This window comes from Pseudomonas sp. ATCC 43928, from assembly GCF_005938665.2.
Taxonomy (GTDB): domain Bacteria; phylum Pseudomonadota; class Gammaproteobacteria; order Pseudomonadales; family Pseudomonadaceae; genus Aquipseudomonas.
Genome location: NZ_CP041753.1, coordinates 5,798,165 through 5,910,713, shown reverse-complemented (window position 1 = coordinate 5,910,713; position 112,549 = coordinate 5,798,165). Strand labels below are relative to the sequence as shown.

Annotated in this window: 108 protein-coding genes and 1 pseudogene (1 of these 109 only partly in view); 56 read left to right on the top strand and 53 right to left on the bottom strand. The window is 60.4% G+C overall.

The features are described 5' to 3' along the window. A protein-coding gene (locus FFH90_RS27225) for a DUF2300 domain-containing protein (protein WP_138866361.1) crosses the window boundary here: on the top strand, window positions 1-1,114 show its 3' portion. It extends 506 nt beyond the left edge of the window; only the last 1,114 of its 1,620 coding nucleotides appear in the window; its start codon lies off the left edge, out of view; it ends in the stop codon at window positions 1,112-1,114. A gap of 3 nt (window positions 1,115-1,117) precedes the next feature. Further along, window positions 1,118-1,924, top strand: coding sequence for a YfaP family protein (locus FFH90_RS27220; protein WP_138866360.1), 807 nt, complete (start codon window positions 1,118-1,120; stop codon window positions 1,922-1,924). 543 nt (window positions 1,925-2,467) lie between these two features. Here the strand turns inward: FFH90_RS27220 and FFH90_RS27215 are convergent. From FFH90_RS27215 to FFH90_RS27175, 9 genes are all read right to left on the bottom strand, one after another. Beyond that, complete coding sequence (locus FFH90_RS27215) at window positions 2,468-3,214, bottom strand: S24 family peptidase (RefSeq protein ID WP_086945945.1); 747 nt, start codon at window positions 3,212-3,214, stop codon at window positions 2,468-2,470. 228 nt (window positions 3,215-3,442) lie between these two features. After that, on the bottom strand, window positions 3,443-3,970 hold the full coding sequence (ppa, locus tag FFH90_RS27210; RefSeq protein ID WP_007933577.1) for an inorganic diphosphatase: 528 nt from the start codon (window positions 3,968-3,970) through the stop codon (window positions 3,443-3,445). A 114-nt stretch (window positions 3,971-4,084) separates the two neighbouring features. Continuing rightward, window positions 4,085-4,897, bottom strand: a complete 813-nt coding sequence (locus tag FFH90_RS27205) for a zinc-dependent peptidase (protein ID WP_086945944.1) — start codon at window positions 4,895-4,897, stop codon at window positions 4,085-4,087. 6 nt (window positions 4,898-4,903) lie between these two features. Beyond that, entirely contained in the window at window positions 4,904-5,560 is a 657-nt protein-coding gene (locus FFH90_RS27200; RefSeq protein WP_138866359.1) for a DedA family protein, read from the bottom strand. 268 nt (window positions 5,561-5,828) lie between these two features. Further along, complete coding sequence (locus FFH90_RS27195) at window positions 5,829-6,290, bottom strand: N-acetyltransferase (RefSeq protein ID WP_018925733.1); 462 nt, start codon at window positions 6,288-6,290, stop codon at window positions 5,829-5,831. 113 nt (window positions 6,291-6,403) lie between these two features. Next, complete coding sequence (eutC, locus tag FFH90_RS27190) at window positions 6,404-7,228, bottom strand: ethanolamine ammonia-lyase subunit EutC (RefSeq protein ID WP_168206187.1); 825 nt, start codon at window positions 7,226-7,228, stop codon at window positions 6,404-6,406. A gap of 8 nt (window positions 7,229-7,236) precedes the next feature. Next, entirely contained in the window at window positions 7,237-8,631 is a 1,395-nt protein-coding gene (locus tag FFH90_RS27185; protein WP_018925735.1) for an ethanolamine ammonia-lyase subunit EutB, read from the bottom strand. A 119-nt stretch (window positions 8,632-8,750) separates the two neighbouring features. Further along, window positions 8,751-10,121: an ethanolamine permease gene (eat, locus tag FFH90_RS27180; RefSeq protein ID WP_019581359.1), complete on the bottom strand. Its 1,371-nt coding sequence runs from the start codon at window positions 10,119-10,121 to the stop codon at window positions 8,751-8,753. A gap of 220 nt (window positions 10,122-10,341) precedes the next feature. Further along, window positions 10,342-11,862: an aldehyde dehydrogenase family protein gene (locus FFH90_RS27175; RefSeq protein ID WP_018925737.1), complete on the bottom strand. Its 1,521-nt coding sequence runs from the start codon at window positions 11,860-11,862 to the stop codon at window positions 10,342-10,344. 452 nt (window positions 11,863-12,314) lie between these two features. Between FFH90_RS27175 and FFH90_RS27170 the strand changes: the two genes are divergently transcribed. The 4 genes from FFH90_RS27170 (at window position 12,315) to FFH90_RS27155 (ending at window position 16,624) form a co-directional block, all read left to right on the top strand. After that, on the top strand, window positions 12,315-14,228 hold the full coding sequence (locus FFH90_RS27170) for a sigma-54-dependent Fis family transcriptional regulator (RefSeq protein WP_018925738.1): 1,914 nt from the start codon (window positions 12,315-12,317) through the stop codon (window positions 14,226-14,228). Between the two features lie 140 nt (window positions 14,229-14,368). Then, a complete protein-coding gene (mpl, locus tag FFH90_RS27165) occupies window positions 14,369-15,718 on the top strand; it encodes a UDP-N-acetylmuramate:L-alanyl-gamma-D-glutamyl-meso-diaminopimelate ligase (protein WP_086945943.1) in 1,350 nt (449 codons plus the stop codon). Beyond that, on the top strand, window positions 15,715-16,347 hold the full coding sequence (ubiX, locus tag FFH90_RS27160; RefSeq protein ID WP_030129554.1) for a flavin prenyltransferase UbiX: 633 nt from the start codon (window positions 15,715-15,717) through the stop codon (window positions 16,345-16,347). Before mpl ends, ubiX begins: the two co-directional genes overlap by 4 nt. Then, entirely contained in the window at window positions 16,340-16,624 is a 285-nt protein-coding gene (locus FFH90_RS27155) for a YceK/YidQ family lipoprotein (protein ID WP_018925741.1), read from the top strand. The genes ubiX and FFH90_RS27155 overlap by 8 nt, the downstream gene beginning before the upstream one ends. A 37-nt stretch (window positions 16,625-16,661) precedes the next feature. Here the strand turns inward: FFH90_RS27155 and FFH90_RS27150 are convergent, their stop codons facing one another. The 3 genes from FFH90_RS27150 to FFH90_RS27140 all read right to left on the bottom strand — a co-directional run bounded on the left by FFH90_RS27150 (window position 16,662) and on the right by FFH90_RS27140 (window position 19,617). Continuing rightward, window positions 16,662-17,303 (bottom strand): oxidoreductase, encoded by a 642-nt coding sequence (locus FFH90_RS27150; protein WP_018925742.1) that lies wholly within the window; start codon window positions 17,301-17,303, stop codon window positions 16,662-16,664. A 27-nt stretch (window positions 17,304-17,330) separates the two neighbouring features. Further along, window positions 17,331-19,046, bottom strand: a complete 1,716-nt coding sequence (locus FFH90_RS27145) for a C13 family peptidase (RefSeq protein WP_018925743.1) — start codon at window positions 19,044-19,046, stop codon at window positions 17,331-17,333. Window positions 19,047-19,161: 115 nt separating this feature from the next. Then, window positions 19,162-19,617, bottom strand: coding sequence for a MaoC family dehydratase (locus tag FFH90_RS27140; RefSeq protein WP_007937463.1), 456 nt, complete (start codon window positions 19,615-19,617; stop codon window positions 19,162-19,164). 188 nt (window positions 19,618-19,805) lie between these two features. Between FFH90_RS27140 and FFH90_RS27135 the strand changes: the two genes are divergently transcribed. From FFH90_RS27135 to FFH90_RS27125, 3 genes are read left to right on the top strand one after another with little or no spacing between them, the layout of a single operon-like run. After that, window positions 19,806-20,168, top strand: coding sequence for a CidA/LrgA family protein (locus FFH90_RS27135; protein WP_064620620.1), 363 nt, complete (start codon window positions 19,806-19,808; stop codon window positions 20,166-20,168). Further along, the gene (locus FFH90_RS27130; RefSeq protein WP_018925746.1) at window positions 20,165-20,881 is read left to right on the top strand and encodes an LrgB family protein; all 717 of its coding nucleotides are present in this window, start codon (window positions 20,165-20,167) and stop codon (window positions 20,879-20,881) included. The genes FFH90_RS27135 and FFH90_RS27130 overlap by 4 nt, the downstream gene beginning before the upstream one ends. Before the next feature lie 10 nt (window positions 20,882-20,891). Beyond that, the gene (locus tag FFH90_RS27125) at window positions 20,892-21,482 is read left to right on the top strand and encodes an LON peptidase substrate-binding domain-containing protein (protein WP_018925747.1); all 591 of its coding nucleotides are present in this window, start codon (window positions 20,892-20,894) and stop codon (window positions 21,480-21,482) included. A gap of 46 nt (window positions 21,483-21,528) precedes the next feature. Here FFH90_RS27125 and FFH90_RS27120 read toward each other — a convergent pair whose 3' ends face one another. Further along, window positions 21,529-22,845 carry a bifunctional DedA family/phosphatase PAP2 family protein gene (locus tag FFH90_RS27120; protein ID WP_064620617.1) on the bottom strand — a complete coding sequence of 439 codons (1,317 nt, stop codon included), beginning with the start codon at window positions 22,843-22,845 and terminating at the stop codon, window positions 21,529-21,531. 100 nt (window positions 22,846-22,945) lie between these two features. After that, the gene (locus FFH90_RS27115) at window positions 22,946-23,644 is read right to left on the bottom strand and encodes a DNA-3-methyladenine glycosylase (protein WP_064620614.1); all 699 of its coding nucleotides are present in this window, start codon (window positions 23,642-23,644) and stop codon (window positions 22,946-22,948) included. Window positions 23,645-23,821: 177 nt separating this feature from the next. Between FFH90_RS27115 and FFH90_RS27110 the strand changes: the two genes are divergently transcribed. The 13 genes from FFH90_RS27110 to FFH90_RS27050 all read left to right on the top strand — a co-directional run bounded on the left by FFH90_RS27110 (window position 23,822) and on the right by FFH90_RS27050 (window position 36,400). Next, window positions 23,822-25,093, top strand: coding sequence for a glutamate-5-semialdehyde dehydrogenase (locus FFH90_RS27110; RefSeq protein ID WP_138866357.1), 1,272 nt, complete (start codon window positions 23,822-23,824; stop codon window positions 25,091-25,093). 1 nt (window position 25,094) lies between these two features. Then, complete coding sequence (nadD, locus tag FFH90_RS27105) at window positions 25,095-25,784, top strand: nicotinate-nucleotide adenylyltransferase (protein ID WP_018925751.1); 690 nt, start codon at window positions 25,095-25,097, stop codon at window positions 25,782-25,784. 72 nt (window positions 25,785-25,856) lie between these two features. Beyond that, window positions 25,857-26,351, top strand: coding sequence for a ribosome silencing factor (gene rsfS / locus FFH90_RS27100; protein WP_019581345.1), 495 nt, complete (start codon window positions 25,857-25,859; stop codon window positions 26,349-26,351). 9 nt (window positions 26,352-26,360) lie between these two features. After that, a complete protein-coding gene (gene rlmH, locus FFH90_RS27095) occupies window positions 26,361-26,828 on the top strand; it encodes a 23S rRNA (pseudouridine(1915)-N(3))-methyltransferase RlmH (protein ID WP_007937439.1) in 468 nt (155 codons plus the stop codon). A gap of 10 nt (window positions 26,829-26,838) precedes the next feature. Continuing rightward, window positions 26,839-28,734, top strand: coding sequence for a penicillin-binding protein 2 (gene mrdA / locus FFH90_RS27090; protein ID WP_111454207.1), 1,896 nt, complete (start codon window positions 26,839-26,841; stop codon window positions 28,732-28,734). A gap of 31 nt (window positions 28,735-28,765) precedes the next feature. Beyond that, window positions 28,766-29,869 carry a rod shape-determining protein RodA gene (gene rodA, locus FFH90_RS27085; RefSeq protein WP_019650887.1) on the top strand — a complete coding sequence of 368 codons (1,104 nt, stop codon included), beginning with the start codon at window positions 28,766-28,768 and terminating at the stop codon, window positions 29,867-29,869. Window positions 29,870-29,886: 17 nt separating this feature from the next. After that, window positions 29,887-30,897, top strand: a complete 1,011-nt coding sequence (mltB, locus tag FFH90_RS27080) for a lytic murein transglycosylase B (RefSeq protein ID WP_086945938.1) — start codon at window positions 29,887-29,889, stop codon at window positions 30,895-30,897. Next, window positions 30,897-31,907, top strand: coding sequence for a septal ring lytic transglycosylase RlpA family protein (locus FFH90_RS27075; RefSeq protein ID WP_064620605.1), 1,011 nt, complete (start codon window positions 30,897-30,899; stop codon window positions 31,905-31,907). The genes mltB and FFH90_RS27075 overlap by 1 nt, the downstream gene beginning before the upstream one ends. A 183-nt stretch (window positions 31,908-32,090) precedes the next feature. Beyond that, window positions 32,091-33,248 carry a D-alanyl-D-alanine carboxypeptidase family protein gene (locus tag FFH90_RS27070; RefSeq protein ID WP_018925757.1) on the top strand — a complete coding sequence of 386 codons (1,158 nt, stop codon included), beginning with the start codon at window positions 32,091-32,093 and terminating at the stop codon, window positions 33,246-33,248. An 83-nt stretch (window positions 33,249-33,331) separates the two neighbouring features. After that, window positions 33,332-33,607: a DUF493 domain-containing protein gene (locus FFH90_RS27065; RefSeq protein WP_003215438.1), complete on the top strand. Its 276-nt coding sequence runs from the start codon at window positions 33,332-33,334 to the stop codon at window positions 33,605-33,607. After that, window positions 33,607-34,254, top strand: a complete 648-nt coding sequence (gene lipB, locus FFH90_RS27060; protein ID WP_007937425.1) for a lipoyl(octanoyl) transferase LipB — start codon at window positions 33,607-33,609, stop codon at window positions 34,252-34,254. The genes FFH90_RS27065 and lipB overlap by 1 nt, the downstream gene beginning before the upstream one ends. Window position 34,255: 1 nt before the next feature. Beyond that, complete coding sequence (gene lipA, locus FFH90_RS27055; RefSeq protein ID WP_007946663.1) at window positions 34,256-35,278, top strand: lipoyl synthase; 1,023 nt, start codon at window positions 34,256-34,258, stop codon at window positions 35,276-35,278. A 174-nt stretch (window positions 35,279-35,452) separates the two neighbouring features. Continuing rightward, a complete protein-coding gene (locus FFH90_RS27050) occupies window positions 35,453-36,400 on the top strand; it encodes an LD-carboxypeptidase (protein ID WP_064620602.1) in 948 nt (315 codons plus the stop codon). Window positions 36,401-36,494: 94 nt separating this feature from the next. Here FFH90_RS27050 and FFH90_RS27045 read toward each other — a convergent pair whose 3' ends face one another. The 5 genes from FFH90_RS27045 to leuS all read right to left on the bottom strand — a co-directional run bounded on the left by FFH90_RS27045 (window position 36,495) and on the right by leuS (window position 42,642). Further along, window positions 36,495-37,817 (bottom strand): lytic murein transglycosylase, encoded by a 1,323-nt coding sequence (locus tag FFH90_RS27045; protein ID WP_019650890.1) that lies wholly within the window; start codon window positions 37,815-37,817, stop codon window positions 36,495-36,497. Between the two features lie 62 nt (window positions 37,818-37,879). Then, the gene (gene arfA, locus FFH90_RS27040; RefSeq protein WP_003176285.1) at window positions 37,880-38,044 is read right to left on the bottom strand and encodes an alternative ribosome rescue factor ArfA; all 165 of its coding nucleotides are present in this window, start codon (window positions 38,042-38,044) and stop codon (window positions 37,880-37,882) included. Window positions 38,045-38,262: 218 nt separating this feature from the next. Continuing rightward, window positions 38,263-39,300, bottom strand: a complete 1,038-nt coding sequence (gene holA, locus FFH90_RS27035; protein WP_007937416.1) for a DNA polymerase III subunit delta — start codon at window positions 39,298-39,300, stop codon at window positions 38,263-38,265. Between the two features lie 39 nt (window positions 39,301-39,339). Next, window positions 39,340-39,945, bottom strand: coding sequence for an LPS assembly lipoprotein LptE (lptE, locus tag FFH90_RS27030; protein ID WP_064620598.1), 606 nt, complete (start codon window positions 39,943-39,945; stop codon window positions 39,340-39,342). 90 nt (window positions 39,946-40,035) lie between these two features. Continuing rightward, window positions 40,036-42,642 (bottom strand): leucine--tRNA ligase, encoded by a 2,607-nt coding sequence (leuS, locus tag FFH90_RS27025; protein WP_019581340.1) that lies wholly within the window; start codon window positions 42,640-42,642, stop codon window positions 40,036-40,038. Window positions 42,643-42,922: 280 nt separating this feature from the next. Between leuS and FFH90_RS27020 the strand changes: the two genes are divergently transcribed. Both FFH90_RS27020 and FFH90_RS27015 read left to right on the top strand, forming a co-directional pair. Next, complete coding sequence (locus tag FFH90_RS27020) at window positions 42,923-43,243, top strand: hypothetical protein (protein WP_019650894.1); 321 nt, start codon at window positions 42,923-42,925, stop codon at window positions 43,241-43,243. Window positions 43,244-43,349: 106 nt separating this feature from the next. Continuing rightward, window positions 43,350-44,129 (top strand): YdcF family protein, encoded by a 780-nt coding sequence (locus FFH90_RS27015; protein WP_026286383.1) that lies wholly within the window; start codon window positions 43,350-43,352, stop codon window positions 44,127-44,129. A gap of 38 nt (window positions 44,130-44,167) precedes the next feature. On the opposite strand, the gene lnt is transcribed toward FFH90_RS27015, so the two are convergent. From lnt to miaB, 5 genes are all read right to left on the bottom strand, one after another. Beyond that, entirely contained in the window at window positions 44,168-45,691 is a 1,524-nt protein-coding gene (lnt, locus tag FFH90_RS27010; RefSeq protein WP_138866356.1) for an apolipoprotein N-acyltransferase, read from the bottom strand. Window positions 45,692-45,705: 14 nt separating this feature from the next. Continuing rightward, entirely contained in the window at window positions 45,706-46,545 is an 840-nt protein-coding gene (locus FFH90_RS27005) for an HlyC/CorC family transporter (RefSeq protein ID WP_007909641.1), read from the bottom strand. A 5-nt stretch (window positions 46,546-46,550) separates the two neighbouring features. Further along, window positions 46,551-47,045, bottom strand: coding sequence for an rRNA maturation RNase YbeY (ybeY, locus tag FFH90_RS27000; protein WP_018925765.1), 495 nt, complete (start codon window positions 47,043-47,045; stop codon window positions 46,551-46,553). Next, a complete protein-coding gene (locus FFH90_RS26995; protein ID WP_019020889.1) occupies window positions 47,038-48,042 on the bottom strand; it encodes a PhoH family protein in 1,005 nt (334 codons plus the stop codon). The genes ybeY and FFH90_RS26995 overlap by 8 nt, the downstream gene beginning before the upstream one ends. Window positions 48,043-48,289: 247 nt before the next feature. Then, a complete protein-coding gene (miaB, locus tag FFH90_RS26990; RefSeq protein ID WP_018925767.1) occupies window positions 48,290-49,618 on the bottom strand; it encodes a tRNA (N6-isopentenyl adenosine(37)-C2)-methylthiotransferase MiaB in 1,329 nt (442 codons plus the stop codon). 134 nt (window positions 49,619-49,752) lie between these two features. Here miaB and FFH90_RS26985 point away from each other — a divergent pair, with 134 nt between their 5' ends. Next, on the top strand, window positions 49,753-50,082 hold the full coding sequence (locus FFH90_RS26985) for a DUF1820 family protein (protein ID WP_003185742.1): 330 nt from the start codon (window positions 49,753-49,755) through the stop codon (window positions 50,080-50,082). A gap of 183 nt (window positions 50,083-50,265) precedes the next feature. Here FFH90_RS26985 and FFH90_RS26980 read toward each other — a convergent pair whose 3' ends face one another. The 4 genes from FFH90_RS26980 to FFH90_RS26965 form a co-directional block, all read right to left on the bottom strand. Continuing rightward, window positions 50,266-50,820, bottom strand: a complete 555-nt coding sequence (locus FFH90_RS26980; protein ID WP_018925768.1) for a tetratricopeptide repeat protein — start codon at window positions 50,818-50,820, stop codon at window positions 50,266-50,268. Window positions 50,821-51,044: 224 nt separating this feature from the next. Continuing rightward, window positions 51,045-52,328 carry a glutamate-1-semialdehyde 2,1-aminomutase gene (gene hemL / locus FFH90_RS26975; protein ID WP_018925769.1) on the bottom strand — a complete coding sequence of 428 codons (1,284 nt, stop codon included), beginning with the start codon at window positions 52,326-52,328 and terminating at the stop codon, window positions 51,045-51,047. Between the two features lie 16 nt (window positions 52,329-52,344). Further along, window positions 52,345-52,968 (bottom strand): thiamine phosphate synthase, encoded by a 624-nt coding sequence (gene thiE, locus FFH90_RS26970; RefSeq protein WP_138866355.1) that lies wholly within the window; start codon window positions 52,966-52,968, stop codon window positions 52,345-52,347. A 32-nt stretch (window positions 52,969-53,000) separates the two neighbouring features. After that, window positions 53,001-53,798 carry a hydroxymethylpyrimidine/phosphomethylpyrimidine kinase gene (locus FFH90_RS26965; protein ID WP_138866354.1) on the bottom strand — a complete coding sequence of 266 codons (798 nt, stop codon included), beginning with the start codon at window positions 53,796-53,798 and terminating at the stop codon, window positions 53,001-53,003. A gap of 428 nt (window positions 53,799-54,226) precedes the next feature. Here FFH90_RS26965 and FFH90_RS26960 point away from each other — a divergent pair, with 428 nt between their 5' ends. The 4 genes from FFH90_RS26960 to FFH90_RS26945 all read left to right on the top strand — a co-directional run bounded on the left by FFH90_RS26960 (window position 54,227) and on the right by FFH90_RS26945 (window position 60,651). Next, window positions 54,227-56,608, top strand: a complete 2,382-nt coding sequence (locus FFH90_RS26960; protein ID WP_111454208.1) for a hybrid sensor histidine kinase/response regulator — start codon at window positions 54,227-54,229, stop codon at window positions 56,606-56,608. 73 nt (window positions 56,609-56,681) lie between these two features. Next, window positions 56,682-58,331, top strand: coding sequence for an acyl-CoA dehydrogenase family protein (locus FFH90_RS26955; protein WP_138866353.1), 1,650 nt, complete (start codon window positions 56,682-56,684; stop codon window positions 58,329-58,331). 107 nt (window positions 58,332-58,438) lie between these two features. Continuing rightward, a complete protein-coding gene (amn, locus tag FFH90_RS26950; RefSeq protein WP_168206186.1) occupies window positions 58,439-59,938 on the top strand; it encodes an AMP nucleosidase in 1,500 nt (499 codons plus the stop codon). A 146-nt stretch (window positions 59,939-60,084) separates the two neighbouring features. Beyond that, a complete protein-coding gene (locus tag FFH90_RS26945) occupies window positions 60,085-60,651 on the top strand; it encodes a pseudouridine synthase (protein WP_167331180.1) in 567 nt (188 codons plus the stop codon). Here the strand turns inward: FFH90_RS26945 and FFH90_RS26940 are convergent. Together FFH90_RS26940 and FFH90_RS26935 are read right to left on the bottom strand one after the other, a co-directional pair. Further along, complete coding sequence (locus tag FFH90_RS26940; protein WP_007937369.1) at window positions 60,646-60,855, bottom strand: DUF2788 domain-containing protein; 210 nt, start codon at window positions 60,853-60,855, stop codon at window positions 60,646-60,648. The two genes, FFH90_RS26945 and FFH90_RS26940, sit on opposite strands and share 6 nt — an antisense overlap. Before the next feature lie 226 nt (window positions 60,856-61,081). Continuing rightward, window positions 61,082-61,561, bottom strand: coding sequence for an Lrp/AsnC family transcriptional regulator (locus FFH90_RS26935; protein WP_007937367.1), 480 nt, complete (start codon window positions 61,559-61,561; stop codon window positions 61,082-61,084). 448 nt (window positions 61,562-62,009) lie between these two features. On the opposite strand from FFH90_RS26935, the gene FFH90_RS26930 reads away from it, so the two are divergent. Next, on the top strand, window positions 62,010-63,107 hold the full coding sequence (locus FFH90_RS26930) for a DUF6515 family protein (RefSeq protein ID WP_138866352.1): 1,098 nt from the start codon (window positions 62,010-62,012) through the stop codon (window positions 63,105-63,107). On the opposite strand, the gene FFH90_RS26925 is transcribed toward FFH90_RS26930, so the two are convergent. Further along, complete coding sequence (locus tag FFH90_RS26925; RefSeq protein ID WP_111454211.1) at window positions 63,101-63,997, bottom strand: cation diffusion facilitator family transporter; 897 nt, start codon at window positions 63,995-63,997, stop codon at window positions 63,101-63,103. The two genes, FFH90_RS26930 and FFH90_RS26925, sit on opposite strands and share 7 nt — an antisense overlap. A 29-nt stretch (window positions 63,998-64,026) precedes the next feature. Further along, window positions 64,027-64,446: a hypothetical protein gene (locus tag FFH90_RS26920; protein ID WP_018925778.1), complete on the bottom strand. Its 420-nt coding sequence runs from the start codon at window positions 64,444-64,446 to the stop codon at window positions 64,027-64,029. A 97-nt stretch (window positions 64,447-64,543) separates the two neighbouring features. On the opposite strand from FFH90_RS26920, the gene hrpB reads away from it, so the two are divergent. Next, complete coding sequence (hrpB, locus tag FFH90_RS26915) at window positions 64,544-67,060, top strand: ATP-dependent helicase HrpB (RefSeq protein WP_138866351.1); 2,517 nt, start codon at window positions 64,544-64,546, stop codon at window positions 67,058-67,060. A gap of 149 nt (window positions 67,061-67,209) precedes the next feature. Here hrpB and FFH90_RS26910 read toward each other — a convergent pair whose 3' ends face one another. After that, on the bottom strand, window positions 67,210-68,289 hold the full coding sequence (locus tag FFH90_RS26910) for an endonuclease/exonuclease/phosphatase family protein (RefSeq protein WP_138866350.1): 1,080 nt from the start codon (window positions 68,287-68,289) through the stop codon (window positions 67,210-67,212). A 74-nt stretch (window positions 68,290-68,363) separates the two neighbouring features. After that, a complete protein-coding gene (locus FFH90_RS26905; RefSeq protein WP_138866349.1) occupies window positions 68,364-69,038 on the bottom strand; it encodes a YciC family protein in 675 nt (224 codons plus the stop codon). Window positions 69,039-69,215: 177 nt separating this feature from the next. On the opposite strand from FFH90_RS26905, the gene FFH90_RS26900 reads away from it, so the two are divergent. The 3 genes from FFH90_RS26900 to FFH90_RS26890 all read left to right on the top strand — a co-directional run bounded on the left by FFH90_RS26900 (window position 69,216) and on the right by FFH90_RS26890 (window position 71,265). After that, on the top strand, window positions 69,216-69,992 hold the full coding sequence (locus FFH90_RS26900) for a DUF2076 domain-containing protein (protein WP_138866348.1): 777 nt from the start codon (window positions 69,216-69,218) through the stop codon (window positions 69,990-69,992). 159 nt (window positions 69,993-70,151) lie between these two features. After that, the gene (locus tag FFH90_RS26895; RefSeq protein ID WP_018925783.1) at window positions 70,152-70,631 is read left to right on the top strand and encodes an NYN domain-containing protein; all 480 of its coding nucleotides are present in this window, start codon (window positions 70,152-70,154) and stop codon (window positions 70,629-70,631) included. A gap of 22 nt (window positions 70,632-70,653) precedes the next feature. Next, window positions 70,654-71,265: a PolC-type DNA polymerase III gene (locus FFH90_RS26890; RefSeq protein WP_018925784.1), complete on the top strand. Its 612-nt coding sequence runs from the start codon at window positions 70,654-70,656 to the stop codon at window positions 71,263-71,265. An 18-nt stretch (window positions 71,266-71,283) separates the two neighbouring features. Here the strand turns inward: FFH90_RS26890 and FFH90_RS26885 are convergent, their stop codons facing one another. Beyond that, entirely contained in the window at window positions 71,284-71,736 is a 453-nt protein-coding gene (locus tag FFH90_RS26885; RefSeq protein WP_138866347.1) for an Lrp/AsnC family transcriptional regulator, read from the bottom strand. A gap of 164 nt (window positions 71,737-71,900) precedes the next feature. Between FFH90_RS26885 and yedA the strand changes: the two genes are divergently transcribed. Then, a complete protein-coding gene (gene yedA, locus FFH90_RS26880; protein ID WP_018925786.1) occupies window positions 71,901-72,833 on the top strand; it encodes a drug/metabolite exporter YedA in 933 nt (310 codons plus the stop codon). 65 nt (window positions 72,834-72,898) lie between these two features. After that, window positions 72,899-74,233: a DEAD/DEAH box helicase gene (locus FFH90_RS26875; RefSeq protein ID WP_086945927.1), complete on the top strand. Its 1,335-nt coding sequence runs from the start codon at window positions 72,899-72,901 to the stop codon at window positions 74,231-74,233. Between the two features lie 36 nt (window positions 74,234-74,269). Here FFH90_RS26875 and FFH90_RS26870 read toward each other — a convergent pair whose 3' ends face one another. Continuing rightward, window positions 74,270-75,511, bottom strand: coding sequence for a TIGR03862 family flavoprotein (locus FFH90_RS26870; RefSeq protein ID WP_178114266.1), 1,242 nt, complete (start codon window positions 75,509-75,511; stop codon window positions 74,270-74,272). Window positions 75,512-75,696: 185 nt separating this feature from the next. Beyond that, window positions 75,697-76,617 (bottom strand): histone deacetylase, encoded by a 921-nt coding sequence (locus FFH90_RS26865; RefSeq protein ID WP_018925789.1) that lies wholly within the window; start codon window positions 76,615-76,617, stop codon window positions 75,697-75,699. Window positions 76,618-76,707: 90 nt separating this feature from the next. Between FFH90_RS26865 and FFH90_RS26860 the strand changes: the two genes are divergently transcribed. The 3 genes from FFH90_RS26860 (at window position 76,708) to FFH90_RS26850 (ending at window position 78,846) form a co-directional block, all read left to right on the top strand. Next, complete coding sequence (locus FFH90_RS26860) at window positions 76,708-77,277, top strand: GNAT family N-acetyltransferase (RefSeq protein ID WP_019581317.1); 570 nt, start codon at window positions 76,708-76,710, stop codon at window positions 77,275-77,277. Window positions 77,278-77,386: 109 nt separating this feature from the next. Next, complete coding sequence (tesB, locus tag FFH90_RS26855) at window positions 77,387-78,256, top strand: acyl-CoA thioesterase II (protein ID WP_086945925.1); 870 nt, start codon at window positions 77,387-77,389, stop codon at window positions 78,254-78,256. After that, window positions 78,253-78,846: an HAD family hydrolase gene (locus FFH90_RS26850; protein ID WP_138866345.1), complete on the top strand. Its 594-nt coding sequence runs from the start codon at window positions 78,253-78,255 to the stop codon at window positions 78,844-78,846. Before tesB ends, FFH90_RS26850 begins: the two co-directional genes overlap by 4 nt. A 32-nt stretch (window positions 78,847-78,878) precedes the next feature. Here the strand turns inward: FFH90_RS26850 and FFH90_RS26845 are convergent, their stop codons facing one another. From FFH90_RS26845 to FFH90_RS26835, 3 genes are all read right to left on the bottom strand, one after another. Then, window positions 78,879-79,841, bottom strand: a complete 963-nt coding sequence (locus FFH90_RS26845) for an alpha/beta fold hydrolase (protein WP_018925793.1) — start codon at window positions 79,839-79,841, stop codon at window positions 78,879-78,881. Beyond that, window positions 79,841-80,734: a neutral zinc metallopeptidase gene (locus tag FFH90_RS26840; protein WP_018925794.1), complete on the bottom strand. Its 894-nt coding sequence runs from the start codon at window positions 80,732-80,734 to the stop codon at window positions 79,841-79,843. The genes FFH90_RS26845 and FFH90_RS26840 overlap by 1 nt, the downstream gene beginning before the upstream one ends. A gap of 195 nt (window positions 80,735-80,929) precedes the next feature. After that, on the bottom strand, window positions 80,930-82,642 hold the full coding sequence (locus FFH90_RS26835) for an FAD-dependent oxidoreductase (RefSeq protein ID WP_138866344.1): 1,713 nt from the start codon (window positions 82,640-82,642) through the stop codon (window positions 80,930-80,932). 172 nt (window positions 82,643-82,814) lie between these two features. Here FFH90_RS26835 and FFH90_RS26830 point away from each other — a divergent pair, with 172 nt between their 5' ends. From FFH90_RS26830 to FFH90_RS26815, 4 genes are all read left to right on the top strand, one after another. Continuing rightward, a complete protein-coding gene (locus FFH90_RS26830) occupies window positions 82,815-83,591 on the top strand; it encodes an IclR family transcriptional regulator (RefSeq protein WP_111454219.1) in 777 nt (258 codons plus the stop codon). Between the two features lie 145 nt (window positions 83,592-83,736). Further along, a complete protein-coding gene (locus tag FFH90_RS26825) occupies window positions 83,737-84,792 on the top strand; it encodes a Gfo/Idh/MocA family protein (RefSeq protein WP_138866343.1) in 1,056 nt (351 codons plus the stop codon). 2 nt (window positions 84,793-84,794) lie between these two features. Next, window positions 84,795-85,610: a sugar phosphate isomerase/epimerase gene (locus FFH90_RS26820; protein ID WP_138866342.1), complete on the top strand. Its 816-nt coding sequence runs from the start codon at window positions 84,795-84,797 to the stop codon at window positions 85,608-85,610. 175 nt (window positions 85,611-85,785) lie between these two features. Beyond that, the gene (locus FFH90_RS26815; RefSeq protein ID WP_018925799.1) at window positions 85,786-86,664 is read left to right on the top strand and encodes a DMT family transporter; all 879 of its coding nucleotides are present in this window, start codon (window positions 85,786-85,788) and stop codon (window positions 86,662-86,664) included. Window positions 86,665-86,670: 6 nt separating this feature from the next. Here FFH90_RS26815 and FFH90_RS30805 read toward each other — a convergent pair whose 3' ends face one another. From FFH90_RS30805 to FFH90_RS26805, 3 genes and pseudogenes are all read right to left on the bottom strand, one after another. After that, window positions 86,671-87,459 (bottom strand): methyl-accepting chemotaxis protein, encoded by a 789-nt coding sequence (locus FFH90_RS30805; RefSeq protein ID WP_372240867.1) that lies wholly within the window; start codon window positions 87,457-87,459, stop codon window positions 86,671-86,673. Between the two features lie 66 nt (window positions 87,460-87,525). Further along, window positions 87,526-88,293, bottom strand: a pseudogene (locus tag FFH90_RS30800) (MCP four helix bundle domain-containing protein); the annotation flags it as partial. 97 nt (window positions 88,294-88,390) lie between these two features. After that, complete coding sequence (locus FFH90_RS26805; RefSeq protein WP_018925801.1) at window positions 88,391-89,728, bottom strand: MFS transporter; 1,338 nt, start codon at window positions 89,726-89,728, stop codon at window positions 88,391-88,393. Between the two features lie 490 nt (window positions 89,729-90,218). On the opposite strand from FFH90_RS26805, the gene quiC reads away from it, so the two are divergent. Both quiC and FFH90_RS26795 read left to right on the top strand, forming a co-directional pair. Beyond that, complete coding sequence (gene quiC / locus FFH90_RS26800; RefSeq protein ID WP_111454223.1) at window positions 90,219-92,120, top strand: 3-dehydroshikimate dehydratase QuiC; 1,902 nt, start codon at window positions 90,219-90,221, stop codon at window positions 92,118-92,120. 103 nt (window positions 92,121-92,223) lie between these two features. Beyond that, window positions 92,224-92,901, top strand: coding sequence for a TetR/AcrR family transcriptional regulator (locus tag FFH90_RS26795; RefSeq protein ID WP_018925803.1), 678 nt, complete (start codon window positions 92,224-92,226; stop codon window positions 92,899-92,901). A 53-nt stretch (window positions 92,902-92,954) separates the two neighbouring features. On the opposite strand, the gene FFH90_RS26790 is transcribed toward FFH90_RS26795, so the two are convergent. The 3 genes from FFH90_RS26790 to FFH90_RS26780 all read right to left on the bottom strand — a co-directional run bounded on the left by FFH90_RS26790 (window position 92,955) and on the right by FFH90_RS26780 (window position 95,297). Further along, window positions 92,955-93,809 (bottom strand): shikimate dehydrogenase, encoded by an 855-nt coding sequence (locus FFH90_RS26790; RefSeq protein WP_018925804.1) that lies wholly within the window; start codon window positions 93,807-93,809, stop codon window positions 92,955-92,957. Window positions 93,810-93,814: 5 nt separating this feature from the next. Then, window positions 93,815-94,255: a type II 3-dehydroquinate dehydratase gene (gene aroQ / locus FFH90_RS26785; protein WP_007937291.1), complete on the bottom strand. Its 441-nt coding sequence runs from the start codon at window positions 94,253-94,255 to the stop codon at window positions 93,815-93,817. A 130-nt stretch (window positions 94,256-94,385) separates the two neighbouring features. Further along, entirely contained in the window at window positions 94,386-95,297 is a 912-nt protein-coding gene (locus FFH90_RS26780; RefSeq protein ID WP_018925805.1) for a LysR family transcriptional regulator, read from the bottom strand. A gap of 285 nt (window positions 95,298-95,582) precedes the next feature. Between FFH90_RS26780 and FFH90_RS26775 the strand changes: the two genes are divergently transcribed. Together FFH90_RS26775 and FFH90_RS26770 are read left to right on the top strand one after the other, a co-directional pair. Then, complete coding sequence (locus FFH90_RS26775) at window positions 95,583-96,011, top strand: hypothetical protein (RefSeq protein WP_026346000.1); 429 nt, start codon at window positions 95,583-95,585, stop codon at window positions 96,009-96,011. After that, complete coding sequence (locus FFH90_RS26770) at window positions 96,008-96,454, top strand: DUF2442 domain-containing protein (RefSeq protein WP_018925807.1); 447 nt, start codon at window positions 96,008-96,010, stop codon at window positions 96,452-96,454. The genes FFH90_RS26775 and FFH90_RS26770 overlap by 4 nt, the downstream gene beginning before the upstream one ends. Before the next feature lie 52 nt (window positions 96,455-96,506). Here the strand turns inward: FFH90_RS26770 and trmA are convergent, their stop codons facing one another. Next, window positions 96,507-97,586 carry a tRNA (uridine(54)-C5)-methyltransferase TrmA gene (gene trmA / locus FFH90_RS26765; protein ID WP_138866340.1) on the bottom strand — a complete coding sequence of 360 codons (1,080 nt, stop codon included), beginning with the start codon at window positions 97,584-97,586 and terminating at the stop codon, window positions 96,507-96,509. Then, window positions 97,583-98,878 carry an NCS2 family permease gene (locus tag FFH90_RS26760; RefSeq protein WP_018925809.1) on the bottom strand — a complete coding sequence of 432 codons (1,296 nt, stop codon included), beginning with the start codon at window positions 98,876-98,878 and terminating at the stop codon, window positions 97,583-97,585. The genes trmA and FFH90_RS26760 overlap by 4 nt, the downstream gene beginning before the upstream one ends. Before the next feature lie 226 nt (window positions 98,879-99,104). Here FFH90_RS26760 and FFH90_RS26755 point away from each other — a divergent pair, with 226 nt between their 5' ends. Continuing rightward, window positions 99,105-99,560: a DUF4879 domain-containing protein gene (locus tag FFH90_RS26755; RefSeq protein ID WP_138866339.1), complete on the top strand. Its 456-nt coding sequence runs from the start codon at window positions 99,105-99,107 to the stop codon at window positions 99,558-99,560. Between the two features lie 67 nt (window positions 99,561-99,627). Further along, a complete protein-coding gene (locus FFH90_RS26750; RefSeq protein ID WP_138866338.1) occupies window positions 99,628-100,179 on the top strand; it encodes a DJ-1 family glyoxalase III in 552 nt (183 codons plus the stop codon). Window positions 100,180-100,188: 9 nt separating this feature from the next. Here FFH90_RS26750 and FFH90_RS26745 read toward each other — a convergent pair whose 3' ends face one another. Then, a complete protein-coding gene (locus FFH90_RS26745) occupies window positions 100,189-101,427 on the bottom strand; it encodes an MFS transporter (RefSeq protein WP_019650936.1) in 1,239 nt (412 codons plus the stop codon). A gap of 526 nt (window positions 101,428-101,953) precedes the next feature. Between FFH90_RS26745 and FFH90_RS26735 the strand changes: the two genes are divergently transcribed. From FFH90_RS26735 to FFH90_RS26725, 3 genes are read left to right on the top strand one after another with little or no spacing between them, the layout of a single operon-like run. After that, entirely contained in the window at window positions 101,954-103,393 is a 1,440-nt protein-coding gene (locus FFH90_RS26735; protein ID WP_018925813.1) for a cytochrome ubiquinol oxidase subunit I, read from the top strand. Between the two features lie 3 nt (window positions 103,394-103,396). Next, window positions 103,397-104,404, top strand: a complete 1,008-nt coding sequence (cydB, locus tag FFH90_RS26730) for a cytochrome d ubiquinol oxidase subunit II (protein ID WP_018925814.1) — start codon at window positions 103,397-103,399, stop codon at window positions 104,402-104,404. A gap of 57 nt (window positions 104,405-104,461) precedes the next feature. Then, window positions 104,462-104,629 (top strand): DUF2474 domain-containing protein, encoded by a 168-nt coding sequence (locus FFH90_RS26725; protein ID WP_081625770.1) that lies wholly within the window; start codon window positions 104,462-104,464, stop codon window positions 104,627-104,629. Window positions 104,630-104,700: 71 nt separating this feature from the next. On the opposite strand, the gene FFH90_RS26720 is transcribed toward FFH90_RS26725, so the two are convergent. Next, on the bottom strand, window positions 104,701-105,825 hold the full coding sequence (locus tag FFH90_RS26720; protein WP_111454229.1) for a class I SAM-dependent methyltransferase: 1,125 nt from the start codon (window positions 105,823-105,825) through the stop codon (window positions 104,701-104,703). 184 nt (window positions 105,826-106,009) lie between these two features. Then, window positions 106,010-106,720: an autoinducer binding domain-containing protein gene (locus FFH90_RS26715; RefSeq protein ID WP_138866336.1), complete on the bottom strand. Its 711-nt coding sequence runs from the start codon at window positions 106,718-106,720 to the stop codon at window positions 106,010-106,012. A gap of 292 nt (window positions 106,721-107,012) precedes the next feature. On the opposite strand from FFH90_RS26715, the gene FFH90_RS26710 reads away from it, so the two are divergent. Continuing rightward, the gene (locus FFH90_RS26710) at window positions 107,013-107,789 is read left to right on the top strand and encodes a ferredoxin--NADP reductase (RefSeq protein WP_111454231.1); all 777 of its coding nucleotides are present in this window, start codon (window positions 107,013-107,015) and stop codon (window positions 107,787-107,789) included. A 44-nt stretch (window positions 107,790-107,833) separates the two neighbouring features. On the opposite strand, the gene mscL is transcribed toward FFH90_RS26710, so the two are convergent. Continuing rightward, window positions 107,834-108,247, bottom strand: a complete 414-nt coding sequence (mscL, locus tag FFH90_RS26705; RefSeq protein WP_111454232.1) for a large-conductance mechanosensitive channel protein MscL — start codon at window positions 108,245-108,247, stop codon at window positions 107,834-107,836. Between the two features lie 285 nt (window positions 108,248-108,532). On the opposite strand from mscL, the gene katB reads away from it, so the two are divergent. The 3 genes from katB to radA are packed head-to-tail and all read left to right on the top strand — an operon-like array spanning window position 108,533 to window position 112,099. Further along, the gene (gene katB, locus FFH90_RS26700; protein ID WP_018925820.1) at window positions 108,533-110,074 is read left to right on the top strand and encodes a catalase KatB; all 1,542 of its coding nucleotides are present in this window, start codon (window positions 108,533-108,535) and stop codon (window positions 110,072-110,074) included. Between the two features lie 57 nt (window positions 110,075-110,131). Continuing rightward, a complete protein-coding gene (locus FFH90_RS26695) occupies window positions 110,132-110,686 on the top strand; it encodes an ankyrin repeat domain-containing protein (protein ID WP_111454233.1) in 555 nt (184 codons plus the stop codon). Between the two features lie 45 nt (window positions 110,687-110,731). Further along, window positions 110,732-112,099 carry a DNA repair protein RadA gene (gene radA, locus FFH90_RS26690; RefSeq protein ID WP_064620495.1) on the top strand — a complete coding sequence of 456 codons (1,368 nt, stop codon included), beginning with the start codon at window positions 110,732-110,734 and terminating at the stop codon, window positions 112,097-112,099. A 63-nt stretch (window positions 112,100-112,162) separates the two neighbouring features. Here the strand turns inward: radA and FFH90_RS26685 are convergent, their stop codons facing one another. Beyond that, window positions 112,163-112,531 (bottom strand): PilZ domain-containing protein, encoded by a 369-nt coding sequence (locus FFH90_RS26685; protein ID WP_018925823.1) that lies wholly within the window; start codon window positions 112,529-112,531, stop codon window positions 112,163-112,165. Window positions 112,532-112,549 lie beyond the last annotated feature (18 nt).

Below are 112,549 nucleotides of genomic sequence, written 5' to 3'. Positions count from 1 at the left end.
CGATGTGGTGCTTAATGCCGCGGACGGCAATGTCGTGGGTGAGCTCGGTGGTCGGTTGCGGGTGAAAACCTGGAGTTGGCTGGGGGATCAGGATCCTTCGTCACGCCAGGGCGGATTCGCAGGCTGGACGGTAGACGGCACGCCGATCTGGGCCGGTGGGCGTGGCACCAGCCAAATGGTGTTGCGCCATTATGGTCAGTCGCTGGCGACGGTGCTGCCCTCGTCGTGGCCAGCCGAGGCAGGGAAGTGCGTTGAGGTCGGTCTGTTCGCGCGTTATCCACTGAAACGCGTGCTGTCGGGGGATCGCGTTGTAGCGCCCGGCCCTTTGCAAGGCGACTACCGCGTCGAGTTCGCCAACGGCAATCAACTCGATATCCACAGCGACGGCGAGTTGTTCTTGCTCAAAGACAAACTCATCGCCCGCCTCGATCGTGAAGAATACGTCGCCCGGGTCCTGCAGCGTGAAGCCAGGCCTGAACCCGTCGAAGCGGCCAAAGCCCTGGCCGTCGCAATCCGCACCTACCTGCTGCAAAACGCCACTCGCAACGGCGACTGCCTGAGCATCGATGACAGCAGCAGTCGACAGCGCGTCGCGCCACGTCCGGCCGCCACTGAGTCGCGCAATATCGCCTCGTGGACCAGCGATCTGGTTCTCGCAGGCAGCAACGTCACCTATCACTCCGACCAACCGGGGCCGGACAAACTCTCCTGGCAGCAAGCCGTCGAACAAGCCAATGCCGGCCAACGCTACGACGCCATCCTGCTGCATGCCTACCCGCGCGCCAGTCTCAGTCGTTGGGACAACCCGGTCGCCTCCTGCGAAGCGCTGCCCGCCGCGCAAGACTGGCTGCAAAACCAGCGCCGCGGCTGGCGCCAACGACTCGAAAGCGAAGTCGGCTACAACGAAGTCAGCACCTTTGCGGTCTGCCGCCTGGCCTTTGGTCGTCCGTTTGTCGACCGCGAACGCCAGCGCATCTACGTACGCGGCGTGCTGTCGTTGCAAGACCGCCTCGACCTGACCCACGAATACCTGCACCTGGCCTTCGAAGCACACCCTAACGGCCAGGATGAAACCTACATCGAAGGGCTCGCCCGTCACCTCTTGCTGGAATAGGCCATGAAACTCCGTTATCCACAGGTCTTGCTGTTGTTTTGCGCTTTTTGCGTACTGCCAGCGACATTTGCCGCCGTCAAACTTGATACGCCCATTGGCGGCTGGCGTACCGGCGCCCCTGAAGGCGAAGGTGAAAGCTTTCGTCAGACGGTCAATTACCCGGCGTCGTCGGTCAACACCCCGGTGGGCCAGGCCAACACCGCGCGCATTACCGGCCAGATCCAATCCACCCCCAAGAGCAATGAACCCGGCAAGCTGATCGTCAACGGCGTCAGCATGCCACTGAAGATCGACCCCGCCGGTCACTTCGACCGCCCGTTCTCATTCCCCAAAGGCAGCAACAGCGTTGAAGTCCGCAGCCCCGATGGCCAACAACGCCACCGCACGCAGTTCCTCAACGCCAACGGCGGCGCTACCCCGGCCAAGTTGCGGGTGCTGCTGGCCTGGGACAGCGACGGCACGGACCTGGACTTGCACCTCATCACCCCCGATGGCGCACACATCTGGTACGGCGACCGTGTCGCGCCCAATGGTGCGGCGCTGGATGTGGACGTGACCACCGGCTACGGCCCGGAAATCTTCGCCATGCCCGCGCCGATCAAGGGGCAATACCTGGTGTACGTGAACTACTACGGCGGCGGGTATCGCAGTGATGACGAAGGGCAGGAGGATGCGGTCCAGCCGCTGACCACCGCGCAAGTGACGGTGATTACGGAGGAGGGGACGCCAGATGAAAAAATGGAAACGTTCCTGGTTCCGATGCGGGCGGTGGGGGAGTTGACGTTGGTTAAGGGGTTTAGTTATCCGTGAGGGGGGATCGTCTCGGCACTGCTGAGACCTTTATCCCATCCGTATCAGCTGCCGAGCCTGCGAGGCTGCGTTCGAGCCGGGGTCGCGCTCGACCGAAGTCCTCGCATATCCGCTGTACACGGTCTTCCTGAAAGAACCGGTTGCCTGATTTTACGACTGCTTCGTGGCCGGACGCAGGCTTCGCCGGCTGCTACAAGGAGTGCGGTGCTTGATGAGGGGGCTGAGGTTGGTTTGGGGGAGGGCGCAGGATTATTCCGGGCATTAAAAAGCCGGCTTGTGGCCGGCTTCTCGGGGACTGGCTTGGTTTATTTTTGGTAAACCGCGCCAGCCTTCAAAACGTACACCCGGATCTTGCGTCCGGCTGTGGGACTTGGCGAGAAAGTGATCTGCCTTGTCGGTGCGATCTGAGCCTTGGAAAGGGTCGATGCGCAAATGTGGGGCGCAGCATACTGATTTTTTTGAGGAATTCCCAGCTTGGTGTGCGGGATAGAGCGATTGCGCTGAGGCGTAGCAGCTGCCGAAGGCTGCTACAGGGCTTCGTATTTACAGGAACGGTACGGACGGTCTGCGTTTGTTGAGCGTCGACCACCAGAACACCCATCCCAATACCCTGATGTTCTGCTTGTCGATCTGCTCGGCATTGAAGATCTCATCCGGATACTCAGCCCTGTTGTGGCTGCGCAACCGCAGCGCATTTCCCGGCATCCGGTGCAGGTATTTGATTCGCAACATCCCGTCATGCTCGATCGCATAGATCTCGCCATCGATAATCTGCGTAAGCCCGCGATCAATGGCGAGGGTAGAACCGTCTTCAATCTTTTCGGCCATGCTGTTGCCGATCATGTGGGTGCAGATGGCATTGGCATGTTTGATTTCCAGGGAGTCGAGGTGGCTGTGGGGCAGGCGGATGGATTGGCCGGGGTCCTCGACGACGTGGGTTTTGTTGGAGCCTGGGGCGGTGGCGGTCTCTTTGAAGAAGGGCAGTTCGACGTCGATGGGTTCGATCACCGTGTAGATGCCCCGGATGGCTTGGGCGTCGAAGGTGTTGCCGGACTCGTCGAGCACACGCAGGCGTGAGGACTCTTTAGGGCCTTCGCCGGTTTTCAGCCAGTCACTGTTGACAGACAGAAGTCGGGAGACTTCTTCCATGCGATAAGCGGGCACACCACGGGTGTACCAGTTATGGATGTTTTGCGCTTCCGTGTCGAAGAAAGCGGCAAATCCTGTCGTTGTGATGTTGGCTGCTTCGAGGAGCGCTCTGAACCGTGGGCCGCTAGTGTTCTTTTTCATAAACACGAGTCTACGGGCGCAGGCTGGGGGTTTGAATAAACGACCCGTTCAAATTTCGAGGGAAATTTAAGACCGGATGTAAGACGCTTTTCGTAAAAAATAAACAGGCAAACACCCAGGCCGAAATGCTCAAAACTCATTGTTAAAAGCGTTCCAGGCAGGCACAAAAAACCCCGGATCAACCGGGGTTTTTCTTGAAGCGTGAGGCTAGAAACTAACCGTTGCTTCTCAGCCTTTGTAGGCAGCGACCGACTTGGTGATCGCGGCGCGGGCGGCGTCTGCGCCGTCCCAGCCTTCGATTTTCACCCATTTGCCTTTTTCGAGGTCTTTGTAGTTCGCGAAGAAGTGCTCGATCTGCTGGATCAGCAGGGCTGGCAGGTCGGTGTATTCCTTCACGTCCACGTACAACTGGGACAGCTTGTCGTGTGGGACTGCGATGACTTTGGCATCGCCGCCGCCGTCGTCGGTCATGTTCAGGATGCCGACTGGACGCGCGCGGATCACCGAACCTGGAGCAACCGGGTAAGGAGTCACGACGAGCACGTCGAGGGGATCACCGTCGTCAGCCAGGGTGTTCGGGATGTAACCGTAGTTGGCCGGGTAGAACATTGGGGTGGCCATGAAACGGTCAACGAACAGGCAATCGCTGTCTTTGTCGATTTCGTATTTGATCGGCGCGTGGTTGGCCGGGATCTCGATCGCGACGTAGATGTCGTTCGGCAGGTCTTTGCCAGCCGGAATCTTGCTGTAGCTCATTGGGCGGTGCCCCCGTTAGTTGACCAAAAACACTTGGCCGGATTGACCAAAAAGTGGCGGCGATTATAGGCATATTCCGCCGTTGATGCCATGCACCTAAGGGTCGTAGAGACCTTAGTCGCGTGCCTGATAGACCGGGTCTTCGGCCAGAAGTTGCCGTAGACGGGCCAGCGGATCCTGACGGTAAAACAACTTCAACTGTTCGTAGACCTGTGGATAAGCCTCGTAAAGCAGATCCGGGGCGCTGAAGAAGTATTCGCTGGTGACCGCGAAGAACTCGGCGGGGTTTTCCGCGGCGTACGGGTCGATGGCGGTTTCAGCGTCCGGGTTGCGCTCCAGTTGCCGGTCGAGGTCGTCATAGGCTTCCTGCATGACCTTGGCCCAGTCGCTGACGCGCATGTCGGCGTGCAGCGGTGGCAGGCCATTGGCGTTGCCGTTGAGCATGTCGAGCTTGTGTGCGAGTTCGTGGATCACCAGGTTGTAGCCTTCCCAGCCACCGCTGGCCATCACGCCGGGCCAGGCGAGGATGATCGGGCCTTGCTGCCAGGCTTCGCCGCTGTGTTCACCATCCCATTCGTGTTCGACGCCGCTGGCATCGCGATGGCGCTGGGGGCTGAGGAAATCGTCGGGGTAGAGGATGACTTCGTGAAAGCCCTGATACCAGTTCAGATCACCCAAATGCATGAGCGGTAATTGGGCCTGGGCGGCGAGCAGCAGGCGCTGCTCCTGGTGGAGTTCGACGCCGGGCAGGGCGGTCAGGTGTTTGTCTTGCAGGAACAGCACGCTGGCTTCGCGCAGCCACTGGTCTTCGGCCGCGCTGATGCCATCGAGGAAGCTCAGGTGATGGCGCACCCGTTGCCACATGTCGTCGGCAATCGGATGCCTGGCCAGGGTGCGCCGGCGTCGCCAGGCGCTAAGGGACCACATCGTCAGTCAGCGGGGTTCGGCTTTGGATGCAGCATTAGCGAGACGGCTGCGGATCACGCCAATGATCATCGGTAGCAGCGACACCAGGATGATACCCACCACCAGCAGCGACAGGTTTTTCTTGATGAACGGTACGTTGCCGAAGAAGTAACCGAGGGTTACCAGGCCACCCACCCAGAGGATGGTGCCTAAAATGCTGAAGGCAAAGAAACGCGGGTAAGGCATTTTGCCAACGCCGGCGACGAACGGAGCAAAGGTACGGATGATTGGCATGAAGCGCGCCAGGGTCACGGTTTTGCCGCCATGTTTGTCGTAGAAATCGTGGGTTTGTTGCAGGTAATCGCGGCGGAAGATTTTCGAGTTCGGGTTACTGAACAGCCGTTCGCCGACGGTGCGGCCGATTACGTAGTTGGTGCTGTCGCCGAGGATCGCCGCCAGCATCAGCAGGCCGCCCAGCAGTACCGGATCCATGCCGCCACCGGCCGCCACGGCGCCTGCGATGAACAACAGGGAATCGCCCGGCAGGAACGGCATCACCACCAGTCCGGTTTCGCAGAAGATCACCATGAACAGGATGGCGTAGATCCATGCTCCGTAGTTGTTCACCAGCATCTCGAGGTAAACATCGAGATGCAGAATAACGTCGATCGGGTTGAAATCCATGGAAAGCACCTGTGGTGATGGCCCGACTCAGCAGGCCTGTGCGGATAGCTTCGCGTAAGACTACAGCGGGGTGTGATTTTTCTTACGAGCCGTGAGGTGTGGGCATTATACGGGGTGAAAAGTGAAAAACGCGTCGAGTTTGTAGCGAGGAATGTCGATGTGTTTCAGGGTTTGTCGGAAAAGGTCGCAGCCTTCGGTAGCACCTACAGCTTCGAGGTTGCCTCGGTCGATGCAGGCGCTGCCGAAGGCTGCGATCTTCTTGGTGAGCTTAAAGTTCGTCACTGATCGGCAATACGTAATTCTTGAACTCGGTGTCTTCCCTGAACCCGATGGATTCGTAGGTTTTCTGCGCGACTTCGTTGTTGCTGCTGGTGGAAACGCGCATGCGCACGGCATTGGTTTCCTTGGCCATTTTCTTCGCGGTGCGGATCAGGTTGTCTGCCACTAACTGGCGGCGGGCGTCTTCGGCGACGTAGATGTCGTTGAGGATCCACACGCGTTTGAGCGAAAGAGACGAGAAGCTCGGGTACAACTGACAGAAACCCAGCAGTTTGTTGTTGTCGTCATCGGCCAGGGCCAGGTAGATCACCGACTCTTTGCGCCGCAGGCGCTTTTCGAGGAACGCTCGGGACGAGTCCGGATACGGCAGGGAACCGTAAAACTCGCGATATTTGACGAACAACGGGGTCAGCAGGTCCAGGTGTTCGAGGGTCGCTTGAATAATCCGCATGGTAGGTCTCGTCTTCAAGTGGCTGTCTTACGTGGTGACGGCGACAGGAAACCCTTGGCGGCCGTGCATCGATCCTGCCTTAAACCAGAATAGAAACGCAATGCGGAAACGGTTCAGGCATCCGACGGACTGAGTAGGAAATTACCTTTCAAACCTGCTCCTGTGTCCGACTCCAGCGTCTGAATCTGGGCTTCGTCCTTCAGATTGACCCCCGATAACTGCCGCCGACAGGCTTCGCGCATCAAATACAGCAAACGGTGTGCCGCCATGCCGTAACTCAAGCCTTCGAGCCGGACATTCGAGATGCAGTTGCGGTAGGCATCCGTCAGTCCGACCTTGGGATTATAGGTGAAATACAGCCCCAGGCTGTCTGGAGAGCTTAATCCAGGGCGTTCGCCGATCAGAATGACCACCATTTTTGCACCCAGCAGCTCGCCAATCTCGTCAGCCACCGCAACCCGGCCTTGTTCCACCAGAATCACCGGCGACAGGGACCAGCCTTCGATAGCTGTCTGTTCTTCCATGCGTGCCAGAAACGGCAAGGTGTGGCGATGAACGGCCAGTGCCGAGAGACCATCGGCCACCACAACAGCCAGATCCACCCCGCCTGGATGGGCTCGCGAGTAATCACGCAGAGTCTGCGCTGACTCATCACTCAACTTGCGCCCCAAATCGGGGCGCTGCAAATAGCTGTTCCGATCCGTGGCGGCACTGTGCAGCAGCAAACTCTCACGCCCACGCTCGGTCAGTTGCGAACTGAGCGCCGAGTGATCGAATGGCAGGTGCACCGCATCCCGGGCTTGGGCATGGGCGTACTGGAAATCCAGCTGCGCGCGGGTCGGCATGCTGGTGCCGGTACGGCCGAGGGCAATGCGTGCCGGGGTCAGGCGGCGCAGTTCCAGCAGTGGGTTCTGCGGATCGACAGGTGGTTCATACATATAAACACTCATCCCAGTTGCGCCAATGCCTGGCGGAACGCCGGTGGCAGGCTGTTGCCGAAGTGAATTTTGCCGTCCGCCTGGGTGAAGATGCCCATGTTCGCCAGCCACTGTTCAAACTCCGGCGCCGGTTTCAGGCCCAGGGTTTGCCGGGCGTAGAGGGCGTCGTGGAACGAGGTGGTCTGGTAATTGAGCATGATGTCGTCGGAGCCGGGGATGCCCATGATGAAGTTAATCCCGGCTACGCCCAGTAAGGTCAGCAGAGTGTCCATGTCGTCCTGGTCGGCTTCGGCATGGTTGGTGTAACAGATATCGCAGCCCATGGGGACGCCCAGCAGCTTGCCGCAGAAGTGGTCTTCGAGGCCGGCGCGGATGATCTGTTTACCGTTATAGAGGTATTCCGGGCCGATGAAGCCTACGACGGTGTTCACCAGAAACGGTTTGAAATGCCGTGCCACGGCGTACGCGCGGGTTTCACAGGTCTGTTGATCGATGCCGTGGTGGGCGTTGGCCGACAAGGCACTGCCTTGGCCGGTCTCGAAATACATCAGGTTTTGGCCCAATGTGCCGCGATTCAGGCTCAAGCCCGCGTCGTAGCCTTCCTGTAAAACGTTGAGGTTGATGCCGAAACTGGCGTTGGCCGCTTCGGTGCCGGCAATCGACTGGAACACCAGGTCCAGCGGAACCCCGCGATTGACCGCCTCGATGGAGGTGGTGACGTGGGTCAGCACGCAGGCCTGTGTCGGAATGTCGTAGCGCTGGATGATCGCGTCGAGCATTTCCAGAATGGCGCAGATCGAAGCGATGCTGTCGGTGGCCGGGTTGATGCCGATCATCGCGTCGCCGTTGCCGTACAGCAGGCCGTCGAGAATGCTGGCGGCGATGCCGGCCGGTTCGTCGGTGGGGTGATTGGGTTGCAGGCGCGTCGAGAGCCGGCCGCGCAGGCCCAGGGTGCCGCGGAACTTGGTGACCACGCGGATTTTCTGCGCCACCAGCACCAGATCCTGCACGCGCATGATCTTCGACACGGCGGCGACCATTTCCGGGGTCAGGCCGGGGGCGAGGGCGCGCAGGCTTTGTTCATCGGCGGCTTCGCTGAGCAGCCAGTCGCGGAAACCGCCGACGGTGAGGTGGCTGACCGCTTTAAAAGCCTGTTTGTCGTGAGTGTCGATGATCAGTCGGGTGACCTCATCGGCCTCGTAAGGAATCAGCACTTCCTCCAGGAAGTGGGCCAGCGGGGTGTCGGCCAGGGCCATCTGCGCGGCCACCCGCTCGCCATCGTTGAGGGCGGCAACGCCGGCCAGAAAGTCCCCGGAGCGCGCCGGGCTGGCTTTGGCCATGACCTCCTTGAGGCTGTCGAAGCGGTAGGTTTGGGCGCCGACGGTATGGGCAAATACGGCCATGGGACGGTGTCCTCCTGATTCAATAAATATCTCAAATGCACCACTAAACCCCTGTGGGAGCGGGTTCTGGTGCACTTCAATAGGGCTGGCGCCGGGAATCAGCCCGGCGCCGGTGCATTTCAGACGCCTTCGAGCATCGCATCTGCCGGCGCATCGGCGCGTTGCTTGGCGGTCAGTTGGAAATACAGGTAACCGGCCACCATGAAACCGAGGAACACACAGCCGATCAGCGCGTTGAACCAGGCCATCGCCACCAGGCACACCACCGCCAGAAACAGCGCGATCCCCGGTACGATCGGGTAGCCCGGCGCGCGGAAGGTGCGCTCCAGGTTGGGTTCGGTTTTACGCAGTTTGAACAGGCTCAGCATACTGATGATGTACATCACGATGGCGCCGAATACCGACATGGTGATCATTGCAGCCGTCAGCGTCATGCCTTGCAGGTTGACCAGGCCATCGCTGTAGATCGCCGCGATACCGATCACGCCGCCCGCCAGGATCGCCCGGTGCGGGGTCTGGAAGCGCGACAGTTTGGCCAGGGAGGCCGGCAGGTAACCGGCGCGAGCCAGGGCGAAGAACTGCCGCGAATAACCCAGAATGATCCCGTGGAAGCTCGCCACCAGGCCAAACAGACCGATCCACACCAACATGTGCATCCAGCTCGAGTTGTTGCCGACCACGGCTTTCATCGCCTGAGGCAGTGGGTCGTTGATGTTCGACAGTTGGCGCCAGTCGCCGACACCGCCGGCCATGACCATCACGCCGATGGCGAGGAACACCAGGGTCAGAATGCCGCTGACGTAAGCCTTGGGAATCGTGCGTTTCGGGTCCTTGGCCTCTTCGGCGGCCATGGCTGCGCCTTCAATGGCGAGGAAAAACCAGATCGCGAACGGGATGGCCGCAAAGATGCCGGGAATCGAGGCCATGCTGAATTCGTTGGCGCCCGACCAGCCGTTGAGCACGAAGTTACTGAAGCTGAAGCCCGGTGCGACCACACCCATGAACACCAGCAATTCGGCGACGGCAAGCACAGTGACCACCAGTTCGAAGGTGGCCGCGATGCTCACGCCGAGGATATTCAGGGTCATGAACACGAAATAGGCGCCAACAGCGGCGATCTTCGGGTCCAGTTCCGGGTATTGCACATTGAGGTAGGCGCCGATGGCCATGGCAATTGCCGGTGGCGCAAAGACGAATTCGATCAGGGTGGCGATGCCGGCGATCAGTCCGCCTCGCTCGCCGAAGGCTCGGCGGCTGTAGGCAAACGGCCCGCCAGCGTGGGGAATGGCGGTGGTCAATTCGGTGAAACTGAAAATGAAGCAGGTGTACATCGTCGCCACCATCAATGCGGTGACGAGAAAACCCAGGGTACCTGCGGTGCCCCAGCCATAACTCCAGCCGAAATACTCGCCGGAAATCACCAGGCCGACGGCAATGCCCCATAGATGCAGGGTGCCGAGTGTGGGTTTGAGCTGTGTAGTAGAAGTCATAGGTCCTCTCTGCGTAGTAGAAGTCATAAGTCCTCTCTGTCTTTTTTATTGTTTGATTTGTTGGACTTTCGGGTATGGCATTCAGTGTGTAGAGCGGGCATGCAAAGCCAATGCCAGACCGGCAGAGCGATGAAAGAGGCGTTTAAGGGCACCATCGCGGGCTTGCCCGCGATGGCCTTCTGAAGGGCGATACAGAAATACCTGTATCGCCCCCCGGTTTTTAGAAGAAGCCCAACGGGTTGATGTCGTAGCTCACCAGCAGGTTTTTGGTCTGCTGATAGTGATCGAGCATCATTTTGTGGGTTTCACGGCCGACGCCGGACTTCTTGTAACCACCGAACGCGGCGTGTGCCGGGTACAGGTGGTAGCAGTTGGTCCACACGCGACCGGCCTTGATGGCGCGGCCCACGCGGTAGGCGCGGTTGATGTCGCGGGTCCAGAGGCCGGCACCCAGGCCGAACTCGGTGTCGTTGGCGATGGCCAGGGCCTCGGCTTCGTCCTTGAAGGTGGTGATGCTCACCACCGGGCCGAAGATTTCTTCCTGGAACACGCGCATTTTGTTGGTGCCCTTGAGCAGGGTCGGCTGGATGTAATACCCGGTCGCCAGGCTGCCCTCGAGTTTTTCCACCTTGCCACCGGTCAGCAGCTCGGCGCCTTCGCCCTTGGCGATGTCCAGGTACGAAAGGATTTTGTCGAATTGCTGCTCGGACGCCTGGGCGCCGACCATGGTGTCGGTGTCCAGCGGGTCGCCACGCTTGATCTGCAGGACTTTTTTCATGACAACTTCCATGAACTCGTCGTAGATCGACTCCTGTACCAGGGCGCGGGACGGGCAGGTGCAAACTTCGCCCTGGTTGAAGAATGCCAGCACCAGACCTTCAGCGGCTTTCTCGATGAAGGACGGTTCGGCCTGCATGACGTCTTCGAAGAAGATATTCGGCGACTTGCCTCCCAACTCCACGGTGGACGGAATGATGTTTTCGGCGGCGCATTTCATGATGTGCGAGCCGACTGGAGTCGAACCGGTGAAGGCGATTTTGGCGATGCGTTTGCTGGTGGCCAGGGCTTCACCGGCTTCTTTGCCGAAGCCTTGCACCACGTTGAGCACGCCAGGTGGCAGCAGGTCGCCGATCAGCTCCATCAGCACAGTAATGCCCAGCGGGGTTTGCTCGGCAGGTTTGAGGACAATGCAGTTACCGGCGGCCAGGGCCGGAGCGAGTTTCCAGGCGGCCATCAGAATCGGGAAGTTCCACGGGATGATCTGCCCGACCACGCCCAGCGGTTCATGGATGTGATAGGCCACGGTATTGCCGTCGATCTCGGCGGCGCTGCCTTCCTGGGCGCGGATGCAACCGGCGAAATAGCGGAAATGGTCGGCGGCCAGCGGGATGTCGGCGTTGAGGGTTTCACGCACGGCCTTGCCGTTGTCCCAGGATTCGGTGATCGCCAGCAGTTCCAGGTTCTGTTCGATGCGATCGGCGATTTTCAGCAGCACCAGCGAGCGTGCCTGGGCGGACGTGGCGCCCCAGGCATCGGCGGCGGCATGGGCGGCGTCCAGGGCTTTTTCGATGTCTTCGGCAGTGGAGCGCGGGAATTCGGCAATCGGTTGGCCGTTGACCGGCGAAGTATTGGTGAAGTACTGACCTTTGACAGGCGCGACGAACTCGCCGCCGATGTAGTTACCGTATTTGCTCTTGAACGAAACGATAGCGCCTTCAGTACCGGGGTGAGCGTAACGCATGATGGGTTTCTCCTTGGCTTTTGTGCTTATAAGGGAGGACGCGCCAGAGCGCGGTAACAAGCGTAGAGCAAAGGTTGGGCCACCGCCTCGCAAGTCAGTTAAATCAAGGGCTTGTGTATTTTTTGTCGGACGGCTGGGCGGTGCTTGTGACGCTTGCGGTACAACCCGTGTGACACTTTGTACCGCTTGTGGCACAGCCTGTGACCGATGGGTCTTGTCAGCATTGCAATGCGTCGATGGCTGGAGGATGCTGGGCCTCAAATGGCCCACAGGTAATCCTCTGTGGCGAGGGAGCTTGCTCCCGCTTGGCTGCGAAGCAGTCAAGAAATGTCTGCCGGTCATGATTTTTGGCGAGCGCTTCGCACTCGAGCGGGAGCAAGCTCCCTCGCCACAAGGTATGTGCCAGCCCCTTAAAGAGGGTTCAGCACAGCCCTCTGGGAGAATAATAAGAAATGCACGACAACCATTTGAGTCGCCATGCCCAGCAAGTGTTGACCGTGACCCAGGGTAAGTCCCACCTGCACGGTCCCGGCAGCGATCCGTCTATTGCCCGCTCCTGGCTGCGTTGCCTTGAGGACTATCACCTCGACCCGGCCCTGACCATGGCGCCGACGGTGCTGGAGCATGGCCGTCTCCTGGAAAGCCGCGAACGTTTGCAGCAAGTGCTGCAGATCGCCGGCAACGAAATGACCAGCCTCCACCAGCAACTCTCCGGCGCCGGCCACGCAGTGTTGCTGACCGACGCTCGCGGGGTGATCCTCAACTGCGTCACCGCGCCCGCCGAACGGAAGATTTTCGAACGCGCAGGCCTTTGGCTTGGCGCCGACTGGAGCGAAGCCTGCGAAGGTACCAACGGCATCGGCACCTGCCTGGTGGAGCGCCAGTCCCTGACCATTCACCAGGACGAACACTTTCGTGGCCGCCACACCGGCCTGACCTGCTCGGCAAGCCCGGTGTTCGACCCTCATGGTGAACTGTTGGCGGTGCTTGACGTGTCTTCGGCGCGTCATGAGGTTTCGCGGCAGAGCCAGTTTCACACCATGGCCCTGGTCAATCTGTCGGCGAAGATGATCGAGAGCTGTTATTTCCTGCGTTACTTCGACAATCAATGGCTGCTGCGTTTTCACTTGCAGGCCGAATCCGTCGGACTGTTCAGCGAAGGGCTGCTGGCGTTCGACGGGGAAGGGCGGATCTGTGCGGTCAACCAGAGCGCGCTGAATTTGCTGGGGCATATTCGTGGCGGCCTGTTGGGCCAGCCGGTGGAGGCGTTTTTCGACTGCTCGCTGAATGAGTTGCTCGGCCGCGCGAGCGCCAATGCCAGCGCCAGTTGGCCGTTGCGCACCCGCGACGGGCGGCGGCTGTTTGCTGTATTGCGTGGGCAGCCGCGCAGCATTCCTGCACCGGTGGTGCAAAGCCCGGCAGTGGCCGAGCGTCCACGGCTGTCGGGTATTTGCCTGGGCGATGCCGCGTTGCAGGAAGACTTCCGCAAGGCCTTGCGGGTGTTCGAACGGGACGTGCCGTTGCTGATCAACGGCGAAACCGGCTCAGGCAAGGAGGCTTTCGCCAAGGCCGTGCATCAGGCCAGTCAACGGGCGGAAAAATCGTTCGTCGCCCTCAATTGCGCGGCGATCCCCGAAAGCCTGATCGAAAGCGAGTTGTTCGGCTATCGCGGCGGCAGCTTCACCGGTGCCCGCAAGGAGGGCATGCGTGGCAAGTTGCAGCAGGCCGATGGCGGAACTTTATTCCTGGATGAAATCGGTGACATGCCGCTGAGCATGCAGACCCGGCTATTAAGGGTGCTGGAAGACCGTCAGGTGGTGCCGATTGGCGGCGAGCCGGAATCGGTCAATGTGCGGATCATCAGCGCCACTCACCGTAACCTGCTCGAAAGGGTGCAGGACGGCAGTTTCCGCGAGGATTTGTATTACCGGCTCAATGGGCTGGAAGTCGCATTGCCAGCGTTGCGCGAGCGCACGGATAAATCACAGTTGCTCGACTTTCTGTTGGCCGAAGAGGCGGGCGGGGAGACGGTATTGATTGATGCAGCGGCGCGGCAGGCCTTGCTGGATTTTGCCTGGCCGGGGAACGTGCGGCAGTTGCGCAATGTGCTGCGGACCCTGGCGGCGTTGTGTGACGGCGGTCGGATCGGGCTGGAAGATTTGCCGGCGATGATTCGTCAGGTCCGGCCGGTGACGGTGGCGACGATTGAAGCGCCGTCCGAGTATCCGTTGGACGATGCCGAGCGGTTGGCGTTGCTCAACGCACTGGAACAGCAGCGCTGGCACATGACCCACACCGCCGAACAGTTGGGTGTGAGCCGCAATACCCTCTACCGGAAGCTGCGCAAACACGGCATCGCACGATAGCCGTTTTTGTGGCGAGGGGGCTTGCTCCCTCGCCACAAAAAAATGCGCTCGATCAGCCAAGCGGTTGTGTCACGTTCAGCTAAAGAGTGCGATTTTCCCCTCCCTACGCTAACCTGCGGCCATGTTTTACGAGGTCGACTATGCACATTCATATTCTTGGTATTTGCGGCACTTTCATGGGTTCGATGGCGGTTCTGGCCAAAGAGCTAGGCCATCATGTGACCGGCTCCGATGCCAACGTCTATCCGCCGATGAGCACTCAGCTGCAAGCCCAGGGCATTGAGTTGACGCAAGGTTACGACCCGGCGCAGCTCGATCCGGCCCCGGACCTGGTGGTGATCGGCAATGCCATGTCCCGCGGCAACCCGGCGGTCGAGTACGTGTTGAACAAAGGCCTGCCGTACGTCTCCGGCCCGCAATGGCTGGCCGATCACGTGCTGCAAGGCCGCTGGGTGCTGGCGGTTGCCGGCACGCATGGCAAAACCACTACCAGCAGCATGCTCGCCTGGGTCCTGGAACACGCCGGCATGAGCCCGGGTTTCCTGATCGGCGGAGTGCCGCAGAATTTCTCGGTGTCGGCGCGTCTGGGCGATACGCCGTTCTTCGTGATTGAAGCCGACGAATACGACAGCGCATTCTTCGACAAGCGCTCCAAGTTCGTTCACTACCGCCCGCGCACGGCGATCCTGAACAATCTGGAGTTCGATCACGCGGACATCTTCCCTGATCTGGCGGCCATCGAGCGACAGTTCCACCATTTGGTGCGGACCATTCCGAGCGAAGGCCTGGTGATCCATCCGACCACCGAGCCGGCCTTGCAGCGCGTGATCGAGATGGGCTGCTGGACTCCGGTGCAAACCACCGGCGCCGGCGGTCAATGGCAGGTCAAACTGCTCAGTGAAGATGGCTCGAAGTTCGAAGTGATGTTCGAAGGCGTCGCTCAAGGCGTGGTCGAGTGGGACATGACCGGTCAGCACAACGTCGCCAACGCCTTGGCCACCCTGGCCGCCGCGCGTCACGTCGGCGTCGTGCCGTCGATGGGCATCGCGGCACTGAGCGCGTTCAAAAGCGTGAAGCGCCGGATGGAAAAAGTCGCGGAAGTCCGTGGCATCACCATTTACGACGACTTCGCCCACCACCCGACCGCCATCGCCACCACCCTCGACGGTTTGCGCAAGCGCATCGGCGATGCGCCGCTGATCGCGATCATCGAGCCGCGCTCCAACTCCATGAAGCTCGGTGCTCACCGTGATGGTTTGCCGGAAAGCGTAGTCGATGCCGATCAGGTGATCTGGTATTCGCCGGCCAACCTCGGTTGGGATCTGGGTGCCACGGCGGCGTTGTGCACCGTGCCGTCGATTGTCAGCGATTCGCTGGAAGGCATCATCGAGCGCGTGAAGAGCCAGGCCCAGCCCGGCACTCACGTGGTAATCATGAGCAACGGCGGCTTCGGCGGCCTGCACGGCAAACTGGCCGAGGCGCTGCAATGAACAACGGTCCGGAACGCATCACGCTGGCGATGACCGGCGCTTCGGGTGCCCAGTACGGCTTGCGCCTACTTGATTGCCTGGTGCGTGAAGACCGCGAGGTGCACTTCCTGATTTCCAAGGCCGCGCAACTGGTGATGGCCACCGAGACCGATGTCTCGCTGCCCTCCAAGCCGCAGATGATGCAAGCCTTCCTCACTGAATACACCGGTGCCGCCGCCGGGCAGATTCGGGTGTACGGCAAGGAAGACTGGATGTCGCCGGTGGCTTCGGGCTCCGGCTCGCCAGCGGCGATGGTGGTAGTGCCGTGTTCCACCGGGACCTTGTCGGCGATCGCGACCGGGGCCTGCAACAACTTGATCGAGCGGGCGGCCGACGTGACGTTGAAGGAGCGCCGCCAGCTGATTCTGGTACCGCGCGAGGCGCCGTATTCGAGCATTCATCTGGAAAATATGCTCAAGCTGTCGAACATGGGTGTGACGATTCTGCCGGCATCGCCAGGCTTCTATCATCAGCCGCAAACCATTGATGACTTGATCGACTTCGTCGTGGCGCGAATTCTCAATCTGCTGAACATTCCGCAAGACATGCTACCGCGTTGGGGCGAGCACCATTTGAGCAGTGATGAATAGGCTGCTGATCATTCTGCTGGCGGTGCAACTGGCGGGCTGCGCCACGGCGCGCACCCTCGATGCCGCCAAACCCGGGGCACCGGTGGTGTATTCGGGGACGCGTCTGGATTTGTATGCAATGAACGGCGGGTGCTGCGCCATGGATAGATTTGGCGCAGAAGCGCCGAGTTATCCCGGTGTTGATCTGCCGGCCAGTGCTTTGCTCGACACACTGCTGTTGCCGTTGTCGTTGTTGACGGTTTTAGGTGTTGGGTTTCAGGCGACCGGCGGATTATAGAAGAGCGCTTCGCGCTCTATTCGCGGGCGCTGCTGGATTACTTGCCTAACTTGCGCAATTCATCCGACTCGACAATCCGTACGCCATCCTGTTCTTCCAGCGCCAGGCGCCACATGGCGCGGGCCAGTTGGCAGGCTTCGATGCCGTGGTATTTGCCCGGAATCAATTTCGACAACGGACCGGCAACCCGTTCGGCCAGTCGCGGCTCGGCGCGATCGCCGAGCAACAGCGAAGGCCGGCAGATGGTCAGCTGCGGCCAATTCTGCGCGCGCAATGCGTGTTCCATCTCACCTTTAACCCGGTTATAGAAAATCGGCGATCTGCGGTCGGCCCCCAAGGCACTGATCACGATCAGGTGCCGTGCGCCCATTTCCCGGGCACGTTTGGCGAAGGCCACGACCATGTCCAGGTCCACCGCGCGAAACGCTTCCTCGGAGCCGGCTTGCTTGATCGTGGTGCCGAGGCAGCAGTAGGCGACGTCGACGCGACCGTTCAATTGCGGCAGAAACTCCGTCGGGTCGCCGACCGGGTTTTCCAAGTGAGGGTGTTCGGCCAGTGGCCGGCGTGAGGGGGCTAATACGCGTGCAATCGTTGGCTCGTTGAGCAGACGGTCAAGCAAATGTTCACCGGTTAACCCGGTAGCTCCGGCAAGCAATACATGCTGAGGCGTCAAGTACATAGTTATTCCCCCTTGATACTGTTCAGCTTAGTTGCTCTTTTCATCCTTGCTGATAGAGACACTTTGCAATGCCTTTCGTGCCTGCTGCTTGCGTAACAATTGCCAGTGGGCGAGCACGGCTTTCGGTGCCCAGATCTGTGGTTCGGAGGCTTCGAAGCTGTCGGCCAGCTCACGCTCGGCCACGGTGGCGCTGGCCCGTTTGAAGGCTTGCTCCAGATCGTCGGTCTGGTTCAGCGCCTGGGCGAACAGTGCGTCGCCGAAATAGGTGAAGTTGGCTTCTTCCGAACACCCGAAGGACACTCGGTCGGCGCGCGAGGCGGTCATGATCAGGGTGTGTTCATCCTTGAGGGCAGGGATGAAGCCGCCGGAATAACAGGACGAAATCACGATAATCTTGTCGCGCTTCTTCAGGGGCGCGAGGACGGCGGCGAGTTCGTCGGCCGGCAGGTCGGCCAGCTCCATGCGTGGCTGGTCGAGTACCAGCTCGTGTTCACTGGAGCCATGGCTGGTCAGGTAAATGAACAGCAAGTCCTCCGGACCACTGCGCTCGGCCAGGGTCTGGGCGGCGCGGCGCAGGTTTTCCCGGGTGGCCATCGGCCGGTCGCCGAGGTGGTCGCGATGGTTGACCAGGCGAATCTGGCCGAAAGCGCCGAAACGGCTGGCGAGCATGTTGGCGACGTAGTCGGATTCGCGCAGGAACACGCTCTGCTTGCCGTCACCGCCCAGGGTCAAGGTGTACAGTTCGACCGCCGGAGTCGAGGCCGGCACGTTGGCCAGTGCTTCGTCGAGCAAGCGGCCCTGGGCCAGCAAGCCGAGTTCCAGGGTGTCGGGCAGCAGCTTGCCGTCGGCGTCGCGCACGCGCTGGCTGTTGATCCAGGTGCCGCTCAGCACTGTGCCATCGGTCAGCACCAACGTGCCTTTGCCCTGATAGTTGTCGCCGTCGAACTGACCGATATAGAAACTGCCATCGGCCAGGTTCAAGCGGCCCTGACCGGTAAAACGCCAGTCGCTGAACTGACCGATGTAATGACTGCCATCGGCGCCGATCAACTCGCCCTTGCCGTTCAGCACGCCTTCCTTGAACTGACCGATCCAGACATCGCCATCGGCGTTTTCGTAGCGGCCCTTGCCATGCAATTGATTGTTCTTGAACCCACCGACGTAGATATCGCCATCGGCGCTGTTGAAAGTACCGTTGCCTTCCAGTTGGCCATCGACGAAGTGCCCGGTGAACTGATTGCCGCTGGCATCGCTGCGCTGGCCTTCGCCGTTGGGTTTGCCGTGGGCGAACTGACCCTGGTACTGGCTGCCGTCTTCGAGTTCCAGACGACCGAGCCCTGAATATTGGTCGGCCTTGAATTCGCCGCGATAGGTCATGGCGTTTTCTTTGAGGGTGCCTTCACCGTCCCGTCGACCGGCCTTGAAACCGCCGGTGTAGCTGCTGCCGGTGGTGGTCAGCGTGCCCTGGCCGTCGAACAGCCCCTGCTGGAACTGCCCGCGATAGACCTCGCCGTTGCTGCCGTGCCATTCGCCCTGGCCATGCCATTGGCCTTTGTCGAAGTGACCGGCATACCAGCTGCCGTTCGGGTAATCGATGCGACCCTCGCCTTGCAGCAGGCCGTTGACCAGATCACCACGATAGCGTCCGCCATCCGGCAGGCGGGCGTCGGGGGGCAACAGCGATTCGCCATCGCCGCAAGCGGTGAGCATCAGGGTCAGGGCAAGGAGTGCAAGTGAGCGCATAGCGGGATCCGGGCAATTAGGCGACGGAGTATGCCGCAGCTATGTGTCGCATTTATAGAGACACGGCACAGACACAGCGCGAAACAGCATGAGCTGCTTCGCAATCAGGCATGTGTCAGACGAAGCAGAGGGACAATGGCTCGGCGATATAGGCCGGTTTGTCCGATCCTTCGATTTCAAGCGTAGCGGTGGCCTTGAGCAGCCATTGGCCGGGTTTCTTCTCGGTGACGTCGTTCATGTCGACCTTGAGTCGAACCCTGGAATTAACCTTCACAGGCTGGATGAAACGCACGCTGTCCAGGCCATAGTTGACCACCATCTTCGCGCCTTCGGGCAGGATGAGGATGTCTTCCATCAGTTTGGGGATCAGCGACAACGACAGGAAACCATGGGCGATGGTGCTGCCAAAAGGCGTTTGCGCGGCTTTGACCGGGTCGACATGGATGAACTGATAATCGCCTGTGGCTTCTGCGAACAGGTTGATGCGTTCCTGGTCGATGGTGAGCCATTGGGAACGTCCGAGTTCCTTGCCGACATAATCTTTGAGCTCTGCAACTGGAACATAGGGCATTGAGACTCTCCTTGGGTTCATCGGATTTATAGTTTTTCGAGTGGGGGACTTGACCTCCCTGCGAACCACTTTAGATCAACATGACAAATTGCTCCGGTCAACTGACCATGCTTTTGGCGAATGCCGACTCATAGCGTGCTTATAATGTCGGGCCCCTTCTTGGTGGGGGAGAGCGCGGGAGAGGATGGATGTTGTTACGTGGCCTGACCTGGCTGGTGCTGTTTCAATTGCTCGGCACAGCCCTCAATCATCTGTTTTTGCCGGTGCTGCCGGGGCCGATCATTGGCCTGCTGTTGCTGCTGGGGTATCTGATCAGCCGCGGTCAAGTCGGCGAACCGCTGAACCTTGCGGCCAGCAGCCTGTTGCGTTATTTGCCGTTGCTGCTGGTGCCGCCGGCCGTGGGCGTGATGGTCTACGCCACTGACATTGCCGCGGATTTCTGGGCGATCACCGGTGCGCTGGTGTTGTCGTTGGTGCTGTCGATGGCCTTCGCCGGGGTGCTGATGCAGCGCCTGGTCAAGCGTCACGCCCATTCCGAGGACAGCCAATGATGTTCGATTGGCACGGCGCCTGGGCGTCGGTGATTCATCATCCGCTGTTCGGCATCGGCATTACGCTGGGCGCGTATCAATTGGTGCTGGCGGCGTTCGAGAAAACCCGCTGGATTTTTCTGCAACCGGTGCTGGTCTCCATGCTGCTGGTCATCGGCGTGCTGGTCAGTTGCGGCCTGAGTTACGTTGAGTACCGCAAGAGCACCGAGATCCTCAGTATCTTGCTCGGGCCGGCCACCGTTGCGCTGGCGGTACCCCTGTACCTCAACCTGCGGCGGATTCGACAGTTGTTCTGGCCGATATTTACTACGCTGGTGATAGGTGGCGTGGTCGCCACGGGCATGGGGGTGCTGCTGGGTTGGTGGTTCGGCGCCGAACACATGATCCTGATGACCATGGCCCCCAAGTCGGTTACCTCGCCGATTGCCATGCTGGTGGCGGAGCAGATTGGTGGCGTCGCGGCGCTGGCGGCGGTGTTCGTGTTGATTACCGGGGTGATCGGAGCGATCTTCGGGCCGAGTCTTTTGACTCGTCTCGGTGTCCACAGCCCGGAGGCCCGCGGTATGGCTCTGGGCATGACCGCCCATGCGGTCGGCACGGCGGTGGCCATGCAGGAAAGTGAGGAGTGCGGCGCCTTCGCGGCGCTGGCGATGAGTCTGATGGGCGTGGCCACGGCGGTGTTCCTGCCGTTGGCGGTGTCGATGGTGGTGTAAGGAAATGTCTATGAGTCTGCCGCTTTTTCCGCTGAACACGGTGCTGTTTCCGGACTGCATCCTCGACTTGCAGATTTTCGAAGCACGCTACCTGGACATGATCGGCCGTTGCATGAAACAGGGCAGCGGCTTCGGCGTGGTGTGCATTCTCGAGGGCGAAGAAGTCGGCATCGCTCCTGAAGGCTACGCGCGGGTGGGGTGCGAGGCGCTGATCACCGATTTCCATCAGCAGGACAACGGCCTGCTGGGCATTCGGGTAAAGGGCGGGCGGCGTTTTCACGTGGTGCGCACCGAGGTGCAGCGCGACCAGTTGATCGTCGCCGAAGTCGAGTGGCTCAAAGATGAGCCTGAACAACCGCTACAGGATGAAGACGCCGACCTGGTCGCGCTGCTCAAGGCCTTGGCGGAACACCCGATGGTCGAAGCACTGAGCATGGGCACCGAAGCGACGGGGCAACAGTCGCTGGCCAATCAGTTGGCGTATCTGTTGCCGTTTTCCGAGGTGGACAAGATCGACTTGCTGCAACTCGATGATCCGCAGCAACGGCTGGATGCGATTCAGGCGTTGCTGGATGAACTGCAAGGTGAGTTGTTTGCCTGATGTCCACTGAAAGATCGCAGCCGCTACAGGTGCGATCTTTCAATCCTCAATATGCATACCGCAACAAAGCTTGCGGCAAATGCCGCAACACAAAGAAGCCGAACAACGCCAGCAACGACGGCAACACCAGCCACCAGACCTTGGGTGGCATGGCGTTGAGCGGCACCTGGCGTTGCGTCAGCCACAGGCTCGCCGCACACACGCATGCCGCCAGCATCGCGCCGGCCAGTACATCGGTAGGCCAGTGCGCCCCCAGGTAAACCCGCGACAGGGCAATCGCCAGCGCCGGCAAACAACCCAGCAACAACCAGGTCAGGCGCATTCGCGGCGGTTGTCCGCGGCCAGCCAGCACCGCGAGCGTCAGAAACAGCGCGAACGAGCCCGAGGCGTGGCCGCTGGGCATGCTGTAGCTGGTCAGTGGATCGCTCAGCACTTCCGGGCGAATGCGGGCGAAAAAGTGCTTGGTTGCCGTGTTGCCCAGCGCGGTGAAAAGCAACGTGCTGCCGGCGAAGATCGCGTGCCGCCATTGTCGCGTCAGCAACAGCAGGGCCGTCAACAGGGCGCTGATCATAAACATGTTGCGGAACTCGCCAATCAGCGTGAACACCACGGCTACTTCATCGAGCATCGGGCTGCGGTGTTCCTGCACCAGGGTCATCAACCCTTGGTCGAGGGCGGTCAGGTGCGGATAGCCGATGAACAGTCCCGCCAGAATTAGAAAACTCATGCCGGTGATCAGCATCGTTGCCTTGCGATGGCGGCGCATGCTGCTGGTAATGCTCAAACCCGCCATGACGGCGATGCTGCCGGCAACGATCCCGGCCTCGGGCCAGAACCCTTCGGGCAATGGCAAGCGAATCGCCGCGCCGGTGGCCCAGCCGGGCAGCAGATAGGCAACGCTCCAGCCCGCGGCGGCCAACAGGCTGACGGCGGCGAAGCGGGGGAAGGGCATATCGAACATACCTGCGACCATCGGCAGCATTGGTCGCAACGGGCCGATAAAGCGTCCGACTAACAGGCTGGCGATGCCATAACGCTGAAAATACGCTTCGGCCCCGGCGATCCATTCCGGATGATGGCGCAACCCCGGCAGGCGCCGGATGTTCTGGTGGAAATGTCGTCCCAGGAAATACGAAACGATGTCGCCCAGCACGCCGCCGAGGAAACCCAGCAGCAATGTTTCACCCAGCGACAGTGCGCCACTGCCGGCCAGTACTGCCGCGGCAAACAACAACACCGTACCGGGTACGATCAGCCCGGCAATCGCCAGGCACTCCACACACGCCACTACGAACACTGCCATGGCCAGCCACTGCGGATTGACCGTCAGCCAACCGATCACGCTATCGAGCCATGGGCCCATAAAAACAACTCCATCGAATGTTCACTTGGCCCCAAAGGGATGAATCTCCCAAATGCTGAACGACCGCTCCCACTGGGATTCCCGTTTGCCCGGGCACGTTTCAAGTCAGCAAAAAATAATCACGCCCTTCGACCTGACCCCGACGCATCGGATTGCGAGTGCAGTACGGCGCGTAAGCCGCATCGACGAAACGGTACATTAAATGTTCGTCGCGCCCCTGGGGGATGCCCAGGCGTGTGGTCTGGATGATATGGCCGGGCGCAGGCCCGATGTCTTCCACCAGCAGCACTTCATGGTCAAAACGCTTGGCGTCCCAGACCGGCACCTTCAGCCCCAGCGCCTTGCACAGCAACGTCTGCCCGGCGCACAGCTTTTGTGAGGGGCGAGGGCGGCCCTGGGCGTCGGGATTGTTCAGCAGCATCTGCGCCAGGCTGGCTGGCCCGCTCAGTTCATCGACCCATGGATAGGCGGATTTGATCAGCACCGCATTGCCCGGACCTTGGGCACTGAAGTTCAGGGAATCGCCGCCGCGGGCGTAATACATATAGATGTGGCCGCCATCCAGAAACAAAGCTTTACGCTTTTCTGTGTAGCCCAGGGAAGCGTGGCTACCCTTTTCTTCGCAGTAATAGGCTTCGGTCTCGATAATCCGGGCGCTGAGCCACAGGTCGTCGACCCGGTGGCGGATGATTTTGCCCAGCAGATCCCGGGCCAGCGTTTGGGCGTCGCGGTCGAAAAATGCATCCGGCAGAGCCTTGGGCGGGCGCGTTTCGGACGCACGAACAGTCAGGTTAGTCATGATGAACAGCGTTTATCAGGGCTGATTGAGTCGTGATGATAACAATATGCAACTTAATCACGGCTGAACGTCGGCAAATTGCCTTCCATTTCGACCATCCGCCCGTCACCGCTGTTAGTCCCGAGACGTGACAGCTATAATCTGCCGCTTTCCTCTTTACCAAGACCACAGCAGACCATGACTGAGTCCGTTCTTGACTACATGACCCGTTTGGGTCGCGCCGCCCGCGAAGCTTCCCGCGTGATCGGCCGTGCCAGCACCGCGCAGAAAAACCGCGCCTTGCAGGCGGCCGCCAATGCGCTGGATGCTGCGCGTGCCGAGCTGACCGCAGCCAATGAACTGGATTTGGCCGCTGGCCGTGCCAATGGTCTTGAGCCGGCCCTGCTGGAACGTCTGGCGCTGACCCCGGCGCGCATCGACGGCATGATCGTCGGTTTGCGTCAGGTCGCGGCCTTGCCGGACCCGGTCGGCGCGATCCGCGACATGAGTTACCGGCCGTCGGGCATTCAGGTCGGCAAGATGCGCGTGCCGTTGGGCGTGATCGGGATCATCTACGAATCCCGGCCTAACGTGACCATCGATGCTGCCAGCCTGTGCCTGAAGTCCGGCAACGCGACCATCCTGCGTGGCGGCTCCGAAGCGATTCACTCCAACCGCGCCATTGCCGCCTGCATCCAGCGCGGCCTGGCCGAGGCCGATCTGCCGGCCGCGGTGGTGCAAGTGGTCGAAACCACCGACCGTGCCGCCGTCGGCGCGCTGATCACCATGCCCGAATACGTCGACGTCATCGTGCCCCGTGGCGGCCGTGGCCTGATCGAACGGGTCAGCCGCGATGCCCGCGTGCCCGTCATCAAGCACCTGGACGGCATCTGTCACGTCTACGTCAGTGCCCACGCCGATCTGCCGAAAGCCCAGCGCATCGCATTCAACGCCAAGACTTACCGTTACGGCATCTGCGGCGCGATGGAAACCCTGTTGGTCGATCAAGCCGTCGCCAAAGAGTTTCTGCCAGCGATGGCTGCCCAGTTCCGCGAAAAAGGCGTCGAGCTGCGCGGTTGTGAGCGCACCCGGGCGATCATCGAGGCCGTCGCGGCCACTGAAGAAGACTGGACTACCGAATACCTGGCGCCGATCCTCTCGATCCGCGTGGTCGACGGGCTGGACCAGGCCATCGAGCACATCAACCAGTACGGCTCCCATCACACCGACTCGATCGTCAGCGAAAACCTGGCTGACACCCGGCGTTTCGTGGCTGAAGTCGATTCGTCCTCGGTGATGATCAACACCCCGACCTGCTTCGCCGATGGCTTCGAATACGGATTGGGTGCCGAGATTGGCATTTCTACTGATAAGCTGCACGCCCGCGGCCCGGTGGGCCTCGAAGGTCTGACCTGCGAGAAGTACATCGTGGTCGGTGACGGTCAGCTGCGCGGCCAGGAGTCGCTCTGACTTGGGCGACCTCGACCCGTCAGCCCCAGTGACCGCCAGCGAGCCCCGGCCTCGACGCATTGGCGTACTGGGCGGGACCTTCGACCCGGTGCACATCGGCCATTTGCGCGGTGCGCTGGAAGTCGCCGAATCGCTGGCCCTCGATGAGTTGCGTCTGACGCCCAGTGCCAGGCCGCCTCATCGGGACAAGCCGCAGGTATCGGCGAAGGACCGTCTGGCGATGGTCAAGTGCGCGGTGGCCGGTGTGGCACCGTTGGTGGTGGATGCCCGCGAATTGCAGCGGGACAAGCCGTCCTACACCATCGACACCCTGGAACTGATGCGCGCCGAACTTGCCGCTTCAGACCAGGTTTTTCTACTTTTGGGCTGGGACGCATTTTGCGGCCTGCCCACTTGGCACCGCTGGGAAGAGTTGCTCCAGCATTGCCACATCCTGGTGCTGCAACGCCCGGATGCCGACAGCGAACCGCCGGATGCCTTGCGCAACCTGCTGGCAGCACGTTCGGTGAGCGACCCGCTGGCCCTCAAAGGGCCGAGCGGACAGATTGCATTCGTCTGGCAGACACCGCTCGCGGTATCCGCCACCCAGATCCGTCAACTGCTGGCCAGCGGTAAGTCGGTACGTTTCCTGGTGCCCGACGCGGTCCTGGCCTACATCGATGCGCACGGACTTTACCGTGCGTCGAACTGAAAAAGGGCGCGCTTCAAGGCACGTGAATGCGTGTATCGAAGCGCCCGAACATACGAGCAAAACGAGTTTTATATGACTGACAAAGACGTAAACAAAGTAAAGCGCAAGGGCACATTCAAGAGCGCACCGCTGCCAGTAGAAGCACCAACTGGCGCGCCACTGGCCGGCGAAGAGCTGGTCAAGGTTGCCGTAGCAGCCCTGGAAGACGTCAAGGCCCAGGACATCCAGGTGATCGACGTTCGTGAAAAGCAGAGCATCACTGACTACATGATCATCGCCACCGGTACGTCCAACCGCCAGATCGGCGCGATGCTGGACAAGGTCCGCGAAGCCGTCAAAGCCCAAGGCGTCAAGCCGCTGGGTGAAGAAGGCAAGGGCGACAGCGACTGGGTTCTGCTGGATATGGACGACGTCATCGTGCACATGATGACTGCCTCGGCGCGCCAGTTCTATGACCTGGAACGCCTGTGGGCCGGCGCCGAGCAAAGCCGTTCTGCCAGCGCTGCACACCACAGCCCTGAGAACACCCATGAGCATTTCACCAAGCTCAACAAAGACCAGCAATAAGGGAACGCTGTGCGACTGCGACTGATCGCCGTCGGTTCACGCATGCCCAAGTGGGTGGAAGAAGGCTGGCATGAATATGCCAAGCGTCTTCCTTCCGAGCTGGCGCTGGAACTGGTGGAAATTCCGCTCAACACCCGCGGCAAGAACGCCGACGTGGCACGCTTTATCCGTCAGGAAGGCGAAGCCATGCTGGCCAAGGTCGGGCCGAACGAGCGCGTTGTCACCCTCGAAGTCCACGGCAAGCCCTGGAGCACCGAGCAACTGGCGGTCGAACTCGATCGCTGGCGGCTGGACTCGCGCACGGTGAATTTCATGGTCGGCGGCCCCGAGGGGCTGGCGCCGGAAGTCTGTGCCCGGGCGGATCAACGCTGGTCGTTGTCGCCGTTGACGTTGCCGCACCCGTTGGTGCGGATTCTGATCGGTGAACAGCTGTATCGTGCCTGGACAGTGCTGTCCGGCCACCCTTACCACAAGTAGTTCTGCCCTCATGTCCCAGCCGATCCGCATCAAGGACCACGAAAAAGACGCCCGTCTGGTGCGTGGCCGCGTCGTGTTCGGGGCTATTACGGTGGTGACGCTGATCGGCGTGCTGATCGCGCGGCTGTATTTCCTTCAGGTGATCCAGTACGAGTACCACTCGACCCTGTCGGAAAACAACCGCGTCCATGTGCAGCCGATTCCGCCGACTCGCGGGCTGATCTACGACCGCAATGGCGTGGTGGTGGCCGACAACCGGCCCAGCTTCAGCCTGAGCATGACCCGCGAACGCTCCGGCGACTGGCAGCAAGTGCTCGACGTGATCGTCGAAGTGCTGGAGCTGACGCCCGAGGACCGGGTGATCTTCGAGAAGCGTATGCGTCAGGGGCGTCGGCCGTTCGAGCCGGTGCCGATCCTGTTCGAGTTGACCGAAGAGCAGATCGCCCGCATCGCGGTGAACCAGTTCCGTCTACCCGGTGTGGAAGTGGTCGCGCAGCTGGTTCGTCACTATCCGCAGGGCGCGCACTTTGCGCACTCGGTGGGATATATGGGGCGGATCAACGAGAAAGAGCTCAAGTCTCTGGACCCGGTGAGTTACAGCGGCACCCATCAAATTGGCAAAACCGGCATCGAGCGCTTCTACGAGCCCGAATTGCACGGTCAGGTCGGTTACGAAGAAGTCGAGACCAACGCCCGTGGCCGCGTGCTGCGGGTACTCAAACGTACCGAACCGATTTCCGGCAAGGACATCGTTCTGAGCCTGGACATCAAATTGCAGGAAGCTGCCGAAGCCGCGCTTGGCGGTCGCCGTGGTGCGGTGGTAGCGCTGGACCCGAAAACCGGTGAGGTGCTGGCGATGGTCAGCCAGCCGAGTTTCGATCCGAACCTGTTCGTCACCGGCATCAGTTTCAAGGCCTACTCCGAGCTGCGTGACTCCATCGACCGGCCACTGTTCAACCGCGTGCTGCGCGGTCTATACCCGCCCGGTTCGACCATCAAGCCAGCGGTGGCGATTGCCGGCCTGGATGCGGGCGTGGTCACGGCGTCGACCCGGGTGTTCGACCCGGGTTACTACATGCTGCCCAACTACGATCACAAGTACCGCAACTGGAACCGTACCGGTGACGGCTTCGTCGATCTCGACACGGCGATCATGCGTTCCAACGACACTTACTTCTATGACCTGGCGCACAAGCTGGGGATTGATCGGTTGTCGTCCTACCTGAGCAAATTCGGCATTGGCCAGAAGGTCTCCCTGGATATGTTCGAAGAGTCGCCGGGGCTGATGCCGACACGGGAATGGAAGCGCGTGACCCGTCGTCAGGCCTGGTTCCCGGGCGAGACGCTGATTCTGGGGATCGGTCAGGGCTACATGCAGTCCACTCCGTTGCAACTGGCGCAGGCCACGGCACTGGTGGCCAACAAGGGTGTCTGGAATCGTCCGCACCTGGCCAAGACCATCGAGGGCGAGAAGCCGAAGGATGAACATCCGATGCCGGACATTATCCTGCGCGACCCGTCGGACTGGACCAAGGTCAATCACGGCATGCAGCAGGTAATGCACGGTGCCCGGGGTACGGCGCGCAAGGCATCGATCGGCGCGCAATACCGGATCGCCGGCAAAAGTGGTACGGCCCAGGTGGTTGCGATCAAGCAGGGCGAGAAGTACGACCGCTCCAAGGTGCAGGAGCGCCACCGCGACCACGCCTTGTTCGTCGGCTTCGCGCCGGCCGACAACCCGCAAATCGTGGTGTCGGTGATGGTCGAGAACGGCGAGTCCGGCTCCGGCGTCGCCGCGCCGGTGGTGCGTCAAGTGATGGACGCCTGGCTCCTCGACCAGGACGGACGACTGAAAGCCGAATACGCCAGCCCTATCAGTGCGGAGGCTACGGCCCGTGAAGAATAATTTCGATCGCATGCTCTCCAGCGAGGATGTGATGCGTCGCCGTGCGACGCTGTTGCAACGCCTGCACATCGACGGCCCGCTGCTGATCCTGCTGCTGACCCTCGCCGCCGGCAGCCTGTTCGTGCTGTATTCGGCCAGCGGCAAGAGCTGGGATCTGCTGGCCAAGCAAGCCACTTCCTTCGGCATCGGCCTGATATCGATGATCGTCATCGCCCAGTTCGAACCGCGCTTCATGGCCCGCTGGGTGCCGCTCGGCTATGTGGTCGGCGTGATCTTGCTGGTGGTGGTGGACGTCATGGGCCATAACGCCATGGGGGCCACCCGCTGGATCAATATCCCCGGGGTGATCCGCTTCCAGCCCTCGGAATTCATGAAGATCCTGATGCCGGCGACCATCGCCTGGTATTTGGCCAAGCGCTCCTTGCCACCCCAGCTCAAGCACGTGGGGATCAGTCTGGTGCTGATCGGTGTCCCGTTCATTCTGATCGTGCGTCAGCCCGACCTCGGCACTTCGTTGCTGATCCTCGCCGGTGGCGCATTCGTGCTGTTCATGGGTGGCCTGCGCTGGCGCTGGATCCTCAGCGTGATCGCCGCCGCCGTGCCGGTGGCCGTGGCGATGTGGTTCTTCATCATGCACGACTATCAAAAGCAGCGAATCCTGACCTTCCTCGACCCCGAGAGCGATCCGCTGGGCACGGGCTGGAACATCATTCAGTCGAAAGCGGCCATCGGTTCCGGTGGCGTGTTCGGCAAGGGCTGGTTACTCGGTACCCAGTCGCACCTGGACTTCCTGCCAGAAAGCCACACCGACTTCATTATTGCGGTCCTGGGTGAAGAGTTCGGCCTGGTCGGTATCTGCGCGCTGTTGCTGATTTACCTGCTGTTGATCGGTCGCGGGCTGGTGATTACCGCCCAGGCCCAGACACTGTTTGGCAAATTGCTTGCGGGCAGCCTGACCATGACGTTTTTTGTTTACGTTTTCGTCAACATCGGTATGGTCAGTGGCCTGTTGCCGGTGGTGGGGGTGCCGTTGCCGTTCATTAGCTACGGAGGAACTTCGCTGGTGACGCTACTGTCAGCGTTTGGGGTTTTGATGTCGATCCATACCCATCGCAAGTGGATCGCGCAGGTTTGAATAAGGTGAAGATTTCAATGCAAGTAATGCGTGGCTGGGCGACTCGATACGCACCGTGGGTCGGCCTGGTGAGCATCCTTGGTTCCGTGCAGGAAGCATTGGCCGGCGATTACGAAGGCTCACCCCAGGTGGCCGAGTTCGTTGGTGAAATGACCCGTGACTACGGCTTTGCCGGTGAACAGCTGATGGGCGTGTTCCGCGAAGCCGAGCGCAAACAGTCGATTCTGGACGCGATCTCCAAACCCGCCGAACGCGTCAAGCAGTGGAAAGAATATCGCCCGATGTTCATCACCGACGCGCGCATCGCCCGTGGCGTGGACTTCTGGCGTCAGCACGAGGCGGTGCTGGCTCGCGCCGAGCAGGAATACGGTGTGCCGGCGCAGGTGATCGTCTCGATCATCGGCGTCGAAACCTTTTTTGGTCGCAATACTGGCAATTATCGGGTGATCGACGCCTTGTCGACCCTGGGTTTCGACTATCCTCCCCGTGCTGATTTCTTTCGCAAGGAGTTGCGTGAATTCCTGCTGCTGGCCCGTGAAGAGCAGGTCGACCCGTTGACCCTCAAAGGCTCCTATGCCGGAGCCATGGGCTTGCCGCAATTCATGCCGAGCAGCTTTCGCGCCTATGCGGTGGATTTCGACGGTGACGGCCACATTAATATCTGGAACAACCCCGATGATGCCATCGGCAGCGTCGCCAGTTATTTCAAGCAACACGGCTGGGTCGCCGGCGAACCTGTGGTCAGCCGTGCCGATGTGCGCGGCGATCAGGTGGACGAGGGGCTGACCGACGGCATCGAACCGACGAAAACCGTCGGGGAGTTGCGGGCGCTGGGCTGGTCGAGTCATGATGCGCTGCGCGATGATATGCCGGTCACGGCTTTCCGCCTGGAAGGTGACAATGGCCCTGAATACTGGATGGGCCTGACGAATTTTTACGCGATCACGCGTTATAACCGCAGCGTGATGTACGCCATGGCCGTACATCAACTGTCTGAACAGCTGGTCCAAGCACGGGGCGTCAAGTAATGCGGGCATTGCCTATGAATAAACCCCTGAAGCTCATGGCATTCGCCGCGTTGGCGGTGCTGGTCGCCAGTTGTTCGACCAGCCGCTCACCGACTCAGAAGTCTTCCACCGCCGTTCGTTCGGCCCCCGGCCTGGACATCAACCGGGCGCACAAGGATGGCGCACCCTGGTGGGACGTCGACGTATCGCGCATCCCGGATGCCACGCCGACCCTGCACAGCGGTCCTTATAAAGCCAACCCGTACACCGTGCTGGGCAAGACCTACTTCCCGCTGCAGGAATCCAAGACCTACGTCGCGTCGGGCACGGCGTCCTGGTATGGCACCAAGTTCCACGGCCAGAACACCGCCAACGGCGAGGTGTATGACCTGTATGGCATGAGCGCCGCCCACAAGACCTTGCCACTGCCAAGTTACGTTCGGGTGACCAACCTGGACAACAACAAGACGGTGATTCTGCGGGTCAATGACCGTGGGCCGTTCTATTCAGACCGGATCATCGACTTGTCCTACGCGGCCGCCAAGAAGCTTGGCTACGCTGAAATCGGCACGGCGCGGGTCAAGGTCGAAGGCATCGACCCGCAGGAATGGTGGGCGCAGAGAGGTCGTCCGGCGCCGTTGATGCTCAACGAGCCGCAAGTGGCGCAAAATGCCGCGCCGACCATGACCGCTTCCACTGGCACCGTCGAGCAATGGACGCCACCGCCGCAGCAACACGCCGCGGCCGTTGTGCCCGTGCAGATCGATGCAAAAAAAAACGCTTCTGTACCAGCCTCTGGCCAGTATCTGCAGGTGGGCGCGTTCGCCAACCCGGACGCTGCAGAGCTCCTGAGATCGAAGCTCAGCGGGATGGTGAGCGCTCCGGTGTTCATCAGCTCGATCGTGCGTAACCAGCAGACACTGCATCGGGTGCGCATGGGGCCGATCGGCTCTGCGGGTGAAATCCAGCAGGTGCAGAACAGCGTGCGGCTGGCCAATCTCGGTTCACCGAGCCTGGTCAGCGCCGAGTAACACGTAGTACTTGATTGACGGTTCGCTTGCAGTTTTGGGGGGCGAACCGGGTTGTTGGCTCGTTGAAGAACAAAAGCCCGGCAAGGGTTACAGAGTGAGCAACTGAACACGTGACAGCTTTTTGAAAAGTTGTCTGATTAGTTTTGCCCTAGGGCAGTTTCCATTAGCGATTTCGAGAGACGGATGAACATCACCACCTTTGCCAAACGCCTGTGCCTGCTAGTCCCGCTGCTTCTCTCACCCGCGGCTTTCGCGGTCGAGATGATGCCGTCGCCACCGCAATTGGCCGCCAAAGCCTACGTACTCATGGACGCCAGCAGCGGCAACGTGCTGGTAGAGAACAACGGTGACCAGCGTCTGCCGCCGGCCAGCCTGACCAAGCTGATGACCGCGTACATCGCGACCCTGGAAATCCGTCGTGGCCAGATCGGCGAAAACGATCCGGTGACCGTCAGCGAGAACGCCTGGCGTACCGGTGGTTCGCGGATGTTCATCAAGGTCGGCTCGCAAGTTACCGTCAGCGACCTGCTGCACGGCATCATCATTCAATCGGGCAACGACGCCAGTGTTGCGCTCTCCGAGCACATCGCCGGCAGCGAAGACGCATTCGCCGACCTGATGAACAAAACCGTTGCTGATCTGGGCATGACCAACACCCACTTCATGAACCCGACCGGTCTGCCGAACCCGGAGCACTACTCGTCGGCTCACGACATGGCCGTGCTGGCTCGCGCGATCATCCACGAAGACCCGGCTCACTACGCGATCTACTCGCAGAAAGAGTTCTTCTGGAACGGTATCAAGCAGCCTAACCGCAACCTGCTGCTGTGGCGCGACAAGACTGTCGACGGTCTGAAAACCGGTCACACTGACGAAGCCGGCTACTGCATGGTGTCTTCGGCCGTACGTGACGGCATGCGCCTGATCGCCGTGGTGTTCGGCACCAACAGCGAAGTGGCTCGTGCTGCCGAAACCCAGAAGCTGCTGACTTACGGTTTCCGCTTCTTCGAAACCCAGACCTTCTATCAGAAAGGCGCCGAGCTGGCTCAGGCACCTGTCTGGAAAGGCACCACCAATCAAGTCAAGGCCGGCCTGGCTGAAGACCTGACCATGACCTTGCCAAAAGGCCAGCTGAAGAAGCTTGCTGCCAGCATGACCATGAACCCGCAACTGGTTGCACCCATCGCCAAGGGCGACGTGATCGGTAAAGTCGAAGTGAAACTGGACGACAAAGTGGTGCACAGCGCCGACCTGATCGCTCTGGACGCAGTCGACGAGGGTGGTATCTTCCGCCGCATGTGGGATAGCATCCGTCTATTCTTCTACGGCTTGTTCAACTGATAGTGTGCACCTGCATGGCCCCACGCTGATCCGGCGTGGGGCCATGCTGTCGCCACGGCTTACGCTTACGAGGCCGTTACGCCATGACCGATACCGAAGTAAAGGCGCCTAAGATCGAATTCCCCAACGTTGATTACCCGGTTAAGGTGATCAGCGATACGGGTGTGGGCAACAAAGACAAGATCATCGAGATCGTCAAGAAACACGCGACGATCAACCATGACCGCGTTGATGAGCGCCAAAGCACCAACGGCAAGTACACCACGATTCAGTTGCACATCGTCGCCACCGACCAGGACCAGCTGTACAACATCAACAGCGAACTGCGGGCTACCGGCTTCGTGCACATGGTGCTGTGATGCCTGGCACGCTGGGCTTTCGCGAACTTGGCCAGATGGCTTACGAGCCGGTCTGGCATGCCATGCAACGCTTCACCAACGAACGCGGCAGCGATGCCGCCGACGAGATCTGGCTGGTCGAGCACCCGCCGGTGTTCACCCAGGGCCAGGCCGGCAAGGCTGAACACCTGTTGCTGCCAGGCGATATTCCGGTGGTGCAGGTCGACCGCGGTGGGCAGGTGACCTACCACGGTCCGGGCCAGTTGGTGGCCTACCTGTTGCTGGATGTGCGCAAGCTGGGGTTCGGCGTGCGTGACTTGGTCAGCCGCATGGAGCAGTGCCTGATCGAGTTGCTGGCCAGTTACGGCGTGACCGCATCCGCCAAGCCGGATGCACCGGGTGTCTATGTCGATGGCGCGAAAATCGCGTCCTTGGGTCTGCGGATCCGCCACGGTTGTTCCTTTCATGGCCTGGCCCTGAACGTGGATATGAACCTGGAACCGTTTCGACGGATTAATCCCTGCGGCTATGCCGGGCTGGCGATGACCCAGCTGCGCGATCACGCAGGACCGATTGAATTTGCCGAGGTAAGTGCCCGGCTGCGCGCGCAGCTCGTCAAACACCTCGACTATGCTGAGCAGACGACCCTAACGGGCGGAATCGATTGATATGACTACTGATGCTGTGCAAACCATGATCCCGACGCTCGATGTCACCGAGCGTCCGGCCCCGCGTGCCAAGGTTGAAGCCGGCGTCAAGCTGCGCGGCGCCGAGAAGGTTGCACGCATCCCGGTGAAGATCATCCCGACCACCGAACTGCCGAAGAAACCTGACTGGATTCGCGTGCGCATCCCGGTTTCCCCGGAAGTCGACCGCATCAAGGCCTTGCTGCGCAAACACAAGCTGCACAGCGTTTGCGAAGAAGCATCCTGCCCGAACCTGGGCGAGTGCTTCTCCGGCGGCACCGCGACCTTCATGATCATGGGCGATATCTGCACCCGTCGTTGCCCGTTCTGCGACGTTGGCCATGGTCGTCCGAAGCCACTGGACGTGAACGAGCCGGAAAGCCTGGCCATTGCCATCGCCGACCTGAAACTGAAATACGTGGTCATCACCTCGGTAGACCGTGACGACCTGCGTGACGGTGGTGCCCAGCACTTTGCCGACTGCATCCGCGAAATCCGCAAACTGTCGCCGAACGTACAGCTCGAAACCCTGGTCCCGGACTACCGTGGCCGCATGGACGTCGCACTGGAAATCACCGCCGCCGAGCCGCCAGATGTGTTCAACCACAACCTGGAAACCGTGCCGCGCCTGTACAAGGCTGCGCGTCCGGGGTCGGATTACCAGTGGTCGCTGACCCTGCTGCAACGCTTCAAGCAGATGATGCCGCACATTCCGACCAAGTCCGGCCTGATGCTGGGTCTGGGCGAAACCGACGAAGAAGTCATCGAAGTCATGAAACGCATGCGCGAACACGACATCGACATGCTGACCCTGGGCCAGTACCTGCAACCGTCCCGCAGCCACTTGCCGGTCCAGCGCTTCGTGCACCCGGACACCTTCGCCTGGTTTGCCGAGGAAGGCTACAAGATGGGCTTCAAGAACGTCGCTTCCGGCCCGCTGGTACGCTCCTCGTACCACGCCGACGAGCAGGCGAAGCTGGTCAAGGCCGAATTGATGTCGTCCTGATTCCGCGCTGAGAAAAGAGCACGCCCGCAAGGTTAGTCCTTGCGGGCGTTTTCATTGGCGGTGCCCACATCCTCTGCAGGCTTTTCCTGCAAGCCGTGGTGCGACTGACCCTCTTTTGTTTATTCCCGTTCCTGACTACTGTGTGCTGAAGCATTCACACAGGGAGAATCATGGATGACTGCTCGACCGACCCACACCCTTTGTCCTCACGTCCCTGTTCCGGCCTTGCCGCCTGCAGGGCTGATCGGCGTCATTGCGCCTGCCGGCCCCGCTGCCCTGGACACCGATAAAGCGATTGCCTGGATGCGCGCTCGCGGCTATTCGCTGCGAGTGTTCCCCGGCGTTTACGAGAAAGACGGCTACCTGGCCGGCAGCGACGATGTGCGGCTCAATGACTTGCACGCGGCATTTACCGACAGCGAGGTCGACGCCATCATCTGTTTGCGTGGCGGTTACGGTACTCCGCGTTTGCTCGATCGGATCGATTTCGAGTTACTGCGCAACAATGCCAAACCGTTCATCGGCTATAGCGATATCACTGCTCTGCATCTGGCAATCAGCCGTTATGCGGGTTTCGTGACGTTTCACGGCCCGATGCTCAATGCTGACCTGCTGGGTGACAAGCAGAAACCCACCGAGTCCTCGTTTTTCAACATGTTGCGCGGGCAGGTGACGGCGGACAGCGTGCTGGCGCACCCGGTGGCCTATCCGTTGGCGACCGTCTCGCCAGGCATTGCTCACGGGCGTTTGCTGGGGGGCAATCTGTCGATGATCGCCGCGACCATGGGCACGCCTTACGAGATCGACGCCGAGGGCGCCATCCTGTTCATCGAAGACATCAACGAGCCGCTTTATCGCATTGATCGGCTGCTGACCCACTTGCGTCTGGCCGGCACGCTGCACAAGTTGCGCGGGGTTCTGGTGGGGGATGTGGCGGGCGTGGACACCATCGCGCTGGAGGGCTTGCTCAAGCAGACCTTCGCGTCGTTGCGCATACCCGTGCTGGCGGGGTGGCGCAGCGGGCATTGCGATCCGAACCTGACGTTGCCGATGGGGGCACTGGTCAGGCTGGATGCGGGGAGCAAGACGTTGGTGTTGGAGCAGGATGTGGTGATCAAGTAACAACACATCGCAAAAAAAGATCGCAGCCTTCGGCAGTTCCTGCAGGTGTACACAAAACCCTGTAGGAGCTGTCGAAGGCTGCGATCTTTTGCTTTTAGCGGTTACGCAAACCTTCGAGCAACTTGTGCGTAGGGTACCCATCCGCCGGCCAGCCAAACGACTGCTGCGCGCTGCGGATTGCTTTACGGGTATTGGCGCCGATGATGCCGTCGGGGGTGCCGGCGTCATAGTTCCGGGCGCTCAGCAGGGTTTGCAGCTCGATTCGCTCGGTACGGCTCAGCGGCAAGTCATCTTTTGGCCATAGACCGTTGATCAGGCCACCGCCATTGAAACGCTCAGACAACAGGCTCACGCCCAAGGCGTAGGACGACGAGTTGTTGTACTTGAGGATTGCGCGGAAGTTATCGAAGATCAGGAATGCCGGGCCGCGATAGCCTGCCGGCAGGAGCAGGGCGGCCGACAGGTGTTCGGAACCGGCCGGAACCTGGACACCATTGGGCAGGGTGACCCCCAGTTGCTGCCACTCGGCGACGCTTTTGCGAATCGCGCCATCGGCCAGGACGTAATTGAAGCTGCTCGGCAGTTGGACTTCGAAGCCCCACGGCTGACCTTTCTGCCAGCCAGAGCTTTGCAGGTAATGCGCAGTCGAGGCCAGTGCATCAGCGGCGCTGTTCCAGATGTCACGGCGGCCATCGCCGTCGAAGTCTACGGCGTGGGTGTTGTAGGTGGTCGGGATGAACTGGGTCTGGCCCATGGCGCCCGCCCAGGAGCCGAGCATTTTCTCGGGTTCAATATCACCCTGTTGCAGGATCTGCAGGGCAGCGATCAGCTGCGCATGAGCAAAGCCTGGGCGTCGACCTTCATAGGCCAGGGTTGCCAGGGAGTTGATCACAGACTTGTTACCCTGGAACTGACCGAAGTTACTCTCCATGCCCCACACCGCGACCAATGCCTGACGGTCGACGCCATAGCGCTGTTCGATGCTTTGCAGGATATCGGCGTACTGGCTGACCAGTGCCTGACCTTTGCGTACCCGCAGCGGCGACAGCGCGCCATCGAGGTATTCCCACACCGGACGAGTAAATTCCGGTTGGCTGCGGTCGGCACGGATCACGCTGGCGTCCAAGCTGACATTGGCAAAGGCACGGTCGAACAGGTCGGCGCGAATGCCGGCGGCGAGGGCGTCTTTGCGAAAGCCCGCCTGCCATTCGGCAAAGGTCTGGGTGGGCTGGATGTCGAGATCCTCACCGGTCGGAACCACCGGCGGAACGACCGCAGGGGCCGTGGCAACGGCTTGGGTTTGAAGCGGCTGGGCGTCGGCGGCGGTGGGTTTTTCCGCGCAGGCGACAAGCAGAACGAGGCTGGAGGCAGCTATCAATTGGCGAAGGTGCCAACGACGGGAAAGACAAAGGGGCATGCACAGGTCCAGAGGATACGAATCAGGTGCAGACCTTAACATGTTGAGCGATGGCTTGCCTTTCAGGCTGCCAGAAAGTAAGAAGCCTCCCAGCTATTAGACTGGAAGGCTTCGCGGCGGTAGCTGCCTTTGCCCTTGCCGGCTCGTTCCTGACGGCTGCGGAACAGTGGCTGGGCGATGATGGATTTGGCCTTGTTGGGGCCATGCTTGGATGGCTTTTTACTCATGATGATCTCTCGCAAGTGAGTGGATTTTGCGGGACAAATCATCGGCCGAAGTTGGGGTTCTGTCTAGTCCCTGGGATATGTAGGAAATGATGGCTTGTGGCGAGGGAGCTTGCTCTCGTTCGGCTGCGGAGCAGTCGTAAAACCGTTTCGGGGTCGCTTCGCAACCCAGCGGGAGCAAGCTCCCTCGCCACAGAGGTTGGTGCAGGCTGGAAAACAGGTTATTCGGCAGGCAACGACAATCTCTGCCCAGCCATCAACAACGTCAACCGGCTCAAACTCATCCAGGGTGAACCCGCCGCCTGGCCTTTGATCTGCGCGTCGATGCGCTGTGCTTCAAGCAGCAATTGCGCCCAGCGTTGTGCCGAGTAGCGTTGCAGTGCCTTGCTCATCAGTGGTTTGCGCTTGTCCCAGACCGGCGGTCGGGCCTGGCTGAAGGCTTTGTCCAGCGGCACGCCCTGGCTGTATTGCAGCGACAGGTTGGCCAGCAGGCGCAGTTCACGGGCAAGCGCCCAGAGAATCACCGGCGGTTCGACGCCTTCGCCGCGCAGTCCTTCGAGCATGCGCAGGGCATGAGCGGCTTCGCCGTTGAGGATCGCGTCGGTCAAGCCGAAGACGTCGAAGCGCGCGCTGTCGGCCACCGCCGCTTGCACGGTTTCGACGGTGATCTGACCACCTTCGGCCATCAGCTTGAGCTTTTCGATTTCCTGGGCGGCAGCCAGCAAGTTGCCTTCGACCCGAGCGGCGATCAGTTCGACGGCGTCCTGGCTGGCGGAAAGCCCGGCCTGGGACAGTCGTTGACGAATCCAGCTCGGCAACTGGTTGGTGTCCACGGGCCAGATTTGCACGAACTGGGTCTGCGGACCTTCGACCAGCGCCTTGCCCCACTTGGTTTTCTGCGCACTGCCATCAAGCTTGGGCAGGCTGATCAGCAGTAGCGTGTCTTCTGCCGGGCGCGAGCAGTACTCGATGAGCGCGGCGGCGCCTTTGTCACCAGGTTTGCCGGAGGGCAGGCGCAGTTCCAGAAGACGTTTTTCGGCGAACAGCGACATGCTTGCACCAGCCTGCAGCAGCGTACCCCAGTCGAAACTGGCGTCGGCGGCGAAGACCTGGCGCTCATCGAAACCTTGTTGGCGAGCAGCGGCGCGAATGGCGTCGGCGGCTTCCTGGCACAGCAGTGGGTCATCGCCACTGATGATGTAGACCGGCGCAAGAGCGCCTTGCAGGTGTTTACCGAGTTGGGCGGGGGCGAGTTTCATAAGAGGAGGCGAACGGGGCGCCTGAGCGCCCCGTAAGTCTTATTGCTGCGGCAGTTCGACAGGCGACTGACGCGGAGTCTCCGCTTCAGCTTTCTGCGCTGCTTCCAGCGCGGCGGCTTCAGCCTTGGCCCGGGCGTCGGCGGTCTGTTGCAGCTGCTCCAACTGAGTCGGAGTGAGCTGTTGCAGACGCAGCATCATGCGTTGAACCAGTTCACGACGAGTCTCGCGGCGGGCATCGTTGGCTTCCTGGTCGGAACCTACCAGATTGTTGCCATCGTGGATGAACACCTTCTGCACTTCAAGCTTGTCGCTCAGCAGTGGCAGGCCACCTTGACCACGGATGTCGTAATTGAGCACGGTATTCACCTGGTACTCGCCAGTACGGCCGGCACCGGCATAGCTGAGGATGCGCTGGCTTTCCTGCTCATCGGTCAGCACCAGTTTGTAAGGTGCGCCGCTGTAGACCCGGACGCCGCTGCTTTCCAGTACCTGACGCAATTGTGTCACGGTTTCGCCGTAGGCATTGCGGGCACTCAGGTCGAGTTCCTTGATCGCCAGTTCGGTGGTTTCGGTGCCACGCAGGTGGAAACCGCAGGCGCTCAGCAGGACTGCAAGGCCCATCACCAGCAAATTGCGTTTGATCATCTTGTTGCTCCCCTTGAAACCATGTGGGCCGGTCAAGCGGCCCGAAAGGTTTTACTCGGCGCCAGGCTCACCTGGCGCCCGATCCAATTTTTAGCTGGCGACGATATTGACCAGTTTCCCGGGCACTACGATCACTTTGCGAATAGTCAGGCCATCGACGAAGCGCAGGACGTTTTCGTTGGCCCGTGCGGCGGCTTCGACTTCTTCGCGGCTGGCGCTGGCTGGCATTTCGATGTGGCCGCGCAGCTTGCCATTCACTTGAATGACCAGTTGCAGGCTGTCCTGTACCAGGGCGCTTTCGTCCAGCACCGGCCAACCGGCGTCGATCACCGGGTCGGCGTGGCCCAGGCGATGCCACAGCTCGTGGCTGATGTGCGGGGTGATCGGGGCCAGCAGCAGAGTCACGGTTTCCAGGCCTTCGTGAATCAGCGCGCGATCCTGTTCGGTGCCTTGCGGGGCTTTTTCCAGCACGTTCATCAGCGTCATCACCTGGGCGATGGCGGTGTTGAATTTGTGATTCTGGCCGACGTCGTGGCTGGCCTGCTTGATGGCCTGGTGGATCGAACGGCGAATGGCTTTCTGCTCGTCATTCAGGCTGGCGACATCCAGTTTTCCCGGCAGGCCCTGAGTGACGTGCGCTTGAGCCAGGCGCCAGACGCGCTTGAGGAAGCGGTGCGAACCTTCTACTCCGGAGTCGGACCATTCCGCGCTCATGTCAGGTGGCGAGGCGAACATCATGAACAGGCGGCAGGTGTCTGCACCGAACTGGTCAATCATCGACTGTGGATCGACGCCGTTGTTCTTCGACTTGGCCATCTTCTCGGTGCCGCCGATTTCCACCGGCAGGCCATCTGCGATCAGCTTGGCGCTAATAACCTTGGCCTTGCTGTCGCGTTCGAGTTCGACGTCCGCGGGGTTGAACCAGGTGTAGGCACCGTTGGCTTCGCGACGGTAGTAAGTCTCGGCGATTACCATGCCCTGGGTCAGCAGGTTCTTGAATGGCTCGTTGGAGCTCACCAGGCCTTCATCGCGCATCAGCTTGTGGAAGAAGCGCGCGTAGAGCAGGTGAAGAATCGCGTGTTCGATACCGCCGATGTACTGATCCACCGGCAACCAGTGGTCGGCCGCCGATTTTTCTACCAGGCCACCTTCAAAGTGCGGCGAGGCGTAACGGGCGTAGTACCACGAGGACTCGACGAAGGTGTCCATGGTGTCGGTTTCACGCTTGGCCGGTGCACCGCATTTCGGGCAAGCGCACTCGTAGAACTCGGGCATGCGTGCCAGCGGCGAACCAGCGCCGTCCGGTACCACGTCTTCCGGCAGCACCACGGGCAGTTGATCTTCCGGGACCGGTACATCACCGCAAGTATCGCAGTGGATGATCGGGATCGGGCAGCCCCAGTAGCGTTGACGGCTGATGCCCCAGTCGCGCAGGCGGAACTGGGTGCGCGAGGCGCCGAGGTTTTTCTTGATCAGTGCGACTTCGATAGCGTCGAAAGCGCCTGCGAAGTCGAGGCCGTCGAACTCGCCGGAGTTGATCAGCGTGCCGTACTCGCCGTAAGCGTCCTGCCACGGGGCAGGATTAGTGTCACCGGCACTTGTGCGCACCACCGATTTGATCGGCAGGTTGTACTTGTGGGCGAACTCGAAATCACGCTCGTCGTGCGCCGGAACTGCCATGACCGCGCCATCGCCATAGTGCATCAGCACGTAGTTGGCGACCCATACCGGGAGTTTCTCACCGGTCAGCGGGTGCTCGACGAACAGCGAGGTCGGCAGGCCTTTTTTCTCTTGAGTGGCGACGTCGGCTTCAGCAACGCTGCCGCCCTTGCATTCAGCGATGAACGCTTGCAGTTCAGGGTTGTTCTGCGCCGCCAGGGCAGCCAGAGGGTGTTCGGCGGCCACGGCAACATAGGTTGCGCCCATCAGGGTATCCGGACGGGTGGTGAAGACTTTCAACGCGCCGGCTTCACCGATGGAAGCGACGTCGTACGGGAACTGCACTTCCATGCCGCGGGATTTGCCGATCCAGTTGCGCTGCATGGTCTTGACCTGTTCAGGCCAGCCAGTCAGTTCGTCGAGGCTCTCCAGCAGCTCATCCGCGTAAGCGGTGATCTTGAAGTAGTACATCGGGATTTCGCGCTTTTCAATCAGCGCGCCGGAACGCCAGCCGCGACCGTCGATCACTTGCTCGTTGGCCAGAACAGTCTGGTCGACCGGGTCCCAGTTCACAGTGCCGCTTTTTTTGTAAATCACGCCTTTTTCGAACAGGCGAGTGAACAGCCATTGTTCCCAGCGGTAGTAATCGGGCTTGCAGGTGGTCACTTCGCGCGACCAGTCCACCGCCAGGCCCAGGCTGCGCAGCTGGCTTTTCATGTAGGCGATGTTTTCGTAGGTCCACTTGGCGGGCGCTACGTTGTTCTTCATCGCGGCGTTTTCCGCCGGCATGCCGAACGCGTCCCAACCCATGGGTTGCAGGACGTTCTTGCCTTGCATGCGCTGGTAGCGGGAGATCACGTCGCCGATGGTGTAGTTGCGCACGTGCCCCATGTGTAGCTTGCCGCTGGGGTAAGGGAACATCGACAGGCAGTAGAAAGTCTCCTTGCCTGGCTGTTCACTGACTTCAAAGGACTTTTGCTCGTCCCAGAACGACTGGGCGGCGGCTTCGATTTCACGGGGCTGATATTGTTCGTGCATGGCTACTTTTGAACTGAATAGGGGTGGCCTAATCCTCTTCAATGCAACGCTGGACGGTGATGACGCCAAATCGGCGTTTCGCTGCCCAGCCGAGCTGGAAGTGGAGTTACAGGAAGCGCCGTAGCATACATGACGGCACTCTACCGAGGGAAACCCTGATTACACGCAAGGGCGCGGTCAATTCCCGCCCCAAGGGCCGTTGGTCGCGGCGCTCAGCCGGTTTTTTCAGCGAAGCTAAGCTCTAAAAGGGGAGTGAGTCTTATCTTCAATGAGGTGATGGATGGTTGATTCACAGCAAAAAGCTACAAAACCGGAGTTGTACGAAAGACTGATCGACCGTCTCGCAATGGCCCTGGACGCGGCCAAAACCGCTGGACGGCTTCGCGACGAGCGTCCCCTGGAGCTGGAACTGCGTGGTTTGACCCCCGCAGAGTTTGAACTGGTCAAGGCCTATCTGGACCGTAGTGAACGTGAAACGCACGGATGCTTGTCAGCAGCAATGAAGCAACTCGAGGCACCACGTACGGCCAAGATCCTCTGGCTCAAGGATAAGACACCCGGCGGAGGCGCGGTAAAGGTCCGGTCTCTGCAGTTCAAGTAAGGACACTTGAAACCATCGCATATGGTTTTTTGAAATAAAGTCCTTCCGCATTTGTTGTCGCATTGCGTTAACCCACTTAGGCTTCGGGCATCTATGGAGATGCCCGATGCCTTTTCGTTATTTCATTAAACAACTTCTATTGCCGCCCGGCGTTCTTTTGCTGTTACTGGTACTCGCCTGGTGGTGGCGCCGCTCAAGGCCGAGGCTGGCGGGAGCGTGCTTCGTTATGGGGGTGGGCGGCTTCTGGTTGATGAGCCTGCCAGTCATGGTGGAGTGGACTGCCAAGGCTCTGGAGCGCGAGCCGCCGCTCGTGCGCGAGGAATGGGCCACCCTGGGCCAGCGCGCCGACGCGATCGTGGTGCTGGGTTCCGGGCGTGAGCGTGGCGACCTGGCCTGGGGTGTCGACCAGCCCACCGGCGTAGGGCTTGGGCGCGAGCGTTATGCCGCGCGTCTGGCCAAGGCTTCCGGCTTGCCGATTCTGGCCAGCGGCGGCCTGCATTACGGGACACCGCCGACTGAAGCGCAGCTGATGGCGGATTCGTTGCTCGATGATTTTGGCGTGACGGTACGCTGGCAGGAAGGGCGCAGCCGCACAACCTGGGAAAACGCGCAGTTCAGCGCCCAGGTATTGTTGCCGCAGGGGATCAAACGGGTGGTGGTCGTGACTCAGGCGTGGCATATGCCGCGGGCGGTGTGGAGCTTTGAGCAGGCCGGATTTGAGGTGGTGCCGGCGCCGGTGGGGTTTTTAGGCGTGGACAATGCGCGGCCGCTGGGTGGCTGGATGCCGGAATTCAAATCGATCTGGCAATCGGGGCAGTTGATGAATGAGCTCGTGGGGCAGGTCGGGTATTGGATGTTCTATCGAGGCGAGCCTGTTGAGGAGTGATCATTCCCACGCCAGTGCATGGGAATGATCCTGCCGGGTTAAACGGTCTTCGCCATCCGGTTGGCCATCAACGCCCAACCAAACAACAGCACGCAAATGATGATCAACGGCCACGAACGCCATTGCAGATACGGCGTCAGGTTATGCATTGGCACCACTTCGCCGTACAGAATACCGCGTTCGAACTGCGGGATCCGGGCAGTGATCTGACCAAACGGGTTGATCAGGCCGGTCACGCCGTTGTTGGTGGCGCGGATCATCCAGCGGCCGGCCTCAAGGGCGCGCATCTGCGCCATCTGCAAGTGTTGCAATGGGCCGATCGAGGTGCCGAACCAGGTGTCGTTGCTGATGGTCAGCAGCAAATCGCTGCGGGCGGCGAGGCCTGCGGCGAATTCCGGGTAGACCACTTCGTAGCAGATGTACGGCGCAATCTGATAGCCCTTGGCCTGTAGCAGCGGTTGATCGGCCGGTCCACGGGCAAAGTCGGACATCGGCAGGTCGAAGAACGCGATCAGGCCGCGCAAGACTTCCTGCAACGGAACGTATTCACCGAATGGCACCAGTTTCTGCTTCAGGTAAGTGCCATCACCTTCACCGACAACGGTGATGCCGTTGAAGTAGCGCTTCTCGTGATGGACTTCCTGGCGAATCGGCACGCCGGTAATCAGCGCGGATTTACGCTCTGCAGCGAAGCTGCCCATCATGTCCAGATAGCCCTCGGCGGACTCCTTGAGCACCGGGACCGCCGTTTCCGGCCAGATCAGCAGGTCGACGGGTTTGGAGCTGAAACTCATGTCGCGGTACAGCGCCAGCTGCGCGTTGATCTGCGACGGGTCCCATTTCATGCTTTGTTCGATGTTGCCCTGGATCGCCGCGACGCTCAACGGCGCACCCGAAGGGCTGGTCCAGGCGTGTTCCTTGAGCGCCAGGCCGATCACCCACGGGCCGGCCAGCAGCAACACGCCAGCGGCAATAAAGCCCTTGCGAGCGGTGCGAATCAGGCGCGGTGCGTTGTAGATCAGCGCGGCGGTCAGGGCCAGCGCGAAGGAAATCAGCCACATCCCGCCGACCGGCGCGAGCCCGGCCAATGGGCCGTCGAGCTGGCTGTAACCGGAATACAGCCACGGGAAGCCGGTGAGGAACCAGCCGCGAAAGGCTTCCTGACCCACCCACAACGCGGCAAACGCCAGGGCATCGGCCAGCGGCGCTTCGTTACGGCGCAGCCAGCGCGCCCAAATCCAGGCGGGCAAGGCGAAGAACCAGGCAATCGCTGCGGTGAAGAGCAGCATCAAGAACCCGGCCAGCAGTACAGATGCGCCGCCGAAGTTGTGAATGCTGTAGTAGATCCAGCTGGTTCCGCCGGCAAACAGGCCGAAACCGAAACACCAGCCACGGCCCAGGGCCTGACGGGGGCTCAGCTCGCGCAAGCCGGCGTAAAAGAAACCGACCGCCAGCAATGCCAGCGGCCAGATATCGAATGGCGCCAAGGCCAGGGTGGTGAGTGCACCGGCCGCCACGGCCAGCAGGTTACCGGGCCAGCCGGGGCGGGTCATCCAGCGCATTTCAATCCTTAGAGTTACCGAGCTATAGGTGTCAGACGCAGCAAATGAATCCGACGGCTGTCGGCGTTCAGGATGCGGAAGCGATAGGCGCCGATTTCGGTGATTTCGTTGCGTTTTGGCAAGTGCCCGAACGCGCTCATCACCAGACCGCCGACGGTGTCGAATTCGTCGTCGGAGAATTCGCTGTCAAAGAACTCGTTGAAGTTCTCGATCGGCGTCAGGGCCTTGATCAGGAAGTCACCGCTGGGCAGCGGCTTGATGTAGCTGTCTTCTTCGACGTCATGCTCGTCTTCGATGTCGCCGACGATTTGTTCGAGCACGTCTTCAATGGTCACCAGACCGGCCACGCCGCCGTATTCGTCAATGACGATGGCCATGTGGTTATGGTTGGCGCGGAATTCGCGCAGCAGCACGTTCAGTCGCTTGGACTCGGGCACGAAGGTGGCCGGGCGCAGCAGGTCCTTGATGTTGAAGCTGTCGCCGTTCTCCTTGAGGATCAACGGCAGCAAGTCCTTGGCCAGCAACACGCCCATCACGTCATCATGGCTTTCGCCGATCACCGGGTAGCGGGAGTGGGCCGAGTCGACCACGGCGGGCAGGAACTCGCGAGGTGTCTGGGTCGCCTTGATGCTGATCATCTGCGAGCGCGGGACCATGATGTCCCGTACTTGCAGGTCTGCAACCTGGATGGCGCCTTCGACGATGGCCAGCGCTTCGCTGTCCAGCAACTTGTTTTGGTGTGCATCGCGCAGCAGCTCCAGCAGCTCCTGGCGGTTTTTCGGCTCGTGGGCAAAAGCCTGGGTGAGCTTACCCAGCCAAGACTTCTGCCCGTTGCTCGATCGATCTTCGCTCATAGCGATTACTCTGAATCCTTTGTTGTAACGATAGGGGATGTGTCTGTTTCGTCGTCCGCATAAGGGTCCGGATGACCCAGTTCTGCAAGCAACGTTCGTTCCAGTGCTTCCATTTCTTCGGCTTCGTCGTCATCTATATGGTCGTAACCAAGCAGATGCAAGCAGCCGTGAATGACCAGATGCGCCCAATGGGCGTTGAGTGCCTTGCCTTGTTCGGCGGCTTCGCGCTCGACCACGGCCACGCAGATCACCAGATCGCCCAATAACGGGATATCCAGCAACTCGTCCGGCACATCGGCAGGAAATGACAGCACGTTGGTGGCGTAATCCTTCTGCCGCCAGGTGTGATTCAGTTCGCGGCCTTCTTCTTCGTCGACCAGACGAATGGTCAGCTCGGAGTCGGCGGTGCGCTGGCGCAGGGCCAGTTCACACCATTTCCGGAACTCGGCTTCACTCGGGGCAGGTGCGTCGCTGGCCAGTTGCAGATCAAGCTCAAGCATCGTGCGGGGTGTCCTTTGGCGCGGCATCGGCAGCGCGATTTTCGAAGCGCTCGTACGCCTCGACGATGCGTTGTACCAGCGGATGGCGCACCACGTCCTTGGGCTGGAAGTGGGTGAAGCTGATGCCCGGAACGTCCTTGAGCACTTCGATCACATGATGCAGCCCGGACTTGGTGCCGCGTGGCAGGTCGACCTGGGTGATGTCACCGGTGATGACCGCCGTGGAGCCAAAGCCGATCCGGGTCAGGAACATCTTCATTTGTTCGACGGTGGTGTTCTGGCTTTCGTCGAGGATGATGAAGCTGTTGTTCAGCGTGCGGCCGCGCATGTAGGCCAGTGGCGCGACTTCAATGACCTGGCGCTCGATTAGCTTGGCGACATATTCGAAGCCGAGCATTTCGTAGAGCGCGTCGTAGAGCGGGCGCAGGTACGGGTCGATTTTTTGCGACAGGTCGCCGGGCAGGAAGCCGAGTTTTTCACCCGCTTCAACCGCCGGACGCACCAACAGGATGCGACGAATCTGCTCGCGTTCCAGTGCGTCTACCGCGCAGGCAACAGCCAGATAGGTCTTGCCGGTACCGGCCGGGCCGATGCCGAAATTGATGTCGTTACCGAGGATTTCTTTCACGTAGCGCAGTTGATTCAAGCCGCGAGGGCGAATCATGCCTTTTTTGGTGCGCAAGGCGACGGACGGTTCGGCGGGGGAGTGGTTGTCCAGTTCCTCGACGGCCGATTCCTGCAGGAACAGGTGAACCATGTCCGGCGACAGCTCGGTACCCTTGGTTTCCCGGTACAAGCGACGCAGGAGGTTTTCCGCGGAGGTGGTGTGCTTGGGCTCGCCGATCAGTTCGAACTGGTTTCCGCGGTTGCGGATCTCGATGGTCAGGCGCTGTTCGATCAAGCGCAGATGCTCATCGAATTGCCCGCACAAATTGGCGAAGCGGCGAGCTTCAAAAGGCTCGAGGATGAAACGATGTGGTTCTATGGGTGCGTTCAAGGTCGTATTTAGCCGCCCTGGGGCAATATTGATGAAATAAAGGATAACGCCAGTCGCCTGGGTGCGAAAGCTCTTAAAGCAGTCTCACTGGATAACTGTGGCGAGGGAGCTTGCTCCCGCTGGAGTGCGAAGCGCTCCCAAATCATCCAGCCTCAATCTTTCAGGATGATCGAGGTGTCTGGTTTGCGGCTGCTTCGCAACCGAGCGGGAGCAAGCTCCCTCGCCACAAAGGCTCTATGGCCTGCTGTTATTGGATCAACGAGCCTCGCAGCGAGTGCGGTTGCGCGGCGTCGATGTGCACGTCGGCGAACTGGCCGATCAGGGTCGGATTGTCGCAGCGGAAGTTGACGATACGGTTATTCTCGGTGCGCCCCTGCAGTTCGCCAGGGTCTTTTTTCGAATAATCGGTAACCAGAATCCGCTGAATGGAGCCCACCATTTGTCGGCTGATCTCGAACCCTTGCTGGTTCAGGCGATGTTGCAGGGCATTCAGGCGTTCTTTTTTCAGTTCTTCCGGCGTTTCGTCGGCCAGGTCGGCGGCCGGGGTGCCCGGGCGCTGGCTGTAGACGAAAGAGTAGGAGAAGTCGAAACCGACGTCTTCGATCAGCTTCATGGTCTGTTCGAAATCTTTCTCGGTCTCGCCCGGGAAGCCGACGATAAAGTCCGAACTGATGCAGATCCCCGGCACGGCGGCCCGCAGTTTGCGCAGTTTGGACTTGTACTCCAGCGCGGTGTGGTTGCGCTTCATCGCCGCGAGGATTCGGTCGGAGCCCGATTGCACCGGCAAGTGCAGGTGTTTCACCAGTTCCGGCACGTCGGCGTGGGCCTGGATCAGGCTGTCGGAGAACTCCAGCGGGTGCGAAGTGGTGTAGCGAATCCGGTCGATGCCATCGACGGCGGCGACCACCCGGATCAATTCCGCCAGGTCGGCCAGACGACCATCGTGAGTGGTCCCGCGATAGCCGTTGACGTTTTGCCCCAGCAGGGTCACTTCGCGCACGCCGTTTTCGGCCAGGTGGATGATCTCGGCAATCACATCGTCGAACGGCCGGCTGACTTCTTCACCGCGGGTATAAGGCACCACGCAGAAGGTGCAGTACTTGCTGCAGCCTTCCATGACCGACACGTAAGCGCTCGGCCCATCGATGCGCGGTTCGGGCAAGTGGTCGAATTTTTCGATTTCCGGGAACGAGACGTCGACTTGCGGCAGTTTGGTGGCGCGCGCGGCGTCGATCATTTCCGGCAGACGGTGCAGGGTCTGCGGGCCGAACACCACGTCGACATACGGAGCGCGATCACGGATGGCCGCGCCTTCCTGGCTGGCCACGCAACCGCCGACGGCGATGACCATTTCCGGATTGGCCAGTTTCAGTTCGCGCCAGCGGCCGAGCTGGGAATACACCCGGTCCTGGGCGCGTTCACGGATCGAGCAGGTATTGAGCAGGATCACGTCGGCGTCTTCAGCGCGGGCGGTGACTTCCAGGGCCTGATGTTCACCCAACAGATCGACCATGCGCGAGCTGTCGTACTCGTTCATCTGGCAACCGTGGGTTTCGATGTAAAGCTTCTTGGCCATGGAAAGATTCATCACGTGATTCAAAGAACCGCGCATTATAGGGAACATGTCCCAAGGTTCCTACCGCTGCGCGTCCGGTGGCTATGCTATAGTTCGCGCCCTCATTTTTATCCCCGATGTGTTACCCGCCCACCATGACCAAACGTGAAGCTCCAATCTACAAGGTGATTTTCCTCAATCAGGGCCAGGTGTTCGAAATGTACGCCAAGCAGATCTATCAAAGTGATCTGTGGGGCTTTCTGGAAGTGGAAGAGTTCGTCTTTGGCGAGCGCACACAAGTGGTCGTCGATCCGAGCGAAGAAAAGCTCAAGGCTCAGTTCGAAGGCGTTGTGCGCAGTTTTGTGCCGATGCATTCGATCGTGCGCATCGACGAGGTCGAACGCCTTGGCACGCCGAAAATCAGCGAAGCCCGCGGCGCGGTCGGTAATGTCATGCCGTTTCCGATGCCGATGCCTGAGAAGTAAGCAGTAGGTTTCTCTAAGGTGAGAATGGCTTTTTGTGGCGAGGGAGCTTGCTCCCGTTGGGGCGCGAAGCGGCCCTGAGATCTGCAATCACGATAAGTCTGGCACACCGCGTTCTTGGGTTTTACGACTGCTACGCAGCCGAGCAGGAGCAAGCTCCCTCGCCACAGGGGGGGCGTGTTCAATTCAGGGAAGTGGTGAAAACGGCGTACGCCCGTCGGCGCTCTGCAATTCCATCAGGTATTTACGGAAAATTTGCCCCAGCACCTGGGTAGCAACTTCCAGGTCTTCGCGGGGCATTTTTTCGGCGACTTCGTCGGCGGTGTCCAGCGCGTCTTCGGCGCCGTTGACCGCAGCCATTTTCAGCACGATATACGCCTGAATGTTATTGGCCGGTACACCTTCGCCATGGAAGAACATGGTGCCGAGTTTGAATTGCGCCTGGGCATGACCTTGCAGCGAGGCCTTTTCGAAGTAGCTCAGGGCTTTATTGAGGTCGCGCGGCACGTTTTTGCCTTCGTAGTAGAACTCACCCAACTCGTATTGCGCTTGCGCATCCCCTTCATCCGACGCTTTCTGGCAGGCGGCGAGCGCTTGCGTCAGGTCTTGCGGCTGAGTATTGAGGGTGCAGCGACCCATCGCCGGGATCAACAACGAGTTGCCGCCTGCTTGTGCGAGCGCGAGCAGGGGCTGAAGGAGCAACAGGCAGCCCAATGCAAGGGTGCGGCCGGTGCGGTTCATGGGAATCGACTTACCTCTGAGGGGCGCGCGGACCCGTCGAGGGATCCAATAAGCGCGCATTATGAAATAAGCAGGGCCAACCTTACAAAGTCTTTACTCGTTTTTCTGCTGCGCGGGGACTATATCACCCACTTTGCGGGGGATTATTGGCAGCTGAGCAGGAAAAAGGGAGCGGATGTAGGTGAAAGCTGACGCTGGCAATCGCCAACGTCAGCGTCGCAGATTTACTTCAGTGCGGCGAAGGCACGTTCGGCGGCGTCCAGCGTCAGTTTCAACTCGGTTTCGCCGTGGGCGATCGAGGTGAAGCCGGCTTCGAAGGCGCTCGGCGCCAGGTACACGCCGCCTTCGAGCATCAGGTGGAAGAAGCGCCCGAACAGGTTCGCATCGCTGGCCATCACGTCATCGAAGGTGACGATGTCGTCGGCGCCGCTGAAGTACAGACCGAACATGCCGCCGGCCTGAGTGGTCACGAAGGGAATGCCGGCGGCATCGGCGCGCTGTTGCAGGCCATCGAGCAGGCGGCTGGTGTAGTCGCTCAGTTCGGCGTGGAAACCCGGACGACTGATCAGACGCAGCGTGGTCAGGCCAGCCGCCATCGCCAGCGGGTTGCCCGACAACGTACCGGCCTGGTAGACCGGGCCCAGTGGCGCGATGTGTTCCATGATTTTGCGTTTGCCGCCGAAGCAGCCCACGGGCATGCCGCCACCGATGATCTTGCCGAAGGTGCTCAGGTCCGGTGTTACGCCGTAATAGGCTTGGGCTCCGCCGAGGGCGACACGGAAACCGGTCATCACTTCGTCGAAAATCAGCACCACGCCGTGCTTGTCGCACAGGGTCCGCAGGCCTTCGAGGAAACCCGGTGCCGGCGGTACGCAGTTCATGTTGCCGGCCACCGGTTCGACGATGATGCAGGCCACGTCCTGGCCGACTTCGGCGAGCATGGCTTCTACTGCGTCGATGTCGTTGAACGGCAGGGTCAGGGTGTGTTTGGCGAACGCCGCCGGTACACCGGCCGAGCTCGGTACGCCTTGGGTCAGGGCGCCGGAACCGGCCTTGACCAGCAGGCTGTCGGAGTGACCGTGGTAGCAGCCTTCGAATTTGATGATGCTGTCGCGACCGGTGAAACCACGGGCCAGACGGATCGCACTCATGGTCGCTTCGGTGCCGGAGCTGACCATGCGCACCATTTCCATCGACGGCACGATCGAGCAGACCAGGTCGGCCATCTCGGTTTCCATCGCGGTCGGGGCGCCGTAGGACAAGCCGTGCTCAAGCTGTTTGCGCACCGCATCCAGCACGTCCGGGTGGCTGTGGCCGAGAATCATCGGGCCCCAGGAACCGACGTAATCCACATAGCGCTTGTCGTCTTCGTCGGTGACGTAGGCGCCTTCGGCGTGTTTGAAGAACAACGGCGTGCCGCCAACGCTCTTGAACGCACGAACAGGCGAGTTCACGCCTCCGGGGATGTGTTTCTGGGCATTGGCAAACAGGGTTTCGGAACGAGACATTATTTGGCTCTCAAAATCAGGATTTGAACAATTCGTTAAAGGCGCGGGCGCGACGCGTCACTTCAGCCGTGCTCTCGGCGCCGAACAGGCCATGCACCACCGCCAGCAGATCGACGCCGTGGGCCACCAGCGGGGCAGCGTTGTCCAGGGTGATGCCGCCGATCGCACAGATCGGCAGGTGCAGCTTACTGCGGGCCTGGTCGAGCAGGTCGAGGCTGCATGCCGGTGCGCCGGGCTTGGTGTTGGAATTGAAGAAGCGGCCGAAGGCGACGTAACTGGCGCCTTCCTTGGCGGCTTGTTCGGCGAGTTCGAGTTGCGCGTGGCAGGTCGAGCCGATGATCGCCTGGCGCCCGAGCAGTGCTCGCACCGGCATCAGTGGGCCATCAGTCTGGCCCAGGTGCACGCCGACATTCAGTCGCGCGGCCAGTTCGGCGTCGTCGTTGATGATCAGCTGGGTTTTATAGAGTTCACACAAGTTGCGCAGGGCTTCGGCCTCGCGCAGGCGGCGGGCCTCGTCGCTGCTTTTGTCGCGGTATTGCAGCAAGGTGACACCGCCGTCCAACGCTGCTTTTACATACGGTAGAAATTTACCGGCAAGCAACTGGCTGTCGGTAACGGCGTACAGGCCACGTAGTTTCATCGGACAAGCCTCTGCGCTTTACGCATCGAAAGTTACGAACAGAAATCCAGCGGCAGGCGGCGGGGCACGAACTGGCCTTTGCCCAGTTGTTCCGCATCTCGCAGGGTGCGCCAAGTGTAGTCAAGCGCGCTCTGTACGGCACTGGCGAGGTGTTCACCCTGGGCCAGGCGACCGGCGAGGGCGCTGGCCAGCGTGCAACCGGAACCGTGATAACTGCCGGGCAGGCGCTGGCAGGTAAAGGTTTCGCGGCGACCGTCGCGGCTGTACAGGCGGTTGTGGATTTCGTGTTCGTCGCCATGGCCGCCGGTGATCAGCAGGTGTTTGACGAATGGCAGGAGCTTTTCCGCGCATTCGTCGGCGCTGCCTTCGGGCAGTTCGGCGAGGATGCGGGCTTCGGGAAGGTTAGGGGTGGCGATGATCGACAACGGCAGCAAGCGTTCGCGCATGGCGTAGCCGACTTCGTCCTTGCCCAGTCGTCCGCCACCGCCGGCACGCAGCACCGGGTCGCAGACCACTGGCAAATGCGGGTGCGCTGAAAGCAGTTCGACCACGGTGTCGACCATTTCCAGGGAACCGAGCATGCCCAGCTTGACGGCGGCGACTTCGGAGTCGTTGAGCACGGCATTGGCCTGGGCCAGTACCCACTCGCGATCGAGCACGCGGAAGTCAGTGACGTTGACCGTGTCTTGCACGGTCAGGGCGGTGACGGCCGGAGCCGCATGGCAACCCTGGGCAAGCAGGGCTTCGATATCTGCCTGCAAGCCGGCGCCACCACTAGGGTCGTGGCCGGAGAGACAGAGGACAACGGGGCGAGAGCTGTAGATATTCATGGTGCGCGAGCTTACCACCAAACATGTTTTTCGGGTGTTGCGACGTCCAGTCCGGCCGATACATTGTGGGCGAGGGGGCTTGCCCCCGTTGGGGTGCGAAGCGCCCCCTTTGCCTTCTGTCTGGAACACCGCGTCGGCAGATTTACGACTGCTTCGCAGCCGAACGGGGGCAAGCCCCCTCGCCACAGGTGTTCATCACTCGCCGGGACATTGTCACATCCTGATCAAGCCAACAGCTCTAGCTCAATACATAGCGCTGGAACGCCCGTGCTAGAGCCTTTTTAGGAAAAAATTCAATGGTGTTCAATGGCCACTAACGGCTATGCTAGAGTGGATCCAAACCAATAACAGGTAATACCGGTTTTACGTCTACTCAAAAGGAATGGGGGGCTTCCTGACAGAACCGGACAGGCCACGCTGGGGCTTAAATGCGCTATTTGCTGATGTTGCTGTTGTGCTTGCCCCTCCTGGCGAGCGCCGTCGAGTTCGACGAGTTCACCCAGAGCCTTCCCCTGGGCCGAACGATGCAGGTTTATGAAGACCCGGGCGGTCAAGCGACCATTGCCGATGTCCGTGCGCAAGCCGCGGCCGGGCACTTCAAACCCCACGATAAAGCCACCCTCAACGCCGGCTATTCGCGTTCGGCGTTCTGGCTGAAAATCGACCTGCAATACCGTCCGACCAATCCGTCGGCGCAACGGACCTGGCTGCTGGAATTGGCCTATCCACCCCTCGATCACCTTGATTTGTACTTGCCCGATGCTGGCGGCGACTATCAATTGGTCCGACAGACGGGCGATGCGTTGCCGTTCGCCACTCGCGAAATTCGTCAGAACAACTATCTGTTCGGTCTGAGCTTTGCGCCCGGGCAGGCGCAAACCGTGTACCTGCGTCTGCAAAGCGAAGGCTCGATCCAGGCGCCCGTCACCTTGTGGTCGAGCACTGCTTACCTTGAAGAGCAGCCGGTGCGGCTTTATGTGCTGGGGCTGATTTACGGCGTGTTGCTGGGGATGCTGGTCTACAACCTGTTCATCTTCCTCAGTGTGCGCGATACCAGTTACCTCTATTACATCGTCTACATCGCCTCGTTCGGCTTGTATCAGCTGTCGGTGAACGGCGCGGCCGTGGAGTATTTCTGGCCGAACAATCCGTGGTGGGCCAATGCCGCGACGCCGTTCTTCATCGGCTGTTCAGGGTTGTTCGGCAGCCAGTTCGCCCGCAGCTTCCTGCGGACGGCCACCCACAGCCGCTGGCTGGACCGTGTGCTATTGGCGCTGATCGCGTTCAGTACGCTGGTGGTCGGGTTATCTCTGATGACCAGTTACGCCCTGGCCCTGCGTCTGGCGACGGCGTTGGCACTGGTCTTTACCGTAGTGATTTTCGCTGCCGGGGTTTTCGCCTGGTGGCGTGGCTTGAGGGTGGCGCGCTACTTCATCATTGCCTGGTCGGCATTTTTGCTCGGTGGCGTCGTCAACACGATGATGGTGTTGGGGTATTTGCCCAACGTGTTCCTCACCATGTACGCCAGCCAGATCGGCTCGGCGCTTGAAGTGGCGTTGCTGTCCCTGGCCCTGGCCGATCGTATCAACGCCATGCGCGAGCATCAGGCACAGACGTTGTTCGACGCCGGCCAGAAGCTTGAGGTGCTGAACCAGCAACTGGCTCACAGCAATAGGCTCAAGGACGAATTCCTCGCCACGTTGACCCACGAACTGCGCACGCCCATGAACGGTGTGATCGGTTCGCTGGAGCTGATGCAGACCGTCGAGATGAACCCAGAGCTGGAACAGTATCAGCAAACGGCGGCAGGTTCGGCGCGGGACATGATGCGCATGGTCAACGGCATCCTCACCCTGACCGAATTGCAGGCCGGCAAGCTCAAGGTCTATCCGGACACGTTCAGCTTGCGCAGTATGGTCGAGTCTTTGCGCGGGCAGTTCGATGGCAATGCGTCGAGCAAGTCGCTGGACTTCAAGGTCGAGGTAGCACCCGGGTTGCCGGATCGTTTGTTCGGCGACAGCGGCAAGCTGGCGCAATGCCTGGAATGCTTGCTGGACAACGCAATCAAATTCACCCGAGTCGGTGGTCTGGCGCTGCGGGTGACGGGTAAACCGGCGGCGGAGCCCGGTCGGCTGGCGCTGTCTTTTGCGGTGATCGACACCGGCATCGGTTTTACCGATCTGGGGGAGGCGACGCTGTACCAGCGCTTCTTCCAGCTCGACGGCTCGATGACCCGTGAATATGGCGGTCTTGGCGTTGGCCTGGCGATCTGTCGGCAGTTGGTCGAATTGCTCGGGGGGCGCCTGAGCCACCGTTCCGAACCAGGCCGTGGAAGCCGCTTCCAGCTGGACGTCGAATTCGAGCTGTCGTTGGTGGAGCCTGCTCCCTCGATCACCCGGCAGACCACCGGCCTGCGCTTGCCCCAGGAGTGCACGGTATTGCTGGTCGATGACAACAGCATCAATCAATTGGTGATGCGCGGCATGTTGCTCAAGCTCGGGTTCCGGGTACGCACCGCTGACAATGGCCTTGCTGCGCTCGATCAATTGCAATGTGAAGCCGTTGACGCTGTATTGCTCGATTGCCAGTTGCCGCCAGCGGACAGCGCCTCCATCTGCCGCCGGATCCGTGCGTTGCCGGGTTGCGCCGAATTACCCGTGTTCATGATTGCCCTGAGTGCGGACCGAGTGCACTGCCCGAGCGACACCGTGGTCGACTACCTGAACAAACCGGTGAAATTCGAGGACTTGCAGGCCGCGCTCTATCGACGGGTGCTCTGTTCTGGACAAGGCGAAAGCGCCGACATTTAGGCAGATATGCCACTTTGTTCGGCCTCGGGGCGGTGCTTAACTGAAGCCCTTGGCTGACCAAAGGAGTCCCGTCATGAACCTGCATCAGTTCGCCGAAACCCACGAAGTCACCAACCAGCCACCGTCGCTGGATGGCATCAACCTCTATCGCATCGACCTGCCTTTGCAGGAATGGTCGCGACGGTTCGATGCCGGTTGGGCCGAGTCGCGGATCGACGCTTACGGCGCATTGGCCGGCGGGCCGCTGATGGAGGCCGGGTTTGCGGCCAATCAAAACAAACCCGTGTTCGTCAGCCATGACCGTTACGGCCATCGCATCGACCTGGTGGAGTTTCACCCGGCTTATCACCAGTTGATGCACACGGCGGTGGAGCATGGCCTGACAGGGTTGCCCTGGACCAATCCGCAACCGGGCGCTCATGTGGCTCGCGCGTCCATGACGTATTTGCACAGTCAGGCAGAGGCCGGTAGCGGTTGCCCGTTGACCATGACTTTCGCCAGCGTCCCGGCGATGCGCCTGCAACCGGATCTGGCCCGGCAATGGCTGCCGAAAATCCTCGCCACCGAGTACGACCCGCGCAATGTCGGCATGGCCCATAAGGCCGGAGTCACCATCGGCATGGCGATGACCGAGAAACAGGGCGGCACCGATGTGCGGGCCAACACCACCAAGGCGTTTCCGGTGGGGGGCGGTGGGCCGGGCCAGGCGTATGAACTGGTGGGCCACAAGTGGTTCTGCTCGGCGCCAATGTGTGACGCCTTCCTGACCCTGGCCCAGACCGACAAAGGGCTGACCTGTTTCCTGCTGCCGCGTCATCGCCCGGATGACACGCGCAATCAGTTCTACATACAGCGGCTGAAAAACAAACTCGGCAACTGGTCCAACGCCTCCAGCGAGGTGGAGTTCCGTGGCGCCCTGGCCTGGATGGTCGGCGAAGAGGGCCGGGGCGTTCCGACCATTATCGAAATGGTCGCCATGACCCGTTTCGATTGTATGGTCGGCTCCAGCGCGCTGATGCGCCAGGCCCTGACCCAGGCCAGCCATCACTGCGCCCACCGCAAGGTCGGTGGCAAGTTGCTCAGCGAACAACCCTTGATGCAAAACGTGCTGGCCGACCTGGCCCTGGAAAGCGAAGCCGCCCTGGCGTTGAGCCTGCGCATGGGGCGAGCGCTGGATCATCTGGATGACGACCACGAAGCGAAATTCGCTCGATTGGTGACGGCAGTGGGCAAGTACTGGATCTGCAAACGCGCGCCCGCGATGATCAACGAAGCGGCCGAATGCATGGGCGGCGCCGGTTACGTCGAAGAAAGCATCTTGCCGCGACTGTACCGTGAGGCACCGGTCAACTCGACGTGGGAAGGCTCCGGCAACGTGCAATGTCTCGACGTGTTGCGCGCGTTGTCGAAAGAACCGGGCGTGCTCGATGTGCTGTTCAACGAGTTGGGCGATGGCCATGGCGACAAACGCCTGGCCACACACATCGGCCAGTTGCAGAAGGCGTTCAAGGACACCGACGACATTCAATACCGCGCCCGCCAGCTCACCGAAGACATCGCCTTGGGGCTTCAGGCCAGGCTGTTGCTGGAGGCGGGTAATGCGGCGGTCAGTGATGCGTTCATCGCCAGCCGCCTCGGTTCGGCCGGTCGGGTGTATGGAACGTTGCCACGTGGGCTGGATGTGGAAGCGATTGTGGCCCGCTCGACACCGCAGGGCTTCTGAAGGGCGAAAAGATCGCAGCCTTCGGCAGGTGTACGAGGACCTCTGTAGGAATTGCCGAAGGCTACGATCTTTTTTCACTGTTCCCGTGAAGCGATGATGCAGGCAAGATGAAGGTCTGCAAGCCAGAACACAGGAAGCTGATCGTGACCGAAGCGTTTATTGTCGTTCAAACCGCCGAGCAAGCCGTTGATCGGCTTGCTGTCTTGCACGAGCGTGCAACCACAGCGCTGAATCAAGCGCTCAAGCGTTATCTCAAGGATCGCGTCGAGCCGGACGCTGAACAGCGTGCCCTGTTTCGTTATCCCGAGTTGCGTCTGACCTACCTCTGCCAGGGCGAAGTCCCACAGACCACTCGCGCCTATGCCAAGGTTCAATTGCCGGGGACCTACAGCGTCACCGTCACTCATCCAGCAGCCTTTCGCAAATACCTGCTGGAGCAACTCGTTCCGTTGATGCACGACTTCACCGTGACCGTGGAAGTCGGTGTCAGCCAGCAAAACATTCCTTATCCGTATGTGGTCGAGCAGGGCGATGAGCTGGCCGGCTCTGGCGTTACGGCGGCGGTACTGGCGCGGGTGTTCCCGAGTACGGATCTGTCGGCCGCCACCGATGGCATCGCCGACGGCTTGTACGATTGGGAAAACACCGACCCGCTGCCATTGGCCCTGTTCGATGCCGCGCGGGTGGACTTCTCCCTGCGCCGACTGGTGCACTACACCGGCAGCGACTGGCGGCATGTGCAGCCGTGGATTCTGCTGACCAACTACCACCGTTACGTCGACCAGTTCATCGTTCATGGCCTGGAACAACTGCGCAAAGACCCGCGTTTTGTACGCATGGTGTTGCCGGGCAACGTGATCATCGAAAAGGGCATGGACCACGGCGAAGCCTCGGCGATTGCCGCGGGCGTGGTCTGGCATCGTTACCAGATGCCGGCCTATCACCTGATCGCCAGCGACGGCCATGGCGTGACCTTGGTGAACATCGGCGTCGGCCCGTCCAACGCCAAGAACATCACCGACCATTTGGCCGTGCTGCGTCCGCATTGCTGGCTGATGATCGGCCACTGCGGCGGCTTGCGTCAGTCGCAGACCATTGGCGATTACGTGCTGGCACACGCTTACATGCGTCGCGACGGGATTCTCGACCGGGTGGTGCCACCGAACATTCCGATTCCGGCCTTGGCCGAAGTGCAGTTGGCGTTGCAGCAAGCGGCGGCCAACATCACCGGTGAGAAGGGCGACGAACTGAAGAAACGCCTGCGTACCGGCACCGTGTTGACCTACGACGACCGTAACTGGGAGCTGCGCTGGGCGCAGGAGCGTCCGCTGATCAACCTGTCCCGCGCCGTGGCGGTGGACATGGAAAGCGGCACGATTGCGGCCCAGGGTTATCGCTTGCGGGTGCCCTATGGCACGTTGCTCTGTGTGTCGGATAAACCGCTGCACAGCGAAATCAAACTGCCGGGGTCGGCCAACGCGTTCTATGAGCGCGCGGTCAGCCAGCACTTGAAGATCGGCATCGAGGCGGTGGATCTGTTGCGCACCGAGCTCAACTCGCTGCACTCACGCAAACTGCGCAGCTTCGACGAGCCGCCGTTCCGCTGATTGTTCTCATGGTCATTTGACGGTTGGGGCACTAGCATTAGCAGCCCTGACCGTTAGATGTTCTTCTCGCCATGTCCCGTCCTCAACGTCCCGTTTCCCGCCGCCCTGGCGTGAAGCCTGTGTCATCTTCTTCCGCCCCGCGCCGTATCGCCAAAGCGCCCCCGGCCGAGCCGAAGCTGATTCTGTTCAACAAACCTTTCGATGTGCTGACGCAATTCAGCGACGGCGAAGGGCGGGCGACGCTCAAGGACTTTATCGAGATTCCGGGGATTTACCCGGCAGGACGGCTGGACCGCGACAGCGAAGGCTTGTTGCTGCTGACCAACGACGGCCAGCTGCAGGCGCGGATTGCCGACCCGAAACACAAACTGGCCAAGACTTACTGGGTGCAAGTGGAAGGCGAGCCAACCGCTGAGCAGTTGCAGCGTTTGCGCGAGGGCGTCGAGCTGAACGATGGTATGACCTTGCCCGCCGAGGCGCGGCAGCTTGATGAGCCTGAGCTGTGGCCGCGCAACCCGCCTGTGCGTTTTCGCAAAAGCGTGCCCACCAGTTGGCTGGAGTTGGTGATTCGCGAGGGGCGCAACCGTCAGGTGCGGCGCATGACCGCGGCGGTCGGCTTGCCGACGTTGCGCCTGGTGCGGGTCAAAATCGGTGACTGGTCGATCGAAGGGCTCGATCAGGGACAGTGGAAGGAAGTGCCGGCGCGTTTATAGCGTGCCGGATTCGATCAGGCCGATGACCACGCTTTTGATCACGAATGCGGCCACACCCAACCCCAGCACAAAGAACAGAATGAACGAGCCGAAGCGTCCGGCTTTGGATTTTTTTGCCAGATCCCAGACGATGAAACCCATGAAAATGATCAGGATGCTGACCAGGCCAGTCATCATCCACTCTTCGAAAACAGCAGGATCCATTGAACATCTCCAGCGCGGGCGGGGCTAAAAAGGCCGGGGGAGTATACGCCAAGGGGGATTGGCGGGGTATTGACCTGCGTCGGATTGTGGCGAGGGAGCTTGCTCCCGCTGGGGCGCGAAGCGGCCCCAAAATCAGCGACCGGGTTTAATCTGGCACACTGCGTTCACTGGTTTTGCGACTGCTTCGCAGCCGAACGGGAGCAAGCTCCCTCGCCACAAAGCATTCTCAGCTGCGCAAATGAGTTAAAGGCAACTCCGTGCTGTTGAGCACCTGGTTCAACACGAAACTCGACCGTACACTCGTCACCCCTTCAATCCGGGTCAGATGCCCCAGCAGCAGCTTTTGATAGTGATCCATGTCCGGCACCACCACCTTGAGCTGATAATCCGCGTCCATCCCGGTCACCAGGCTGCATTCCAGCACTTGCGGTAATGTGCGAATGGCGGCTTCGAAGTTCTCGAAACGCTCGGGTGTATGGCGGTCCATGCCGATCAGCACGTAGGCGGTCAGGCTCAGGCCGAGCATCTTGCGGTCCAGCAAGGCGACCTGGCGGGAGATGTAGCCGTCGTCTTCCAGTTGCTTGACCCGTCGCGAGCAAGGCGAAGGCGACAGGCCGATGCGTTCGGCCAGCTCCTGATTGGAGATGCGCGCGTCGCGCTGTAATTCCGCCAAAATACTCAGGTCGTATCGGTCGAGTTTGCTCATCAATCAGGCCTTTGTCATAACTATTGCGGCAGATTATCTATCCTGAGTTAAAAATTGCGCAAGTGATGTTTATTTGAGCAATCTTCGCAATCCTCTGTCGGTGCTCCGGGCCTATTCTTATCACCAGAATCACTGCTCGGACAAACAGTCCAGTGCGGCTCGCCCAATCAGGCCAGCTGCGGTCGCCACCCCCACCGGGGATGCGTCGGCCCCCGAGCTACACACTGTCCAGAAGACGGCGTGAGGTGAGCCGACGTCATAAGCGTCGAGCACGGACGAAGTTCTCAAAGGGAGGCCGACGGGTCTCCCTTTTTTCTTGCCCGCAATTTGGCATGCCCTTAATAAAAAGCCGCTCAATAAAAAAGTTACGTGACTGATAACCTGTTGCAGAACCGGCCTGCGCTTTCCCAGTCTTACGTACAGGCCCTAACCCGCCGTGAGGAAAAGCATGAAATCGCGCATCTGGCGTTTGGCCGGTGTTGGTTTGCTGTGTGTGAGTGTCACTGCACAATCGCTTGCCGATGAACCACAGAACCGCGGCCCCGATGGCGGGCAGCGTGGGCCTGATCATCGGGGCAATGAACAGGGCCAGGGCCGTGGCGGCAGCAATCAGCCACACCCGCAGAACACCGAAATCATTCGTGGCGACAACAGCCGCCAATTTGAGCGCCACGACCAGAATCAGGGTGGCCAGTGGCAGAACCGGGCGCCGCACGAGTCCAACAATCAGGGCGGCCAGTGGCAGAACCGTACGCCGCACGACTCCAGCGTTCAGGGTGGCCAGTGGCAGAACCGTCCGCTACACGATCCAAACGTTCAGGAGCGAGCGCCGCAACAACCGAGTAATAATCTGCCAATCCAGAGTCGGCCCGATACCGTGCGCCAGACCCAGGAACCGCGGCGTGGCTACTATCAGGACGAACCGTGGCGTAACAATCACAACCAGCCATGGCAGACCGGGGGGCGGGAGCCGCGTCACGATGACCGTCGCTGGCCCGGTCGTCCGGAGGGGCACGGCACAGGCTGGGGCCCCGGCCCGCAGTATCGTCCTGGGTACGTGATCGACCGCTTCCCGGAGGAGCGTCACTTCCGCGTGCCGTATCGTGGCCAGGATTATTTCTATTCCGGTGGCTACTGGTATCGCCCGCAAGGCCCGCGTTATGTGGTGGTTCAGCCGCCTCGCGGGATTCGCGTCAGCTACTTGCCCGATTACGCCCGTGAAGTGTGGATCGGCGGCACGCTGTTGTTCCTGGCGGCCGGCGCATATTACGCCTATCAGGAGAGCACTCAGGATTACGTCGTGGTCGACCCTCCTGTGCAGCCGCCACCGGTGAGCAATGGTTATGACGTGGTGGCGTACCCAGCCAACGGCCAGTCGCCGGAGGAAGTCAGCCGGGACGCTTATGAATGTTATCGCTGGGCCGTGCAACAGAGCGGTTTCGATCCACGTACTGCCACCTACCGACCGGATCCGTCGGTGGTGCAAGTTTACCGACAGGCCCAGGGCAACTGCCTGAGCAGTCGCGGTTATCAGGTGAGTTACTGAGCCCTGGCGGCCTTCACCACTTCCTGCGGGTCGGCGTGCACCAGCACTTCGGCTCGCGGGTAGACGGCATGAATCGCATCGGCGGCTTGATCGCTGATGCCGTGGGCGACTGACAGGGTCAAGTCCCCCGGCAATTCCAGATGCAATTGCACGAACCACTGGTTGCCGGAAATCCGCGTGCGCAAGTCGTGGGCACCCAGAACGCCGGGTACGCTGCAGGCCAGTTCGAGCATGTGCTGGCTGACATCGGTCGGCAATTCTTCATCCATCAGCACTGCAAAACTATCCCGGGCGATTTGAATCGCGCTCCAGAGGATGTAAGCAGCGATCCCCAGGCCGAACCACGGGTCGACTTGCTGCCAGCCAAACCCTGCCAGCACCAGCGCTACGAGAATACCGCCGTTGAGCAGCAGGTCCGAGCGGTAATGCAAGGAGTCGGCGCTCACCGCGTTGGAGCCGGTAGCCTTGATTACCCGGTGCTGCAACATCAGCAGGGCCACGGTCAGGACGAGGGAGAACACAATCACCCCGATACTGAGCCACGCTGCGCCTATCGGTTCCGGATGTTTCAACCGTTCGATCGCCTGCAGGGAAATCAGCACGGCACTGCCACCAATGAACAGCGCCTGAGCCATGCCCGCCAATGATTCGGCCTTGCCGTGCCCATAACGATGATCATCGTCGGCCGGGCGCAAGGCGTAATGCACGGCCATCAGGTTGAGCAGCGAGCTAATGCCGTCGAGGGCTGAGTCGGTCAACCCGGCGAGCATGCTCACCGAGCCGCTCAGCCACCAGGCGATGGCTTTGGCGATGATCAATATGCACGCGACCGCCACCGAGGCGCGCGTCGCCAGCCGCAGCAGGCGGGCGTGGTCGGTAGGGGTCGTCATCAGTGCTGTGGTTCCTTCAAATGCACGAATTATGCAGCCGGTTGCAGGCCGAACATAGCCAGTTGCTGGGCGCTGCCCTTGTGCTGGATCAGACGCGGATCGTCCAGCGGGAAGCTGCGGCCCAGTTCACTTTCGAGAATAGTCTGCAACTTGTGGTTATCGACCTTGCCGTCGGCGCCGATGGCTTCCTTGAGTTTTTCCGGCGCCACCTGGGCGGTCCGGCCGGGCTCGAAGTAAATGGCACCCGTGGTGAAGTCCACTGCAAAGGCGATCAGGCCGGGGATGATATAGAACAGCAGGCCCACTGCATCCAGCGCGGCAATGGCCGGGTCAATCTTGCCGTCAATCTGGCCGCGGCGATCGGGGTAGAAAATCGAACCGCAGGCGGTCATTTGGGTCAGCAAGGACGCGATCAATACACCGCCGATCAAGCGAAAGGGAGCACGCATTTGAAATCTCCTGGGTTATCTGGAAACGAAGCATCGTCGATATGAATTAGGACCGCGCTGAACGCCGTTATACTCGGCCCTCTGTTTGGGAGCCAGCATGATTTCTTTGCCAATTGATGAAGTTTTACCCGCCCTGCGTGAAGCCCTCGCTACGCGCCACGAAGCCGTGCTCGAAGCACCGCCCGGTGCTGGTAAAACCACCCGGGTGCCGTTGGCCTTGCTCGATGAGCCGTGGCTGGCCGGGCAGACCATTCTAATGCTCGAACCGCGCCGGTTGGCAGCGCGGGCGGCGGCGGAGCGCTTGGCCAGTGAATTGGGCGAGAAGGTCGGCGAAACCGTGGGTTATCGCATTCGTCTTGACAGCAAGGTCGGCCCCAATACCCGCATCGAAGTGGTCACCGAAGGCATCCTCACCCGGCGCCTGCAGGATGACCCGGCGCTGGAAGGCGTGGGGTTGCTGATTTTCGATGAATTCCACGAGCGCAGCCTCGATGCCGACCTAGCGCTGGCCCTGAGCCTGAATGGCCGGGAGCTGTTCCGCGACGATCAACCGCTGAAGATCCTCTTGATGTCGGCAACCCTGGAAGGCGAACGCCTGGCCGGGTTGCTGGATGACGCGCCAATCCTGCGCAGCGAAGGTCGCATGTACCCGGTGGCGATGCGCTGGGGCCGGCCGTTTCAGCCCGGTGAGTTCATCGAGCCAAAGGTGGTGCAGACCATCCTCGACGCGCTGAACGATGAAACCGGCAGCCTGCTGGTGTTCCTGCCGGGGCAGGCGGAAATTCGGCGGGTGCATCAACAATTGGCCGATGCCTTGGGCGAGGGCACGCCGGTGTTGCTGTGCCCGCTGCACGGCGAACTGGACCTGGCGGCGCAGCGGGCGGCGATTGACCCGGCGCCTGCGGGCAAGCGCAAAGTGGTGCTGGCCACCAACATCGCTGAAACCAGCCTGACCATCGACGGTGTGCGCGTGGTGATCGATGCCGGGCTGGCGCGGGTGCCGCGTTTCGACCCCGGCAGCGGCATGACTCGCCTGGATACCCAACGGATTTCCAAAGCCAGTGCCACGCAGCGCGCAGGCCGGGCCGGGCGTTTGGAGCCCGGTGTGTGTTATCGCTTGTGGTCGCAGGATCAGCACGAGCAACTGGCGGCTTACGCCAGTGCGGAAATCCTCTCGGCGGACCTTGCCGGGCTGGCCTTGCAACTCGGTCGTTGGGGCGTGACGCCGGGGCAGTTGGTTTGGCTCGATGTGCCTCCGGCAGCGGCTTATGCACAGGCCCAGGATCTGCTTGAGCGTTTGGGTGCGCTGGAGGGCGAAGCGCTGACCCGTCATGGTCAGGCCATGGCCGAACTGCCGGCCCATCCACGGATCGCCCATTTGCTGTTGCGTGGCCAGGCGCTCGGTCTGGCCGACATGGCCTGTGATGTCGCGGCACTGCTTGGTGAGCGCGATATCTTGCGTGGTGCTGGCGCGGACCTGCACAGCCGACTGGTGCTGTTATCCGGTGAAGAGCGGGCCGCTCGCGGTGCGCAGGGCGGTGTTCAACGGGCCCGGCAACTGGCGCGACAGTATCGCGGTTATTTGCGCGGCAAAGCGTCGGAGCCGGTCAACGATCCCGAACATCCGCGTTGGCTCGGTGCGCTGCTGGCATTGGCTTATCCCGATCGGGTCGCCCAACAGCGGCGGGCCGGTGGCGCTGAATATCGCCTGGCCAACGGTCGTGCGGCGTTGTTTGCCGAGGCGGACAGCCTGATGAAGCAACCGTGGCTGGTGATCGCCGATCTGGGCAGTCGTCAGGGCCAGCGTGAAGAACGGATTTATCTGGCGACGGATTTTGATCCGGCGCTGTTTGATTCGGTGCTGGCCGAACAGGTGCGGTGTGTCGATCAATTGGATTGGGATGAGCGCGAAGGTGTGCTGCGGGCCGAGCGTCAGCGCAAGGTCGGCGAGTTGATCCTCAGCCGCGAACCGCTGACCGGGCTCGATGAAAGTGCTCGCAGTCAGGCGTTGGTGAATCTGGTGCGGCGCAAAGGTCTGGAGCTGTTGCCCTGGACGCCAGAGCTGCGTCAGTGGCAGGCGCGGGTGGCGTTGTTGCGGCAGTTGGATCTCGCGGGTAAAGGCGAGAGCGAATGGCCGGATGTCAGCGACGCAACATTGCTCAAAAGCCTCGAACACTGGCTGATGCCCTATCTGGGGAAAGTCTCGCGGCTCAGTCACTTCGCCAATCTGGACCTGTCGAGCATCGTTCACAACTTGCTGCCGTGGCCGTTGCCGCAACGGCTGGATGAGCTGGCGCCGCATCATTTGAGCGTGCCGTCGGGCTCATCGATTCGTCTGGATTACAGCGAGCAGCCGCCGATTCTGGCGGTGCGGTTGCAGGAGTTGTTCGGCTTGGCCGAGACTCCGCGGATTGCCGGCGGCCGGCAAGTGGTGAAACTGCATCTGTTGTCCCCGGCGCGGCGGCCAGTGCAGGTGACGCAGGACCTGGCGAACTTCTGGCGCAGCACCTATGCCGAGGTGAAGAAGGATTTGAAGGGGCGGTATCCGAAGCACTACTGGCCGGATGATCCGCTGGTGGCCGAGGCGACGGCGCGGGTTAAGCCTCGTAAGTAGGGCACGGATTTTTGTGGCGAGGGAGCTTGCTCCCGTTGGGCTGCAAAGCAGCCCCAAATTCTGTCACATCATTTTTCAGGTGCGTGGTGTCAATCGGTTTACGACTGCTGCGCAGTCGAGCGGGAGCAAGCTCCCTCGCCACAGGTGTTTTATGGCGCGGCCGGCAACAGAAACCGCGCAATCACCGGCAAATGATCGGAAATGCGCAACGTATCGTCCTGCCGCACCCGCGCTTCGACCCGTTTGATGCGCGGGCTGTAAAACAGGTAATCGACGGTCCGGTCCGGCCCGTTCAAGCCGGGATCATTCGGGTAATGGGTCAACCATTGTGCCCGGTCGATACCGCTGGCTTCGTTGTTGGTGGGGATCATCGGGTATTTGTCCCACAGCACATGCAGCGCGCTGTCGGCAGAGTAGGGCGTGCGTTGCTCGGCGGGCAGGCGTTGATACTGGCCCAGCGGCAACAGGTTGAAATCTCCACCGATCAACCACGGCGTGCCTTGGCTTTCGAACTTGTCGAGCACCTTGGCCACGGCGGTCACCTGGGATTGCAAGGTATCGTCGAGCTGGCTGGTGCGGTCCAGATGGGTGTTGAGCACGGCCATCTGGCCACCGTCGTTCAATGCCAGGTACGTGACCAGCAAGGCGTCTTTCGGCTTGAACTGACGGCTGATGACATTGGCCGGCGCGACCGGCAATTGCAGGCGTTCGGCGTGTTCGATCCGGTAGCGGCTCAGGGTCGCCAATTGCCGGCCAACGCTGCCGAAAATATGCGGTTCAGGTACGAAGTCGGCTTTCCAGTCGAAGGCCTGAGTGGTGCACGGATACAGGTCGGTGACCCGATCCTGAAGTAATTTGAACTGGTTCTGGTAGTCGCTGGCCTTGGCGCCGTCATCGAGTTCTTGCAACAGCACGATGTCCGGTTGCTCGTCGCGAATCACCCGCGCCACTTCGTCGAGGCTGAAGGCCATGTCTTCAGGTGTAGGGGATTCGTCGTCTCCTGCGGTCAGGTCGTTCCAGAACACGTAGCGCTTGCCGGCCAGATACTGGACGTTCCAGGTCATCACCTTCAACGCCTGACCGGGCACCAGCGTCGGCGCCTGGGCGTTGCAACTGACCGGCAGCGCTTCCTTGGCGTCGGGGCGCCAGGTCAGGCTGTAGATCAGCATTGCAATCAGGCTGATGGCGATCAGCAGGCCCAGCAGGGTGTAGCGCAGTAGACGGGGCATAGCTCGGCTTATCGCGTTACAAGATTGACCCCGAGCATAACCGAGAGCAGCGCCAAAGCCCAAGGGTAGAGCGGTCAGAGCCGCTCATCAGATTTCTCGGGCGCGTCACCAATCAGCATGAACAAACGGAACAGCACCACGCTGGTGAACAGTTGCAGAAAGCTGTGAGCGCTGTCGATCAGCAGGGAGATCACCGGGTTCTGTGGCTCGGGGTAAACCGCCAGCGTCGCTCCCTTGAGCACCCACAGCGGGCCCATCACGCACAGAATGCACACCAGAATGCGTATGAAATGCCCACGGGTCAGGCGCAGGCTTTCCTTCATCGCCGCCAGCGGTGCCAGGCCGCGCAGCACCAACAGGTACTCGCCGAACGCCAGCGTCACCATCAGCCAGATGCCCGGCAGGAAATACAGCGACAGGCCGATCAGGATCAGCAACGTATTGAGGGCGGTCAGCACGGCGAAGCGCGGCCACAGGGTCGCAGCGGCTGCCAACAGGTCGCGGGTACGCGGCGATTCGCCTCGGCTGCGGGCATCGAGAAACAGGATCAGCGCGGCGGTGTACAGCGGATACACCAGCAAGCCGACAATCACACTGATGCCGGCGAAACTGTCCGGCCCGGTGGAGCGGTCGACCACTTGTTGCAGCAGCGCCTCGACAATCACCAGCGGCAGGCATAGCTGCACGATCTGGCTCAGATTGCGCTTGAAGAAATACAGAGAGTCACGCAGTACATCGAACGAATTCATCAGTCGGTATCGCAGGTTGAAAGCAGTGCCTCACTTTAACCGATCAACCCCTTCGGGGCACAAACGTAAACGTTCGGTAAAGGTCATTGAAACATCCTGTATCAGCCCCATTACTGGTGAGCACCTTATCCACTGTGGGTGAGGGCACTGATATTCCCGGCAATCTACGAGGTCGCCATGAACAGCGAAGAACAAACCCTGATCGATGGACTGTTTTCCCGGCTGCAACAGGCCGAAACGGACTCAGCCCCGCGCGACGCCCAGGCCGAGGCGCGGATCAAGGAACACCTGACTCGCCAACCAGCGGCGGGCTATTTCATGACCCAGGCGATTCTGGTGCAAGAGGCAGCCATCAAGAGCCTCGACGAACAGAACAAGCAACTCACCCAGCAAGTGCAGCAATTGCAGGCCGAACTGCAACAGGCCAAGGCGCAGACAGCGGCACCGGCACCGAGCAGCGGCGGCTTTTTGTCGAGCATTTTCGGCGGCGCTTCCCGTGATCCGCAGCCTGCGCCGACTCAAAGCGCAGCCCCCTCGAATGGCGGCTGGCGTGAACCAGGACGGCCGTCGTTCAACTCGCAGCCGCAGCAAAACTTCGGTGCACCGCCTGCTCAGCAGAATTTCGGAGCGCCACCTCAGCAGAATTACGCACCGCAACAGCCTGTCGGCAGCGGTTTCCTCGGCGGTGCATTGAAAACGGCAGCGGGTGTGGCCGGTGGCGTGATGCTGGCGCAAGGCATCAGCAGCCTGTTCCATCACAATCAGCAGCCGGAAGTGGTTGAAGTCATCAAGGAAGAACCGGCCAAGGTCAACGATCAGAGCGATAGCAGCGGTTGGGGCAATGATCAGCGCGTGGCTGACAACTCCAGCGATCAGGGCGGTTTCACCGACGCGGATTACGATGATGACAGTTCATCGTTCTTCGGTGGCGATGACGACGACTCCTTCATCTGACCTGCCATTCGTCCGGAGCGCCATGGCGCTCCGGGCCGATTATTCGCGGAACAATCCTTCTGGCTGGCATACTGGGCGACTTTTCGGGCCTGGAGCCTGATCCAGCCCGCGCGCCTGTGCGCCACGACCCCGCGCGCCAACGCGCAGAGAGGATGTACGGTGAAAAAAATCGCAGTGTTCGCCGATGTCCAGAACCTCTACTACACCGTGCGTCAGGCCTATGGTTGCCACTTCAACTACGCCGCTTTGTGGGCTGACGTCAGCAAGCAGGGGCAGATCGTCGAGGCCTATGCCTATGCGATCGATCGTGGCGACAGCAAACAGCAGCAGTTCCAGCAGATCCTGCGCAACCTCGGCTTCGTCGTGAAGCTCAAGCCCTACATCCAGCGCAGCGACGGTTCGGCCAAAGGCGACTGGGACGTGGGCATCACCCTCGACATCATGGACGCCGCCGACCATGTCGACGAAGTGGTGCTGGCCTCTGGCGACGGTGATTTCGACATGCTGCTGGAGCGCATCATCGCCAAGCACGGTGTGCAGGCGGTGGCCTACGGCGTGCCGGGCCTGACGGCCAACTCGCTGATCCGCGCCGCCAGTCGTTACGTACCGATCGAAGGCGCGTTGCTGCTCAAGAATTGATTTTTACGGAGTTGAAACAGGTTTGGAACGCATAGCAGTCATCGACTTTGAAACCACCGGGATCTCCCCGAGCAGCAGCTGCCGGGCCACGGAAATTGCCGTGGTGATTCTTGAGCAGGGGCGCATCGTCGAGCGTTACCAAAGCCTGATGAATGCCGGCGTGCGGGTGCCGGCGTTCATCGAACAACTGACCGGCATCAGCAACGCCATGCTGCGCACTGCGCCCTCGGCCGAGCAGGTGATGAACGAGGTCAACGAATTTGTCGGCATTACGCCGCTGCTGGCGCACAACGCTGCGTTCGACCAGAAGTTCTGGGACTACGAGCTTGGGCGAATCAAACGTACACGCCTGCAGAACTTTGCCTGCTCGCTGTTACTCGCCCGCCGCCTGATGCCCGCCGCGCCGAACCACAAACTCGGCACCCTCACTACCTTCGCCAGTCTGCCCAATACCGGCAAGGCTCACCGGGCCATGGCCGATGCGGAAATGGCCGCCAACCTGACGGCGCATCTGGCGCAAGAGCTGCGGCAAAAGCACGGGTTGCGCGAGTTGTCCCATGATCTGTTGTGCAGCCTGCAGAAAGTGCCGGCGGCGAAGATCAATGAGCATTTGAAGCGGTATCGCGGGTTCTGACAGAAGCACCCTGGAGAACTATTTGCCATTCCCCTCCAGTTGACCCAACGGCACGCGCTTTTCGATGGCACTCGACAACACAATCGAGGTCTTGCTGAACCCGAACGTGGCGATCCGGTTGATCAACTCTTCCAGCTCCGGCATCGAGCCCACCGCCGCTTGCATGATCACGCAGGGGTCGCCGGTGACGCGATGGCATTCGGTGAGCTGTGGGATTTTGATCAGTTCGTCGTAGGTTTTCTGATTACCGTGCTGGTTCAGGCGCAGTTCGATGACGCACTGGATCGGCAGGCCGATTTTGGACAGGTCGACTGTCGCCTGGTAACCAGTGATCACCCCGCAGGCTTCAAGTTTGGCAACGCGTTCGGCCACCGCCGGAGCGGACAGGTTCACCTTGCGCGCCAGATCGGCGTAGGACGCACGACCGTTTTCCAACAGGGCGCTGAGGAGCATGCGGTCGTATTTGTCCATCGTGGCCTACCTGAAAAATGACTGACTTTCGAAAGCACGGTTTATAGCGTCGAACTCCGTGTTTTGAAAAGTGTACCGGCGCTATAAACAGGTTTTGTAGCTTATTTTCCGCTGTTGGCCTTTCTAGAATAGCGGCTCTCCTTGTCTTGTTCCTCGAGCTGCCCATGTCTGGTCTACGCCGTTTTTCCTTACCGCTGATCGCTGCTTTTTTCGCGTTGTACGTGATTTGGGGGTCGACTTATCTGGTGATTCGCATCGGCGTGCAGTACTGGCCGCCGTTGCTGCTCGCCGGTATCCGCTTCGTGCTCGCCGGGACGTTGATGTACGCGTACCTGCGCTGGCGCGGGGCGCCGGCGCCGACCTGGGCGCAGTGGAAAGCGGCGGGGATCATCGGGATTTTGCTGCTGACATGCGGTAACGGTGCGGTGAGCGTCGCCGAACACACGGGCGTGGCCTCTGGCGTGGCCGCGTTGGCGGTGGCGACGGTGCCGCTGTTTACCTTGTTGTGCGGATATTTCTGGGGCGCGCGTAATACCCGTCTCGAATGGGCCGGGATTGTGCTTGGGCTGATCGGTATTGCCATGCTCAACCTCGGCTCCAACCTGCAATCGAGCCCGTTGGGCGCGGCGTTGCTGGTGTTCGCGGCGGCGTCCTGGGCCTTCGGCTCGGTGTGGAGCAAACACTTGCCGTTGCCTCAGGGCGCGATGGCCAGTGCCGTGGAAATGCTGGTGGGCGGCGTGGTGTTGCTGATCGGCAGTGCGGTGAGTGGTGAGCGTCTGGAAAGTCTGCCGCCGATCGAAGGCTGGGCGGCGCTGGCGTACCTGACCCTCTTCGGTTCGATCATCGCCTTCAACGCCTACATGTACCTGTTGAAACACGTGCGGCCGGCAGCGGCCACCAGCTATGCCTACGTCAACCCGGCGGTGGCGGTGTTGCTGGGGATCGTGTTTGTCGGCGAGACCATCGGTATCGAAGAAACGCTGGCGATGGCGGTGATCATCAGTGCGGTGGTGTTGATCGGATTGCCACAGTGGCGCCGTGGCACAGATCGGCCTGCCCCTGCCGTAGCGGTGCCGACAGAATCCCGCGCGAATTAGGGTAAACTGCGCGCCATTGCACACTTGTTTCGCATAATCGCGCTGATTTTTCCTACGGTACTCCCATGACTTTCGCCACCCTTGGCCTGATCGAACCCTTGCTGCGCGCCCTCGAGACGCTCGGCTACCAGACCCCGACGCCGGTTCAGGCGCAAGCGATTCCGGCGGTGCTGGCCGGTCGCGACCTGATGGCCGCGGCCCAGACCGGCACCGGCAAAACCGCCGGTTTCGCCTTGCCGCTGCTGCAATTGCTGGCCATGGAAGGGCCGAAAGTCAGCGCCAACTCCGTGCGCGCGCTGATTCTGGTGCCGACCCGCGAACTGGCCGAACAGGTTCACGAAGCCGTGCGCCAGTATGCCGAGAACCTGCCGTTGAGCACCTACGCGGTGTACGGCGGCGTCAGCATCAACCCGCAAATGATGAAACTGCGCAAAGGCGTCGACCTGTTGGTGGCGACCCCGGGCCGTTTGCTCGACCTGTTCCGTCAGAACGCGCTCAAGTTCAACCAGCTGCAAACCCTGGTGCTGGACGAAGCCGATCGCATGCTCGATCTGGGCTTTTCCGAGGAGCTGGGGAATATCTATAAAGCCCTGCCTTCGAGACGTCAGACGCTGCTGTTCTCCGCGACCTTCTCCGATGCGATCCGCATGCTGGCCGGGCAAATGCTCAACGACCCGCTGAGCATCGAAGTCAGCCCGCGCAACGTGGCCGCCAACACCGTCAAGCAATGGGTGGTGACGGTGGATAAAAAGCGCAAGCCGGAGCTGTTCATTCACTTGATGCGCAAGGGCAAGTGGAAGCAGGTGCTGGTGTTCGCCAAGACCCGTAACGGCGTCGACGCGTTGGTGGAAAAGCTCCAGGGCCTGGGCGTCAATGCCGACGGCATCCACGGCGACAAACCCCAGGCAACTCGCCAGCGGGCGCTGGATCGCTTCAAGGCCAGCGAAGTGCAGATCCTCGTGGCCACCGACGTGGCTGCCCGAGGCCTGGATATCGAAGATTTGCCATTGGTGGTCAACTTCGACCTGCCGATCGTGGCCGAGGACTACATCCACCGCATCGGTCGTACCGGCCGTGCGGGCGCAACCGGGCAGGCTATTTCGCTGGTCTGCGCTGATGAAGTGAATCAACTGTCGGCCATCGAGATGTTGACCCGTCAGACGTTGACTCGCCAGATGGAGCCGGACTTCGAACCTGAACACCGCGTGCCGGATACCGATGCCAGCGGTCAGGTGATCAAGAAGCCGAAAAAACCGAAGAAGCCCAAAACCTCCGGTGGCGGCAAGCGCAACCTGGGTAAATGGGTCGAGAGCGGTGAGGCGTCGGCGCCGGAGCCTTCGATCAAGCCGGTGCGTAAAGTGCCGGTGTTCAATACCGGGCCGCGTAAGCGTAAGCCTTGATCCTCTGAAGATCGTTCCCACGCAGTGTGGGAACGATCAGTGTCGGTGCTTCAACCACTCCACCATCCCCAACCCCGCCGCTCGCCCACTGGCGAAACACGCAGTCAGTAGATAGCCACCGGTCGGCGCTTCCCAATCGAGCATTTCCCCTGCGCAGAACACGCCGGGTAGTTGCTTGAGCATCAAACGTTCATCCATCGCCTCGAACATCACGCCACCGGCACTGCTGATGGCTTCGTCCAATGGCCGGGTTTTCACCAGCGTCAGCGGCAATGCCTTGATTGCTTTGGCCAGCAGGGCCGGATCGGCAAAACAGTCAGCCGGTGTCAATTCCCGCAACAATGCTGCTTTCACGCCATCTAGCCCAAGCTGACTGTGCAGGTGTTTGGCCATGGAGCGTGAGCCGCGCGGTTTGCTCAGCGCCGCCTGGATTTTATCCACAGGCTTGCCCGGCAACAGATCGAGGTGAACGGTTGCCGAGCCATGTTGATTGATCGCTTCGCGGATCGCTGCCGACAGGGCGTAGATCAAGCTGCCCTCAATTCCCGTGGCAGTGATTACACACTCGCCGAGTCGCGGTACGTCGTCATTGAGGCCGATGGCGATGTTTTTCAGCGGGCTGCCGGCGAATTTGCTGACCATCAATTCGCTCCAGGCCTGCACCTCGAAGCCGCAATTGCTCGGTTGCAATGGCGCCAGCCCTACACCGCGCTGTTCCAGCGGCAGCATCCAGGCACCGTCCGAGCCGAGACGCGACCAACTGCCGCCGCCGAGAGCCAGCAGGGTCGCATCCGCGTGAACGGTTTTTTCGCCTTCGGGGCTGTCGATTAGCAAATCACCGTTGTTATCCCAACCGAGCCAGCGATGGCGGGTGTGGATAACTACGCCCGCATCGCGCAGGCGTTTGAGCCAGGCACGCAACAGGGGCGCGGCTTTCATGTCGGTGGGAAACACCCGGCCGGAGCTGCCGACAAAGGTTTCGATACCCAGGTCATGAATCCATTGGCACAAGGCTTCGGCGCCGAACGAGCGTAACAGCGGGGCGATCTGCGGCGCCCGTTCGGCATAGCGTGAGAGAAATGCCGGGTAGGCCTCGGAGTGGGTGATGTTCATGCCGCCGACCCCGGCGAGCAGGAATTTTCGCCCCACTGAAGGCATGCCGTCGTACAGATCGACCTTGATCCCGGCCTGGCTCAACACTTCAGCCGCCATCAAGCCGGCGGGGCCGCCGCCGATGATGGCGACGTGAGGGGGGAGGGAAGTGGAGGGCTGGGTCATGGCGAGAGCTGCGGCGTGGCGGAATAAGCCGCGCATTCTACCAGCCCTGCTCCCTGTGGGAGGATTCGAGGGCTGGTTAAAAAACAACCACCGCTCTGTAACCTATACCCCGCATGGGCTGCCGGCCCTTTCACTCAGGTTATCCACAGGCGGTTCCACAGGCATTGTGGGTAAAGACTCACACATCAATGACAACCTGATGACTGCCACACCCGTTGGGCGCTGTGATGGAGGATGCCATGACGGCGCGCCAGAGCCTTGCGGTCCTTGCTGTAGCCGCCGCCGATCACGCCGACCACCGGAATATCCCGGCCCAGGCAATGGCGCATCACGCTTTCATCACGAGCGGCGACGCCTTCGTCGGTCAGCTTCAGATAACCCAGGGCGTCATCCTTGTGCACATCGACACCGGCGTCGTACAGCACCAGATCCGGTTGATAGAGCGGCAGCAAATAGTTGAGCGCATCGTCCACCACCTTCAGGTAATCGGCGTCGCCCATGCCCATCGGCAACGGGATGTCCCAGTCGCTTTCGGCTTTGCGTGCAGGAAAATTCTTTTCGCAGTGTAGGGAAACGGTCACCGCTTCCGGGGTGTTGTGCAGGATTCGTGCAGTCCCGTCGCCCTGATGCACATCGCAATCGAAGATCAACACCCGATTCACCCGGCCACTTTCCAGCAGGTAATGGCTGATCACCGCCAGGTCATTGAAGATGCAGAACCCGGCAGGGTGATCGTAATGCGCGTGGTGCGTGCCGCCGGCCAGGTGACAAGCCAAGCCATGTTCCAGCGCCTGTTCGGCCGCCAGCAGCGAACCGCCGACCGCCCGCACGGTGCGCCGGGCCAGTGCTTCGCTCCAGGGCAGGCCGAGGCGCCGCTGGTCTTCGCGGGACAACTCGCCACCCATGTAGCGTTCGATGTACGCAGGGTCATGAGCGAGGGCGAGAATATCCGCCGGGCACAGGTCCGGGCGCAGCAGATCGGCGTCGCGGGTCAGGCCACTGTCCACCAGGTGATCGCGCAGCAGGCGAAACTTGTCCATGGGGAAGCGGTGATCCGCCGGGAACTCGGGACTGTAGTCTTCGTGGTAGATCAGGGGCAGGGGCATGGCTGATTTATCGGGGAAGCCTGTAGGAATGAGTGAACGATCCTACCAGCGATGTAGACTTGCGGCATGGAAACCGAGGGGAGGGGCACGATGGAGCCGATACTGGAACTCGAAAGCGCACGACTGTCATTACGGCAGTGGCGCGATGAGGATTTGCCGGCGTTTGCGGCGATGTGCGCCGATCCACAGGTGATGCGTTATTTTCCGGCGCCCTTGAGTCGGCTGGAAAGTGCCTCGCTGATCGGGCGGGTTCGCGGGCATTTTGCCGAGTATGGCTTCGGCCTCTGGGCACTGGAGCGCAAGGACACCGGAGCGTTCATCGGGTTTACCGGGCTGAGTGTGGTCGGCTTTGACGCACCGTTCACGCCAGCCATCGAAATCGGCTGGCGCCTGGCGCGCGAGCACTGGGGCCTGGGTTATGCCAGCGAGGCGGCTTGGACCGCTCTGCGTTGCGGGTTTGATCGCTTGGCGCTGCAAGAGGTCGTGGCGTTCACCACCGAAACCAACCTGCCTTCGCAAAAAGTCATGCAGGCGATCGGCATGCACCATGCCCCCGCCGATGACTTCGAGCACCCGCGGCTTGCAGAGGATCATCCGCTGCGCCCGCACGTGTTGTATCGCATCACCCGTGAGCAATGGCTGCAAACCTTGCATGGATAAGCAGGCACGGACGTTTACAATGGCCCTCATGTTGAACCGGGCCATAAACTGAATCGACCGCCGCAGCCAAGACTGCGCGGCATTATTGCTCTGTGTGAGGAGAGTCTGAATGAGCCAAGTGTTGGAAGATCTGGTAGACCTGCTGACCCTGGAACCGATTGAAGAAAACCTGTTCCGTGGCCGCAGCCAGGACCTGGGTTTCCGTCAGTTGTTCGGCGGCCAGGTGCTCGGCCAGTCCCTGTCGGCGGCCAGTCAGACAGTCGAAGAGACACGCCATGTGCACTCGATGCACGGTTACTTCCTGCGTCCGGGCGATGCGAAGTTGCCGGTGGTGTATCAGGTTGATCGGGTGCGCGATGGCGGCAGTTTCAGCACGCGCCGGGTGACGGCGATCCAGAAGGGCAACCCGATTTTCACCTGCAGCGCCTCGTTCCAGTACGACGAAGAGGGCTTCCAGCATCAGAGCCAAATGCCGCAAGTGGTCGGCCCGGAGAACCTGCCGTCGGAGCTGGAACTCACTCAGCAGCGCGCACACCTGATCCCGGAGCACATGCGCGAAAAACTGCTGTGCCCGAAACCGATCGAATTCCGGCCGGTGACCGAAAAAGACCCCTACAACCCGCAGCCTGCCGATCCGGTCAAATACGTCTGGTTCCGCGCCGATGGTGCGTTGGCTGACACTCCAGCGCTGCACAAATACCTGCTGGCCTATGCGTCGGACTTCGGCCTGTTGACCACCTCGATGCTGCCCCATGGCAAATCGGTCTGGCAGAAAGACATGCAGGTCGCCAGCCTTGATCATGCGTTGTGGTTCCACGCCGACCTGCGCGCCGATGACTGGTTGCTGTACGCCATGGACAGCCCGTGGGCCGGTAACTCGCGTGGATTCTCCCGTGGCAGCGTGTTCAACCGTGCCGGGCAACTGGTGGCCTCGGTCACTCAGGAAGGCCTGATTCGTCATCGCAAGGACTGGATATGAGCCTGGCCGAAGTGCGGCACTGGGTGTTCGACATGGACGGCACCCTGACCGTGGCCGTGCATGACTTCGCGGCGATCCGCGTGGCGTTGGCGATTCCTGCAGAGCACGACATCCTGACCCACCTCGCGGCGTTGCCGGCCGAAGAAGCGGCGGCCAAACATGCGTGGCTGCTGGAACACGAGCGGGATCTGGCACTGGGTTCGAAACCGGCTCCGGGCGCGGTGGAACTGGTGCGTGAGTTGGCCGGGCGTGGTTATCGCCTGGGCATTCTCACGCGCAATGCCCGTGAGCTGGCCCATGTCACGCTGGAGGCGATTGGCCTGGCCGATTGCTTTGCGGTGGAGGATGTATTGGGCCGGGATGAAGCGCCGCCCAAACCGCATCCCGGTGGTTTACTGAAACTGGCCGAGGCCTGGAAGGTGCCGGCGAGTGAAATGGTGATGGTCGGTGATTACCGCTTCGACCTGGATTGCGGCCGGGCGGCGGGGACGCGGACGGTGTTGGTGAACCTGCCGGATAATCCGTGGCCGGAATTGACCGATTGGCATGCGCGCGATTGCGTGGAATTGCGGCAGCTGCTTTCGGCTTGAGAGATTGGGCGTCCGATCAGACGCCCCAAAACTCACTGCCCGAACAACGCCTTCTGCCCCTCGGGCGAGGTAAACATCCCGTCCCCATTGTGCCCGACGCCGGGCACTTCGATCAGCTGCTGACTCAGCCCTTGAGGATGGCGCCGTTTCAGATAATTGAAATAATTGCGCCCGCGAATCAAACGAGAAGCGCCCTGGGCTTTGGCTTCGCAACTTTTATCCAGCGCCGGGTGATTCGGGTCGATGTCCTGCTGCCCGAGTAAATAAACGATGTCGCGTTTGACGTAGTTTTCTTCCAGCTGCGCAGGCGTTTGCCCATTGGCATAGGCGGGCAAGTCCGCCAGCCCATACTTCCAGCGATTGAAGTTCGGACACCCCGCGTGACTGAACGCCACTGGCCGTTGCTCATTGAAATAGGCATACGACGAAGGATTGGCGATCACATAACGCACCTTCACCCCCGCTGTGTCGAGGGCTGGCTGAGGGTGGCTCAACATGGCGTAACGCTGAACTACCTGGGCGCCGCCCGAGTGACCGGCAATGACGATTTGCTTCACGTCCGGAAACTGTCGCCGATCACCCAGGCGAGCGATGATTTCGTCGAGCGCCGCGTAGGAGCTCAGCGTAAACGGCGCGGTGGATAAGCCGCCGGCCATCCAGTCATTGCCGTGCCAGCGTAAAACGCTGTCAGGCACCGGGTGGCTCGCGATGTCGGTTTCATTGAGAAACTGTGGGGCGAGCACCAGGGTGTTATCGCTTTGCCCGGCTTGCTGGGCCGCGTGCTCGGCGCTCTGGCGGTAGGTTTCAGCGTTGCGCAAACGACCATGAATGATGATCAGCACTCGTTCGATATTCTTCGCCGGTGTCGGGCCGATGCCCACCGCGATTTCGCCGGCGCTCAACAGCAGGCGCCCGGAACTGATCTCCTTGACCCCCTGCTCGGCAGCCTGGGCGCTTGTGCAGGTGATCAACAGAGCTAACAACCACTTGTGCATTACAGATTCTTCGCGGCAAAGGTATCGCACTGGCCAACCTGGCCTTGTGCAAATCCGGCTTTGAACCAGCGCACCCTTTGCGCTGACGTACCATGAGTGAACGAGTCCGGTACCACGCGGCCCTGACCTTGCTGCTGCAAGCGGTCATCGCCGATGGCGTTGGCGGCGTTCAAGGCTTCTTCGATGTCACCGGGTTCCAGCCAGTTCAGGCGCTTCTGCGCAATGTTGGCCCAGACCCCGGCCAGGCAATCAGCCTGCAGTTCCTGACGCACCAGCAAACCACCGTCGCCCTCCATTTGCCGGCCCTGCTGCCGAGCGGTCTGAATCTTCGCCGAAACGCCGAGCAAGGTCTGCACGTGGTGTCCGACTTCGTGAGCGATCACGTAGGCCTGGGCGAAATCACCTGCGGCTGAAAAACGCTGGGACATTTCCTGGAAGAAACCCATGTCCAGGTAGACCTTCTGGTCTGCCGGGCAATAGAACGGACCAGTCGCCGATGTCGCCAATCCGCACGCCGAGTTCACCTGATTGCTGAACAACACCAGGGTCGGGTCTTTATATTGCCGACCGGCCTGCTGGAAAATCTGGCCCCAGGTGTCTTCGGTGTCGCCGAGGATCGAGCGCACGAATTCGGCGTTTTCATCATTGGCCGGCGGTGCCTTGCGGGTGTGGGTGGTGGCCGGAGCCGATTGCTCGCTCATTTGCCCGGTCAATTGACCGAGGATCTGCATCGGGTCCTGGCCGGTGATCCAGCCGATCCCGACGATCAACAGGATCGCCGTCAGGCTCAGGCCCTTGCCCCCGCCGAAGCGCATCCCGCCACCCCCACCGCCGACATCATCGCCACGGGCATCGACCACGTTGTCGCTGCGTCGGCCTTTTTTCCATAGCATGGGGGTGAGTCCTCGTTTGAATATGGTGATGAGTGTTGCTGGTCAGAGAGAGCGGCGCCAGTCCGGTCGTCTGTCTTTTACTGCGCACGGAACATTTCAGACTTGTATTGAACACGGATAGCCCAGCGAATTCCTTCAGGGCGACAGGTTTTTACCGAGTGGGCGAATGCTTGTCTCGAGAATCACTGATCAAACTCACTCTATATCGGCGATATGCCGGGCAGCGATGTAGCCGAAGGTCAGCGCCGGGCCGAGATTGATACCGCCGGCGGGATAGTGCCCGCCCATGATGCTGGCCATGTCGCCGCCCGCTGCATACAACCCGGCGATGGCCTGCCCCGACTCGCCAAGAACCTGGGCATGTTCATTGACCTTGAGCCCGGCGAAGGTGCCAAAGCAGCCAGGCTGGACCTTCACTGCGTAGAACGGGCCTTGTTCAATCGGCGCGACGCACGGGTTGGGTTGCTGCAACGCATCGCCCTGTTTGCGGTTGTAGGGCGTCGAGCCACGACCGAACAACGGATCTTCGCCGTTGCGCGCACACCGGTTGTATTCATCCACCGTGCTGCGCAATCCGTTTGGGTCGATGCCGCAGGCCAGGGCCAATTCCTCGACAGTGTTGCCGGTTTTCAGATAACCGCTGCGGATAAAGGATGACAGCGGCACCGGAAACGGCCGAGAAATTCCCAGGCCATAACGCCGTTGAAAACCATGAGTGCAGATCAGCCAGGAGGCGACTTCTTCGCCCAGCGGTGCGGCGGCGACCATGGCCGTCACGTAGTCGTAGTAGCCGTCGGCTTCGTTGACGAAGCGCCGGCCGTTGCTCAGCACACCGATGATCCCCGGTTTGCCGCGTTCGATGATGTGCGGGAAGTGGCCGATGCTGCCGTCACTGTGCGGCACTTGCGAAACCGGCGCCCAGGCCACGGGCGATGCCATGTCGGTGTTGACCCGCGCACCGGTGCTTTCGCCCAATCGCAAACCATCACCGGCGACGCCGAGAGGCGGCAGCGCCAGGTGTTCGTTGCCGGTTGGTGTGCGGGGGAACAATGCCTTGCGTCGCTCGATATCATTGGCGAAACCTCCGGTCGCGAGCACCACGGCCTTGCGTGCATGGATGCGGATATTGCCTTTGGCGGTACTGACGATCGCGCCTTGCACCTGATCGCCTTCGCGAAGCAACTCGGTCACCGGTGCCGATTCCCAGAGCAAGACGCCCAGGTCTTCGGCGGACTTTGCCAACCGCGCAACCAGCGCCACGCCGTTGACCAGTTGCATCGCCCGACCATGAACAACGAGGTCGAACAAGTGCCGGGTGAAGCGCCGGGTCACGTGCCATGCAGCGGGCAAAGAGCGCGTCAGGTTGAGAAATGCGCTCAGGTCCGTTCCCGCCATGATCGGCATGCCCATGAACGAAGTTTCCCGCATGGTTTTGCGAAGGCGCTTGAGTAGCTTGCCGACTTTTCGCCCGTCATAAGGCGCAGCGATCACCGACCGTCCACCGGTGCCGGCACCCGGTGTGTCGCCATGAATGTCGGCGATGGCGTTGCCATCGGCGAATTGCAGGGCAGTGTGTTGCTCGAAGAACGCGACCATTCGCGGGCCAGCCTCAAGGAACGCGTCGATCATCGCCGGATCGTAACGCTCACCCAATTCGTGCTTCAGGTAAGTGCGCGGTTGCTCGACGTCTTCAACGATGCCGGCACGACGCGCCAGAGGATTGCACGGCACCCAGGCCCATCCGCCGGACCACGCCGTGGCGCCGCCGAACACCGGGTCTTTCTCGACCACGATCACTTTCAAGCCATGCCAGGCTGCGGTTACAGCTGCGGACAATCCGGCCGCACCGGAGCCGACGATCAGCACATCGCATTCGATGTCCGGAAGGAGGGGAGAGTCGGCAGGCATCGTTTAAAAGCTCCAGGTTGTTTTTGGAATTTGATTCCAGAAAATATAAAGGCTTGATTGATCCCGGCAACCATTCACTGCGTAAAGAGGGCGGTTATCGGACAGCGGGTTCCAGATTTCGCATTACGTGGTTTGTCTTTTAGAATCGGCAAAATTTCGAGTGGAACCCCCCATGGCCGGCAGTCAGATCGAACGTGTTTTCAGCGTGCTGGAAAGCCTCACCAGTGACCCTCGCGGCCTGCCGATGCAGACGTTGGCGGAGCAACTGGACATCCCCAAAAGCGCGACCCACCGTCTGCTCGCCGAGCTGATTCGGCTGGGTTACGTGCGACAGAATCCGGAGAACCTGCGCTATCACCTGTCGACCAAACTGGTGGCGATGGGTTTCCGTTACCTGTCGAGCAGCGGCGCCGATATCGTGCAGCCGGTGCTCGATCGCCTGGCCGAGGAAACCGGTGAGCTGGTGCGCCTTGGCGTTATTGAAGGCGAGCGCCAGGTCTGGATCGCCAAGTCTCAGGGTGCCCGCTCGGGCCTGCGCTACGACCCGGACATGGGCCGTGATGCGCCCTTGTTCTACACCGCGTCGGGCCATGCATGGCTGGCGTGCATGAGCGATGCCGAAGCGTTGTCGCTGGTGGAGCGTCAGGGGAGCGAACGGCCGAAAGACCTGGGGCCTAACGCGCCGCGCTCCAACATTGAGTTACTGGAACGCCTGCGTCTGGCGCGAGAGCAGGGCTATGCCTGGGTCGAAGAGAGTTCGGCCGTGGGCACCTCGGCGATAGCGGCGGTGGTGCGTCACCCAAGCGATGGTCGAGTGATCGGTGTGCTGAGCATTGCCGGGCCAAGCGCGCGGATGCCGGGGGCACGGTTGCATGAACTGGCGCCGCTGTTGTTGAAGTTCACTGAAGAGCTGTCTGCCGCAAGCCTGGCTTCGGAGTTGTTCGTCTAATTCTGCCCGCACAAACCCATATGTGGGCTATGCGAATCTGTGCGTTGTTCGAACACAAGTTGCCGTTACTCCTGTAAGAATCTGGAACCAGGTTCTAAATTATTGGAATTCATCCCTCCGACAATAATCACAAGAGGACCGCAGCATGACTTCGCCCCTTCGCATCGCCCTGATCGGTGCCGGCAACATGGGCCAGCAGCATTACCGGCATCTGCAAACCCTGACACAAGCGACGTTGTGTGCGGTGGCCGATCCCGGCCCACAAGCGGCAGGCCTCGCGGGCGAATGGGGCGTGGGGTATTTCGCTGATCACCGTCAGATGCTGGAGCAGGCGAAGCCAGACGCGGTGATCGTCGCCAACCCGAACACGCTCCACGTCAGCACGGCGCTCGATTGCCTCGCCGCCGGCGTGCCGGTGCTACTGGAAAAACCGGTGGGTGTGCACCTGGATGAAGCGCGCGAACTGGTGGCCGCGTCGAAAGCCACCGGTGTTCCCGTGCTGGTCGGCCACCATCGCCGGCACAATCCGTTGATCGTCCGCGCCCATGAACTGGTGCAGGGTGGCGTTTTGGGGCAGCTGACGACGGTGACGGCGCTCTGGCAGTTGCGCAAACCCGACAGCTATTTCGAAACGTCGTGGCGCCGCGAGCCCGGTGCGGGGATGTTACTGACTAACCTGATTCATGACCTCGATCTGCTGCGCCACCTGTGCGGCGAAGTGCGTCAGGTGCAGGCAATCACCAGCAATGCGGTGCGTGGGTTTGCCAACGAAGATTGCGCGGCGGTGCTGCTGCAATTCGACAACGGTGCGCTGGGCAGCCTGACCGGTTCCGACGCGGTGGCGGCGCCCTGGAGTTGGGAGCTGGGTTCCGGGGAGAATCCGGCCTATCCGCGCCAGGCCGATCAGCCCTGTTACTTGCTGGCCGGGACGGGTGGTGCATTGAGCATTCCGCAGCTCAAGCGCTGGCACTACGCCGACGTCGATGGCGGATGGCATCAACCGTTGCTGGCGGAACAGGAACGCTTCAGCGTCGATGAAGCATTGCGTTTGCAGTTGCAGCACTTCGTGCGCGTGGCGCGTCGGGAAGTCGAACCCTTGGTGAGCGCGGCCGATGCTGCGCGCACCCTGGCGCTGGTTGAGGCGATTCGCGAGGCCGCCGAAACCGGTCGTGCCTGCTCCCCGATGTTGATCGAGGAATGAGCATGAGTGAGCGGATCTTTTCCCTGGCCAGCCTGACCGTGCTGGAGTTGTCTCCGCCGGAGATGGTCGAAGTCGCAGCACGGGCAGGATACAGCCATGTCGGACTACGCCTTGAACCTGCGACAGCCGAAGAACATCACTTTGCGCTGGTAGCCGATGTCGGTTTACGGCGTGAGACGCTGGCGCGGCTGCACGACACCGGCATTCGTGTGCTGGATGTTGAAATCCTGCGTCTTAAACCGCAAACCGTCGTCGCCGACTTCGAGAAGATTCTGGCGGTCGGGGCGCAATTGGGTGCCAGTGAATTGCTGGTGGCCGGTAACGATTCCGACGAACAAAGACTCACCGAGAACTTCGCCCGGCTGTGTGATCTGGCGGCACTTTACGGGCTGCATCCGCATCTGGAGTTCATGCCATGGACCGATGCACGCAATCTCGAACAAGCGGTGCGCGTCGTCGAAAACGCTGACCGTGAAAACGGCGCGGTGTTGGTGGACGCGTTCCATTTCGACCGATCGGGTTCGCGGTTGGAAGATCTGGCCAAAGTTGCCCCGTCACGGTTACGGTACACGCAGTTATGCGATGTCGCGGGGCCACGGCCAACGGACATGGCGGAGATTTTGCGTCAGGCGCGTAACGAGCGGCGTTTTCCGGGCGATGGTGATTGTGATCTGGCGGGGTTGTTGCAGTGTTTGCCGGCCGATATCCCGTTAAGCCTGGAGATTCCCACCGTGAAGTTGCTGGAGCAGGGCGTGAGCGGGTTGCAGCGGGCGCAGATGGCGTTGGATAAGACCCGGGAATTGTTGGCGCGCCTTTGAACCTGTGGCAAGGGAGCTTGTCGGACCGCCGCACCGTCCCGTTCGGCGGCGAAGCGGTCGTCAACGACCTGTGATATGCAGTGACGGAACACCTTTGCTGATTTGGGGGACTGCTGTGCAGTCCAGCGGGAGCAAGCTCCCTCGCCACATTCTGATTTGATTACAGAGGCTTTGCATGACCATCAGCACCCCGCTCTCCGGTGTAAACCAACCCTTCAAAGGGATTCTGCTGATCGTTGTCGCGACCTTTCTGTTTTCCAGTCACGACGCCTTGTCGAAATATCTATCGGGGTTCTATCCGATCGTCATGGTGGTCTGGGCCCGTTATGTGGTTCACACCTTGCTGATGGCCGGGATTTTCCTGCCGCAATCGGGGTTGCGAGTCCTGCGCACCAAACGTCCGTTGCTGCAGTTGTTCAGGGCGTTGTGCCTGTTGGGCACCAGTTTGTTTTTCACCACCGGTTTGCAGTACATCCCGTTGGCCGAAGCCACGGCGGTCAACTTTCTCGCTCCGGTTCTGGTCACCGCGCTGTCGGTGCCACTGCTGCGTGAGCGGGTCACCCGTGGCCAATGGATCGCAGTGATTTGCGGATTTGTCGGCGTATTGATCATCGTCCATCCCGGCGGGGATCTGTTCACGCCAGCAGTCTTGCTGCCACTCTGCTCGGCGCTGTTTTTCTGCTTCTATCAATTGCTCACCCGCAAGCTCAGTGAAGTCGACAGCCCGACCACCAGTAACTTCTTCGCCGGCCTGTGCAACACCCTGGTGATGAGCGCATTGGTGCCGTTTTTCTGGAAAGTGCCAAGCCTTGGGCATGGATTGATGATGGTTGCACTGGGCGCCTGCGGGATGACGGCGCACCTGTTTCTGACCCAGGCGTTCCGCCATGCCGCCCCCGCGCTGCTGGCACCGTTCGGCTATTGCCAGATTGTCTTTGCCGGTTTGCTGGGCTGGTTGCTGTTTTCTCACACGCCGACCCTGACCACGGTGGTCGGGATCGCGGTGATTTGCTGCAGCGGGTTGGCGGCGGCGTGGCAACAAAGCCGCCGCTGAACCCGGTCAAAATTTGAAACGCACCACCAGGTTTTGCAGGCCCGCCGCCAGTCGCGACAACTCCTGGCTGGTGGCGCTGGTCCGGGTCGCGGCGTCGGCGCTTTCCAGCGACAGGTCGCGGATGTTCAGCAGATTACGATCCACCTCACGGGCCACCTGCGCCTGTTCTTCCGAGGCGCTGGCGATCACCAGGTTACGTTCATGGATCTGCTCCATCGCCCGGGTGATTTCTGCCAGCGCCAGCCCGGCCTGTTCAGCAATCGACAAGGTTTCAGCAACACGCTGACTGTTGTCGTGCATCGACATCACCACACCGTTGGTATCGCCCTGAACCCGGCCAATGATCTGTTCGATCTCCCGGGTTGATTGCTGAGTGCGATGCGCCAGCGCCCGAACTTCATCGGCCACCACCGCGAAACCACGTCCGGCTTCCCCGGCTCGCGCAGCCTCGATGGCGGCATTGAGCGCGAGCAGGTTGGTCTGTTCGGCGATGGCGCGGATCACGTCCAGCACCTTGCCGATTTCCCGGGACTGCTCGGCCAGGGTCTGAACCTGTTGCAGTGCGATGCCCGCATTGCTGCTCATCGCCTGAATCGAATCCAGTGTTTCAATCACCCGTGCCTGGCCCTGATTGGCTTGCTGTGTGGACTGTCTGGTGCTGTCGGAAGTCGACACCGCGTTGCGTGCCACTTCTTCCACCGCGACGGTCATTTCGTTGACGGCCGTGGCGGCCTGCTCGATTTCATTGTGTTGCTGTTGCAGCCGACTGGAGTCCTGTTGAGTGCTCTGATTCATCTGCAGGGCGGCGGCCGCCAATTGAGTCGACGTGCCGCTGATCAGTTGCAGGGTTTCCCGCAGGCTGGTCTGCATAGCTGACAGGGCCTTGAGCAAGCGTGCGGTTTCATCGGCGCCGTGGCTGCGGATCGGTTGACTCAGGTCACCGGCGGCCACTTGCTCGGCCACGTCGACCGCCTGACGGATCGGCAGGACGATGCTGCGAATCAACAGCCAGGCCAGGCACAGGGTCAGGAGCGCGACCGCTATCAGCGCACCGATCACGGTGATTTTTACCTGGTTGTAGAGCGAGTCAGCCTGGTTGGCTGACAGGCTGACTTCGTTGGCGGAAAGCGCCATCAATTCGGCGAACTGGTCACCGGTCTGGGTCGAGTAGTCCTGGATTTTTCCATTGAGCAACGCGGTCATTTCTTCGCTGCGGTTCTCCCGCGACAGCGCTTCGTATTGCGCCAGCGCCTGGCGGTAGCTGGTGACGGTGGCGACGAACTTTTCGTACGGCCCCCGGTTGTAATCACCGACCAGCGGAGTGAATTTTTCCAGCGTCTCTGCAAGCCAACCCTGCACTTGGTGCAGGCGTGTGACGGTGGCATCGAGCACCTTTGGATCGCGGTTGAGCGCCATGCGCAGGCTGAGCACGCGAATACTCAGGATGTAGTCGCGGATTTCACCCAGGTGGCGAATGCTGGGCAGGGAGACGTTTTCAGTGTGCTGGCCGGTGGCGCGAACCTGCGCGACCTGTTTAAGGGCGAACAGCCCCTGCAACAGGACCAGCAGGGCGATGACGCCGAAGCTGATCACGGCACGTTTGGCGATGCTCAAGTTACCTGGCGACATGGTGTGCCTCTGTGGCTGTGAGAAAAAAAGGGTGAAATGGATAAATCGCGGCCATAAAAAAACGCAGGCCCGGGATCAGGCCTGCGTTTGCGGTGTATCAATCTTTTACGGTCGGAATCTTGCGCGGTGCCATGAAGTACATCCAGGTCAGCGCGATGAAGTACATCGCCGGAATGATGGTGAACAACACGGTGTAGTTGTTGTTGGTGATGGTCAGAATGTGGCCGACCAACTGGGTCATGAACATCCCGCCGATCGCCGCGCACATGCCGCCGAAGCCGAACACCGTACTCATCATGTGTTTAGGCGTGTAGTCCATCACCAGACTCCAGATGTTCGCGGTCCAGGCCTGGTGCGCGCCGATGGCCAGGGAGATGGCGAACACCGCGAGCCACAGGCTGCTCGAACCGGCGGCCATGACCACGCCGATGATGCAGCAGGCGAACAGGAACATGGACATCAGTCGGGCCTTGATCGGGTTGATCCCGCGACCGATCAGGAACGAAGACAGGATCCCGCCGCCGACGCTGCCGAAGTCAGCCGTGAGGTAGATGATGATCAGCGGAATACCCATCTGGGTCACGTTGATCCCCAGGTTGTATTGCTGATTGAGGAACGGCGGCAGCCAGTACAGGTAGAACCAGAACACCGGCGCGGTGATCGAGTAGGCGAGGGCGAAGGCCCAGGTACCACGCATGCGCAGGATTCGCGAGAACGGTACGCGGGATTGTTCCGGTTCGACTTCCTTCTGGATGTAGTCCAGTTCCGATTGTTTAACGCTCGGGTGATCTTCCGGGTTGAAGTACTTCAGGCCCCAGAACAGCAACCAGATGCCGCCCAGCGCCGCCATGCACAGGAACGCGGCTTGCCAGCCCCAGGCGTGAAGAATCAGTGGCAGCAGCATCGGTGTGAACATCGCACCGACGTTGGTCCCGGCGTTGAAAATACCGGTGGCCACGGCGCGCTCGCCAGCCGGGAACCACAACCGGGTGGTTTTTACGCAGGCCGGATAGTTGGCGGCTTCGGTCAGACCGAGAATGAACCGGCAGACCATGAAACCCGCCGCCGAAGTGGCCAGGCCATGAGCGCCGGTGGCCAGGCTCCAGAGCAGTACCGCGAAGAAGAACACGCGCTTCACGCCGACCCGGTCGATCAACCGGCCTTGCAGCACGAAACCGACGGCATAGCCGACCTGAAACCAGAAGTTGATGTTGGCGTAGTCCATCGCCGTCCAGCTCAGTTCCTTGGCCAGGATCGGCTGCATGACGCCCAGGGCGGCGCGGTCGATGTAGTTCAGGGTGGTGGCGAAAAATACCAGCGCCAGCATTCCCCAGCGGGTTTTGCCGACGGCCATGGCGCCGCGGATTTTGTCGCCGATGCCGCCAGTGGCGACGCTTTGGGCCGAAGCCACGCGAGAGCTTTGAGAAGGAAACATGTGTGTGCCATCCGTTCAATGACTGACAAGCGAGGCTTGTCGGGACTTCAAGGGCGCGTGATCAATCGATGGCGACGGGCGCGGGTGAGATTGATCGGCTGAGGTGTTCTCGTCAGGCGACGACAACGTTTTATTCAGCGAGCGGCGCAGTTCGGCCGAGTGGGCGCAAGGTTCGGATGGACACCAGGTCTGGCGTGAGATCGGTGGAGCAAGCAAACAAGGCGTTGAATGAGCGCATGAGCGTGTACCCGTTTTTTGAAATTTTTATGTGGTGTTCAGGGTCTTTGGTAACCGAGTCCATGGGGTCGTGACCGGACTCAATGTGGTGTCGATGGTGCGCAGTGGACGAAAAATCGTCAATTCGCCAACCGCCATTGTGTTCGATAATCGCCCGCAAAACTAACCGGGTAGTACACTTTGAATTGCTGTGCGGATTCGTCAAGCCAATAATTTGCCCAACAAGAATGTCCCCACCACCGGGAGTCGACACATGCAGCGTTCCATTGCCACCGTTTCCTTGAGCGGTACCCTGCCGGAAAAACTAGAAGCCATCGCCGCCGCCGGTTTTGACGGGGTGGAAATTTTCGAGAACGACCTTCTCTACTACGACGGCAGCCCACGGGAAATCAGGCAGATGTGCGCTGATCTCGGGATCGCGATCACACTGTTCCAACCCTTTCGGGATTTCGAAGGTTGCCGCCGCGATCGCCTGCCGCGCAATCTGGAGCGGGCCGAGCGCAAGTTCGATTTGATGCAAGAGCTGGGCACCGACCTGGTGCTGGTGTGCAGCAACGCCTCGGCCGACTCCATCGGCGATGAGCAGATCCTGGTCGACGACTTGCGCCTGCTCGCCGAACGGGCCGGCGCTCGTGGTTTGCGGATCGGTTACGAAGCGCTGGCCTGGGGCCGCCACGTGAACACGTATCAACAGGTGTGGAACATCGTTCGCCAGGCCGATCATCCGAACCTCGGCGTGTTGCTGGACAGTTTCCATACGCTGTCGCTCAAGGGCGACCCGACGGCGATCGCCGAGATTCCCGGTGACAAGATCTTCTTCGTGCAAATGGCCGATGCACCGATCCTGGCCATGGACGTGCTGGAGTGGAGCCGGCATTTCCGTTGTTTCCCCGGCCAGGGCGAGTTCGATCTGCCGGGGTTCCTCGCGCCGATTATCAAGAGCGGCTATACAGGCCCGCTGTCGCTGGAGATCTTCAACGACGGTTTCCGCGCCGCGCCACCCCGGGCCAACGCCGCCGACGGCTTGCGTTCGTTGCTGTACCTGGAAGAGAAAACCCGCCAGCGCCTGGAACAGGAAGCTGCGCCTGTGGCCAATCGCGACATTCTGTTCGATACCCCAGGCGCCAGCGAATACAACGGCATCGAGTTTCTTGAGTTCGCCGTGGACGAAAGCCTCGGCGCGAAGTTGTCCCATTGGCTGGAGCGGCTGGGTTTCGTCAAGGCCGGACAGCACCGTTCCAAGAGTGTCAGCCTGTTGCGTCAGGGCGATATCAACCTGATCCTCAACTCCGAACCTTATTCCTTCGCCCACAGTTTTTTCGAGGCCCATGGGCCATCGCTGTGCGCCACCGCCGTGCGGGTCAAGGACAGCGCCAGTGCGTTGGCCCGAGCCGTAGCTTACAAAGGCCAGCCGTATCGCGGGCTGGTAGGCCCCAATGAGCTGGAACTCGCCGCCGTGCGTGCGCCGGACGGCAGTCTGATTTACCTGGTGGACCAGGACGCCGACGTCTATGGCACCGACTTCAATCTGCAACCGGCGGCCGTGGCCAGCGGTGGTCTCAAGCGCATCGACCACATGGCCATGGCACTGCCCGCCGACAGTCTCGACAGCTGGGTGTTGTTCTATAAAAGCCTGCTGGATTTCGAAGCCGACGATGAAGTGGTGCTGCCCGACCCGTATGGTCTGGTGAAGAGCCGTGCCTTGCGCAGCCGTTGCAGTTCGATCCGCCTGCCGCTGAACATTTCCGAGAATCGCAACACCGCGATCTCACACGCACTGTCGAGTTATCGCGGTTCCGGCGTGCATCACATCGCTTTCGATTGTGATGACATCTTTGCCGAAGTCAGCCGTGCCAAGGAGGCGGGCGTGCCGCTGCTGGATATCCCGCTCAACTACTACGATGACCTCGCCGCACGCTTCGATTTCGACGACGAATTCCTCAGCGAGCTAGCGTATTTCAACGTGCTCTACGACCGCGATGCCCAGGGCGGCGAGCTGTTTCACGTGTACACCGAGCCGTTCGAAGGGCGTTTTTTCTTTGAAATCATCCAGCGCAAAAACGGCTATGCGGGTTACGGCGCTGCCAACGTAGCCGTGCGACTGGCGGCCATGGCCAAATCCCGAAGTGGTGGCGTACGTCAGACAAAGTTGTAGGAAAATCGTAAACACGGGTACAAAACCGCTGCCGCGTGGCTTCCTTCACTGTGCGCAGCGGCCCATAATCGCCTACTTGTGCAGTGATGGCCGTGAGCCCGCAATGACAATAATTTCAAAACTCTCCGTAGCGCCCGAAAAGCCAATTGCCGAGCCTCGCAAGAGTCGCAAGAACAACCCGGAAAAAACCCGCGAGAACATCCTTCAAGAGGCCATTGTCGAGTTCGTCCAGCAGGGGCTTTCCGGTGCGCGCGTCGATGCGATTGCCGAGCGCATCCACACCTCCAAACGCATGATCTATTACTACTTCGGCAGTAAGGAACAGCTCTATGTCGAGGTGCTGGAAAAACTCTACGGAGATATCCGCAGCACCGAAAGTCGCTTGCACCTGGCCGAGCTGGCGCCGGTGGAGGCGATTCGGCGGTTGGTGGAATTCACCTTCGACCACCATGATCGCAACGTTGATTTCGTGCGTATCGTCTGCATCGAGAACATTCACAACGCCGAGTATGTGAAGCGCTCCGATGCGATCAAGGCGATGAACAACACCATCCTCGATTCACTGGGCGAGATTTTGCGTCGCGGGGCCGCAGAGGGTGTATTCCGCGCCGGCCTCGATCCGCTGGATGTGCACCTGCTGATCAGTTCGTTTTGCTTCTATCGCGTGTCGAACCGTCATACCTTCGGTGAGATCTTTCAGATCGACTTGCCGGACGAAAGTATCAAGCAGCGTCATCGGGAGATGATCTGCGAGTCGGTGTTGCGGTATCTGCAGGCCTGACGCCTTCGCAGGCAAGCCTCGCTCCTACGGACGATGCTTGCCTGCGAAGCTTTTCAACCATTCATGCTCTGAAAATGCTCCAGCATCCGCTGGGCATCCGGCACCACGCCGCTGAATAATTCAAACGCCTTCACCGCCTGAAACACCGCCATGTTGCCGCCGTCCAGGGTTCGGCAACCCAGCGCGCGAGCATTGCGCAGCAGTTCGGTTTCCAGCGGGAAGTAAACGATCTCCGCCACCCACAACTGCGGCCGAAGCAGTTCTACCGGCACCGGCATGCCAGGCAGCTTTTTCATGCCCATGGGCGTGGTATTCACCAGTCCATCAGCCTGACCCAGCGTCCCCGGCAAGTCATGACCGGCCACGGCGCGGCCAAAACCGAAATGCTGATTGAGGTTGTCCGCCAAAGACTGAGCCCGGCTGTGATCCACATCGAAAATGCTCAGCAGTTGTACGCCTTCGCTCAATAACGCGTGGGCCACCGCTGCGCCTGCGCCACCGGCGCCCATTTGCACCACTCGTTCACGGGCAACGTCCTGCAGGCCGCGACGAAACCCTTCGGCGAAGCCCAGGCAATCGGTGTTGTGGCCGATGCGTTTCCCGTCCTTCAACACCACCGTGTTCACCGCGCCAATGCCGCGGGCTTCCGGAGACAATTCGTCGAGCAACGGGATGATTGTCTGCTTGCACGGGAAGGTGATGTTCAGCCCGGTGAAATTCATCCGCTCGGCGGCCATCAGCAGGTCGGGCAGGGCGCCGCTGTCGAGTTTCAGCTGATCCAGGTCGATCAGTCGATACAGGTAGCGCAGACCCTGCGCATCGCCTTCGTGCTCGTGCAGCGCCGGAGTGCGGGAAGCCTGAATGCCGGCGCCGATCAGCCCGGCCAATACCACGGTGTTCTGTGTCATCACGCTTAACCTTTCAAACGTTGGCTGAAATGCTCCAGCGCCAAACGATAGCCGTGGCTGCCGAAACCGCACATCACCGCCGTGGCGATGGACGAGACAAAGGAGTGATGCCGGAAGGGTTCGCGGGCATGGACGTTGGACAGGTGCACTTCGATCACGGGCAGTTCGCTGGCGACCAGCGCATCGCGAATGGCGACCGAGGTGTGGGTCCAGGCAGCCGGATTGATGACGATCCCGGCGCAGCGGCCACGGGCGGCATGAATCCAGTCGAGCAGTTCGCCTTCATGGTTGGTCTGGCGAAACTCCACCTTCAGGCCGAACTCTTCGGCGGCGCGACCGCACAGCGCTGAAATATCCGCCAGGGTTTCGTGGCCATAAGTCGCCGGTTCACGGGTACCGAGCAGGTTCAGGTTCGGGCCGTTGAGCACCAGAACGATAGGGGACATCGGGTCTCTCCACTTATTATTGTTGGCATTGGCCGAGGGTCTCAGCCTGTGGAGATAAATTGTACTAACTGGTTAATAAGGTCAATTGTGGAGGCGCCGGCCCTGGATTATCTGTGCGGTGATCGAACATTCAGCGCGGAAGACGCTCAACCAGAAAATCGATAAACGCCCTGAGCCGCAACGGCACATGGCGGCTTTGCGGATACAGCAAAGTGAAGGGGCGGGAGCGCCCGCCATAGGGCTTGAGCACTTCCACCAGCGAGCCATCCGCCAGTTCGTTTTCGACGATGAAGCGATAGGTTTGAAACAGCCCGGCGCCGTGTTTCGCCAGCGTCACGCCGCCCAATACATCATCGGAACAGCAGTAATTACCTTCGGCCAAAATCTCCAGCGGCACGCCGTTATCGTTGAACAGCCAGGCAATCCGCCGCCCGCTGCTGGGTAGCTCGAACTGGATGCATTCGTGGTGCGCCAGGTCGTCCAGGGTTTGTGGCATGCCGGCACGCTTCAGATAGTCAGGGCTGGCGATCATCACCAGCGCGGCGTCTTCCAGTGGCCGGGCAATCAGTCCGGAGTCGGGAATCGCCCGCACACGGATGGCCATGTCATAGCCTTCGCCGACGAAATCGATGTTGCGATTGCTGATGTGCACCTCGACTTTCACGGCGGGAAAACGCGCCCGGAACGCCGGCAGCAGCGGCAGGATGCGGTGGTGGGCATAGGTGGTGGGAATGCTGATACGCAAGGTGCCCGAGGGCTCCTGCTGTTGGCCCATGACTTCGCGCTGAGCCTCGACCAGTTGCGCAAGGGCCAGGCGACACTCCTCAAAATAGCGCCGGCCACTGTCGGTCAGCTTGACGCTGCGGGTGGTACGCGCGAATAGCCGCACACCCAGACGTTCTTCCATCCGCGACACCGAGCGGCTGACCGCGGCCGGGGTCACACCCGCCACCAGGGCCGCGGCGGTAAAGCTGCCCGCTTCGGCGGCCAGGCAAAACAGTTCGATGCTGCCGAGCTGAAGATCGTCGAAATGTCGCTGCATGATTGATTACACCAAGAATCAAATGGGATGCCTGAGGTGGTATTTATCAAATGCAGGCGTACAAATACAGGATTCGTTTCAACCACCAGCGCCGTTGAGTTCGTCACCGGCCAGATATTGGCAGTGAAAGGATTGCTTACTCTTTTTTGCCCTGATTGGCAGGGGGCAGTCGACCTGAAACGCTAGGCTCAAACGTGGTCAGCTGATCGAACGGTTAGCGCCAGTTATCGGATTTTTCAAGGAATGGCGAATCTTCGGATTCTATAACCTAACGGATGGGTTAGCATGAATGTATGCCGCTACAAGGGATTGTCACTGGTAGTCATGTTGCGTGACGAGCATTGCCCACCACACGTTCACGTCGATGGAGGCACATGGAGCGCACGCTTTCGGTTCAGCTTCTGGCACAACGGCGTAGAGCTCTGGGATGTCATTCCTCATTCGCATAGACCTCCTCTGGCCATGCTGGAGGGGTTACGCCAGGCGCTCAGGCAACCTGCCCATTTGCGGCGAGCCCGTGGCATCTGGTGGAGCAAATTGCAGACGGCCTGCCTCGACAATCAGTTATGGGATTGGCAGGGCAATGAAGTGGTCGTGATGAAGAGGGTTGCCAGCACGACTTACATGATTGGTTCGGCTCGCTATGAGCCTGAAGGAAACAAGACCTTATTGACGCTGATGGGAGCACCGGAGGGCGTGGAGATCGAATTATGAAAACGATAAGTGCAAAAATGCAGGTAGATCACCCTGTGACCGAAGGCGTTTTGGACGAAGCGATCGAGAGTGGCGAGTTACGCCGTCGCAGTGGATTGAACGCAACGACGGTGATCTTTCTCGATCCATGTCTCGCCGTCGGTTTCGAGGATGGCAGCGGTGTGTTGTTGCCAGTGAAAAACTATCCAGAGTTCGATGGTTTTGAGACCGAGGATTTCGCCGGTTTGAAAATCGGTTTCGCCGGAGCCGCGCTTTTTCATGAAGACAAGGATCTGCAGGTCTCCATCGCCGGTTTGATTTCGGCGAGCAAACCGCTGATGGATATGGCGGCCTCGGTGGTCGCCTCGCGCAATGGCCGTCAGAGCAGCACCGCCAAAGCCGAGGCAGCTCGGGCCAACGGCAAGAAGGGCGGTCGCCCACGCAAGGTCGATGCGGCTCTTTGATCGCCCACAAAAAAGCCGTCCCGAGGACGGCTGATCTGTGTAACGGTTGCAATCAACGACGGGTCAACAACACTCCGGATTCCATGTGATGGGTCCACGGGAACTGGTCGAACATCGCGCATTGAGTAATGCGGTGAGTGTCGTTTAGTTGGGCGATGTTGGCCGCGAGGGTTTCCGGGTTGCAGGAGATGTAGAGGATGTTGTCGAAGCGCCGGGTCAGTACGCAAGTATCCGGGTCCATGCCGGCGCGGGGCGGATCGACGAACACGCTACCGAACTCGTAGCTCTTGAGGTCGATGCCGTGCAGGCGACGGAACGGGCGAACTTCGTTCAGGGCTTCGGTCAATTCTTCGGCAGACAAACGCACCAGCGTGACGTTATCCACCGCGTTTTCGCTCAGGTTGCTGAGCGCTGCGTTGACCGAGGTCTTGCTGATTTCGGTGGCCAGCACTTTGCGCACGCGCGTAGCGAGCGGCAAAGTGAAGTTGCCGTTGCCGCAATACAGCTCCAGCAAGTCGTCGGAACGATCGCCAAGGGCGTCATACGCCCAGTTGAGCATCTTCTGGTTCACCGTGCCGTTGGGTTGGGTGAACGCGCCTTCCGGCTGGCGATAGCTGAAGGTGCGGCCGCCGACTTCAAGTTGCTCGACCACGTAATCGTGACCGATCACTTCGCGTTTGCCCTTCGAGCGACCGATGATGCTGACGTTCAGGTCGGCTGCCAGCTTCGACGCCGCCGCGTGCCAGTGCTCGTCCAGCGGGCGGTGGTAGCACAGGGTGATCATCGCATCGCCGGCCAGCGTGGTCAGGAACTCCACTTGGAACAGTTTGTGGCTCAGGGCAGCACTCGCTTGCCACGCCGCCTTGAGCTGCGGCATCAACTGGTTGATGCGCAGGCTTGCGATCGGGAACTCTTCGATCAGGATCGGCGTGCGCTTGTCTTCCTGGGAAAACATTGCGTAGTGGCGCTCGCCGGCTTCACGCCACAGGCGGAATTCGGCACGCAGGCGGAAGTTTTTCAGCGGCGAATCGAACACCGCAGGCTCGGGCGCACCGAACGGGGTCAGCAGATCACGCAGGCGCGTGACCTTTTCTTCGAGCTGAACGGCGTAGGCCTGGGAATCAAAAGTCATGCGTTGAACCAACCTAACTTGATCACGAACAGAATCGACAGAACCACCAACGCCGAGTTCAGCTCACGGCCACGGCCGGACAGCAACTTGATGGCGGTCCAGGAAATGAATCCGAACGCGATACCGTTGGCGATGGAGTAAGTGAATGGCATAGCCAGCGCGGTGACTACCACTGGCGCGGCAACGGTGATGTCGTCCCAGTCTATTTCCGCCAGCCCCGAGGTCATCAATACGGCGACGAACAGCAAGGCAGGTGCGGTGGCGAAGGCCGGTACGCTGGCGGCCAGTGGTGCGAAGAACAGCGCCAGCAGGAACAGAATCGCCACCACGACGGCGGTCAGGCCGGTGCGGCCACCGGCACTCACGCCGGCTGCGGATTCGATATAGCTGGTGGTGGTCGAGGTGCCCAGCAACGAACCGGCCATGGCCGCGGTGCTGTCGGCGATCAGGGCACGACCCATTTTCGGCATGTGGCCGTCCTTGCCCATCAGGCCGGCGCGCTTGGCGACGCCGATCAGGGTGCCGGAGTTGTCGAATAGATCGACAAAGAGGAACGCGAAGATCACGCTGACCAGACCGATGTCCAGTGCGCCTTTGATGTCCAGTTGCAGGAAGGTCGGTGCCAGCGACGGTGGCATCGACATCACGCCGCCGAACGGGCTGAAGCCCAGCAGGATGGAAACGATGGTCACCGACAGAATGCCGATCAGCACCGCACCGCGCACTTTCAGGGCCTCCAGGGCAACGATCAGGGCAAAGCCCAGGGTTGCGAGGATCGGCGCCGGTTGCTTCAGGTCGCCGAGGCCGACCATGGTCGCCGGGTTGCTGACGACGATGCCAGCGTTGTGCAGGGCGATCAGTGCCAGGAACAGGCCGATGCCGGCGGCAATCGCCGAACGTAGCGCCAACGGGATGCTGTTGATGATCCATTCACGGATGCGGAAAATCGACAGCAGGAAAAACATCACCGCCGAGAGGAATACCGCACCCAGCGCCACTTGCCAGGTGTGGCCCATGTGCAGGACCACGGTGTAGGTGAAGAAGGCGTTCAGGCCCATGCCCGGTGCCAGCGCGATCGGGTAGTTGGCGATCAGGCCCATGGTCGTCGAGCCGATGGCGGCTGCCAGGCAGGTGGCGACAAACACCGCGCCTTTGTCCATGCCGGTCTCGCCGAGGATGCTCGGGTTGACGAACAGAATGTAGGCCATGGCCAAAAAGGTCGTGACGCCCGCCAGAATCTCGGTCCGCACGTTGGTGTTGTGTGCCTTGAGTTGAAACAGCCTTTCCAGCATGTCTGCTCCCCGTGGCGCGCCCGGCGCCGTGAATGTATCGACCTCAACAGCAAAGCACAGACCGCCGTAGGCGCCTGGGAATTTTCTGTGGGTCGGAAAAAGCCGCGCATCATACCAGCAGCGTGGAGCCATGGCTGCTTATGGCTGCGATCGTCGTCGATGTTTTGCCAAAAAGGGAACTGCGCCATACTGCGCGCTGTTTTTTTAGGGCAGGGAAGGGCGGAATATGAAGTACATGAGCACGCGCGTGGTTGCCGTATTCACGATGTTGATCGCGTTGTTCCTGGGTGCCCAAACCGCCTCGGCAGCGACGGCCCCACCACTGAGTCAGGTCAAGGTGCTCAAGGTCGAGTCGCCCAACTGTGGCTTTGAAGATATTGCGGACAAGCAGGAGCAGACCCGTTGCGATCACCAGGGGCCGAACATCAAGGTGTACGTGCTGGAAGTCGGTTACGGTCGCGAAGCCCATGTTGCCCTGGACGGTTTCGAAGTGGATGGCACCCGGACCCCTGTCTGTGCTTTTGATACCGGCAACCTGACCGAGTGCTCAGCCGGGAAAAAAACTGTCGGCTATCTGTACATCTTTAACCTGGCAGGCAAGCAGGACGGCATCTTCACATTCAGCAATACCTCCATCAACGCGCCGGGCAACACGATGTCGACGCAGCTTTACATCAAGTAACGGCCAGGCTCGAACAAGGGGCAGGAAAGCTGACTACGCTTTAAAGATCATTCTCTGGACCGCGCCCATGACCTTTAGAGCCCTGATTACCCTCGCCGAGGGCATCGACGATCTGCAAACCGTGACCCTGATCGATGTTCTGCGCCGCGCCAAGGTTGAAGTGGTGGTGGCCAGTATCGAGTCGCGGCGCATGCTGACCTGCGCTCGCGGCACCCGCCTGACCGCTGATGCGATGCTGGTCGATTTGCTGGCCCAACCCTTCGACTTGATCGTTTTGCCCGGCGGCGCCGTGGGGGCGCAGCATTTGGCGGCCCACCAACCCCTGCGACAATTGATCAAGGACCAGGTCGCCGCCGGACGCTTGTTCGCCGGCATTGCCGAAGCGCCGGCGCTGGCGCTGCAGACTTTTGGCGTGCTGCGTCAGCGGCGCATGACGTGCCTGCCTTCCGTCAGCCATCAATTGTCGGGCTGCAACTTCGTCGATCAACCGGTGGTGGTCGATGGCAACTGCATCACCGCCCAGGGTTCGGGCGCCGCGTTGGAGTTTGCGCTGACGCTGGTGGAGCAACTCTGCGGCAAAGCCACGCGGTCGACGGTGGCGGGGGAATTGCTGGTGTAGAAGACGGCTTCAGGCCCTGACCTCTTCCACCGGCACATGCATGCGGTCGCGGTTGGCCAGGGTCGGGAACAGTTTGACCCAGACCCCGGTCACCATCAGTGTGCCGATGCCGCCCATCACCACGGCCGGTACGGTGCCGAACCAGTGGGCCGTCAAGCCAGACTCGAATTCGCCGAGCTGATTCGAAGCACCGATGAACAAGCCATTCACGGCACTGACCCGGCCGCGCATCTCGTCCGGAGTTTCCAGCTGCACGAACGAGGCGCGGATCACCATGCTGATCATGTCTGCCGCGCCTAAAACCACCAACACAGCGAGAGAGAACCAGAACGAAGTCGACAGGCCGAAAGCGATGGTTGCCACGCCGAATACACCCACGGCGGTAAACATCACCCGTCCGACGTTGCGTTCCACGGCAAATCGCGCCAGAAACAGCGACATCAGCAGTGCGCCCACCGCCGGGGCCGAACGCAGCAGGCCCAGACCCCAAGGGCCGGTCAGCAGAATATCTTTGGCGAACACCGGCAGCAGCGCAGTCGCGCCACCCAGCAAGACGGCAAACAGATCCAGGGAAATCGCCCCGAGAATATCCGGACGGCTGCGAATGAAGCGGATGCCTGCGAGCAGCGAATCCAGGGTTGCCTTGCCCTTGTTCAACGGTGTCTGCCGAGCCGGTAGGTTAAGCATCAGCGCGCAGGCGATGAGGTAGAGGATCACCGTCGGGCCATACACCCAGACGCTGCCGAAGGCGTAAAGCAAACCGCCCAGCGCCGGGGCAACGATGGTGGCCGATTGCTGCGCAGATTGCGCGGCAGCAACCGCGCGCGGGAATAAGGCACTGGGGACGATGCTCGGCAGCAAGGCCTGGGTGGTTGGCATCTCGAAGGAGCGGGCGGCGCCGAGCAGGAATGCGAGGATGAAGATCATCTCCCGGGTGACATGGTCAGTCGCGCTGCCGATGGCCAGCGACAGGGCGATCAGCGCTTGCACGGACTGACAGATCGCCGCGACCTTGCGCCGGTCATAGCGATCCGCCACATGCCCGGTGTGCAGCATGAACAACACCCGCGGGGCAAATTCCACCAGACCCACCAGACCCAGATCGAGCACATTGCCGGTCAGTTGATACAGATTCCAGCCGATGGCCACGGTCAGCATTTGAAAACCGCTGGCGGTAAATACCCGAGCCAGCCAGAACGCAATAAAAGGGCGGTGATGACGTAACAGCAGGGGCGCTTGGCTGGGCATCTGAAGGCAAGTCTGGGTGAGGGGAAGGGCGAGATTATCACCAACCTGTAACCAGGAGTTGCGAGCACGGAAAATTTAGTTAGCTAGACACCGATCCCACAGAACATACAAATACCCTGTGGCGAGGGAGCTTGCTCCCGCTGGGATGCGAAGCAGCCCCGAACCTGCTACCCCATACCACAGGCACATCGCGTTACCCGGTTTTACGACTGCTGCGCAGCCGAGCGGGAGCAAGCTCCCTCGCCACAGGGAATTCATTGCAACGCATGACCAAACCCGTGAGGCAACCTGTCACGCGGCAATAGACCACACCGTCCATCGGCAAAAATGCGACTACTCTTTCAACGTTGCTTGATCCAGATCAAGACCCTTCGTGGAAATGATCCGGTGGCCAGATGGCCAGATTCCCTACGTTGTGATGATGGTAGAAAAAGAACGAGTTCAAATTCGCCACACTCCATAACCGTGGGGGCAGTGGGTGCAGGCCGCAAGCCTTCAGCCAGTATTACCTGACAGAGGAAGACTTATGTTCGGTTTGGAGGCGCTTGATCTCGCCCGGATTCAGTTCGCGTTCACCATTTCGTTCCACATCCTGTTCCCGGCCATCACCATTGGCCTGGCGAGTTACCTGGCGGTACTCGAAGGCCTGTGGCTGAAGACGCACAACGACACTTACCGCGATCTGTACCATTTCTGGTCGAAGATCTTTGCCGTCAACTTCGGCATGGGCGTGGTGTCCGGCCTGGTCATGGCCTATCAGTTCGGCACCAACTGGAGCCGCTTCTCGGATTTCGCCGGTTCCGTGACCGGGCCGTTGCTGACCTACGAGGTACTCACTGCGTTCTTCCTCGAAGCCGGCTTCCTCGGCGTCATGCTGTTCGGCTGGAACAGGGTCGGGCGCAAGCTGCACTTCTTCGCCACCGTCATGGTCGCCATCGGTACCCTGATCTCGACCTTCTGGATTCTCGCCTCCAACAGTTGGATGCAGACCCCGCAGGGCTACGAAATCGTCAACGGCCAAGTCATTCCAGTGGACTGGCTGGCGATCATTTTCAACCCGTCGTTCCCTTACCGCCTGATGCACATGGCCACGGCGGCGTTCGTCGCTACCGCCTTCTTCGTCGGTTCGTCGGCGGCCTGGCATTTGCTGCGCGGCAAGGACAACCCGGCCATCCGCACCATGCTCTCGATGGCCATGTGGATGGCACTGATCGTGGCGCCGATTCAGGCCGTCATCGGTGACTTCCACGGCCTCAATACCCTCGAGCACCAGCCGGCGAAAATCGCTGCGATTGAAGGTCACTGGGAAAATGTCGGCGATGAGCCGACCCCGTTGATCCTGTTCGGCTGGCCGGACATGAAAGCCGAAAAGACCAAATTCGCGGTCGAGATTCCGTACCTGGGCAGCTTGATCCTGACCCACACCCTGGACAAACAGGTGCCGGCGCTCAAGGAGTTCCCGCCTGAAGACCGGCCGAATTCGACCATCGTGTTCTGGTCGTTCCGGGTCATGGTCGGCCTGGGTTTCCTGATGATCTTCACCGGTTTGTGGAGCCTGTGGCTGCGCAAGCGCGACACGCTGTATACCTCGCGTCCGTTCCTGTACCTGGCGCTGTGGATGGGCCCATCCGGCCTGATCGCGATTCTCGCTGGCTGGTTCACCACTGAAATCGGCCGTCAACCGTGGGTGGTCTACGGCTTGATGCGCACGGCGGATGCGTCCTCCGGGCATAGCTTCGTGCAGATGAGCATCACCTTGATCATGTTCGTCGTGGTGTATTTCGCGCTGTTTGGTGCCGGTCTTGGTTACATGATGCGCCTGGTGCGCAAAGGGCCGAAGATCGACGAAGGCAAGGAAACCAACGAAGGCGGTCCTGGCCAGAAGCGCACGCCGGCCCGTCCGCTGTCCGCCGCCGACGACAACGGTGACGGCGATCACAACCACAGCCTGACCAAGGAGATTTGAATCATGGGTATTGATCTTCCGCTGATCTGGGCCGTGATCATCATCTTCGGCATCATGATGTACGTGGTCATGGACGGCTTCGACCTGGGGATCGGGATTCTTTTTCCGTTCATCAAGGGCAAGACCGACCGTGACGTGATGATGAACACCGTCGCCCCGGTCTGGGACGGCAACGAAACCTGGTTGGTATTGGGCGGCGCGGCATTGTTCGGCGCCTTCCCGCTGGCCTATTCGGTGGTGCTCTCGGCGTTGTACCTGCCGCTGATTTTCATGCTGATCGGGCTGATTTTCCGTGGCGTGGCCTTTGAGTTTCGCTTCAAGGCCAAGGACGCCAAGCGCCACTTGTGGGACAAGGCATTCATCGGTGGTTCGATCGCCGCGACCTTCTTCCAGGGCGTGGCATTGGGTGCGTTCATCGATGGGCTGCCGGTGGTCAATCGTCAGTTTGCCGGTGGTTCACTCGACTGGCTGACGCCGTTCACGATGTTCTGTGGCGCGGCGCTGGTCGTGGCTTATGCGCTGCTCGGTTGCACCTGGCTGATCATGAAGACCGAAGGCAAGCTGCAGGAGCAGATGCATGACCTGGCGCGACCATTGGCCTTCGTGTTGCTGGCGGTGATTGGCATCGTCAGCGTCTGGACGCCGTTGGCCCACGCCGAGATCGCCGCACGCTGGTTCACCCTGCCTAATCTGTTCTGGTTCCTGCCGGTGCCGATTCTGGTGCTGGTAACCCTGTACGGTCTGATTCGCGCGGTGGCTCGCAATGCGCATTACACGCCATTCCTGCTGACCCTGGTGCTGATCTTCTTAGGCTACAGCGGTTTGGGAATCAGTCTGTGGCCGAACATCGTGCCGCCGTCGATCTCGATCTGGGACGCTGCCGCACCGCCGCAGAGCCAGGGCTTCATGCTGGTGGGCACGCTGTTCATCATCCCGTTCATCCTGGGTTACACCTTCTGGAGCTACTACGTGTTCCGCGGCAAGGTCACCCATGAAGACGGTTACCACTAGCCCATACGAATACGGCGCAAGGTTGATACCTGCGCCGTTGCAGAGGAGAACGCGATGATGGCTGGCAAACCTGATTTGCAGGAAATCGAAGCCGCAGAGAAAAAGCCGCTTTGGCAACGACTCGGCTGGCTGGCGTTGATCTGGGCCGGCAGCGTTGGGGCACTGTTCATCGTGGCCACGCTGATGCGCATGTTCATGAATGCCGCGGGCCTGAGCACCCACTGAAATTCCCATCCCGTTGCCTTGCGGCACGGATTTTTAACCCTCCTGCGACGGAGGGTTTTTTTTGCCTGCTTTTATTTGCGTGCCTTGAGAATCACGAACTTGGGAGTAGCGGCTACTTGTTCGACGCCGCGGAACAGCCGCGCAAGCTTGCTGTGATAGCCCAGATGACGGTTGCCGACGATGTACAGCGCGCCGCCCACCACCAGCGCTTCGCGCGCTTGCTGGAACATCCGCCAGGCCAGGAAATCGCCGACCACTTGCTGTTGGTGGAATGGCGGATTGCACAGCACCACGTCGAGGGATTGGGGTTCCTGCCCCGCCAACCCATCGCCGGCACGTACGATCACGTCACGATCACCCAGCGCCGCGCGCCAGTTTTCAGCGGCCGATTGCACGGCCATGAATGACTCGTCCACCAATGTGTAATGGGCCTCGGGGTTTTGCAGGGCGCTGGCGATCGCCAGCACGCCGTTGCCACACCCCAGATCGGCGACCCGCGCTGTGCCGAGGTTGTTCGGCAAATGCGGCAGAAAGGCTCGCGTGCCGATATCCAGCCCTTCGCGACAGAACACGTTGGCGTGATTGAGCAGTTCGATTGCAGGCGTGTCGAGTCGATAGCGCGTCGGGTATGGAGAGACAGCGGGGGCTTTGGTTTCGGGCGTGGCGATCAGCAGCCGAGCCTTCTTCACGGCCAGCGAGGCTTGCACCGGGCCGATGTAGCGCTCCAGCAGATCGCCCGCGGCACGTGGCAGGTGCTTGACCATCGCGGCGGCAATCACTTGAGCACCGGGAGCCAATTGACCCTGTAGCCGGATCAGTTGCTCTTCCAGCAAGGCCAGGGTTTTCGGTACCCGGATCAATACTCGGTCAAACGGCCCGACGAACGCTTCGCTGGCTGGTACGCTCGGCACCGCATCAAACGCCTGGCCATTGCGCGTGAGGTTTTTTTCGAGCCCCTGAAAGGCCAGAAATGAATCGCCGCTGCTGGTCACTCGGACCTTGCCCGCCAGGCTAACGGCCAATGCGCCGAAGCTGTCGTTGAGCACCAGTACGCGAGTATCAGCCGTCGGTTGTTGCCCGGCCAGATGATTGAGCAGGTATTCGTCTGCGGCATCAAACGCTTGCAGTGGTTCGTTCTGCTGTTCTGGCTGGCGGATCAGGTCGAGTTGGGCGAAAGAAGTTTCGAGCAGAGGCATGAGGCGGAGGGCTCTGGGTAGTCAGCGGAGATAATCAACGAGTGGCCGCCGGACGTTGTAGCGGGCGGAGCCATCCGAGCGGACTGCGTCGTGGACGCTTCACACGACATCACTCGGGATGGAGCGCAGATGGTACGTTTTTTTGGTCTGGATTACTTGCAGGGATTACTTGATTCGAACAGTTTCAGATGACGCCAGCTTTCGCTGCCCTGATCACCGCCGCGATCTTGTTATTGACGCCAAGTTTGTGGATGGCGTTCTTTACATGGAAATGCACAGTGCTTTCGCTCACGCAGAGGATGATTGCGATCTCGCAGGCCGTCTTGCCGACGGCTGAGTATTTCAGCACCTCGATTTCTCTGCATGACAAACTCGTTGTGGGCGGCTTCAGCGAGGAGGCCGGCAGGTCTTTCGCGATAATCCCGTGCAGGTGACGGTTGATAAACATCGCGTAGCCCAGATTTTTGTACAGTTCATACGCGGTAATCGGGCAATGGGTTCTGGCCACGCTCAAGATGCTGCAAAGCCCGTTCTTATCATGAACGGATTGGGACCAACCGTATTGCAACCCCTGGTTTTTTTGCGCTTGCCACAGCCGTGGTGTTTTTGAATAGCACTCTTCTTGCCAGAGAATCGGTACTTCGGAGCCGCAGCAGTGGGCTAGTATTGGATCAACCGCATCGTAATGCTCGTTTTGATATTTCGTGTTCCATTCGCTAGGGTAATTATTCAGGATTATCTTATGGCGGTGTGTCCCTGTTGTTGGGGATGTTATTGAAAATGCACAAAAATTAAAGCCCATATTTTTAACGAGGTTAAGCGATATCTCGTACGCGGTCTCTATTTTTTGAGCGCAAGAAAGCTGTGTTAGCTGTGACTCCTTCCACACTTTCATTTGGTAACTCCATGCGGAATTTCTTGGGGGGGGTGCCGATTGGATCCAAGATCCGGCACGTCCCAGAGTGTAGGAGAATTCTTACAAGCATGCTGAACTATTTTGCTCTTGAAAAATTCTGTAGCTGCATAACTAGTTCTTAGCGTTGTTTTAGGGTTATACAAAATCAACACTCCGGTACTAGTTCTTTATTGCACTGCCCAAGTCTCTGCACGAATAACACTACAAACCATCGGTGTTTACGTCGTCTGCTTTGGGGGACACTGGTGTCATCTGTTGATCGGAGCGGCCCATGACTGCCAGTGTTGAAAAATTCACTCGTCAGACCTTGCTTGAGGTCCAGCCGTTGACTCCGAACCTGTTCACCCTGCGTACCACCAGGGATGCGGGCTTTCGTTTCCGAGCGGGGCAGTTCGCCCGGCTGGGTGTCACCAAGACAGACGGCAGCACGGTATGGCGGGCTTATTCCATGGTCTCTTCGCCCTATGACGAGTTCCTCGAGTTCTTCTCTATTGTTGTGCCGGGAGGGGAATTCACCAGTGAGCTGTGTCGGCTGGAAGCTGGCGATACGCTGCTGGTCGACCGTCAGGCCTTCGGTTATCTGACGCTGGATCGCTTCGTCGATGGCCGTGATCTCTGGTTGTTATCCACAGGCACGGGCGTGGCGCCGTTTCTGTCGATCCTGCAGGACTTCGAAGTTTGGGAGAAATTCGAACGAATCATCCTGGTCTACAGCGTGCGCGAAGCGCGGGAGCTGGCGTACCAGGCATTGATTGCGGAGCTGGCGCAGCGTGACTACCTGGCCGAGTACGCGCACAAACTGCAATTCATTCCCACCGTCACCCGCGAACAGCATCCGGGTGCCTTGAACGGGCGGATCACCAGCCTCATCGAGAATGGCGAACTGGAACAGACGGCCGGTGTAGCGCTGACAGCCGAGCATTCGCGGGTGATGCTCTGCGGTAACCCACAGATGATCGATGAGACGCGTAAGCTGCTGAAACAACGGGACATGCACTTGAGCCTCAGTCGCCGACCTGGCCAAGTGGCGGTGGAAACCTACTGGTAAACAAACGGCGCCCCGAAGGCGCCGTTTCTCTGGGTAATCAGCGATCAGGGCCGATTGTTCTGAGCCTTGAGCAGATCGCGGATCTCGCTCAGCAATTCTTCTTCCTTGGTCGGAACCGGCGGCAGGGTTGGCGCAACGGCCTCTTCGCGCTTCAGGCGGTTGATGGCCTTGACGCCCATGAAGATCGCGAAGGCGACAATGATGAAGTCGATCATGCTCTGGATGAACTTGCCGTAGGCCAGCATCACCGCCGGGACATCACCGTTGGCAGCCTTGAGCGTAATGGCCAGGTCACTGAAGTCCACCCCACCGATCAGCAGTCCGATGGGTGGCATCACCACGTCGCCGACAAATGACGTAACGATTTTGCCGAAGGCGGCGCCGATGATAATACCGACGGCCATGTCGACCACATTACCTTTGACCGCGAAGGCCTTGAACTCACTTATCACGCCCATAGGTTATTTCCTTGTTACAGATGAGGTTGGTGAGCGCAGTGTAAATCAGCAAAGCATCCCTTGCTTGAAACGCCTTCTTACAATGCTCGTGTCTATCGACACATCTTCCGGCAATTAGTTTACAAAATGCCACTCTTCGCGCGCGTCTACCCGCTCTAGACCGGGCTTTCCAGAACCTTTTCGCTATCGGCCCGGTACGGGATTTCTATTTATGTTTTGGCCTTTGGGTCACTAGCCTCTGTGGTGCGCACCAGGATGCGCTTAATAAAACCAGAGGAAACTTCCATGACAACTCCCCTTGGCCTCGGGGCTTTTCCCCTTCGTCGTACCTTCGGCGTTCTGAGCGTCAGCCTGCTGTCCTTCTCCATCAACGCTGCGACGTTGACCCGTGATAATGGTGCCGCTGTCGGCGACAACCAGAACTCGCAAACCGCCGGCGCGACCGGGCCGGTGCTGTTGCAAGACGTACAGTTGATTCAGAAGCTCCAGCGTTTCGACCGTGAACGCATTCCTGAGCGTGTGGTGCATGCCCGTGGCACCGGCGCCCATGGCACGTTCACCGTGACTGACGACCTCAGTGACTTGACCAAGGCCAAGGTATTCGCCGGCGGCCAGAGCACGCCAGTATTTGTGCGTTTCTCCGCAGTGGTCCATGGCAACCACTCCCCGGAAACCCTGCGTGACCCGCGGGGGTTCGCCACCAAGTTCTACACCGCCGACGGTAACTGGGACCTGGTCGGCAACAATTTCCCGACCTTCTTCATTCGGGACGCCATCAAGTTTCCGGACATGGTCCATGCCTTCAAGCCGGACCCGCGCACCAATCTTGACGATGACTCCCGTCGTTTCGATTTCTTCTCTCATGTTCCGGAAGCCACTCGCACCTTGACCGAGTTGTATTCCAACTCCGGCACCCCGGCCAGTTATCGGGAGATGGACGGCAACAGTGTACATGCCTACAAGTTGGTTAACGCCCAGGGCGAAGTTCACTATGTAAAGTTTCACTGGAAAAGTTTGCAGGGAATAAAAAATCTCACTCCTAAAGAAGTCGCCAATGTTCAAGGTCAAGATTACAGTCATATGACCAACGACTTGGTTGCTCATATTAACAAGGGGGACTTTCCGAAGTGGGACTTGTACGTCCAGGTTCTAAATCCTCAAGATTTGTCCAAGTTTGATTTCGATCCATTGGACGCCACCAAGATCTGGCCCGGTGTTCCTGAGCGAAAAGTTGGACAGATGGTATTGAACCGTAATCCGGCGAATGTATTCCAGGAAACCGAACAAGTGGCGATGGCACCGGCCAACTTGGTTCCGGGTATCGAGCCTTCGGAAGATCGCTTATTGCAGGGGCGAGTGTTCTCGTATGCCGATACCCAACTGTATCGCCTGGGGGCCAATGCACTGCAGTTGCCGATCAACGCACCGAAAGTCGCCGTGAACAACGGTAATCAGGATGGTGCGATGAACATCGGCGCCAGCAGCACGGGGGTGAATTACCAGCCGAGCCGTCTGCTGTCCCGTGAGGAGCCGCAAACCGCGCGTTACAGCCAGTCGACTCTGTCGGGCAGCACGCAGCAGGCGAAGATTCAACGTGAGCAGAACTTCAAGCAGGCCGGTGATCTGTATCGCTCGTTCAACCAGAAGGAACGTCAGGACCTGATCGACAGCTTCGGCGGCTCCCTGGCCACCACCGATGACGAGAGCAAGCACATCATTCTGTCCTTCCTCTACAAGGCCGACCCGGAATACGGGACAGGCGTAACCAAAGTGGCCAAGGGTGATCTGGCCCGGGTCAAGGCGTTGGCGGCCAAACTGGTCGACTGATCTATCTGCCTGAAGCGGGGCCTCGTACGGGGTCCCGTCTGACCAAGGAGTCCCGCCATGCGTGTTTATCTGTCTGTGTTTCTGGCGTGCGTGTCGTTCGGTGTATTTGCCGGGCCTGACGCGCAAGTCTCGAAGGACCCCGAGGCGCTGAAAGCGCAATTGCAGGATTACTATTTCGATGCCGCCCGAAGGGGGGATGTGCCGATGCTCGATACCTTCATCGAGGCCGGCTATTCCCTCGACACCCGCGACAGCAAGGGTTACACCGCGTTGATACTGGCCGCCTATCACGGTCAGGGGGCTGCCGTGGAGCGCTTGTTGGCGGCCGGGGCGGACGCCTGCGCTCAGGACCAACGCGGCAATACCGCGCTGATGGGCGCGATTTTCAAAGGCGAAGTGCAGATCGCTCGAACCCTGCTGGCCGCCAATTGTAGCCCCGACCAACGCAACGGCGCCGGGCAGACTGCCGCAATGTATGCCGGGTTGTTCAAGCGCGTCGAGTTGCTCGACGCACTCAAGGCCAAAGGGGCGGACCTGAACGCCGAGGATCCGTTGGGCAACAGTGCCGCGCGTCTGGCCAGCGGTGAAATCCGCACGGCGGCGCCGCGCTGATCCGCGTCAGCTGAGCTATCATCGCGGTTTTTGCCGGGAGTTCAGATGGCCAAGGCCAAGCGCATGTACGGCTGCACCGAGTGTGGCTCAACCTTCCCCAAGTGGGCCGGCCAGTGCGGCGAATGCGGAGCCTGGAACACGCTGACCGAAACCATGGTGGAGAGTGGCGCCGCCGCGGCCCCCAGCGGTCGCACCGGTTGGACCGGCCAGCAGGCACAGATCAAGACCCTGGCCGAAGTCAGCGTCGAAGAAATTCCGCGTTTTTCCACGGCGTCCAGTGAGCTCGATCGAGTTTTGGGTGGGGGCCTGGTGGATGGCTCGGTGGTGTTGATCGGTGGTGACCCCGGCATCGGCAAGTCGACGATTCTGTTGCAAACCTTGTGCAACCTCGCCAAGAGCATGCCGGCGCTGTATGTCACCGGCGAAGAGTCCCAGCAACAAGTGGCCATGCGTGCCCGGCGGCTGGGCTTGCCTCAGGATCAACTGCGGGTGATGACTGAAACCTGTATTGAAACCATCATTGCCACCGCCCGGCAGGAAAAGCCCAAGGTGATGGTGATCGACTCGATTCAGACGATCTTCACCGAGCAACTGCAGTCGGCACCGGGGGGCGTCTCCCAGGTGCGCGAAAGTGCGGCATTGCTGGTGCGTTACGCCAAGCAAAGCGGCACGGCGATTTTCCTCGTGGGCCATGTCACTAAAGAAGGTGCGCTGGCCGGCCCCCGAGTGCTGGAGCACATGGTCGACACCGTTCTGTATTTCGAAGGCGAATCCGATGGGCGCCTGCGTTTGCTGCGGGCGGTGAAAAACCGGTTCGGCGCGGTGAATGAACTGGGCGTGTTCGGCATGACCGACAAAGGACTGAAAGAAGTCTCCAACCCTTCGGCGATTTTCCTGACACGCGCTCAGGAAGAAGTCCCGGGCAGTGTGGTCATGGCCACGTGGGAAGGCACCCGGCCGATGCTGGTGGAAGTCCAGGCGCTGGTAGATGACAGCCACCTGGCCAACCCGCGCCGGGTGACGCTCGGTCTGGATCAGAATCGCCTGGCCATGTTGTTGGCGGTTTTGCACCGCCACGGCGGCATCCCGACCCACGATCAGGACGTGTTCCTCAACGTGGTCGGCGGTGTGAAGGTCCTGGAAACCGCTTCTGATCTGGCGCTGATGGCGGCGGTCATGTCCAGTTTGCGCAACCGGCCGCTGCCGCACGATCTGCTGGTGTTTGGCGAAGTCGGGTTGTCGGGTGAAGTACGCCCGGTACCGAGTGGCCAGGAGCGCTTGAAAGAGGCGGCCAAGCACGGCTTCAAACGCGCCATCGTACCCAAGGGCAACGCGCCGAAAGAGCCGCCGCCGGGGTTGCAGATTATCGCCGTGACGCGCCTGGAACAGGCCCTCGACGCACTGTTCGAATAAACCGTAAACGGGACACAAACCCTGTGGGAGCGAGCAGGCTCCCACAATGGAAGGGGGAGGCCTTCAGGCTTCGATCAGGGCACCCAATTCGCGCTCTAGTTCCCGGGGATCGCCCAGGTTGAACTCAATCAACCGCCGCAGGCGCTCGATGGATTCCAGGCTGATGTGTTTGCAGACGAACCCGAGCTGGTCATGGTCATCGTGGGTCAGTTGCACATCCATCTTGATGGCGAGGTCATCGTTGAGATGAATATCGACCAGGAAATGCCATTCCCGATTACCCAGCCATGGCTCGGGCTTCTCGACCAGCAGTCCCTTGAGCGACAGGTCAATCAGCCGCACCGGCCAGGTGAATTCCCCTTGGCTCAGCTCGGTTCGGGCATCGAACGCAATACGTCTGAAGCGGCGGCGATCGGCAGGTTGTTCGCTCATGGCGCAATCCTCGTAAAG

Coding starts and splice junctions, on each gene's coding strand:
- FFH90_RS27220 (WP_138866360.1), top strand. CDS start 1,118: ATGAAACTCCGTTATCCACAGGTCTTGCTGTTGTTTTGCGCTTTTTGC.
- FFH90_RS27215 (WP_086945945.1), bottom strand. CDS start 3,214: ATGAAAAAGAACACTAGCGGCCCACGGTTCAGAGCGCTCCTCGAAGCA.
- ppa (WP_007933577.1), bottom strand. CDS start 3,970: ATGAGCTACAGCAAGATTCCGGCTGGCAAAGACCTGCCGAACGACATC.
- FFH90_RS27205 (WP_086945944.1), bottom strand. CDS start 4,897: ATGTGGTCCCTTAGCGCCTGGCGACGCCGGCGCACCCTGGCCAGGCAT.
- FFH90_RS27200 (WP_138866359.1), bottom strand. CDS start 5,560: ATGGATTTCAACCCGATCGACGTTATTCTGCATCTCGATGTTTACCTC.
- FFH90_RS27195 (WP_018925733.1), bottom strand. CDS start 6,290: ATGCGGATTATTCAAGCGACCCTCGAACACCTGGACCTGCTGACCCCG.
- eutC (WP_168206187.1), bottom strand. CDS start 7,228: ATGTATGAACCACCTGTCGATCCGCAGAACCCACTGCTGGAACTGCGC.
- FFH90_RS27185 (WP_018925735.1), bottom strand. CDS start 8,631: ATGGCCGTATTTGCCCATACCGTCGGCGCCCAAACCTACCGCTTCGAC.
- eat (WP_019581359.1), bottom strand. CDS start 10,121: ATGACTTCTACTACACAGCTCAAACCCACACTCGGCACCCTGCATCTA.
- FFH90_RS27175 (WP_018925737.1), bottom strand. CDS start 11,862: ATGCGTTACGCTCACCCCGGTACTGAAGGCGCTATCGTTTCGTTCAAG.
- FFH90_RS27170 (WP_018925738.1), top strand. CDS start 12,315: ATGCACGACAACCATTTGAGTCGCCATGCCCAGCAAGTGTTGACCGTG.
- mpl (WP_086945943.1), top strand. CDS start 14,369: ATGCACATTCATATTCTTGGTATTTGCGGCACTTTCATGGGTTCGATG.
- ubiX (WP_030129554.1), top strand. CDS start 15,715: ATGAACAACGGTCCGGAACGCATCACGCTGGCGATGACCGGCGCTTCG.
- FFH90_RS27155 (WP_018925741.1), top strand. CDS start 16,340: ATGAATAGGCTGCTGATCATTCTGCTGGCGGTGCAACTGGCGGGCTGC.
- FFH90_RS27150 (WP_018925742.1), bottom strand. CDS start 17,303: ATGTACTTGACGCCTCAGCATGTATTGCTTGCCGGAGCTACCGGGTTA.
- FFH90_RS27145 (WP_018925743.1), bottom strand. CDS start 19,046: ATGCGCTCACTTGCACTCCTTGCCCTGACCCTGATGCTCACCGCTTGC.
- FFH90_RS27140 (WP_007937463.1), bottom strand. CDS start 19,617: ATGCCCTATGTTCCAGTTGCAGAGCTCAAAGATTATGTCGGCAAGGAA.
- FFH90_RS27135 (WP_064620620.1), top strand. CDS start 19,806: ATGTTGTTACGTGGCCTGACCTGGCTGGTGCTGTTTCAATTGCTCGGC.
- FFH90_RS27130 (WP_018925746.1), top strand. CDS start 20,165: ATGATGTTCGATTGGCACGGCGCCTGGGCGTCGGTGATTCATCATCCG.
- FFH90_RS27125 (WP_018925747.1), top strand. CDS start 20,892: ATGAGTCTGCCGCTTTTTCCGCTGAACACGGTGCTGTTTCCGGACTGC.
- FFH90_RS27120 (WP_064620617.1), bottom strand. CDS start 22,845: ATGGGCCCATGGCTCGATAGCGTGATCGGTTGGCTGACGGTCAATCCG.
- FFH90_RS27115 (WP_064620614.1), bottom strand. CDS start 23,644: ATGACTAACCTGACTGTTCGTGCGTCCGAAACGCGCCCGCCCAAGGCT.
- FFH90_RS27110 (WP_138866357.1), top strand. CDS start 23,822: ATGACTGAGTCCGTTCTTGACTACATGACCCGTTTGGGTCGCGCCGCC.
- rsfS (WP_019581345.1), top strand. CDS start 25,857: ATGACTGACAAAGACGTAAACAAAGTAAAGCGCAAGGGCACATTCAAG.
- mrdA (WP_111454207.1), top strand. CDS start 26,839: ATGTCCCAGCCGATCCGCATCAAGGACCACGAAAAAGACGCCCGTCTG.
- rodA (WP_019650887.1), top strand. CDS start 28,766: ATGCGTCGCCGTGCGACGCTGTTGCAACGCCTGCACATCGACGGCCCG.
- mltB (WP_086945938.1), top strand. CDS start 29,887: ATGCAAGTAATGCGTGGCTGGGCGACTCGATACGCACCGTGGGTCGGC.
- FFH90_RS27075 (WP_064620605.1), top strand. CDS start 30,897: ATGCGGGCATTGCCTATGAATAAACCCCTGAAGCTCATGGCATTCGCC.
- FFH90_RS27070 (WP_018925757.1), top strand. CDS start 32,091: ATGAACATCACCACCTTTGCCAAACGCCTGTGCCTGCTAGTCCCGCTG.
- FFH90_RS27065 (WP_003215438.1), top strand. CDS start 33,332: ATGACCGATACCGAAGTAAAGGCGCCTAAGATCGAATTCCCCAACGTT.
- lipB (WP_007937425.1), top strand. CDS start 33,607: ATGCCTGGCACGCTGGGCTTTCGCGAACTTGGCCAGATGGCTTACGAG.
- lipA (WP_007946663.1), top strand. CDS start 34,256: ATGACTACTGATGCTGTGCAAACCATGATCCCGACGCTCGATGTCACC.
- FFH90_RS27050 (WP_064620602.1), top strand. CDS start 35,453: ATGACTGCTCGACCGACCCACACCCTTTGTCCTCACGTCCCTGTTCCG.
- FFH90_RS27045 (WP_019650890.1), bottom strand. CDS start 37,817: ATGCCCCTTTGTCTTTCCCGTCGTTGGCACCTTCGCCAATTGATAGCT.
- arfA (WP_003176285.1), bottom strand. CDS start 38,044: ATGAGTAAAAAGCCATCCAAGCATGGCCCCAACAAGGCCAAATCCATC.
- holA (WP_007937416.1), bottom strand. CDS start 39,300: ATGAAACTCGCCCCCGCCCAACTCGGTAAACACCTGCAAGGCGCTCTT.
- lptE (WP_064620598.1), bottom strand. CDS start 39,945: ATGATCAAACGCAATTTGCTGGTGATGGGCCTTGCAGTCCTGCTGAGC.
- leuS (WP_019581340.1), bottom strand. CDS start 42,642: ATGCACGAACAATATCAGCCCCGTGAAATCGAAGCCGCCGCCCAGTCG.
- FFH90_RS27020 (WP_019650894.1), top strand. CDS start 42,923: ATGGTTGATTCACAGCAAAAAGCTACAAAACCGGAGTTGTACGAAAGA.
- FFH90_RS27015 (WP_026286383.1), top strand. CDS start 43,350: ATGCCTTTTCGTTATTTCATTAAACAACTTCTATTGCCGCCCGGCGTT.
- lnt (WP_138866356.1), bottom strand. CDS start 45,691: ATGCGCTGGATGACCCGCCCCGGCTGGCCCGGTAACCTGCTGGCCGTG.
- FFH90_RS27005 (WP_007909641.1), bottom strand. CDS start 46,545: ATGAGCGAAGATCGATCGAGCAACGGGCAGAAGTCTTGGCTGGGTAAG.
- ybeY (WP_018925765.1), bottom strand. CDS start 47,045: ATGCTTGAGCTTGATCTGCAACTGGCCAGCGACGCACCTGCCCCGAGT.
- miaB (WP_018925767.1), bottom strand. CDS start 49,618: ATGGCCAAGAAGCTTTACATCGAAACCCACGGTTGCCAGATGAACGAG.
- FFH90_RS26985 (WP_003185742.1), top strand. CDS start 49,753: ATGACCAAACGTGAAGCTCCAATCTACAAGGTGATTTTCCTCAATCAG.
- FFH90_RS26980 (WP_018925768.1), bottom strand. CDS start 50,820: ATGAACCGCACCGGCCGCACCCTTGCATTGGGCTGCCTGTTGCTCCTT.
- hemL (WP_018925769.1), bottom strand. CDS start 52,328: ATGTCTCGTTCCGAAACCCTGTTTGCCAATGCCCAGAAACACATCCCC.
- thiE (WP_138866355.1), bottom strand. CDS start 52,968: ATGAAACTACGTGGCCTGTACGCCGTTACCGACAGCCAGTTGCTTGCC.
- FFH90_RS26965 (WP_138866354.1), bottom strand. CDS start 53,798: ATGAATATCTACAGCTCTCGCCCCGTTGTCCTCTGTCTCTCCGGCCAC.
- FFH90_RS26960 (WP_111454208.1), top strand. CDS start 54,227: ATGCGCTATTTGCTGATGTTGCTGTTGTGCTTGCCCCTCCTGGCGAGC.
- FFH90_RS26955 (WP_138866353.1), top strand. CDS start 56,682: ATGAACCTGCATCAGTTCGCCGAAACCCACGAAGTCACCAACCAGCCA.
- amn (WP_168206186.1), top strand. CDS start 58,439: ATGAAGGTCTGCAAGCCAGAACACAGGAAGCTGATCGTGACCGAAGCG.
- FFH90_RS26940 (WP_007937369.1), bottom strand. CDS start 60,855: ATGGATCCTGCTGTTTTCGAAGAGTGGATGATGACTGGCCTGGTCAGC.
- FFH90_RS26935 (WP_007937367.1), bottom strand. CDS start 61,561: ATGAGCAAACTCGACCGATACGACCTGAGTATTTTGGCGGAATTACAG.
- FFH90_RS26930 (WP_138866352.1), top strand. CDS start 62,010: ATGAAATCGCGCATCTGGCGTTTGGCCGGTGTTGGTTTGCTGTGTGTG.
- FFH90_RS26925 (WP_111454211.1), bottom strand. CDS start 63,997: ATGACGACCCCTACCGACCACGCCCGCCTGCTGCGGCTGGCGACGCGC.
- FFH90_RS26920 (WP_018925778.1), bottom strand. CDS start 64,446: ATGCGTGCTCCCTTTCGCTTGATCGGCGGTGTATTGATCGCGTCCTTG.
- hrpB (WP_138866351.1), top strand. CDS start 64,544: ATGATTTCTTTGCCAATTGATGAAGTTTTACCCGCCCTGCGTGAAGCC.
- FFH90_RS26910 (WP_138866350.1), bottom strand. CDS start 68,289: ATGCCCCGTCTACTGCGCTACACCCTGCTGGGCCTGCTGATCGCCATC.
- FFH90_RS26905 (WP_138866349.1), bottom strand. CDS start 69,038: ATGAATTCGTTCGATGTACTGCGTGACTCTCTGTATTTCTTCAAGCGC.
- FFH90_RS26900 (WP_138866348.1), top strand. CDS start 69,216: ATGAACAGCGAAGAACAAACCCTGATCGATGGACTGTTTTCCCGGCTG.
- FFH90_RS26885 (WP_138866347.1), bottom strand. CDS start 71,736: ATGGACAAATACGACCGCATGCTCCTCAGCGCCCTGTTGGAAAACGGT.
- yedA (WP_018925786.1), top strand. CDS start 71,901: ATGTCTGGTCTACGCCGTTTTTCCTTACCGCTGATCGCTGCTTTTTTC.
- FFH90_RS26875 (WP_086945927.1), top strand. CDS start 72,899: ATGACTTTCGCCACCCTTGGCCTGATCGAACCCTTGCTGCGCGCCCTC.
- FFH90_RS26870 (WP_178114266.1), bottom strand. CDS start 75,511: ATGACCCAGCCCTCCACTTCCCTCCCCCCTCACGTCGCCATCATCGGC.
- FFH90_RS26865 (WP_018925789.1), bottom strand. CDS start 76,617: ATGCCCCTGCCCCTGATCTACCACGAAGACTACAGTCCCGAGTTCCCG.
- FFH90_RS26860 (WP_019581317.1), top strand. CDS start 76,708: ATGGAGCCGATACTGGAACTCGAAAGCGCACGACTGTCATTACGGCAG.
- tesB (WP_086945925.1), top strand. CDS start 77,387: ATGAGCCAAGTGTTGGAAGATCTGGTAGACCTGCTGACCCTGGAACCG.
- FFH90_RS26850 (WP_138866345.1), top strand. CDS start 78,253: ATGAGCCTGGCCGAAGTGCGGCACTGGGTGTTCGACATGGACGGCACC.
- FFH90_RS26845 (WP_018925793.1), bottom strand. CDS start 79,841: ATGCACAAGTGGTTGTTAGCTCTGTTGATCACCTGCACAAGCGCCCAG.
- FFH90_RS26840 (WP_018925794.1), bottom strand. CDS start 80,734: ATGCTATGGAAAAAAGGCCGACGCAGCGACAACGTGGTCGATGCCCGT.
- FFH90_RS26835 (WP_138866344.1), bottom strand. CDS start 82,642: ATGCCTGCCGACTCTCCCCTCCTTCCGGACATCGAATGCGATGTGCTG.
- FFH90_RS26830 (WP_111454219.1), top strand. CDS start 82,815: ATGGCCGGCAGTCAGATCGAACGTGTTTTCAGCGTGCTGGAAAGCCTC.
- FFH90_RS26825 (WP_138866343.1), top strand. CDS start 83,737: ATGACTTCGCCCCTTCGCATCGCCCTGATCGGTGCCGGCAACATGGGC.
- FFH90_RS26820 (WP_138866342.1), top strand. CDS start 84,795: ATGAGTGAGCGGATCTTTTCCCTGGCCAGCCTGACCGTGCTGGAGTTG.
- FFH90_RS26815 (WP_018925799.1), top strand. CDS start 85,786: ATGACCATCAGCACCCCGCTCTCCGGTGTAAACCAACCCTTCAAAGGG.
- FFH90_RS30805 (WP_372240867.1), bottom strand. CDS start 87,459: ATGAATCAGAGCACTCAACAGGACTCCAGTCGGCTGCAACAGCAACAC.
- FFH90_RS26805 (WP_018925801.1), bottom strand. CDS start 89,728: ATGTTTCCTTCTCAAAGCTCTCGCGTGGCTTCGGCCCAAAGCGTCGCC.
- quiC (WP_111454223.1), top strand. CDS start 90,219: ATGCAGCGTTCCATTGCCACCGTTTCCTTGAGCGGTACCCTGCCGGAA.
- FFH90_RS26795 (WP_018925803.1), top strand. CDS start 92,224: ATGACAATAATTTCAAAACTCTCCGTAGCGCCCGAAAAGCCAATTGCC.
- FFH90_RS26790 (WP_018925804.1), bottom strand. CDS start 93,809: ATGACACAGAACACCGTGGTATTGGCCGGGCTGATCGGCGCCGGCATT.
- aroQ (WP_007937291.1), bottom strand. CDS start 94,255: ATGTCCCCTATCGTTCTGGTGCTCAACGGCCCGAACCTGAACCTGCTC.
- FFH90_RS26780 (WP_018925805.1), bottom strand. CDS start 95,297: ATGCAGCGACATTTCGACGATCTTCAGCTCGGCAGCATCGAACTGTTT.
- FFH90_RS26775 (WP_026346000.1), top strand. CDS start 95,583: ATGAATGTATGCCGCTACAAGGGATTGTCACTGGTAGTCATGTTGCGT.
- FFH90_RS26770 (WP_018925807.1), top strand. CDS start 96,008: ATGAAAACGATAAGTGCAAAAATGCAGGTAGATCACCCTGTGACCGAA.
- trmA (WP_138866340.1), bottom strand. CDS start 97,586: ATGACTTTTGATTCCCAGGCCTACGCCGTTCAGCTCGAAGAAAAGGTC.
- FFH90_RS26760 (WP_018925809.1), bottom strand. CDS start 98,878: ATGCTGGAAAGGCTGTTTCAACTCAAGGCACACAACACCAACGTGCGG.
- FFH90_RS26755 (WP_138866339.1), top strand. CDS start 99,105: ATGAAGTACATGAGCACGCGCGTGGTTGCCGTATTCACGATGTTGATC.
- FFH90_RS26750 (WP_138866338.1), top strand. CDS start 99,628: ATGACCTTTAGAGCCCTGATTACCCTCGCCGAGGGCATCGACGATCTG.
- FFH90_RS26745 (WP_019650936.1), bottom strand. CDS start 101,427: ATGCCCAGCCAAGCGCCCCTGCTGTTACGTCATCACCGCCCTTTTATT.
- FFH90_RS26735 (WP_018925813.1), top strand. CDS start 101,954: ATGTTCGGTTTGGAGGCGCTTGATCTCGCCCGGATTCAGTTCGCGTTC.
- cydB (WP_018925814.1), top strand. CDS start 103,397: ATGGGTATTGATCTTCCGCTGATCTGGGCCGTGATCATCATCTTCGGC.
- FFH90_RS26725 (WP_081625770.1), top strand. CDS start 104,462: ATGGCTGGCAAACCTGATTTGCAGGAAATCGAAGCCGCAGAGAAAAAG.
- FFH90_RS26720 (WP_111454229.1), bottom strand. CDS start 105,825: ATGCCTCTGCTCGAAACTTCTTTCGCCCAACTCGACCTGATCCGCCAG.
- FFH90_RS26715 (WP_138866336.1), bottom strand. CDS start 106,720: ATGAAAGTGTGGAAGGAGTCACAGCTAACACAGCTTTCTTGCGCTCAA.
- FFH90_RS26710 (WP_111454231.1), top strand. CDS start 107,013: ATGACTGCCAGTGTTGAAAAATTCACTCGTCAGACCTTGCTTGAGGTC.
- mscL (WP_111454232.1), bottom strand. CDS start 108,247: ATGGGCGTGATAAGTGAGTTCAAGGCCTTCGCGGTCAAAGGTAATGTG.
- katB (WP_018925820.1), top strand. CDS start 108,533: ATGACAACTCCCCTTGGCCTCGGGGCTTTTCCCCTTCGTCGTACCTTC.
- FFH90_RS26695 (WP_111454233.1), top strand. CDS start 110,132: ATGCGTGTTTATCTGTCTGTGTTTCTGGCGTGCGTGTCGTTCGGTGTA.
- radA (WP_064620495.1), top strand. CDS start 110,732: ATGGCCAAGGCCAAGCGCATGTACGGCTGCACCGAGTGTGGCTCAACC.
- FFH90_RS26685 (WP_018925823.1), bottom strand. CDS start 112,531: ATGAGCGAACAACCTGCCGATCGCCGCCGCTTCAGACGTATTGCGTTC.